103 protein-coding genes, 8 tRNA genes, 1 rRNA gene, 1 pseudogene and 3 riboswitches are annotated in these 106228 nt (G+C 44.4%); of the genes and pseudogenes, 80 read left to right on the forward strand and 33 right to left on the reverse strand.

Going from position 1 to position 106228, the window contains the following annotated elements:
• The first annotated feature begins 287 nt into the window (after window positions 1–287).
• The 9 genes from rrf (at window position 288) to VP97_RS16545 (ending at window position 1177) form a co-directional block, all read left to right on the forward strand.
• Window positions 288–403, forward strand: a 5S ribosomal RNA gene (gene rrf / locus VP97_RS16505).
• 19 nt (window positions 404–422) lie between these two features.
• Window positions 423–497: transfer RNA gene (locus tag VP97_RS16510), tRNA-Asn, on the forward strand.
• 7 nt (window positions 498–504) lie between these two features.
• Window positions 505–577, forward strand: a tRNA-Thr gene (locus tag VP97_RS16515).
• 36 nt (window positions 578–613) lie between these two features.
• Window positions 614–688 (forward strand) — tRNA-Glu (locus tag VP97_RS16520).
• A 3-nt stretch (window positions 689–691) separates the two neighbouring features.
• A tRNA-Val gene (locus VP97_RS16525) sits at window positions 692–767 on the forward strand.
• Window positions 768–772: 5 nt separating this feature from the next.
• A tRNA-Thr gene (locus VP97_RS16530) sits at window positions 773–848 on the forward strand.
• A 19-nt stretch (window positions 849–867) separates the two neighbouring features.
• Window positions 868–951, forward strand: a tRNA-Tyr gene (locus VP97_RS16535).
• 73 nt (window positions 952–1024) lie between these two features.
• Window positions 1025–1099 (forward strand) — tRNA-Gln (locus VP97_RS16540).
• A 5-nt stretch (window positions 1100–1104) separates the two neighbouring features.
• Window positions 1105–1177 (forward strand) — tRNA-Lys (locus VP97_RS16545).
• A 128-nt stretch (window positions 1178–1305) separates the two neighbouring features.
• Here VP97_RS16545 and VP97_RS23395 read toward each other — a convergent pair.
• Window positions 1306–1455: an aspartyl-phosphate phosphatase Spo0E family protein gene (locus VP97_RS23395; protein WP_245629915.1), complete on the reverse strand. Its 150-nt coding sequence runs from the start codon at window positions 1453–1455 to the stop codon at window positions 1306–1308.
• Window positions 1456–1609: 154 nt separating this feature from the next.
• On the opposite strand from VP97_RS23395, the gene sigW reads away from it, so the two are divergent.
• The 9 genes from sigW (at window position 1610) to VP97_RS16600 (ending at window position 12607) form a co-directional block, all read left to right on the forward strand.
• Window positions 1610–2173 (forward strand): RNA polymerase sigma factor SigW, encoded by a 564-nt coding sequence (gene sigW, locus VP97_RS16550; protein WP_050183154.1) that lies wholly within the window; start codon window positions 1610–1612, stop codon window positions 2171–2173.
• Between the two features lie 18 nt (window positions 2174–2191).
• Entirely contained in the window at window positions 2192–2788 is a 597-nt protein-coding gene (locus VP97_RS16555) for a zf-HC2 domain-containing protein (RefSeq protein WP_050183157.1), read from the forward strand.
• Between the two features lie 110 nt (window positions 2789–2898).
• Complete coding sequence (gene cdaA / locus VP97_RS16560; RefSeq protein WP_050183160.1) at window positions 2899–3738, forward strand: diadenylate cyclase CdaA; 840 nt, start codon at window positions 2899–2901, stop codon at window positions 3736–3738.
• On the forward strand, window positions 3731–4696 hold the full coding sequence (locus VP97_RS16565; RefSeq protein ID WP_050183163.1) for a CdaR family protein: 966 nt from the start codon (window positions 3731–3733) through the stop codon (window positions 4694–4696). The genes cdaA and VP97_RS16565 overlap by 8 nt, the downstream gene beginning before the upstream one ends.
• Window positions 4697–4728: 32 nt before the next feature.
• Window positions 4729–6078 carry a phosphoglucosamine mutase gene (gene glmM / locus VP97_RS16570; protein ID WP_050183165.1) on the forward strand — a complete coding sequence of 450 codons (1350 nt, stop codon included), beginning with the start codon at window positions 4729–4731 and terminating at the stop codon, window positions 6076–6078.
• A gap of 180 nt (window positions 6079–6258) precedes the next feature.
• On the forward strand, window positions 6259–7461 hold the full coding sequence (locus tag VP97_RS16575; RefSeq protein WP_245629916.1) for an MFS transporter: 1203 nt from the start codon (window positions 6259–6261) through the stop codon (window positions 7459–7461).
• 339 nt (window positions 7462–7800) lie between these two features.
• The gene (gene glmS, locus VP97_RS16585; protein ID WP_050183171.1) at window positions 7801–9603 is read left to right on the forward strand and encodes a glutamine--fructose-6-phosphate transaminase (isomerizing); all 1803 of its coding nucleotides are present in this window, start codon (window positions 7801–7803) and stop codon (window positions 9601–9603) included.
• Window positions 9604–9841: 238 nt separating this feature from the next.
• Window positions 9842–11443, forward strand: a complete 1602-nt coding sequence (locus tag VP97_RS16590; protein WP_050183174.1) for an amidohydrolase — start codon at window positions 9842–9844, stop codon at window positions 11441–11443.
• 300 nt (window positions 11444–11743) lie between these two features.
• Entirely contained in the window at window positions 11744–12607 is an 864-nt protein-coding gene (locus tag VP97_RS16600) for a PPK2 family polyphosphate kinase (RefSeq protein WP_050183180.1), read from the forward strand.
• Window positions 12608–12976: 369 nt separating this feature from the next.
• On the opposite strand, the gene VP97_RS16605 is transcribed toward VP97_RS16600, so the two are convergent.
• Window positions 12977–13738 carry a MerR family transcriptional regulator gene (locus VP97_RS16605; RefSeq protein WP_050183184.1) on the reverse strand — a complete coding sequence of 254 codons (762 nt, stop codon included), beginning with the start codon at window positions 13736–13738 and terminating at the stop codon, window positions 12977–12979.
• A gap of 191 nt (window positions 13739–13929) precedes the next feature.
• On the opposite strand from VP97_RS16605, the gene VP97_RS16610 reads away from it, so the two are divergent.
• The 4 genes from VP97_RS16610 to VP97_RS16625 all read left to right on the forward strand — a co-directional run bounded on the left by VP97_RS16610 (window position 13930) and on the right by VP97_RS16625 (window position 16430).
• A complete protein-coding gene (locus VP97_RS16610) occupies window positions 13930–14271 on the forward strand; it encodes a zinc ribbon domain-containing protein YjdM (RefSeq protein WP_050183187.1) in 342 nt (113 codons plus the stop codon).
• Window positions 14272–14451: 180 nt separating this feature from the next.
• Window positions 14452–15156 (forward strand): YjjG family noncanonical pyrimidine nucleotidase, encoded by a 705-nt coding sequence (locus VP97_RS16615; protein WP_050183190.1) that lies wholly within the window; start codon window positions 14452–14454, stop codon window positions 15154–15156.
• 29 nt (window positions 15157–15185) lie between these two features.
• Window positions 15186–15827, forward strand: a complete 642-nt coding sequence (locus VP97_RS16620; RefSeq protein ID WP_050183192.1) for a pentapeptide repeat-containing protein — start codon at window positions 15186–15188, stop codon at window positions 15825–15827.
• A gap of 138 nt (window positions 15828–15965) precedes the next feature.
• Window positions 15966–16430, forward strand: coding sequence for a hypothetical protein (locus VP97_RS16625; RefSeq protein ID WP_082220407.1), 465 nt, complete (start codon window positions 15966–15968; stop codon window positions 16428–16430).
• 102 nt (window positions 16431–16532) lie between these two features.
• Here the strand turns inward: VP97_RS16625 and VP97_RS16630 are convergent, their stop codons facing one another.
• Both VP97_RS16630 and VP97_RS16635 read right to left on the reverse strand, forming a co-directional pair.
• Window positions 16533–16982, reverse strand: coding sequence for a KGG domain-containing protein (locus VP97_RS16630; RefSeq protein ID WP_050183196.1), 450 nt, complete (start codon window positions 16980–16982; stop codon window positions 16533–16535).
• A 164-nt stretch (window positions 16983–17146) separates the two neighbouring features.
• Window positions 17147–18895, reverse strand: coding sequence for an ABC transporter ATP-binding protein (locus VP97_RS16635; RefSeq protein ID WP_050183199.1), 1749 nt, complete (start codon window positions 18893–18895; stop codon window positions 17147–17149).
• Window positions 18896–19070: 175 nt separating this feature from the next.
• Between VP97_RS16635 and cypC the strand changes: the two genes are divergently transcribed.
• The 4 genes from cypC to VP97_RS16655 all read left to right on the forward strand — a co-directional run bounded on the left by cypC (window position 19071) and on the right by VP97_RS16655 (window position 24151).
• Window positions 19071–20330 carry a CYP152 family fatty-acid peroxygenase CypC gene (gene cypC / locus VP97_RS16640; protein ID WP_050183201.1) on the forward strand — a complete coding sequence of 420 codons (1260 nt, stop codon included), beginning with the start codon at window positions 19071–19073 and terminating at the stop codon, window positions 20328–20330.
• Between the two features lie 5 nt (window positions 20331–20335).
• Complete coding sequence (locus tag VP97_RS16645; RefSeq protein ID WP_050183204.1) at window positions 20336–20899, forward strand: O-acetyl-ADP-ribose deacetylase; 564 nt, start codon at window positions 20336–20338, stop codon at window positions 20897–20899.
• Window positions 20900–21047: 148 nt separating this feature from the next.
• Window positions 21048–21962, forward strand: coding sequence for a LysR family transcriptional regulator (locus tag VP97_RS16650; protein WP_050183206.1), 915 nt, complete (start codon window positions 21048–21050; stop codon window positions 21960–21962).
• A 398-nt stretch (window positions 21963–22360) separates the two neighbouring features.
• The gene (locus VP97_RS16655; RefSeq protein ID WP_050183207.1) at window positions 22361–24151 is read left to right on the forward strand and encodes an ATP-binding protein; all 1791 of its coding nucleotides are present in this window, start codon (window positions 22361–22363) and stop codon (window positions 24149–24151) included.
• A gap of 89 nt (window positions 24152–24240) precedes the next feature.
• Here the strand turns inward: VP97_RS16655 and VP97_RS16660 are convergent, their stop codons facing one another.
• The gene (locus VP97_RS16660; RefSeq protein ID WP_050183208.1) at window positions 24241–24825 is read right to left on the reverse strand and encodes an LOG family protein; all 585 of its coding nucleotides are present in this window, start codon (window positions 24823–24825) and stop codon (window positions 24241–24243) included.
• Between the two features lie 333 nt (window positions 24826–25158).
• Here VP97_RS16660 and ypfJ point away from each other — a divergent pair, with 333 nt between their 5' ends.
• From ypfJ to VP97_RS16690, 6 genes are all read left to right on the forward strand, one after another.
• Window positions 25159–25998 carry a KPN_02809 family neutral zinc metallopeptidase gene (gene ypfJ, locus VP97_RS16665; RefSeq protein WP_050183209.1) on the forward strand — a complete coding sequence of 280 codons (840 nt, stop codon included), beginning with the start codon at window positions 25159–25161 and terminating at the stop codon, window positions 25996–25998.
• 224 nt (window positions 25999–26222) lie between these two features.
• Window positions 26223–26540: a thioredoxin family protein gene (locus tag VP97_RS16670; RefSeq protein WP_050183210.1), complete on the forward strand. Its 318-nt coding sequence runs from the start codon at window positions 26223–26225 to the stop codon at window positions 26538–26540.
• Window positions 26541–26706: 166 nt separating this feature from the next.
• On the forward strand, window positions 26707–27141 hold the full coding sequence (locus tag VP97_RS16675; protein ID WP_050183211.1) for a MarR family winged helix-turn-helix transcriptional regulator: 435 nt from the start codon (window positions 26707–26709) through the stop codon (window positions 27139–27141).
• A 134-nt stretch (window positions 27142–27275) separates the two neighbouring features.
• Window positions 27276–28307 carry an NADH:flavin oxidoreductase/NADH oxidase gene (locus tag VP97_RS16680; RefSeq protein WP_050183212.1) on the forward strand — a complete coding sequence of 344 codons (1032 nt, stop codon included), beginning with the start codon at window positions 27276–27278 and terminating at the stop codon, window positions 28305–28307.
• Between the two features lie 124 nt (window positions 28308–28431).
• On the forward strand, window positions 28432–29217 hold the full coding sequence (locus VP97_RS16685; protein WP_050183213.1) for an enoyl-CoA hydratase-related protein: 786 nt from the start codon (window positions 28432–28434) through the stop codon (window positions 29215–29217).
• 73 nt (window positions 29218–29290) lie between these two features.
• Window positions 29291–30007, forward strand: coding sequence for a YebC/PmpR family DNA-binding transcriptional regulator (locus VP97_RS16690; protein ID WP_050183214.1), 717 nt, complete (start codon window positions 29291–29293; stop codon window positions 30005–30007).
• A 122-nt stretch (window positions 30008–30129) separates the two neighbouring features.
• On the opposite strand, the gene VP97_RS16695 is transcribed toward VP97_RS16690, so the two are convergent.
• The gene (locus tag VP97_RS16695) at window positions 30130–30480 is read right to left on the reverse strand and encodes a hypothetical protein (RefSeq protein WP_050183215.1); all 351 of its coding nucleotides are present in this window, start codon (window positions 30478–30480) and stop codon (window positions 30130–30132) included.
• 224 nt (window positions 30481–30704) lie between these two features.
• Here VP97_RS16695 and VP97_RS16700 point away from each other — a divergent pair, with 224 nt between their 5' ends.
• On the forward strand, window positions 30705–31331 hold the full coding sequence (locus VP97_RS16700; RefSeq protein WP_050183216.1) for a LysE family translocator: 627 nt from the start codon (window positions 30705–30707) through the stop codon (window positions 31329–31331).
• A gap of 42 nt (window positions 31332–31373) precedes the next feature.
• On the opposite strand, the gene VP97_RS16705 is transcribed toward VP97_RS16700, so the two are convergent.
• Window positions 31374–31670, reverse strand: coding sequence for a hypothetical protein (locus VP97_RS16705; RefSeq protein ID WP_050183217.1), 297 nt, complete (start codon window positions 31668–31670; stop codon window positions 31374–31376).
• Window positions 31671–31831: 161 nt separating this feature from the next.
• Between VP97_RS16705 and VP97_RS16710 the strand changes: the two genes are divergently transcribed.
• Window positions 31832–32266: a DnaD domain protein gene (locus VP97_RS16710; protein ID WP_050183218.1), complete on the forward strand. Its 435-nt coding sequence runs from the start codon at window positions 31832–31834 to the stop codon at window positions 32264–32266.
• 33 nt (window positions 32267–32299) lie between these two features.
• On the opposite strand, the gene atzF is transcribed toward VP97_RS16710, so the two are convergent.
• From atzF to VP97_RS16735, 5 genes are all read right to left on the reverse strand, one after another.
• A complete protein-coding gene (atzF, locus tag VP97_RS16715) occupies window positions 32300–34045 on the reverse strand; it encodes an allophanate hydrolase (RefSeq protein ID WP_050183219.1) in 1746 nt (581 codons plus the stop codon).
• Window positions 34005–37661: an urea carboxylase gene (gene uca / locus VP97_RS16720; protein WP_050183220.1), complete on the reverse strand. Its 3657-nt coding sequence runs from the start codon at window positions 37659–37661 to the stop codon at window positions 34005–34007. The genes atzF and uca overlap by 41 nt, the downstream gene beginning before the upstream one ends.
• 13 nt (window positions 37662–37674) lie before the next feature.
• A complete protein-coding gene (locus VP97_RS16725) occupies window positions 37675–38328 on the reverse strand; it encodes an urea amidolyase associated protein UAAP2 (protein WP_050183221.1) in 654 nt (217 codons plus the stop codon).
• The gene (locus VP97_RS16730) at window positions 38328–39056 is read right to left on the reverse strand and encodes an urea amidolyase associated protein UAAP1 (protein WP_050183222.1); all 729 of its coding nucleotides are present in this window, start codon (window positions 39054–39056) and stop codon (window positions 38328–38330) included. The genes VP97_RS16725 and VP97_RS16730 overlap by 1 nt, the downstream gene beginning before the upstream one ends.
• A gap of 84 nt (window positions 39057–39140) precedes the next feature.
• Window positions 39141–39247: riboswitch (guanidine-I (ykkC/yxkD leader) on the reverse strand.
• Between the two features lie 89 nt (window positions 39248–39336).
• Entirely contained in the window at window positions 39337–40698 is a 1362-nt protein-coding gene (locus tag VP97_RS16735) for an APC family permease (protein WP_050183223.1), read from the reverse strand.
• 68 nt (window positions 40699–40766) lie between these two features.
• Window positions 40767–40862, reverse strand: a riboswitch (guanidine-I (ykkC/yxkD leader).
• Between the two features lie 181 nt (window positions 40863–41043).
• On the opposite strand from VP97_RS16735, the gene VP97_RS16740 reads away from it, so the two are divergent.
• The 3 genes and pseudogenes from VP97_RS16740 to VP97_RS16750 all read left to right on the forward strand — a co-directional run bounded on the left by VP97_RS16740 (window position 41044) and on the right by VP97_RS16750 (window position 44142).
• On the forward strand, window positions 41044–42219 hold the full coding sequence (locus tag VP97_RS16740) for an MFS transporter (RefSeq protein WP_050183224.1): 1176 nt from the start codon (window positions 41044–41046) through the stop codon (window positions 42217–42219).
• Window positions 42212–42684: pseudogene (locus VP97_RS16745) on the forward strand (ASCH domain-containing protein). Before VP97_RS16740 ends, VP97_RS16745 begins: the two are co-directional and overlap by 8 nt.
• Window positions 42685–43077: 393 nt before the next feature.
• The gene (locus tag VP97_RS16750) at window positions 43078–44142 is read left to right on the forward strand and encodes an ATP-binding protein (protein WP_245629917.1); all 1065 of its coding nucleotides are present in this window, start codon (window positions 43078–43080) and stop codon (window positions 44140–44142) included.
• A 64-nt stretch (window positions 44143–44206) separates the two neighbouring features.
• Here VP97_RS16750 and VP97_RS16755 read toward each other — a convergent pair whose 3' ends face one another.
• Window positions 44207–44848, reverse strand: a complete 642-nt coding sequence (locus tag VP97_RS16755; RefSeq protein WP_245629920.1) for a DsbA family oxidoreductase — start codon at window positions 44846–44848, stop codon at window positions 44207–44209.
• A gap of 138 nt (window positions 44849–44986) precedes the next feature.
• A complete protein-coding gene (locus VP97_RS16760; RefSeq protein WP_050183225.1) occupies window positions 44987–45253 on the reverse strand; it encodes a YiaA/YiaB family inner membrane protein in 267 nt (88 codons plus the stop codon).
• 163 nt (window positions 45254–45416) lie between these two features.
• Between VP97_RS16760 and VP97_RS16765 the strand changes: the two genes are divergently transcribed.
• From VP97_RS16765 to VP97_RS16790, 6 genes are all read left to right on the forward strand, one after another.
• Window positions 45417–46157, forward strand: coding sequence for a sulfite exporter TauE/SafE family protein (locus VP97_RS16765; protein ID WP_050183226.1), 741 nt, complete (start codon window positions 45417–45419; stop codon window positions 46155–46157).
• 58 nt (window positions 46158–46215) lie between these two features.
• Window positions 46216–46303, forward strand: a riboswitch (cyclic di-GMP riboswitch).
• Between the two features lie 46 nt (window positions 46304–46349).
• A complete protein-coding gene (locus VP97_RS16770; RefSeq protein ID WP_050183281.1) occupies window positions 46350–47222 on the forward strand; it encodes a hypothetical protein in 873 nt (290 codons plus the stop codon).
• Between the two features lie 659 nt (window positions 47223–47881).
• Window positions 47882–49063 carry a galactokinase gene (locus VP97_RS16775; protein WP_050183227.1) on the forward strand — a complete coding sequence of 394 codons (1182 nt, stop codon included), beginning with the start codon at window positions 47882–47884 and terminating at the stop codon, window positions 49061–49063.
• Window positions 49060–50061 (forward strand): UDP-glucose 4-epimerase GalE, encoded by a 1002-nt coding sequence (galE, locus tag VP97_RS16780; protein WP_050183228.1) that lies wholly within the window; start codon window positions 49060–49062, stop codon window positions 50059–50061. The genes VP97_RS16775 and galE overlap by 4 nt, the downstream gene beginning before the upstream one ends.
• Window positions 50058–51536 carry a UDP-glucose--hexose-1-phosphate uridylyltransferase gene (galT, locus tag VP97_RS16785; RefSeq protein ID WP_050183229.1) on the forward strand — a complete coding sequence of 493 codons (1479 nt, stop codon included), beginning with the start codon at window positions 50058–50060 and terminating at the stop codon, window positions 51534–51536. The genes galE and galT overlap by 4 nt, the downstream gene beginning before the upstream one ends.
• A gap of 18 nt (window positions 51537–51554) precedes the next feature.
• Complete coding sequence (locus VP97_RS16790) at window positions 51555–52547, forward strand: LacI family DNA-binding transcriptional regulator (RefSeq protein ID WP_050183282.1); 993 nt, start codon at window positions 51555–51557, stop codon at window positions 52545–52547.
• A 36-nt stretch (window positions 52548–52583) separates the two neighbouring features.
• Here VP97_RS16790 and VP97_RS16795 read toward each other — a convergent pair whose 3' ends face one another.
• Window positions 52584–53105 (reverse strand): type 1 glutamine amidotransferase domain-containing protein, encoded by a 522-nt coding sequence (locus VP97_RS16795; RefSeq protein ID WP_050183230.1) that lies wholly within the window; start codon window positions 53103–53105, stop codon window positions 52584–52586.
• Between the two features lie 206 nt (window positions 53106–53311).
• Here VP97_RS16795 and VP97_RS16800 point away from each other — a divergent pair, with 206 nt between their 5' ends.
• From VP97_RS16800 to VP97_RS16830, 7 genes are all read left to right on the forward strand, one after another.
• Complete coding sequence (locus VP97_RS16800) at window positions 53312–54325, forward strand: LacI family DNA-binding transcriptional regulator (protein WP_050183231.1); 1014 nt, start codon at window positions 53312–53314, stop codon at window positions 54323–54325.
• Window positions 54326–54481: 156 nt separating this feature from the next.
• Window positions 54482–55759, forward strand: a complete 1278-nt coding sequence (gene hisD / locus VP97_RS16805; protein ID WP_050183232.1) for a histidinol dehydrogenase — start codon at window positions 54482–54484, stop codon at window positions 55757–55759.
• A gap of 85 nt (window positions 55760–55844) precedes the next feature.
• Window positions 55845–57158 (forward strand): GntP family permease, encoded by a 1314-nt coding sequence (locus tag VP97_RS16810; protein WP_050183233.1) that lies wholly within the window; start codon window positions 55845–55847, stop codon window positions 57156–57158.
• A gap of 53 nt (window positions 57159–57211) precedes the next feature.
• A complete protein-coding gene (locus VP97_RS16815; protein WP_050183234.1) occupies window positions 57212–57973 on the forward strand; it encodes an SDR family NAD(P)-dependent oxidoreductase in 762 nt (253 codons plus the stop codon).
• Window positions 57970–58920 carry a 3-hydroxyacyl-CoA dehydrogenase family protein gene (locus VP97_RS16820; RefSeq protein WP_050183235.1) on the forward strand — a complete coding sequence of 317 codons (951 nt, stop codon included), beginning with the start codon at window positions 57970–57972 and terminating at the stop codon, window positions 58918–58920. The genes VP97_RS16815 and VP97_RS16820 overlap by 4 nt, the downstream gene beginning before the upstream one ends.
• A 684-nt stretch (window positions 58921–59604) precedes the next feature.
• A complete protein-coding gene (locus VP97_RS16825; RefSeq protein WP_050183236.1) occupies window positions 59605–59925 on the forward strand; it encodes a hypothetical protein in 321 nt (106 codons plus the stop codon).
• Between the two features lie 132 nt (window positions 59926–60057).
• Window positions 60058–62328 carry a helix-turn-helix domain-containing protein gene (locus VP97_RS16830; RefSeq protein ID WP_050183237.1) on the forward strand — a complete coding sequence of 757 codons (2271 nt, stop codon included), beginning with the start codon at window positions 60058–60060 and terminating at the stop codon, window positions 62326–62328.
• Window positions 62329–62410: 82 nt separating this feature from the next.
• Here the strand turns inward: VP97_RS16830 and VP97_RS16835 are convergent, their stop codons facing one another.
• On the reverse strand, window positions 62411–63280 hold the full coding sequence (locus VP97_RS16835; protein ID WP_050183238.1) for a carbohydrate ABC transporter permease: 870 nt from the start codon (window positions 63278–63280) through the stop codon (window positions 62411–62413).
• A 360-nt stretch (window positions 63281–63640) separates the two neighbouring features.
• On the opposite strand from VP97_RS16835, the gene VP97_RS16840 reads away from it, so the two are divergent.
• The 8 genes from VP97_RS16840 (at window position 63641) to VP97_RS16875 (ending at window position 72912) form a co-directional block, all read left to right on the forward strand.
• Entirely contained in the window at window positions 63641–64552 is a 912-nt protein-coding gene (locus VP97_RS16840; protein ID WP_245629921.1) for an ABC transporter permease, read from the forward strand.
• 45 nt (window positions 64553–64597) lie between these two features.
• The gene (locus VP97_RS16845; RefSeq protein ID WP_050183239.1) at window positions 64598–65227 is read left to right on the forward strand and encodes a YesL family protein; all 630 of its coding nucleotides are present in this window, start codon (window positions 64598–64600) and stop codon (window positions 65225–65227) included.
• 12 nt (window positions 65228–65239) lie between these two features.
• Window positions 65240–66748, forward strand: a complete 1509-nt coding sequence (locus VP97_RS16850; RefSeq protein ID WP_050183240.1) for an extracellular solute-binding protein — start codon at window positions 65240–65242, stop codon at window positions 66746–66748.
• 210 nt (window positions 66749–66958) lie between these two features.
• The gene (locus VP97_RS16855; protein WP_245629918.1) at window positions 66959–68539 is read left to right on the forward strand and encodes a glycoside hydrolase family 43 protein; all 1581 of its coding nucleotides are present in this window, start codon (window positions 66959–66961) and stop codon (window positions 68537–68539) included.
• Window positions 68539–69654, forward strand: coding sequence for a glycoside hydrolase family 88/105 protein (locus VP97_RS16860; protein ID WP_050183241.1), 1116 nt, complete (start codon window positions 68539–68541; stop codon window positions 69652–69654). The genes VP97_RS16855 and VP97_RS16860 overlap by 1 nt, the downstream gene beginning before the upstream one ends.
• A 17-nt stretch (window positions 69655–69671) precedes the next feature.
• Complete coding sequence (locus VP97_RS16865) at window positions 69672–71018, forward strand: glycoside hydrolase family 28 protein (RefSeq protein ID WP_050183242.1); 1347 nt, start codon at window positions 69672–69674, stop codon at window positions 71016–71018.
• Window positions 71011–71913: a dienelactone hydrolase family protein gene (locus tag VP97_RS16870; RefSeq protein ID WP_050183243.1), complete on the forward strand. Its 903-nt coding sequence runs from the start codon at window positions 71011–71013 to the stop codon at window positions 71911–71913. Before VP97_RS16865 ends, VP97_RS16870 begins: the two co-directional genes overlap by 8 nt.
• Window positions 71914–71922: 9 nt before the next feature.
• Entirely contained in the window at window positions 71923–72912 is a 990-nt protein-coding gene (locus VP97_RS16875) for a pectinesterase family protein (protein ID WP_082220409.1), read from the forward strand.
• 14 nt (window positions 72913–72926) lie between these two features.
• Here VP97_RS16875 and VP97_RS16880 read toward each other — a convergent pair whose 3' ends face one another.
• Complete coding sequence (locus VP97_RS16880) at window positions 72927–73256, reverse strand: winged helix-turn-helix transcriptional regulator (RefSeq protein WP_172656800.1); 330 nt, start codon at window positions 73254–73256, stop codon at window positions 72927–72929.
• 246 nt (window positions 73257–73502) lie between these two features.
• Here VP97_RS16880 and VP97_RS16885 point away from each other — a divergent pair, with 246 nt between their 5' ends.
• Together VP97_RS16885 and VP97_RS16890 are read left to right on the forward strand one after the other, a co-directional pair.
• The gene (locus VP97_RS16885; RefSeq protein WP_050183245.1) at window positions 73503–74708 is read left to right on the forward strand and encodes an MFS transporter; all 1206 of its coding nucleotides are present in this window, start codon (window positions 73503–73505) and stop codon (window positions 74706–74708) included.
• Between the two features lie 67 nt (window positions 74709–74775).
• On the forward strand, window positions 74776–75615 hold the full coding sequence (locus VP97_RS16890) for an aldo/keto reductase (protein ID WP_050183246.1): 840 nt from the start codon (window positions 74776–74778) through the stop codon (window positions 75613–75615).
• A gap of 49 nt (window positions 75616–75664) precedes the next feature.
• Here VP97_RS16890 and VP97_RS16895 read toward each other — a convergent pair whose 3' ends face one another.
• The gene (locus VP97_RS16895) at window positions 75665–75967 is read right to left on the reverse strand and encodes a DUF3817 domain-containing protein (protein ID WP_050183247.1); all 303 of its coding nucleotides are present in this window, start codon (window positions 75965–75967) and stop codon (window positions 75665–75667) included.
• Window positions 75968–76153: 186 nt separating this feature from the next.
• Here VP97_RS16895 and VP97_RS16900 point away from each other — a divergent pair, with 186 nt between their 5' ends.
• The 4 genes from VP97_RS16900 (at window position 76154) to VP97_RS16915 (ending at window position 80399) form a co-directional block, all read left to right on the forward strand.
• A complete protein-coding gene (locus tag VP97_RS16900; RefSeq protein ID WP_050183248.1) occupies window positions 76154–77209 on the forward strand; it encodes an NAD(P)/FAD-dependent oxidoreductase in 1056 nt (351 codons plus the stop codon).
• 39 nt (window positions 77210–77248) lie between these two features.
• Window positions 77249–78241: an iron-hydroxamate ABC transporter substrate-binding protein gene (locus VP97_RS16905; protein ID WP_050183249.1), complete on the forward strand. Its 993-nt coding sequence runs from the start codon at window positions 77249–77251 to the stop codon at window positions 78239–78241.
• A gap of 86 nt (window positions 78242–78327) precedes the next feature.
• On the forward strand, window positions 78328–79386 hold the full coding sequence (locus VP97_RS16910; RefSeq protein ID WP_050183250.1) for a FecCD family ABC transporter permease: 1059 nt from the start codon (window positions 78328–78330) through the stop codon (window positions 79384–79386).
• Window positions 79383–80399, forward strand: a complete 1017-nt coding sequence (locus tag VP97_RS16915) for a FecCD family ABC transporter permease (protein ID WP_050183251.1) — start codon at window positions 79383–79385, stop codon at window positions 80397–80399. Before VP97_RS16910 ends, VP97_RS16915 begins: the two co-directional genes overlap by 4 nt.
• Before the next feature lie 101 nt (window positions 80400–80500).
• Here the strand turns inward: VP97_RS16915 and VP97_RS16920 are convergent, their stop codons facing one another.
• The 3 genes from VP97_RS16920 to VP97_RS16930 all read right to left on the reverse strand — a co-directional run bounded on the left by VP97_RS16920 (window position 80501) and on the right by VP97_RS16930 (window position 83973).
• Complete coding sequence (locus VP97_RS16920) at window positions 80501–81406, reverse strand: superoxide dismutase (protein WP_245629919.1); 906 nt, start codon at window positions 81404–81406, stop codon at window positions 80501–80503.
• A 75-nt stretch (window positions 81407–81481) separates the two neighbouring features.
• Complete coding sequence (locus VP97_RS16925) at window positions 81482–83605, reverse strand: heavy metal translocating P-type ATPase (RefSeq protein ID WP_050183253.1); 2124 nt, start codon at window positions 83603–83605, stop codon at window positions 81482–81484.
• Complete coding sequence (locus tag VP97_RS16930; protein WP_050183254.1) at window positions 83602–83973, reverse strand: ArsR/SmtB family transcription factor; 372 nt, start codon at window positions 83971–83973, stop codon at window positions 83602–83604. Before VP97_RS16930 ends, VP97_RS16925 begins: the two co-directional genes overlap by 4 nt.
• Before the next feature lie 145 nt (window positions 83974–84118).
• On the opposite strand from VP97_RS16930, the gene VP97_RS16935 reads away from it, so the two are divergent.
• A complete protein-coding gene (locus tag VP97_RS16935; protein ID WP_050183255.1) occupies window positions 84119–84451 on the forward strand; it encodes a YnfA family protein in 333 nt (110 codons plus the stop codon).
• Here VP97_RS16935 and VP97_RS16940 read toward each other — a convergent pair.
• Entirely contained in the window at window positions 84443–85234 is a 792-nt protein-coding gene (locus tag VP97_RS16940; RefSeq protein WP_050183256.1) for a cytochrome c oxidase assembly protein, read from the reverse strand. The two genes, VP97_RS16935 and VP97_RS16940, sit on opposite strands and share 9 nt — an antisense overlap.
• A complete protein-coding gene (locus VP97_RS16945; RefSeq protein WP_050183257.1) occupies window positions 85227–85703 on the reverse strand; it encodes a DUF2243 domain-containing protein in 477 nt (158 codons plus the stop codon). The genes VP97_RS16940 and VP97_RS16945 overlap by 8 nt, the downstream gene beginning before the upstream one ends.
• 176 nt (window positions 85704–85879) lie before the next feature.
• Between VP97_RS16945 and VP97_RS16950 the strand changes: the two genes are divergently transcribed.
• The 3 genes from VP97_RS16950 (at window position 85880) to VP97_RS16960 (ending at window position 88147) form a co-directional block, all read left to right on the forward strand.
• Window positions 85880–86650, forward strand: a complete 771-nt coding sequence (locus VP97_RS16950; protein WP_050183258.1) for an alpha/beta hydrolase — start codon at window positions 85880–85882, stop codon at window positions 86648–86650.
• Window positions 86651–86670: 20 nt separating this feature from the next.
• Window positions 86671–87045, forward strand: coding sequence for a hypothetical protein (locus VP97_RS16955; protein ID WP_050183259.1), 375 nt, complete (start codon window positions 86671–86673; stop codon window positions 87043–87045).
• Between the two features lie 109 nt (window positions 87046–87154).
• Window positions 87155–88147 carry a LacI family DNA-binding transcriptional regulator gene (locus VP97_RS16960; protein ID WP_050183260.1) on the forward strand — a complete coding sequence of 331 codons (993 nt, stop codon included), beginning with the start codon at window positions 87155–87157 and terminating at the stop codon, window positions 88145–88147.
• A gap of 621 nt (window positions 88148–88768) precedes the next feature.
• On the opposite strand, the gene VP97_RS16965 is transcribed toward VP97_RS16960, so the two are convergent.
• Window positions 88769–89299 (reverse strand): chromate transporter, encoded by a 531-nt coding sequence (locus tag VP97_RS16965; protein WP_050183261.1) that lies wholly within the window; start codon window positions 89297–89299, stop codon window positions 88769–88771.
• A complete protein-coding gene (locus VP97_RS16970; RefSeq protein ID WP_050183262.1) occupies window positions 89296–89865 on the reverse strand; it encodes a chromate transporter in 570 nt (189 codons plus the stop codon). Before VP97_RS16970 ends, VP97_RS16965 begins: the two co-directional genes overlap by 4 nt.
• 396 nt (window positions 89866–90261) lie before the next feature.
• Here VP97_RS16970 and VP97_RS24765 point away from each other — a divergent pair, with 396 nt between their 5' ends.
• A complete protein-coding gene (locus tag VP97_RS24765; protein ID WP_281175113.1) occupies window positions 90262–90393 on the forward strand; it encodes a hypothetical protein in 132 nt (43 codons plus the stop codon).
• 147 nt (window positions 90394–90540) lie between these two features.
• Here VP97_RS24765 and chrS read toward each other — a convergent pair whose 3' ends face one another.
• Window positions 90541–91017 (reverse strand): chromate efflux transcriptional regulator ChrS, encoded by a 477-nt coding sequence (gene chrS / locus VP97_RS16975; RefSeq protein ID WP_050183263.1) that lies wholly within the window; start codon window positions 91015–91017, stop codon window positions 90541–90543.
• A gap of 187 nt (window positions 91018–91204) precedes the next feature.
• Window positions 91205–91597, reverse strand: a complete 393-nt coding sequence (locus VP97_RS16980; protein ID WP_050183264.1) for a thiol-disulfide oxidoreductase DCC family protein — start codon at window positions 91595–91597, stop codon at window positions 91205–91207.
• Between the two features lie 217 nt (window positions 91598–91814).
• Here VP97_RS16980 and VP97_RS16985 point away from each other — a divergent pair, with 217 nt between their 5' ends.
• Window positions 91815–92777 carry an EAL domain-containing protein gene (locus tag VP97_RS16985; protein ID WP_342667329.1) on the forward strand — a complete coding sequence of 321 codons (963 nt, stop codon included), beginning with the start codon at window positions 91815–91817 and terminating at the stop codon, window positions 92775–92777.
• A gap of 161 nt (window positions 92778–92938) precedes the next feature.
• Here VP97_RS16985 and VP97_RS16990 read toward each other — a convergent pair whose 3' ends face one another.
• Window positions 92939–94084, reverse strand: a complete 1146-nt coding sequence (locus VP97_RS16990; protein ID WP_342667330.1) for an MFS transporter — start codon at window positions 94082–94084, stop codon at window positions 92939–92941.
• Between the two features lie 489 nt (window positions 94085–94573).
• Between VP97_RS16990 and VP97_RS23960 the strand changes: the two genes are divergently transcribed.
• A complete protein-coding gene (locus VP97_RS23960) occupies window positions 94574–94729 on the forward strand; it encodes a hypothetical protein (protein WP_156153534.1) in 156 nt (51 codons plus the stop codon).
• 35 nt (window positions 94730–94764) lie between these two features.
• Here the strand turns inward: VP97_RS23960 and VP97_RS16995 are convergent, their stop codons facing one another.
• Genes VP97_RS16995 through VP97_RS17005 form a run of 3 tightly spaced genes read right to left on the reverse strand, consistent with a single transcriptional unit; the run spans window position 94765 to window position 96195 of the window.
• The gene (locus VP97_RS16995; RefSeq protein WP_050183266.1) at window positions 94765–95112 is read right to left on the reverse strand and encodes a spore coat protein; all 348 of its coding nucleotides are present in this window, start codon (window positions 95110–95112) and stop codon (window positions 94765–94767) included.
• Window positions 95113–95118: 6 nt separating this feature from the next.
• The gene (locus tag VP97_RS17000) at window positions 95119–95337 is read right to left on the reverse strand and encodes a spore coat protein (protein ID WP_050183267.1); all 219 of its coding nucleotides are present in this window, start codon (window positions 95335–95337) and stop codon (window positions 95119–95121) included.
• A gap of 18 nt (window positions 95338–95355) precedes the next feature.
• Complete coding sequence (locus VP97_RS17005) at window positions 95356–96195, reverse strand: manganese catalase (protein WP_050183268.1); 840 nt, start codon at window positions 96193–96195, stop codon at window positions 95356–95358.
• 202 nt (window positions 96196–96397) lie between these two features.
• Between VP97_RS17005 and VP97_RS17010 the strand changes: the two genes are divergently transcribed.
• From VP97_RS17010 to VP97_RS17045, 8 genes are all read left to right on the forward strand, one after another.
• On the forward strand, window positions 96398–96787 hold the full coding sequence (locus VP97_RS17010; protein WP_050183269.1) for a tautomerase family protein: 390 nt from the start codon (window positions 96398–96400) through the stop codon (window positions 96785–96787).
• Window positions 96788–97073: 286 nt separating this feature from the next.
• Window positions 97074–98798, forward strand: a complete 1725-nt coding sequence (gene ade / locus VP97_RS17015) for an adenine deaminase (RefSeq protein ID WP_050183270.1) — start codon at window positions 97074–97076, stop codon at window positions 98796–98798.
• Window positions 98795–99118 carry an MGMT family protein gene (locus tag VP97_RS17020; RefSeq protein WP_050183271.1) on the forward strand — a complete coding sequence of 108 codons (324 nt, stop codon included), beginning with the start codon at window positions 98795–98797 and terminating at the stop codon, window positions 99116–99118. The genes ade and VP97_RS17020 overlap by 4 nt, the downstream gene beginning before the upstream one ends.
• A 104-nt stretch (window positions 99119–99222) precedes the next feature.
• Window positions 99223–100653 (forward strand): FAD-binding oxidoreductase, encoded by a 1431-nt coding sequence (locus VP97_RS17025; RefSeq protein WP_050183272.1) that lies wholly within the window; start codon window positions 99223–99225, stop codon window positions 100651–100653.
• Window positions 100650–101201 (forward strand): MFS transporter, encoded by a 552-nt coding sequence (locus VP97_RS17030; RefSeq protein ID WP_050183273.1) that lies wholly within the window; start codon window positions 100650–100652, stop codon window positions 101199–101201. Before VP97_RS17025 ends, VP97_RS17030 begins: the two co-directional genes overlap by 4 nt.
• Before the next feature lie 649 nt (window positions 101202–101850).
• A complete protein-coding gene (locus VP97_RS17035) occupies window positions 101851–102336 on the forward strand; it encodes a MarR family winged helix-turn-helix transcriptional regulator (RefSeq protein WP_245629922.1) in 486 nt (161 codons plus the stop codon).
• 97 nt (window positions 102337–102433) lie between these two features.
• Window positions 102434–103060, forward strand: a complete 627-nt coding sequence (locus tag VP97_RS17040; RefSeq protein WP_050183274.1) for an FMN-dependent NADH-azoreductase — start codon at window positions 102434–102436, stop codon at window positions 103058–103060.
• A 237-nt stretch (window positions 103061–103297) separates the two neighbouring features.
• Window positions 103298–103498: a cold-shock protein gene (locus VP97_RS17045; RefSeq protein ID WP_050183275.1), complete on the forward strand. Its 201-nt coding sequence runs from the start codon at window positions 103298–103300 to the stop codon at window positions 103496–103498.
• A 160-nt stretch (window positions 103499–103658) separates the two neighbouring features.
• Here the strand turns inward: VP97_RS17045 and VP97_RS17050 are convergent, their stop codons facing one another.
• Window positions 103659–104765 (reverse strand): CAP domain-containing protein, encoded by a 1107-nt coding sequence (locus tag VP97_RS17050; RefSeq protein ID WP_050183276.1) that lies wholly within the window; start codon window positions 104763–104765, stop codon window positions 103659–103661.
• Between the two features lie 49 nt (window positions 104766–104814).
• The gene (locus tag VP97_RS17055; RefSeq protein ID WP_050183277.1) at window positions 104815–105810 is read right to left on the reverse strand and encodes a DoxX family membrane protein; all 996 of its coding nucleotides are present in this window, start codon (window positions 105808–105810) and stop codon (window positions 104815–104817) included.
• A gap of 182 nt (window positions 105811–105992) precedes the next feature.
• Here VP97_RS17055 and VP97_RS17060 point away from each other — a divergent pair.
• Window positions 105993–106228: ACT domain-containing protein (locus VP97_RS17060; RefSeq protein WP_483782895.1), on the forward strand; the 236-nt coding region annotated here is incomplete at its 3' end.

Here is a 106228-nt window from a genome sequence, read left to right on the forward strand (position 1 = left end):
GACGAGGTAGATAGGTTCGAGGTGGAAGTGCGGCGACGCATGGAGCTGACGAATACTAATCGATCGAGGACTTAATCAACTGAAATGCCGAGGGTGCGTGTCCATCAGCGACACGCGCTGGAGGAATGGCTGCATGAGGCGCTTTTGGCCTCATGAGCCAGGCCGAAGCGACGCGAGCTGATCGCACCCGAGGCTGGACAACACATGGCGTGTAACCGAAAGGTTTTTGCCCATACAATGCAAGCTTCTATCCAGTTTTGAAAGAACACTTCTTTCAAACTTCATAGTCAGGTGGCTACAGCGAAGAGGTCACACCCGTTCCCATCCCGAACACGGCCGTTAAGCTCTTCAGCGCCGATGGTAGTTGGGGGTTTCCCCCTGTGAGAGCAGGACGCCGCCTGGCAAAATTTCATATCATTCATTCCGCAGTAGCTCAGTGGTAGAGCAATCGGCTGTTAACCGATCGGTCGCAAGTTCGAGTCTTGCCTGCGGAGCCATTGCTTTGCTTCCATAGCTCAGCAGGTAGAGTGCTTCCATGGTAAGGAAGAGGTCACCGGTTCGAGCCCGGTTGGAAGCTTACTTTTGTAAGCCAGTTAAATATTATATATAGATAGGCCCCTTGGTCAAGCGGTTAAGACACCGCCCTTTCACGGCGGTAACACGGGTTCGAATCCCGTAGGGGTCACCATTTGGAGGATTAGCTCAGCTGGGAGAGCATCTGCCTTACAAGCAGAGGGTCGGCGGTTCGATCCCGTCATCCTCCACCATTTATGCCGGTGTAGCTCAACTGGTAGAGCAACTGACTTGTAATCAGTAGGTTGGGGGTTCAAGTCCTCTTGCCGGCACCACTTCTTAATTAAATAGTATGGAGGGGTAGCGAAGTGGCTAAACGCGGCGGACTGTAAATCCGCTCCTTCGGGTTCGGCAGTTCGAATCTGCCCCCCTCCACCATTTTCCTAAAGGAACATATCTAAACATGTTCTTTTTCTTCTTTTTTGAGTATACTACATAACAGAAACATCAATGGGCTATAGCCAAGCGGTAAGGCAACGGACTTTGACTCCGTCACGCGAAGGTTCGAATCCTTCTAGCCCAGCCATTTTTGAGCCATTAGCTCAGTCGGTAGAGCATCTGACTTTTAATCAGAGGGTCGAAGGTTCGAGTCCTTCATGGCTCATTCATATTAAAAAGGCATTTTATGCTTTATGCATAAAATGCCTTTTTTGTTTATTCTTCGTTATTCGACAAAAAATCTGCTATAATTAGAAATAAAAGGGAGCAACATCCAGAAGGAGTTGCTTTTTTTTAGTTACGGATGGACCACTCGTTTAAAAGTTGATCCAGTTTTTGGCTTATTTCGATGACTTTTTGATCGCTAAAGGATGTCAGCAGGGCCTGGGAGATCATTTCGGAACGATACTGCTCAATCGTTGCTTCGAGTTGAATGGGCTGCAACAGATGATACCCCCTGTTCATAAATAAATATACATACAGAAGAAAATACCCACAAAAACATAATATAAACCTCAAGATTTATTTTTTATCTTTTTGAAACCTTTATGTACGTGCATCCGTATAAACACATACCGCGAGGGCGGAGGGAGACAAAATGGATTTAATTGTACAAAGACGAATTAAACAAGTAATAAAAGGAGACCAAAATGCGTTTGGAGAAATTGTCGAGCTTTACAAGGACAAAGTATACCAAATCTGTTTTCGCATGCTCTGGGACCGCCATGAGGCAGAAGATGCCGCACAGGAAACCTTCCTGAAAGCTTTTTTGAATATCCACACATATAATCAAAACAAAAAGTTTTCAACATGGCTATACAGAATTGCGACCAATCTATGTATTGATAAAATCCGTAAAAAGAAACCGGATTATCATCTGGACGCAGAGATTGCTGGAACAGAAGGATTAAACATGTACTCACACTTAGCCTCAGGCGATCAACTTCCGGAAGATGAAGTAGAGAGTCTTGAGCTACAGGCATCCATTCATAAAGCAATTTTATTGTTGCCGGAAAAGTATCGTTCCGTTGTTGTGTTGAAATATATTGAAGAACTGCCGCTGCAGGAGATAGCAGATATATTAGAACTGCCCCTTGGAACGGTAAAAACACGTGTGCACAGGGGACGTGAAGCACTGCGTAAGCATTTGCGGCATTTGTGAGAAAGGGTGCGATGAACGATGACATCTTGTCCGAAACGGATTGTTCATTATATGCATGAGTATCTGGATGGGGATATTCAAGAAAAAGAAAAAAAAGAATTAAAATATCACATTGAAACATGTCAGGACTGTAAACAGCATTTTGCTGAATTAAAGAAAACGATCGCACTTGTACAAAGTGCTTCTCATATAGAAGCGCCAGCAGGTTTTACGGCCCGGGTAATGGCGCTACTTCCACGAGAAGGGAAAAAGGTTGGGATTGAGCGTTGGTTCCGAAATCATCCGTTTTTAACAGCAGCAGCTCTTTTTCTTTTGTTAATGAGCGGAGGCTTTGCTTCGTTATTTACACAGGAAGACAATCAGTTTGCTTTCACTAAAAACAATGCACTGAAAGTAGAAAATGAAACGGTGATCGTGCCATCAGGAACGGTTATTGAGGAGGATATTGTTGTGAAAAATGGAGATATTCGAATCGAGGGCTCCGTTGAAGGGAATGTTACCGTTATTAATGGCGATCGCTTTATGGCATCAGCTGGAAATGTAACTGGTGAAATTCAGGAAATTGATGAGCTGTTTGGCCGGATTTGGTATGAGATAAAAGCATTGTTTCAATAGGGAGTGGACGGTAATCGTCTACTTCTTTTTCGCTTGTATGGTATAATGGAAAGGTTAAGGAAGAGAGTGATTTCTTCACGGCTCCGTAATTCCAACCTGGAGGATCTAGTATGCCGTTTATGACTTATTTTCAAGATTATACGTTTATTGACTATTTATCCAATACGATTGATATATTGCTTGTCTGGTACGTTATTTATAAGCTGCTAATGGTAATCAGAGGGACGAAGGCTGTTCAGCTTTTAAAAGGTATTTTTGTTATTGTGATTATACGCGCGATAGCTGGTTTTGCGGGTTTGGATACACTTAGCTGGATTATGCAGCAGGCGCTTACCTGGGGTTTCCTTGCTGTCATTATCATTTTCCAGCCAGAAGTAAGACGTGCATTGGAACAGCTGGGACGCGGACGGATTTTCTCCCGCAGTGCAATACAGGAAGATGAAGAACAACGCAAGATTATAGATGCGCTCGTTAAATCAATCCGCTATATGGGAAAACGCCGGATTGGTGCACTGATTTCCATTGAAAAAGAAACCGGGCTGAATGACTATATTGAAACGGGGATTCCAATGCAATCTGTTATTACATCGGAGCTGCTCATTAATATATTTATTCCGAATACACCACTTCACGATGGAGCGGTCATTATTCAAAAAGACCAAATTGCAGCAGCAGCTTGTTACCTGCCTTTATCGGAGAACCCATTTATTTCAAAAGAACTGGGTACACGGCACAGGGCGGCCCTGGGTATTAGTGAGGTAACGGACAGCTTGACGATCATCGTCTCCGAAGAAACAGGAGCCATTTCTGTTACTCGAAATGGTGACTTGTACCGTGACTTAACAGAAGAAGAGTTTCGGGATATTTTAGAGCATCAGCTGTTGACCGGCATCAATAAAAATGAGTCTTCCAACCGCTGGACGTGGAAGGGGCGCAGAAACAATGGATAACTTTGTGGAAAGCAAATGGTTTGTGCGGATTGTCGCATTTTTACTGGCTTTTTTGCTTTACATGACAGTGAATTTTGGTGATTTTCAAGCGGTGAAACAAGCAGGGAATGGTGCGCTTGAGACAACCGAGGTATTGACGAACGTACCACTGAAGACATATTATGATACAGAAAATTTATATGTATCCGGTGTACCGGAGCAGGTCCGGGTAGAAATTTCCGGTCCAAAGAGTATTATTGAATCAACAAAACGGCTTCGTGATTTTGAATTGAACCTTGATTTAACAGATTATGAGCTTGGCAAGCATCGGGTAGCCATTACACATAAAAACTTTTCGGATAAGCTGGATGTGTCCATTGAGCCTGCTGCAATTGATGTCAATATTGAAGAAAAAGTGACGACGACCAAAGCTGTCACACCTGAATTCAATGATTCTGCTCTGGCAGAAGGCTATCAAGTAGACAATGTGACGGTTGCGCCAAGAGAAGTAAAAGTAACCGGATCCCAGTCGGATATCGATAAAATTGCTTTTGTACGCACAGCGCTCACAGGGGAAGATGAAATCAACGAGGAAACAACCGCAACCGCAGCGGTACAGGTGCTTGATGGGAATTTAAATAAGCTGGATGTAAAGGTAGAGCCTGAAACGGTACAGGTTTCGATTTCAGTGAAAAACCCGAGTAAAAAAGTGCCGCTCAACCCCGTGTCAAAAGGCACACCAGGTGATGGTGTGAAAATTTCATCGCTCCAGCCGGACGTAGAAGAAATTACGATTTATGGGAAAGAATCAGCGCTAGAGGAATTAAAGGAATTTGCACTTCCGGTTGATGTAAGCGGCATAACAAAGGACACGACGCTCACGGTGCCTGTGAATTTGGGTGAGCAATTTAATTTTTCATCGCCGCAGGAAGTAAAAGTGAAAGTCACAGTAGAAAAATCAACGGAAAAGTCTTCATAAAGCCGTTTTGATAAAAGGAGAGAAAACAATAGATGGGTAAGTATTTTGGTACAGATGGCGTCAGAGGTGTGGCAAATACAGAGCTGACACCGGAACTTGCATTTAAGCTGGGCCGGTTTGGCGGATATGTGTTGACAAAAGATGCGGAGCGTCCAAAAGTTTTAATCGGTCGCGATACCCGTATTTCAGGTCCGATGCTTGAAGGAGCACTTGTAGCAGGACTTCTTTCTATTGGAGCGGAAGTTATGCGCCTCGGCGTTATCTCCACACCAGGTGTTGCGTATTTAACAAAAGCAATGGATGCGCAGGCCGGTGTAATGATCTCAGCTTCTCACAATCCCGTACAGGATAATGGGATCAAGTTCTTTGGTTCTGACGGTTTTAAGCTTTCTGATGAACAGGAAGCGGAGATCGAAGCGCTGCTGGATCAAGCGGAGGATACATTGCCTCGTCCATCAGGCGCCGATCTCGGCTCAGTGAATGATTATTTTGAAGGCGGCCAAAAGTACATTCAGTATTTAAAGCAGTCAGTTGATGAAGACTTTGAAGGCATTCACGTGGCGCTTGATTGTGCCCATGGGGCAACATCTTCGCTTGCAGCTCATTTGTTCGCTGACCTTGAAGCAGACATTTCAACAATGGGCGCCGCGCCAAATGGCTTAAATATCAATGAAGGTGTCGGATCAACTCATCCGGAGAAGCTTGCAAAATTTGTAAAAGAAAAAGAAGCTGATCTCGGTCTTGCATTTGATGGAGATGGTGACCGCTTAATCGCAGTCGACGAAAAAGGCACCATTGTAGATGGCGACCAAATTATGTTCATTTGCGCACGTTATATGAAAGAACAGGGACGCTTAAATAACGATACGATTGTTTCGACCGTTATGAGTAACCTTGGCTTTTATAAAGGTATTGCCGAGCATGGCATTCAAAGCGAGCAAACAGCAGTCGGCGACCGCTACGTAGTAGAAGCAATGAAAAAGTATAATTATAATCTTGGCGGTGAGCAGTCCGGCCATATTATTTTCCTTGATTACAATACAACAGGTGACGGCTTACTTAGCGGCCTGCAGTTGGTTAATATTATGAAAGCAACAAAAAAATCGCTTTCTGAACTTGCGGCAGAAATGAAAAAATTCCCGCAGACGCTTGTTAATGTGCGCGTAACAGATAAGCATCATGTAACGGATAACGCAAAAGTAAAAGCAGAAATTGAACGCGTGGAAGCAGAGATGGCTGGGAATGGGCGGGTTCTTGTTCGTCCATCTGGTACGGAGCCACTTGTGCGCGTTATGGTAGAAGCTGCTACAGAAGAGCAGTGCCACTCATATACAAACCGTATTGCAAAAATCGTCGAAGAAGAAATGGGTCTTCATGTATAAAAATAAAAAGGAAGTTCGGGTGTCGGTATCTCACTGGCACTCCGAACTTCTTTTTTTATTGTAAGCGAAACAACTTTTCATAAACCGAACCCTTTATTACAAATCATAACGGTTGAAAAAAAGCGATATCTGCACAATAATAGTCGGAAAGCGTTCACATGAATGGAGGAAGTATATAAAATGGAGGAATACATAAAAAAGAAACAGCTGGCTGTTCATCGCGCCGACCATGCGTATTTTTTGGCGGCTGTATTTTGTTTTTGGCTGGCAACGTACATTTATGCACCAGTCTTTGGCGTATATCTTCAGGAAATCGGCTTTCGCTTTTGGGCTATTGGTATTATTTTAGGTGCTTACGGTATTACACAGATTTTGCTTCGTTTTCCACTCGGCATTTTATCAGATTTCCTGCAAAGAATTCGCAAGCAATTATTTGTAGGTAGCTTTATTGTAGCGCTGATCAGCAGTTTGATACTCGTTTTCTTCGATTCGTTCGCGATGATTTTGATAGCACGTCTGTTAGCAGGAGTAACGGCATCGATGTGGGTGATGGCGACAGTGCTTTACTCCCACTATTTTGATGCTTACCGTGCTTCCAGGGCGATGGGTATTATGCAGTTTGTTACGGTGGCGACCCAGTTTTTCAGCATGGCGGTCAGCGGCTGGCTTGTTCACCAGTTTGGCTGGACTCTTCCGTTTTGGGCCGGAGCCGTCGCGTCTGTTTTAGGTGCTTTTTTTGCCTGGAGGATTAAAGAGGTGCAGCCACTAGAGGAGCCGGCAGATCGAAAAAGCATGGCTTTTCATATAAAGGAAACAATTCGGCTGCCGCAGCTAAAAGGGCTGACATTTTTATCGATGATTGCGCATGCCGTCCTGTTTATTACCATCTTTGGCTTCAGCCCTCTTTATGCAGCTGCGCTTGGAGTCGAGGAGCAGTCTTTTATTTGGCTGACATGTGCTTTTTTCGTTCCGCATGCAGCTGCCTCACTTAGCCTTGTGTTTTACCGCATTGATCCGCGCAGAAACAAAGCGGTTCTGGTCATTTGTTTTATTTTAACGTCTGTTTTCCTGTTTGCCGTTCCACTTACACATACACTTGCATCTCTTAGTAGTATGCACATATTCATTGGGCTGGCACTTGGCTTTGTTTTTCCACTTTTACTCAGTGAAGTTGTCCTAGTCAGTCCGCCAGCGTTTAAAATGTCAGCGATGGGCTTTTTCCAGTCTTTTTATGCACTTGGTATTTTTCTCGGACCTCTTGCGGCCGGTGTTATAGCAGAGCAGGTCAGCCTTGATGCTGTATTCATTATTACCGGTACACTGTGCGCGGTGGCAGCTGTTTTTGTCCTGCTGTTTATGGGACGTAGAAAAATCAGTTTTTGATTGACGAAAGGGATAAAAACACGGTATGATTATCGTGTTTTTATTTTTAAAAAAGAAGGGAGCAAAGAAGAAGTATACAAGTTTTACCTTAAAGCGCCTGAACTGAGCGGGACGACCATACGCTCAGTTGACGAGGAGGAGGTTTATCGATGTTTCGGCGGATACCTCCCGGCTGCTGGTACACAGCTGTTACGTTCATTCTTAAAACAGGAGGGTAACCTCTTGCACAAAGGGAATGGACATGTGCCACATATCTATAAAATTGAACGAAGCGCGACGGGCAAAGCGCCTTAGCCGGCGCTTGTTCGTCGACGCCTCTAATCAGGAGGAAATCTATTTATGTGCGGAATTGTTGGATATATTGGCAGTGAAGATACAAAGGAAATTTTGTTGAAGGGGCTTGAGAAGCTTGAATACCGCGGCTATGACTCGGCCGGTATTGCTGTGCGCAACGCAGAGGGTGTGCACATTTTCAAGGAAAAAGGACGTATCGCTGATTTGCGCGCGGTTGTGAACGAAGAAGTACAATCGCATGTAGGAATCGGTCACACACGCTGGGCGACTCACGGTATTCCAAGCCGTTACAACGCGCATCCACACCAAAACGAAGACAGCCGTTACACACTTGTGCACAACGGTGTTATTGAAAACGACGAACAACTAAAAAGCGAATATCTTTCAGATGTTGCTCTTCAAAGTGATACAGATACAGAAGTTATTGTACAAATGATTGGCTTGTTTGCAAAGGATGGTCTTTCAACAGAAGAAGCTTTTCGTAAAACGCTTGGTTTGTTAAAAGGCTCTTATGCGCTTGCTCTTTTAGACAAACAAGATGAAGATACAATCTATGTAGCAAAAAATAAAAGCCCGCTTTTAGTCGGCCTTGGAGAAGACTTTAATGTTGTCGCATCTGATGCGATGGCGATGCTTCAGGTAACAGATCAGTTTGTTGAATTGATGGACAAAGAAATGGTGATCGTGACAAAGAACGCAGTAACGATTAAAAACGAACAAGGCGAAGCTGTTGAACGCGCACCGTATACAGCGGAAATCGACGCGGGTGATATCGAAAAAGGCACATACCCGCATTACATGCTAAAAGAAACTGATGAGCAGCCGTTCGTTATCCGTAAAATCACACAGGCGTATCAAAACGAGCAGGGCGAGCTTCATGTAGATGAGGATATTGTAAACGCAGTGAATGAAGCAGACCGCCTATACATTGTTGCATGCGGCACAAGCTACCATGCGGGTCTTGTTGGCAAGCAGTACCTGGAGCAAATGGCGAATATTCCGGTAGAAGTGCACGTAGCGAGCGAATTCGTCTACAACATGCCGCTTCTTTCGAAAAAGCCGCTCTTTATCTTTATTTCCCAAAGCGGGGAAACGGCGGACAGTCGTGCCGTATTGGTAAAAGTAAAAGAACTTGGTTTTAAAGCTTTGACAATCACGAATGTACCGGGCTCTACGCTGTCACGTGAAGCGGATTACACGTTGCTGCTTCATGCAGGTCCAGAAATTGCTGTGGCGTCTACAAAAGCTTATACAGCGCAAATCGCGGTACTGTCTATTCTGGCAGACGCAGCGGCGAAAAAAGCGGGCATTGATATTGGCTTTGACCTTGTGCATGAGCTTGGCATCGTCGCAAACGCGATGGAAGTGCTTTGTGATGCAAAAGAAGAATTCGAACAAATCGCCAAAGATTACCTATCAACAACACGCAACTGCTTCTTTATCGGCCGTTCTGTTGACTACTATGTCGGCTTAGAGGGTGCCTTGAAGCTAAAAGAAATTTCTTACATTCAGGCAGAAGGATTTGCCGGTGGTGAATTGAAGCACGGTACGATTGCTTTGATCGAAGAAGGCACACCGGTGATCGCACTTGCGACACAGTCAGGTGTAAACTTGAATATCCGAAGCAATGTGAAGGAAGTTGCCGCACGTGGTGCCAACACATGCATTATTTCCTTGAAAGGTCTTGAGCAGGAAGGCGATCGTTTCGTTCTGCCAGCCGTTCATGAAATGCTTGCACCGCTTGCAGCTGTTGTACCATTCCAGCTGATTGCTTACTATGCAGCCCTTCACCGCGGCTGTGATGTAGATAAGCCACGTAACCTTGCAAAGTCAGTAACAGTTGAATAAGTTGGAAAGCCGCCCAGGATTGGGCGGTTTTTTTGTTATACTATAAACAAATTGGATAAATTAACATTTAAGTTTTTAACGAGAAAATTCTTCTTTAGGAAGCAGCTATGAAGGACACCATCCTGAATAATAAAGCTTTTTGTGAAAGGCGAATGAAAACGAAGATGCCTGCATTCTTACGGTTTATAAATAAATATCAATAGAATCTTATAAAAATGGGAAAGAAAGGATCTTTTTTATGAAGCAACTCTGGCACGGCGGAACAATCTATACGATGGAACGAGAGAGTGAGACAGTTGAAGCAGTTTTAGTGGAGGATGGATATATTCTCGCCACAGGCCCGGTGGATGAGCTGAGTGAGAAAGCGGAAGAAGGAGTTAATTTGCAGGGAGCGGTCATGTACCCGGGCTTTGTGGATAGTCATCTTCACATGATCTTTCAAGGAGAAACGTTCGTGCGGCTTGATTTGTCGGCGGCTTCTTCGGCAGAGGAGATGCTGGAAATGGTTGAGGAAGCGGCGAAGTCAACACCTGCTGAAAAGTGGCTGTTTGGGGAAGGCTGGGATGAAAACACGTTTTCCGACCCGCGAATTCCAACGATGGAGGAACTGGATGCAATCCGCACAGAACCGATTTTGCTTACGAGAGTATGCCACCATGTGGCTCTCGGCAACAGGAACGCTCTTTTAGCCGGCAGCATAAAAGAGGAAAGTGAATCCCCGGCTGGCGGCGAAATTGGGAGAGACAAGGAGGGCCGATTAACAGGACTTCTCTATGACAAAGCCATCGATCCAGTTGCCGCGGCGATTCCGAGAAAAGGAGACGCCTACCTCGATTATTTAACAGATGTGCTGAACCAGGCGGTCGATCAAATGCTGTCGTACGGGTTAACAGGCGGCCATACAGAAGACATGCACTATTTCGGAGAATTTACCAATCCACTGACGGCATTTCAGCGTGTCATTGGGGAAAAGCATCATTTCAGAGTGAACCTGCTTCGTCACCATGCCGTATTCAAAGAAATGATGGAAGCGAAAACAGCATTTGACGAGCCATTTATCGAGCCGGGTGCCATGAAAATTTTTGCGGATGGGGCACTGGGTGGTTCGACCGCGGCTCTGTCAGTACCTTATGCAGACCAGCCGGACAGTAAAGGACTCTTGATTCATACAGATGAACAATTGGAGCAACTGATTCAGCTCGCACGCCAATATAATGAAGCGGTTGCGGTACACATTATCGGTGATGAGGCGGCAGAGCAGGTTCTTCATTTTCTTGAAAAATATCCTGCACCAATGGAAAAAAGAGATCGGCTTATTCATGGATGTGTGCTGCGTGAAGATTTAATAGAAAGAATGGCGGCCCTGCCCGTCGTGGTGGATGTGCAGCCGGCTTTTGTTCCATCAGATTTTCCGTGGGTGATGGACCGCCTTGGCAAGGAGCGGCTCGATTACGCCTACCCGTGGAAAACCTTACTAGACCGTGGAATTATGTGTGCGGCTGGAACAGATGCGCCGGTGGAAAATATCAGTCCTCTCGCTTCCATTTATGCAGCGGTTGAACGAAAAAAGCCAGGTGAGACACATGAGGGTTATCGTCCTGAACAAAAGCTGTCTCGTTTTGAAGCTATTCGGATGTATACACTTGGCAGCGCGCAGGCGATTGGTAAGGAGCATGAACGAGGACTTATAAAGGTCGGTTATGTGGCGGACTTTTCCATATTTGACCGTGATTTATTCGCTGGGACGTCAGAAGAGATGCTGGCAGCAAAAGCGATCAAAACGGTAGTGGCAGGAAAAGTCGCTTATGATAGAAGGTCTGAGAAGAAAAAGACTTTGTGATCTTTGGGGCCAAAACGCAAGGGTCCATCGATGTATACAGGCTGCCCCGCTTTATCTGTTGCGGACGCTGCCCATTCTATAAGTGATGTAAATCCTTCGAGTATAATAAAGCCTCCTTTTTTCATTTTTTCATTTTTTAATACAAAGATATTAGCAGGCCCGGAATAACGGAGCCTGCTTTTCAATATGCTGTTTCCCGTTTTTATATAGGGACAGGCGGGTAAGGAAGAAGGTAAAAGTAATCAACGAATGTATAAGAAAAGACGTAGAGTTTTGGAAGAGTAAAAATAGGAGGCTGGCATGAATACGAAAAAATATTTGGTGCAGGCAAATCAAGAATTGGATCTGCAAAGCTATGCTACATCAGAAAAAGATGGTATTGAGGAACGGGAGCTGCTGGATAATAAAATTCCTGAGCGTGTCAGCCGGCTCAAGGAGCTTCACTGGAAACTGCATGCAGAGGAGAAAAAAGGAATTCTGGTTGTGCTGCAGGCGATGGATGCAGCCGGAAAAGATGAAGCCATCAGCTATATTTTTTCAAATTTAAATGCCCAAGGCTTAAAAACGACAACACTTGGCAAGCCTTCTGAAACAGAAAAAAGTCATGATTACCTCTGGCGGATTCATGAAGGACTTCCAGCAAGGGGCCAGATCGGTATTTTAAACCGCTCTCACTATGAAGAGGTTATCGCTACAAGAGTTCATGACCTGCTGGGAGAGGAAACAATGCCGGACCATTTGGAGAGGGAAGAGGATATTTGGGGGGTACGATTCCGGCAAATCAATGATTTTGAGCGCTATATGGTAGAAAACGGATTTTATGTGGTGAAGTTTTTCTTCCATGTATCAAAAGAAGAACAGAGAAAGCGGCTTTTAGAGCGGATGAAAGACCCGAAGAAAAACTGGGAATTTTCATTTAATGACGTGAAAGAGCGTGAGCATTGGGACAGCTATCAGGAGATTTTTACGGATATGCTTCGTCACACATCTACTAAACATGCGCCGTGGTATGTTTTACCGGCAGACGATGAATGGTACTCACGCTACATTATTACAGAAGTCATGATTGAGCTGCTTGAGAAAATCAACCCGCAGTTTCCAGTTATTTCAGATGAGAATCGGAAAAAACTCGATGAATACATTGCAAAGCTGGAAAGCGAATGAAGCCATACAAAAGCCACACAAATGTGTGGCTTTAGTATGTAGACAAAGTCTTTCTCTTTCAAAAAAAGAGCCGATAAGCGAAGCCTGCCGGACTTCGCGTTCCGCGGGCAGTGCGGCAGCTTCCTCGGCTTACGCCTGCGTAATCTGCCGACTCACTGTACTTCCTGCAGGAGTCTTCGTCCGGCCGGCTTCATTAAGTGGTGTTGAAGATCAATCAACCCGGGATTGGATATACATTTCCTCTTTTTAAAAAAAAATACGACCTTATTCGTTCTATACAACCTTGTCGCCGCCGCTCTATCTCATTCATGTGACGGTTATCAATTATTTGTTTTACAGTCTGAAGCCACACACTATGTGGCTTTTCTCTTATTTCATTCCCGTATAAATCAAAATCGCATCCCGTAAAAATTGGGTGCCGCCTGTTATGCGCTGGTCATAATAAGCTGTAAATCGCTCGTCGGCTACATACATCTCAGCGAGTCCCGCATGGGCTTCTTTCGAATAGGTCGGCCATGAATAAGTGAGCCACTCCTTGTGCTTAGCAGCCAGCTCCTGTGCCTCTTTTCCGGAAGGATCACCGGTAGCATGCGCTTTTTCAAGCAATAAGAAAATCTCTTCCCCAAGCTGATTCATCGCATCAAAATCGCTTTTGGTCATTCCCATGAGCTTTGCATTGCTTGCATCGACCGTTTGATCACCATATTTAACGCGAATTTCATCTCCGTACTTCTGTTCGTTTTCCTCAATCAACTTTTCTTTTAATCCCTTAAACTTTTCGTTGTCCTGCATCCTAATTTCTCCTTTTTTGCTGGCGATTGTTTTTTCAACCGTCGCCATCATTTTTTCAAGACGGGCTCTCTTTTGTATCAGTTTTTGATAATGACTTTTCAGCGCAGCTATTTCATCAAAATCAGGCTCCTGCAAAATAGCATTAATCTCGTCCAGGCTGATGTCGAGTTCGCGGTAAAATAAGATGTGCTGAAGCAGATCGACCTCTTGCTGGCCATAAATACGATAGCCGGATGAGCTAAGGCGAGCTGGCTTTAAAAGCCCAATCTGGTCGTAGTAGCGAAGTGTACGAGTCGTTACACCGGATAGTTGTGCCAGTTTGTTGATCGTATATTCCATAGGCGGTTCCTCCTGATAGTTTCATCTTAAACGTTGACGCTACGTAAAGGTCAAGCGGAAAATAAATTTCATTTCCTCTTTTTAATTGATAATTTTTAACAAAAAGACTTTTTTTTGCTTTTGAGTCACCTGCCTTTTCTTCTGCATTCATTGTATACTTGGAAGAAACAGCAGGAGCAGGAGGAAAAAACATGACAGAATTGCCAAATTGCCCGGAATGTGGATCGGCGTATACATATGAAGACGGAAATGTACTGATCTGCCCGGAATGCGCGCACGAATGGGCACCGGGTACAGCAGCTGAGAGCAGCGAGGATGAAAAGATAGCGAAGGATGCAAATGGAAACCTCTTAAAAGATGGTGATTCCGTTTCGGTCATTAAAGATTTAAAAGTAAAAGGCACTTCATCGGTCATTAAGATTGGTACAAAAGTAAAAGGTATTCGTCTTATTGATGGCGATCACGACATTGACTGTAAAATTGATGGGTTTGGCGCAATGAAGCTGAAATCGGAATTTGTAAAAAAGATTTAGCAAGAAGAATTCATTTTGACGTGTTTTTTAAAATGAATTCTTTTCTTTTGGCTAGTTCGGGCTGGACAAAGTGCCGTTTACGTTTCAGCAGCTGCTCGGGGTGCTGGTGATTGTCGGAGGCACTACGATATTCAAGCTGGGTGGAGAACGAAATGCACAAAAAGAAAAGGAGCGAGTTTAATGAAATCATATCAGACCCTGCTATTTGACATTGATGATACTCTTTTAGATTTCCGCGCAGCGGAGCAGAGAGCACTGGCATTGCTTTTTGCGGAACAAAATATAGCATTGACTGATGAAATAAAAGCAGGATATCAACGAATCAACCAAGAACTCTGGCGTAAATTCGAACAAGGTCATATCACACGTGAAGAAGTGGTAAACAGTCGTTTTGCTCTTCTTTTTCAAGAATATGGCCGGGCGGTGGATGGAGTTCAGCTGGAGGCAGCATACCGCGGCTTTCTAGAGGAAGGCCATCAGCTAGTAGAAGGCGCTTTTGATTTGATCAAAAGTCTGCAGTCACACTATGACCTGTATGTTGTAACAAATGGCGTTTCAAAAACCCAGTTTAAACGGCTGCGAGATTCGGGACTGCAGCCGTTTTTTAAAGGTATTTTTGTATCAGAAGACACCGGCTTTCAAAAGCCAATGAAGGCATTTTTTGATTATGTATTTGCACGTATTCCTGACTTTAACGCAGAGGAAGCATTGATTATCGGAGATTCGCTGAGTGCGGATGTGAAGGGTGGACAGCAGGCTGGAATTGATACATGCTGGTTTAATCCCCATATGAAACCGAATCAAACAGATAGTAAGCCAACCTATCAAATCCAAACACTTACAGAGTTAATTCCTATTATAGCAAAAGAAATAATACTGATTTGATGACTGATGACAGAGAGAAGGAACAAAGGATGAAAAAAGTGAAAATTGAACAGCCAAAGTTTTCCCGGGAAATGACTGAAGGGTCTTTTGAGGAGATTTACGGGGAAGAACCTGAGCTGACCGGGTGTATGGTAGCCAATGCACAGGCAGAGGAGGCGGCAATAGAGCGAGCTGTTTTTTCAAAAGTCATTTTTCAAAACGGTCAGTTTATGAATTCCCTTTTTGAAAGGATCGATATGGTTGATGTCCTGTTTGAAAACTGCGACTTATCTAATGTGCGTTTTCCAAATGGCGTGATTCATCGGGCTGTTTTTAAAGAATGTAAACTGGTCGGCACCGATTTTTCAGAAACACATATGAGCCATGTTACATTCCAAGAATGCGCGGTGCGTTTAAGTGACTTCACAGACGCCCGTTTAAAACATGTTTCTTTTAAAGATGCTTCGCTAAAAGGAGCGAATTTTTATGGAACGGATTTTAAGCATGTGCTTTTTGAGCAATGTGATCTGGACGATGTTCAATTCAAGCATATGTCTTTGAAAGGAACCGATATTAGCACATGTCGGTTTGATCAGCTGCACGTGAATTTAGAGAGCCTGTCGGGCTGCATAGTTTCCGAGGAACAGGCGATTGGGTTTGCAAAGCTGCTCGGCCTTACAATCAAAAGCTAGTCGCAGATAAAAGGGTAGCATTTGTTCTGTGCGAAGAGAAAGAGAATATCGTATAATAATAAAACAGCTCAATTTGTTCAGTTTTTAACATGTTTCCTCCGCCTATAGAGAAAATGAAAGGATTAGGAGTAGAGAAAAATGAGAGAAATGGACCCTTATACAAGAGAGAAAGCTAAGCTTCCCCCCTTAATCCAAAGCCTCCTTGACCGGTCTGGCAGTACGGTTTCTGTTGAAATTCACGATTCTGCGGGTCGCCATACGATCGCTGGCGGAAAATACAGTCTGGCCCAGCATAAAATTATCCTGTATTGGGATGGTATTAAAGAGCAGTGCCGAATTTTGTATGGTTCACTAAAACCATTTGAACAGCACCTGGCAGCTGTTTTCGCTCATGAGCTTGGCCATGCAGAAGATGATCAGCTGAAAGATCTGGCTGATCAGCTCGACCGTACAGAAGATTCATTGCAGAAAAAGAGAATCGCTCTTCGCATTGAAACGAATGCATGGAGCTACGCCAGCCGTCTTTTAGAGGAAGACGACCGCGAATTTTTACAGTTTTTAATGCATATGTCACTAGAGCCCTATCACGAGGGTGCCGCTTAAATAAATTATGTACAAAAAAGCCCACAGACAATTTCTTCATAAAGAAGCAATTGCCCATGGGCTTTTATTATGGTTGTAAAAGATGCATGCTAAAGATTCGCTTTAACGGCGGCTTTTTTGTCCGCCTTTGCGTCCTGCTTCTTCACGGCTCATTTTGCCATCATTGTCATCGTTGTCAGAATTGCGTCCTCTGGCTTCTCCGCCTTTTTGTCCGATCTCCTGGTAGAATTCCTTGTCATGGCTGTCAGCAGTGGCTTCTCCGCCCTTTTGCCCGATTTCCTGATAGAATTCTTCACCATGGCTGTCAGCAGTGGCTTCCCCGCCTTTTTGTCCAATTTCCTGGTAGAATTCCTTGTCATGGCTGTCAGCAGTAGCTTCTCCGCCTTTTTGTCCAATCTCCTGGTAGAATTCCTTGTCATGGCTGTCAGCAGTAGCTTCTCCGCCCTTTTGTCCAATCTCCTGGTAGAATTCCTTATCGTGATTGTTCGCTGTAGCTTCTCCGCCTTTACGTCCTGCTTCTTCACGGCTCATTTTATTGTTATTGTTAGCCATTGAAAATTCCTCCTCGGTAAATTTGGATTTCACTTACGGTTGTATGTTACCCGCCTCCCAATCAATCAAACAGAATTTTATAAAAAGGATCAAAAGAACCAATTTGGAAAACAATTTCCTTTTGAGTGGGTTTTTTAAGGCGGGCTTTTTCTCACGAGGTTCTTTTAAAACCCTTGCTGAGCCAGCTGCTGTTCAGCAAATTCCCGATATAATTTGTGAGAGCTGGTGAGCTCTTTGTGTGTTCCCATTCCCGTAATCTCACCTTTTTCGATGAAAATGATTTTATCTGCATCCACGATAGTAGAAAGCCGGTGGGCAATCACAAAAGTAGTTCGTCCTTTCATTAATCGGGCCAAAGCGTTTTGAACAATTCCTTCTGACTGGCTGTCAAGGCTTGCTGTCGCTTCGTCCATCATTAAAATTTTTGGATCTCGCAAAAATGCGCGGGCAATGGCGATACGTTGACGCTGGCCCCCGGACAGCTTAACACCACGCTCGCCTACTTCTGTGTCCAACCCATTCGGAAAGCTTTGTATAAACTGATCTGCATAAGCCATTTTTGCGACTTCCCATAATCGTTCATCCTGAATTTTTTGGCCGTCTGGCAGCCCATAAACCAGGTTTTCACGAATCGTTCCGGCCATCATGGCACTTTCTTGGGGAACATAGCCGATTTGACTGCGCCAGGAAGCCATAGATAAGTCGGTGATCGGCGTGGTGCCGATGCGTATTTGACCCGAGGTCGGTTCGTAAAACCGCTCGAGCAATCCAAACATTGTTGTTTTCCCACCGCCGCTTGGTCCGGCAAACGCAATCATTTCACCCGGCTGCGCGGTAAAAGAAATGTCTTTTAAAACCGGTTCCTGGTTATGATAGGCAAAGGATACGTGCTCTACATAAATCGGCTCATGCTTAATGTCTAGGGAGATGCCGCCCTGTCCAGGCTCAGGCAGCAAATCAAGAATGGCAATAATCCGTTCTGTCGCGCCTTTTGCTTTTTGAAGCTGGGTGAAAAACATGGCAAATGATGTAATAGGCATAATAATTTGAAACAAATAAAGCAAAAAGGCCACCAGGGAACCCGTCGACATGGTTCCGTTAGATACACGTATGCCGCCGTAGCCAATAATCATGACGACGACAATCATGACGACGAGGTACATAATGGGCGCAATAAGCGCAAAAATACGCGCTTCCTTTAATCCGAATTGAAACAGCCGTTCAATGCCGGCTATCCCTTTTTTTTCTTCGCTTTTTTCGGCAGTTGATGCTTTCATTAAGCGGATTTCACCGAGTGTCTGCTGGACATGCCCTGTAAAAGCTGCTGTTTCATCTTGCAGTCCACGAGAGATTTTGGCCATCTGACGACCAAGCGGAAACATAATGATGATTGTCAATGGCACGGAAACGAGCATGAGCATGGTCATCTTCCAATCCATTAATAGCAAAATAACGAGGGCGCCAATAATAGAAATAACGCCTGAGATAAACTGAGGAAATCGGTTTGAAATCAAGTCCTGTACTACACTTGTGTCATTTACAACCCGGCTGACAGTTTCACCGCTTGACTCCTGATCAAAATAAGAAACAGGCAGACGGATTAATTTCATCCACATTCGATCGCGCAGGCTGGAAACTACTTTATAGCCCACAACACTGAGCCAGTAAATTGATAGTCCATTGATTACGGCCTGGGCAATAAATGCAATCGCAATGGCGGCAATAAGGGATGGGCTCAGGGAAGAAACCGAAAAGCCATCGACTAAATGTTTTGTCAGTAGAGGAACAACCAGTCCAGCTATGGTTGTCAGCACACTTGCCAGCAGTCCGGCAAAAAGCAGGCGCCGTGGAAACCGAGATGATAACAGAAGGGAAACAAAGGGCTTTAAGCTGTGTGGCTGGTTTTCTATCATAAAAGAACTCCTATCTATGCTTGTTTTTTATATGTTTTTCTTTAGTATACGCCTTCTAGCTTAAAACAGCATAAAACAGGCTTCTGAAAGAACACAGAAACCTTTTGTGAGAAAAAGCTATATTTCCAGCAAAAGGGGGAAAACAAATAGAAGCATAAAGAAAAGGAGAGATGGTATGTCGGAGCAAAGAGAAATGCCGCATGAAGAAGGGCTGGATCAAAGTCTGAACTTGCTCAGAGAAGGATACACGTACATATCAAGCCGCCGCAGGTCTTTTCAATCCGAGTTATTCGAAACGCGTTTAATGGGGAAGCCGGCTATTTGTATGGGAGGCAAGGAAGCGGCGGCCCTGTTTTATGATCCAGAAAAGTTTCAGCGGGAAGGAGCGGCGCCTAAAAGAGTCATTAAAACGCTTTTTGGAGAAGGTGGCGTTCAAACGCTTGATGGAGAAGCACACCGGCATCGTAAAGCTGCCTTTATGTCTTTAATGGCGCCAAAACAAATGAAGCGACTGACCGAGATAGCGGAGGTGCAATGGTCGAAAGCAGCGGAGAAATGGGTAGAACGAAATGAAGTGGCTTTATACGAAGAAGCAAAGAAGCTTCTTTGCCGTATTGCCTGCGAATGGGCCGGTGTGCCGCTAAAGGAAGACGAGGTTCGGCAACGGGCGGAGGAATTGAGCGCTCTGTTTGAATCAGCCGTGTCAGTTGGTCCGGAATATTGGAAAACGCGCCGGTCCAGACGAAAAGCAGAGAAGTGGGCAGCCGGCCTGATTGAAGATGTGCGGGCCGGACAGCTTCATCCGTCAGAAGAATCCACGCTGTATGTGTTTTCTCATCACCGGGAGCTGGATGGTGAATTATTAGATAAAAAAACGGCGGCTGTAGAGGTAGTCAACATTTTAAGGCCGATTACAGCGGTATCTATTTACCTGGCTTTTACAGCCCTTGCACTGCATCAATACCCAGAACAAAAATCAAAATTAACATCTGTCAATGACCCTTATACAAAATATTTTGTTCAGGAAGTCCGCCGGTTTTATCCATTTTTTCCTTTCACCGGTGCGAAAGTAAAGCAGGATTTTGAATGGCGCGGAATGGACTTTAAAGAAGGAACATTAGCGCTTCTTGATTTATATGGTACCAATCATGACCCTATGCTATGGGAAAACCCGGATTTGTTCGCTCCGGAACGGTTTGAAAGCTGGGAAAAGAGCCCATTTGATTTTATTCCACAGGGTGGCGGTGACTATCATAACGGACACCGGTGTGCGGGGGAATGGATTACAATTGAATTGATGAAAGTGAGCATTGATTTTCTTGTTAACCGCTTGTCATATTCAGTGCCGGAACAGGATATCAGCTACAGTATGACCAGCATGCCGAGCATGCCAAAAAGCGGTGTTATCATACGTGATATTCAATTAAAGGAGTGAATGAAATGAAAACACAAATCAACGGCAATGTTCTCGAACTCATTGTTGGAGATATTACCGAGCAGACAACAGATGCAATTGTAAATGCGGCCAATGGATCTTTGCTTGGTGGCGGTGGAGTAGATGGTGCTATCCATCAGGCCGCGGGCCATTCACTTATGGACGAATGTAAAAAAGTGCGTACGGAAAAGCTGAATGGTGAAGAGCTGGAAACAGGTGAAGCGATTCTGACAAAAGGATATGAGCTCCCGGCCCAGTTTGTGATCCATACAGTAGGCCCTGTTTGGAATGGGGGGGCAGAAGGAGAAGAAGAAAAGCTTGCCTCATGTTATAAAAATGCTTTACAGGTAGCCATAGAAAACGGGATAAAAAGTATATCATTCCCGTCGATTTCTACCGGTGTGTATCGTTTTCCAATCGAGCAGGCCGCTGTTATCGCCCTTCGAACGGTGACTAATTTTTTAGAAAACCAGTCATTTGGCTATGTTTCGTTTACTCTGTTTTCAGAGCATGACTATCGTATTTACGAAGCCGCAATGAATCGTGTGATGCAGGAGGAAGGCCGCTGAGCATATTCAGCGGTTTTTTAGTGCCCGTTTTTTTATTGATGCTGTAATGTGGGAGACGCTGTTCCAAAGTAGAGTGTTATTTGCCATAATAGACATTTAGAAAGAGCCGATAAAAATGGCTCAATATGTAAAATGAAGAGGTAAAAAGATGACACTGCAGCAGTTAAAATATGTAATTGAAATTGTACACTGTGGCTCCATCAATGAAGCGGCGCGCCGGCTGTTCCTGTCGCAGCCGAGCTTATCCAAAGCCGTAAAAGAGCTGGAAGCAGAGCTTGGTATTACAATTTTTATCCGCACATCAAAAGGAATTACCCTGTCTACAGACGGAGCTGAATTTTTAGGCTATGCGCGCCAGGTTGTCGAGCAGGCCGAACTGCTTGAAAGACGATATGTAAATTCGCCGCAGGCACGCCAGCTGTTTTCTGTTTCCACCCAGCATTATGCGTTCGCGGTAAATGCATTTGTCGATATGATCAAAAAGCATGGCGCAGAAGAGTATCAGTTTACGCTGCGTGAAACGAGAACTTATGAAATTATTGAGGATGTGAAAAATCTGCGCAGCGAGATTGGGATTCTTTATATCAGCTCATTTAATGAAAAAGTAATGGGGCAGCTGTTGAAGGAAGAAGGGATTTTGTTTCATCCGCTGTTTGAAGCAAAGCCGCACATTTTTGTCAGCGCCCAAAATCCGCTTGCTCGTCAATCATCGGTGACGCTCGATGACCTGGAAGAATATCCACGTCTTTCCTTTGAGCAGGGTGAATTTAACTCCTTTTATTATGCAGAGGAGCTGTTTAGCACTCTTCCCCGCTCTAAAAGCATTCAGGTAAGTGACCGGGCTACCCTGTTTAATTTGTTGATTGGACTGAACGGCTATACCATTTCCACGGGTATTTTAAGCGAAGATTTAAATGGCTCACATATTGTGCCGGTGCCGCTTGAGGCAGATGAAACCATTACTGTTGGCTGGATTGCACATGAGAAAACCCAGCTTGGCCGAATGGCCCATCTGTATCTTCAGGAGCTTCAGCATATTATTGATGCGCATGCAGCCCTTTAATATAACTTTTAGCTATAACGAGGGGCAGCTTTAACCATTATGCTATATCCTCGCTTCCACGACACATAGCACTTAGCAGACGAAAGAAAGCACGCATTATGACTGTACAAACGAAAACAATGCTGGCTCCATTTAATATCGTTGGCAGCTTTTGCGTCGGGCACTCCTAAAAGAAGCAGGCGTAACACCCGTGATAGAATAAGAAAATATCTAGTTGGAAAACAGCAATGGGCAAGAATCCGCTTCATTAAAAACACTGCCAATAAAGTATAAAGATAAAAAAAACAGGGGCTGCTCCTGTTTTTTTATTTTCTTATAAAGACTAAACGAAATAATATTCGAAACATGTGGCGGTTTCCTGTACGATAAAGAGAAACATATATTTTACAGGTGATCATATGGCTTTTTTATTGATGGTCTTTTTTTCGCTTATCCCGTTGACCACGTTTGTGATTTTGTTTCGGTTTAAGTACCAGCGCGTCACTTATCCGCTTGCTGTTTTTTATTTTGCGGTTTCAATGTGGCAGATGAGCATCGCAGTTTTATATGGAGAGGACTGGTTAGAACAGGACCTCATTGAAGGGTTGTTTCGTTTTTTCAGGATAGGCACCGTCACTTTTGCTCCACTTTTGTTTTACATGATCTATCAGCTGCTTTTTTTTGAAGAGCTAAAGCTGTCGGTTCGAAAAAAACAGGCTTTTCAAAAAATCTTTAATCGGTTTTCTTATATAGGCATGCTCATTTGGAGTATTGGCATCTATGTGATCGGCTGGACATCACTTGGTGTTGTAAATTTTGACCGACATTCCATTGCTCCCTTTAATGAAGAATTTTACTACCCACTGTCTGGTTCGCTCGGCTGGACTTTTTCGATTCATATTTTACTCATTATTGTTTTGGATCTGCTGGCCATTTATTTAACTTTTAAAATAGTAGATAAGCATCGGCGTACTTTCCTTCATGTTTTTTTCGTTTCTCTTTTACTTGCCTATTCATTCGGTGTAATCAACCTATCGTCGGATAGTCCGCTGTTTCAGTCAATTTTGGCCCTGATTATTTTAGTAATGGGCATTTTTGCAGCGTATGTAAAAATGATTTATAACAAGATGGAGGAAGTCAATGGAGAGCTGTTGATTCAACAGTTGTTTTTGCGGAGAGTGATTGATGCTAACCCAAACTTTATTTATGCAAAAGACGAGTTTGGACGCTTTACGATGGCCAATGCTGCTCTTGCGGCTTTGTATGGGGTTTCCTCTGAGCAAATACTGGGCAAGCAGGAAAGTGATTTTTATAATGATTCAGAACAAGCAGCAGAGCTAACGAGGGAAGATATACAGCTGCTGGAAAAAAACAGAGCGAAGGTACAGGAGAAACAGTATTTACACACACCGGATAATCGTATTTATACGGTGCAGATAACAAAAAAACCAGTCTTTTTTTCAGCTGGGCATAAAGAGCTGCTTTGTGTGGCAACCGACATTACGGAGATGGAACAAAAAGAAGAATACATTCGCAAAACAGAAAAAATGAATATTGTCGGCCAGCTTGCTGCCGGCGTTGCCCATGAAATTCGCAATCCGCTCACCTCTTTAAAAGGATTTGTTCAACTGATTGACCAGGAATATTCTATTGATCCGAAATATACAAAAATTATGCTGGGCGAGCTTGAGCGGATTGAATTTGTTTCTAGTGAAATGCTGGCTCTTGCAAAGCCTGAAGTAACATTGAAGAAAAGAATTTCTTTATATCATTTGATGAAGGATGTGGTTGAGCTGTTAAATATGCAGGCAATCACCGAGAATATTACTATTGATATGAAGCCTTTCGAGGAAAAGATACAGCTTGAGGGAAATGCAAACCAGCTGAAGCAGGTATTTATTAACATTCTAAAGAATGCTGTAGAAGCATCACCCAAAAATAGCATAATCACGATCCGCCATAAGCAGCTGGATGGCAGGCTGGCTGTTTCGGTCACAGATCAGGGAGCTGGCATGCCGGAGGAGCGATTAAAAAAGCTTGGAGAGCCTTTTTACACCAACAAAGAAAAAGGAACCGGGCTTGGTCTTATGGTCAGCATGAGAATTATAAAGGAACATAACGGTGATATAGCATTTCAAAGCAAGGAAGGAGAGGGAACAAAGGTAACAGTCTCGCTGCCGCTTGGAGCAGAAGAGGAAAGCTGCTTATAAAGTTTGTGAAAAGCAAACATTGAAGGCAGGTTCAGGTTGCGACCAAATGGAAAAAAGCATGCTCCCGGCAAAAAGGGAAGCGTGCTTTTTTAATAAATGGTTTTTTCTTTTGTGTATGTTTTTACTGCAGGCGGCTCATATGTCCCAAACGAGCGGATGAGCTGCGCTGCTGAATTCTCAACCAAAAGCATAGACCGGTATTGGTTCTGTAAAAATTGTTGGTCTGTCATGTGATCAAAGAAAGTGACAAGCGGATCGAAATAACGTGCTGCGTTCAACAGACCGATCGGCTTTTGATGCAGGCCTATTTGTGCCCATGTAAAAACTTCAAAAAATTCTTCCATCGTACCGGCACCGCCGGGCAAAACAATAAAAGCATCGGCAAGTTCGGCCATTTTTGCTTTTCTTTCATGCATAGACCCCACAATATGCAGCTTTGTAAGCCGGGTATGAGCGATTTCTCGTTCTTGAAGAAGGGTGGGAATCACACCGATTACTTCGCCACCTTCCTGTAAAACCGTGTTTGCTACCGTTCCCATCAGGCCTCCATTAGATCCGCCATAAACAAGGCCAATGCCCTGTTTAGCCAGCTCTCTTCCGAGTGAGATGGCGCTCTCTGTGTAACTCATTGAGGCCCCACTTGCTGAACCGCAAAAAACTGCTATTCGCTTCATCCGCTTGTCTCCGTTTCTGTTCTTTTTTTCAAGTATACAGCCTCGGGTTTTAAAACAGAACAGCGGGACGCTAATATTTACAGTATATTTACATCATAAGGGCGTGTAAAACCGTTCATTCGTGCCATGTAGTCAATAGAAAAAATTAAATCATAATAGAACTCCTAACAAGGGGTGCTTCGTTTTTGGAGATAAAAAGACGGACCTCCCTTCTTTTTTGTTTCCATATTTTTCTGGGCAGCTGCAGGCGAAAATGTCTTTTTTACAGTCTAGGGTTTCTCTCCACTGGGTATAACACTAGTACGATTAGCTTTGTCTAGAGGAGGGAATACAATGAAATGGCAGGGAAGAAGAGGCAGCTCAAACGTGGAAGACCGACGAGGCATGGGCGGAAAAGCAGTGCTTGGCGGCGGGATTGGCGGAGTGGGCTTAATTATTGTTCTTATTTTTACGCTGCTTGGCGGCGATCCGTCTCAACTACTTGGTGGCATGTCCGGAACGAATACGGTTCCTTATGAAGAAACTGAACAGGATCGTGAGCTTGCTGAATTTGTATCTGTTGTGCTGGCGGATACAGAGGATGTATGGACAGAAGTATTTCAGGAAGAAGGCCGGGTATACGAGGAGCCGGTTTTAGTCCTTTATTCCGGCAGTGTGGATTCAGCCTGTGGTACTGCGACATCAGCAGTCGGACCGTTTTACTGTCCCGGAGACCAGAAGCTGTACATTGATTTAAGTTTTTACGAAGAATTGCAAAATAAATTTCAGGCACCAGGAGATTTTGCGATGGCGTATGTAATCGCCCATGAAGTCGGGCATCACGTTCAAACGCTGCTAGGTACATCACAAAAGGTACACGCGCTGCGGGACCAGCTGAGTGAGGAAGAATACAATAAATATTCGGTCAGGCTGGAACTGCAGGCTGACTACTATGCAGGCGTATGGGCGAAGCATGCACAGGGAATGAATGTTCTGGAAGAAGGCGACGTAGAAGAAGCGCTGATAGCGGCAAGCGCTGTCGGAGATGATACGATTCAAAAGCGCTCTCAAGGATACGCTGTACCGGACAGCTTTACGCACGGTACGTCCGAGCAGCGGAAAAAATGGTTTTACCGTGGTTTTCAATCCGGCACTTTAGAAAATGGCGATACTTTTAACGCAAAGGATTTATAAAGAGCCTGGGCCGGTTTATGAGTAACAGGGCCGGATTATTCCGCTGTATAGCCGAAAAAAGTTTTTACCGGCCCGGCAGCAGAAGAATTCGGCCCCTTATAAAAAGTTCTGGCCGAGGCATGATAAAAGAAGAGGTTTCAACGACCGTTGAAACCTCTTCTTTTTTCTTTCGCTTAAAAAGTCGTATAATGGGTTGTATATGAAAAAAGCTGGAGGGGATTATGATGGAAAAACTGCAATCACTGGATCAATTTGAGCAATTGAAAAAAGAAGAGCGCGTTGTTTTTATGTTTTCAGCGGACTGGTGCCCGGACTGTCGGGTAATCGAGCCGATTCTGCCGGGCATTGAAGCGGATTATCCGGAATATCAATTTATTTATGTAGACCGGGATGAATTTATTGACTTGTGCGGTGAGCTGAATGTGTTCGGCATTCCGAGCTTTGTCGCTTACCACAGTGGAGAAGAAGCGGGCCGGTTTGTCAGCAAAGATCGTAAAACACAGGAGGAAATTGAAACGTTCCTTAACAGCTTGTCTGCTTAACATCTTGAGCCACTGCCTTCCTGGGGCAGTGGTTTTTTAGCGGGCTGAGTTGTTCATTGAAAACGAAACGGCCTGCTTGCTGTTGAAGGAAGAAAAGGTCATAGTATAATGAACTATACGGCTTGGGCATAAAATGATTATTTTGCAGAAATAGGTGAACGTTAAAATGGGAAATGACCAGAAAGCGCCGTTGTTTGAAGGATGGCTGGCTCTGACTACAATGCAGTCGGCCGTTGCACAGGATTTGGAGCGGGCACTGCAGCAGGAGCATGGTCTTTCGTTGAATGAATGCTACGTGCTGCTGTTTTTATCGGAAGCCCCTGAGAAAAAACTTAAATTGTATCAGCTTCAGGAAATGGTCGGCTTGAGTCAAAGTGCGCTGTCCCGCCTGGTAAATCGTATGGAAGAAAAAAATTGTCGGGTTCTCAGGCGTCACAGCTGCGAGGATGACCGCCGAGCCATTTACGCTTCGCTCACAAAAGAAGGAGAAGAAAAGCTGGAAAAAGTATTAAATACTTTTTGCATAACACTTGAGTCCGCTTTTTCAAGCTCGGCTGTTCAAGAAAATCTTCTGTCTGCCTTTCGCCAGCTGAAAAGATAAGTGTGTTTAAGAAGCTTTCCATTTAGGGAAAGCTTTTTTATATGCAGATCGCATTGTTTGACAGTGCTTCCTGTAAGTGATAATTTATATGCACGCGCATACATATAAAATGTGAATAGAAGGAGACGAATAGCATGAATCATTTGTTTACACCGTACACAATAAAAGGCCTTGAATTAAAAAACCGTGTTGTGATGCCGCCGATGTGCCAATACTCGGTGAAGGCGAAGGATGGGGTTGCAAACGACTGGCACTTTGTTCACTATGTGAGCCGGGCGGTTGGCGGAACAGGCTTTATCATTATTGAAATGACTGACGTGGAGCCAGATGGCCGTATTACAGACTTTGACTTGGGCTTATGGTCAGATGAACAAATCCCGGCATTAAAACGGATCATTGATGCCGTTCATCAGCACGGTGCAAAAGTGGCGATTCAAATCGCTCATGCCGGACGCAAAGCAGAAGATGCGGAGCAGCCGGTGGCACCATCTGCCATCGCTTTTGACGAAAAGTCTAAAACACCAAGAGCATTATCGACGGAAGAAGTAAAAGAGATGGTCGAAAAATTCCGGTCTGCTGTCCGCCGGGCAGTGGAAGCAGGAGTAGACGCAATTGAGCTTCATGGAGCGCATGGCTACTTGATTCACCAATTCCAGTCTCCGCTGACCAATAAGCGGACAGATGAATACGGACAGGAGTTAACAAAGTTCGGAAAAGAAGTGATTGCTGCAGCCAAGAGTGAAATGCCGGCGGAGATGCCGCTGATTATGCGTATTTCTGCAAAAGAATACGTAGAAGGCGGCTACGGCATCGAGGATAGCATCGCCTTTTCAAAAGAGTACAAAGCAGCGGGTGTCGACATGTTCCATATTAGTGCAGGCGGTGAAGGTCCGATTGCTGCAGCTGGACGGCCGGGCACACATGCCGGGTATCAAGTACCGCTGGCGCGGGCGATTAAGGAAGCAGTTGGTGTACCCGTTATCGCAGTCGGCCGACTGGACGAACCTGTTTTGGCCAATGCGGTGATCGGCAACGAAGAAGCAGATCTTGTTGCGGTTGGTCGAGGTATGCTGAGAAATCCAAACTGGACGCTTGAAGCAGGTGTTCAATTAGGGAAAGAAGCAGGTATCCCCAAGCAATACCAAATGGGCTTCCCGAAAAAATAAGCAATAAAAAGGCGTTTGAACCATTTTGTTCAAACGCCTTTTTATCGAAATAAATGAATGAATACTCATTCCTTTTCTTATACAATAGAATAAAGCAGTACCTATGAAAAGGAGAGTGGATGGAATGAAGTCTTTTTCTTTGATTCAAATAAAAGTGGAAAACAACATTGCATACGTTACGCTCAAAAACCCACCGGTAAATGCGCTGAACGCAAGGATGCTGGAAGAGCTTAATCAATGTATCGATGGGCTGGCTGAACATCCCTCTATCCGAGCTACGGTTTTAACAGGTGACGGCGCTTTTTTTGTCGCTGGCGCGGATATTAAAGAACTGATGTCCTTGTTTGAGCAGGAAGAAGAAGCAAAAAAAGCCGCACAGAGGGGTCAGTCGCTGTTTACAAAAATTGAAAAGTCCGAAAAGCCGATTATTGCCGCTATTAACGGTGCCTGTCTTGGCGGTGGACTGGAGCTTGCGATGAGCTGCCATATTCGACTCACTGCTCATAAAGCAAAAATCGGCCTTCCTGAAACAAACCTTGGCTTGATTCCCGGATATGGAGGAACGCAGCGCCTTGCCAGGTTAACGAATACAGCAAAAGCCCTTGAGCTTATTTTGACAGGACAGCTTATCGATGGGCGGGAAGCGGAACGAATTGGACTGGTAAACCATTCTGTTGAAGAAAGCCAGCTGCTGGCGAAAGCGGCCGAGACAGCGGAGTTGATTGCACAAAAAAGTCGTTTGTCGGTAAAAGCAGCTATGCAGTCTGTGTTAACAGGCGCTGCATTGCCGCTTCAAGAAGGCCAGATCCTAGAAGCAGAACAATTTGCCGGGCTGTTTGCTTCAAAAGATGTCCAGGAGGGCGTAACGGCCTTTATTGAAAAGCGAACGCCTGCCTTTAAGGACCGATAAGCCCTTTTTGTACGAGACAATACGTTTATTGTATAATAGACATAGATTGTAAAATGGAAAGCGAGTGTTCATTGTGGGACGTAAATGGAATAACATTAAAGAAAAAAAAGCCTCAAAAGATGCCAATACAAGCCGCATCTATGCTAAATTTGGCCGCGAAATCTACGTAGCAGCCAAGCAGGGCGAGCCAAACCCTGAAAGCAATCAAGCACTCCGGATGGTTCTTGAACGTGCGAAAACGTACAGCGTGCCTAAAACCATTATTGACCGTGCGATTGAAAAAGCAAAAGGCGGAGCAGAAGAAAATTATGACGAACTCCGCTATGAAGGCTTTGGTCCAAGCGGCTCGATGGTTATTGTTGACGCATTAACAAACAATGTAAACCGGACAGCATCTGATGTGCGGGCCGCATTTGGGAAAAATGGCGGTAATATGGGCGTCAGCGGTTCGGTTGCTTATATGTTTGATGCGACAGCTGTATTCGGTCTGGAAGGCAAAACAGCAGACGAAGTGCTGGAGCTTTTGATGGAGGCGGACATTGATGTGCGGGATGTGCTTGAAGAAGAAGATTCTGTGATTGTGTACGCAGAGCCGGATCAATTCCATGCCGTACAGGAAGCACTGAAAGCTGCTGGCGTAACAGAATTCACGGTTGCGGAGCTGACCATGCTGGCGCAAAACGATGTCACCTTGTCAGAGGAAGACCAGGCACAATTCGAGAAAATGATTGATGCTATCGAAGATTTAGAGGATGTACAGCAGGTATATCACAACGTTGACTTGGTATAAGAGGAAAAAGCAGCGCTTCGACGAAGCGGCTGCTTTTTCTTTACTCAAACAGCATAATTAAATGTTTTGCGCGGGGCTGTATTTGTTCATGCTATTAAAACCTTTCTAGCTTTGCCGGGGATTCAAGACAGCTTCCAGGCTGGTATTAGAGAATGAAATTTAAAAAAGTAGCTCATAAGTATATGTATGATTGTATAAATGATTAGCGTGATTAAATATGTAAGAAACCATTGGGAAACACCTGCATTCAGAAACAAGTAAAGTAACAGCATTCCTACTGGAAAGGGGACCAGTACGATCAACCACATAGGACTTCCCAAAGCTTCGGTAAGAGCTCCGAGTGGCACAACAGAAAAACCAATTAATAGGGCTTGCCAAAAAGGAATGCCACTACTAACGATTAAGCTGGCGGTGTAATAAGAAAAACCATTTAAAGATATTGCTAAAGCAAAATCAAAAAAATACTTCACCATACATATCATCCTCCTTCACTAAGTTTCGCTTCCCTGGCTCGCTCTTTAACGAACAGGGTTCTATCATAATCCTAACATGAAAAGTATTTTTTTCCTTTTATATTCAAAGAAAATGACATTTATGAAGGCGGTTGTTTCAAATGCTTTAGTAAGATAAACTGGATTATTTTAGGGTGCGCCTGCTATCATAAAAGAAGAATAAGAAGCAGAAGTGGGGGTGCATCATGTTTGATTTTTCGACATTGCTAACGTTTACGGCGGTTGTGATCGGCTTGTTTTTGGTTCCCGGTCCGGCTGTTTTACTAACGGCTGCACGAACGGTTCAAAACGGACGAAAAGCCGGCGTTATTACCGGCCTGGGTCTTGCAACAGGTGATTTAATTCATACGATTTTTGCAGCCGTCGGCCTGTCAGCTATTTTGATGACATCGGCCTCCGCGTTTAATATGGTGAAATGGGCGGGTGCTCTTTATCTATTTTATATGGGCATCCGGGCGATTTTTGCAAAAGCTTCCCAAACAGAAATGGCAAAAGCATCGGCAGCTTCCGCCGGCCGTATTTACAGTCAGGCGATTCTGGCAGAGGTATTAAACCCAAAAACGGCCCTGTTTTTCCTGGCTTTTTTGCCGCAGTTTGTGGATCCCACGCGCGGAGCGTCCATAGTACAATTTATGACACTTGGCTTTATTTTTGTACTGCTTGGTGTGGTGTACACTACACTAATTGCGATTACTGTAGGGCCTATCAGTCGGTGGATCAAACGTTTTTCCTGGCTGAACCAGGGGGGCAATAAAATGATTGGAGCCATTTATATCAGTCTTGGTCTTAAAGTAGCACTTCAAGGCCGCTAATAAAAAGAAAAACAGCTTCTGTTTTCAGAGGCTGTTTTTTCATTAAGCATGCTTCCATGCTGTAGATTGTCCCGATTTAGGGCAGGATGGGAAGGTATCGCCTGGCGAAAGCTCAAGTTCGTTGTTGTCTTCATCCACGTACATGCCGGCTTCGGTAACCTGATCGCCAGTATGGTGAACATGATCCTCGTGCCGCCATGTTGTTGGTTTGTTTGTGTTAGGGCAGACGGGAAATTGCTCGCCTTCACTTAATTCCTCCCGTTTTCCAGCGGCACAAATATAAGTCCCGGTTTCTTGAACAGGTTCGTCCGTGTGGTGAACATCTTTTGGTATACTCATAGGGAAAAATCCTTTCTTTATTGAAGTTAAAAGGGCTGTTGTGTAGTAGAATAGCCGGTAATCTCTCCTTTTAAACATTTTCTAGAAAAAAGAAGGCTTTAGAAAGGGGCCGGCGGGGAAAGAAAAGGAATAAGCATTTTTTACAAAGGAGGACTCTCTTAATGACAAGCCATAATGCTGCCGCCTACTTTAAAAGTATCAGTCCACGGCAGATGATCATGCATACTACTGGAAAAAACTCAGTTTCGAATATGGATATGACGGTTATCGCTGATTTAAATAAACGTTATCAATTGTCGGATGAAGTCATTAATGTTCTCGTTCAATACATATTACTGGCTTCTTTGTCTCTTAGTCACCCTTCTCTTTTTAAAATTGCGATGCACTGGAGCAGAATGAAGGTGGCAACCGCCGAGGAAGCAATGAATCTTGTTAAAAAGGAACATGCCAAGTATAAAACACTTTGGATGACAGACATTCTTCACTCAAAGAAAAAAACAGCTCTTACAGTAGATATGATTCGCGGGGCAGCTGCCAGTAATTTAACAGATGAACAGCTTGGCGCTTATATTCGGGAGCTGTTTACGCGCTCATAAAAAAGCTTCAGCGGCTCGATGCCGCTGAAGCTTTTAGTTTTGGCGATATCGCCATCCGCCGAGGGAAGAGATATCTCTTCCGGACGCTGCTGCGCTTGCTTCACACAGGAAACCCTGCACATGTGTGCCATCCTCGAGTTCAATCGTGCCAAAACCGAGCGGCGATGGGATAAGGGAAACAAACGATCCTAATTGAGAAATAGGCATTTCCCACAATTCCAGTTCAATAGAGAAGCCATTCTCTGTTGTTCGAATGAGTCCCGGTTTTTTCGGCATAGTATCGAGCTCTACAAGCTTATAGTCGGAAGCTGTTTTTGCTTCCCGGATAAAAACGGCTTCGTGCTCGAGCATCTGCTTTTCAAGCGGAAATCCTTTCATATGAAGGCCACAGACGGCAACCAGTGTTGTTGATGATTTTTCGGATACGCGGCGCCCGTGCAAAAACAAGTCGGCGAAGCCTGTAATCAAATGCTCATCTCTTGGACCGGAAAACAGTGTAATGCCAAACGGTATATTTTGGGCTGCATCTTCAGCCGGAATATTTACTGCGGACAAATCAAGCAAATTGCAGTGATTTGTGTAAAGCCCCATTTGACTGTTTGTTTGAACAGGGTTATCACGGACTTGTTCGCGTGTCCATGTACCGCCGGCTGTCGGCATAATTAAAACGGCATCTTGAAGCTGCTGCTGCGCTTTTTGTTTAAACGCCTGAAGTGTATGCATCGCATTGAAAACGGAGGCAGCATCATACTCTGGCTTGGCTCCAGATCGTAATACGGCTTCTGTGACCGGGAATACGGCGCTTTGATGCTCGTTAATAAATGAGCCCAGATCAGCCCAGCGCTCTGCTACCCAGGGTCCGTCGTATAAAACAGCAGCCGTTTCAGAAAGGTAAGTGACATCGATTGGTTCAACAGGCAAGCCCAGCGTATTTAATTTTTCTAGTGTACGCTGCCAGGCTTGTTTGTATTGATCTGCGAATGGCCCGTAAAAAACCGGCAATTCGCCTGGTACCAATATTTTTTTCGGAAGGGCCGATGCTTTGCGTGTAATCTGTTTCGACCATGGGTCCCGGGCATCAAAGCCGCGGGCAGACTGATCAACAAGATCCGCATCATCCAGGCTATTGGCAAAAACCGTTACGCAATCAAGGCTCGCACACGCTGGAACAACGCCTTTGACCGGCCATGCACCCAGGCTCGGCTTATAGCCGATCAGCCGGTTGAGCCCGGCTGGTACACGTCCAGATCCTGCTGTATCTGTGCCGAGTGAAAAAGCCGCCTGACCGCGGGCCACGGATACGGCGGAGCCCGAGCTTGAACCGCCGCTGATTAAATCGGAGTTCAGCGCATTGTGCGTTTCGCCATATGGACTTCTTGTTCCAACGAGGCCGGTCGCAAATTGGTCCAGGTTTGTTTTTCCGACGGGGATGGCACCGGCATCAATCAAGCGCTCGACGACGGTTGCATGTTCATCGGGTGTGTAAGCAAATTCTGTACAACCCGCTGTTGTCGGCACACCGGCAAGGTCGATGTTATCTTTAATGGCAAATGGAATGCCCCAAAGCGGTGCCTGAGATGGATCGAGCGTTTTTAACCGTTCCACGTAAGGGCGGATAAAGCTCCAGGACGGCGGCGTAATCCAAATATTCATGTCTCGATCAGCTTCCGCCCGCTCGATAACTTGTTCAATGACCATCTCAGGCGTCAAAACACCTGATTGATAGCCCTTCTTTAATTCACGAATGGACAACGTTTTCGGCAGGTTTATCGTCTTCATCAAAAGCACCTCGCTTTTCTTTTGTAATAGAAACAATCAACTGTCCTGCATGAACTTCATCTCCTGGGACTACGTAAACAGCCTCGACAAAGCCATCGCATGGAGCCGGCTGGGGAAACTCCATTTTCATGCTTTCTTCAATAATGAGTGTATCGCCTTTCTTCACTTCGTCTCCTGGAGAAACAAGAACCTTCCATACACTTCCAGGCATCGAGCAGCGGACAGCTTCCGCTCCTTCTGGAAGGGTTTCTTCGGCAGGCTCTGCCGTTTCCTGCTCGGATACATATTCTGCAAGGCCAAGCTCGCGCCAGCTTTCCCGCTCGGCACGGAAAGCAGCCTGCTGTGTTTGGCGGAATTCCTGGGTGCTTTCTTCAATGGATTCGAGAAAAGCTAAATAGTCGCCGAGTTTAAAGGTGGTTTCTGTAATGTCTATTTCAAAACGTCCGCGCAGGAAATCTTCGCGCATTTCAATCAGTTCATCCGCACTAACCGGATAAAATTGAATCTGGTCAAAGAAACGGAGCAGCCATGGCTTACCAGCCTGGAAGCTTTCGGTTTCACGAAGCCGGTTCCAAACCTGTACAGTACGGCCAACAAACTGGTAGCCGCCTGGTCCTTCCATGCCGTACACACACATGTAGGCGCCGCCGATCCCAACTGCGTTTTCCGGCGTCCATGTACGAGCCGGGTTGTACTTGGTTGTTACAAGCCGGTGGCGCGGGTCAACCGGTGTTGCGACAGGGGCACCGAGATACACATCACCCAGGCCGAGAACAAGATAATTGGCGTCAAATACGATTCGTTTTACGTCTTCGATATCATTCAACCCATTGACCCGGCGGATAAATTCGAGGTTGCTCGGGCACCACGGAGCGTCAGGGCGGACGTTTTTCTGATAGCGCTCAATGGCCAGCTGCGTCGCCGGATCATCCCAGGAAAGGGGAAGACGGACGATACGCGATGGTACTTCAATTTCTTCAAGCGGTGGAAGCTTTTCATCAATCGCTGCGAGAACTTTGCAAAGCTCCGTGATCGACATTTGAGAAGCATCGATATGAACCTGCAAAGAACGAATACCCGGCGTTAAATCAAGAACTGGAATGTCGGGGCGTGCTTGAACGGCTTCCATCAAAGCGTGAACTTGAAAACGAAGCAGAAGGTCAAGCTCCATCTCCCCGTATTCAACCAGGACGTGTTCGTCGCCTGCTGCCCGGATCGTCATCGGGAAGCTGCCCGTTGACTGCTCAATGAGAATCGGATATTCCGGTGTCAGCTGGGCCGATCCTTCCGGCAGCATTGGAAGCGAGGAAACCGCTTCTTGTAACCCAATGGCATTCAAATGCTCCTCTTGTGCCTGGCGAAGAGCTTCGGCTTCCTGGAGCGTTAACAGCTGAAAACGGATGCGGTCACCGGCATGAAGCTGGCCGATTTTCCAAAATTCTGCGGAAGCCGTTGTGACCGGGCAGACAAATCCGCCCAGACTCGGCCCGTCCGGACCAAGCAAAATCGGCATGTCACCTGTTAAATCAAGTGTTCCAATGGCATAGGCATTATCATGAATATTGGACGGATGAAGGCCGGCTTCACCGCCGTCTTCACGTGTCCAGAGCGGAGCAGGTCCGATTAAGCGGACACCCGTGCGCGAGCTATTAAAGTGAACTTCCCAGCTTGTTTCAGTAAGCTGCTCCAGATATTCAGGCAATAAAAATTCCGTTGTACAATGAGGGCCCGGGATCACACCAATCGTCCATTCTTTTGCGAAAACCGGTTGTTTGTCTGCTGCAAGCGCCGCAGGAGAAGGAAGGGAAGCAGGATGAACCTGCAAAACATCTCCCGTCCGCAGCGCCCGTCCGCCATGTCCGCCAAATCCGCCAAGGGTAAACGTTGCAGCGCTGCCCAGGTGAAGCGGCATATCCAATCCGCCCGCCAAGAGGAAATAAGTGCGCATGCCTGCTTCAGCTTCACCGAATGTCAGCACCTGTCCGCGTTTTGCCTGCACAACCGTGTACATAGGCACCGCTTCTTCATCCAGTACTGCCTTCATATCCGCTCCTGTCAGGCAAAAAGTAGTATCACCGCGGAAACGGTAGGACCCGCCGCGAAGAGTCAGTTCAAGGCCGGCAGCCCGGTCTTCATTCCCTAAAAGCTTATTGCCGATCCGGAACGAAAAAGGATCCATCGGTCCGCACGGAGGAACGCCTACATCCCAGTGGCCGACACGACCCGGCCAGTCCTGCACCGTCGTTTGAATGCCGCCGTCAAGCACTTCAATCGCCTGTTCCGCCGGTGTAAAACCGTCGAGCATACGGGTATGAACGAGACCATTGCGGCAGTCATTTTCCTGCAGGAGCGCTTGAATGTATTGAAGGTTCGTTGTCACACCGTAAAGACGTGTTTCACGAAGTGCGGCGTGCAGCTTGTCGATGGCTTCTTCGCGCGTATCAGCATGAACAATCACTTTTGCCAGCATAGGATCGTAAAGAGAAGTCACGTTCAGCCCATCCCGCACCCATGTTTCAATACGGGCTTGTTCAGAGAAGCGGACCTGGTCAAGCTGGCCGCCGCTTGGCCGAAAGTCGTTCAAGCAGTCCTCTGCATAAATGCGCGCTTGAATGCTATGGCCTTTTGGCGCTTCATACAAGTGGCTGAGCTCGCGTAATTCGCCCGCTGCCTCGCGCACCATCCATTCCACTAAATCGATGCCGAGCACTTCTTCGGTTACGCCATGCTCGACTTGGAGCCGGGTATTTACTTCAAGAAAATAAAACTCTTCTGCTTCTGGATCGTATAAAAATTCGACGGTTCCCGCACTCCGGTAGCCGACTTCTTCTGCCAAACGCTTGGCAGAGTCAAGCATTTGTTTACGGACCGCAGAAGGGAGGCAGGGAGCCGGACTTTCCTCGACGACTTTTTGATTGCGCCGCTGAATCGAGCAGTCCCGCTCGCCAAGCGCGGCTACTTCACCGAATTCATTGCCGAAAATTTGCACTTCCACGTGGCGCGCTTTTTGGATGTACTTTTCTAAAAACACACCGCCGTTGTTAAAGTTGGTCTCGGCCAGACGGCAGACTGAATCGAAGGCGTCGCGAAGTGCGGTTTCATCCCCGCAGACACGCATGCCGATGCCGCCGCCGCCCGCTGTGCTTTTCAACATAATCGGATAGCCGATTCGCGCTGCTTCCGACAAAGCCGTTTCAAGGTCCGTAATCAGTGCTGTGCCAGAAAGAAGCGGAACGTCCGCTTTTTCCGCCATTTCACGGGCAGAGTGCTTTAAGCCGAACAGCTCCATTTGTTCTGGTGTCGGACCAATAAACGCAATGCCATTTTCACGGCAGGCACGGGCAAAGTCAGCATTTTCACTTAGAAATCCGTATCCCGGGTGAATGGCCTGAGCGCCTGTTTGGATGGCGGTGTTTAAAATAAGCTCGGCATTTAAATAGCTGTCTTTCGCTGCGCCTTCCCCGATTAAAATCGCTTCATCTGCTAAATCAACATGCAGGCTGTCCTGGTCTGCTTTTGTGTAGACCGCAACAGATGCAATGCCCATTTGGCGAAGAGTTCGTTCAATGCGGACGGCAATGGCTCCGCGGTTGGCAATTAATACTTTTGTAAACATGGTCATCGCTCCTTTAGTTTTGATTCCAGATCAGCAGCTGAATCGGTGTCGGATTGTAAGCGTTACAAGGGTTATTTAACTGCGGGCAGTTGCTGATCAGGACAAGTGTCCGGCTCACTGCCTGCATTTCCACGTAGTAGCCGGGAGCTGAAACGCCGTCAGCAAAGGTTAATCCGCCGTCCGGTGTGACTGGTACATTCATGAAAAAGTTCACGTTAGGAGCCAGATCCCGCTTTGTGAAGCGTGGATCGTTTTGGGAAAGCTGCAGCATAAACGTGTCACGGCAGTTATGCATCGGCAGCGTATCGTGTGAATAGCGCACTGTGTTGCTTTGTGCCGAGCAGGCGCCGCCAAGCGTATCGTGACTGCCGCATGTATCGGCCACAATTTGGACAAGTTCTTTGCCTGATTCGGATAAAAGAACAGAGCCGGTTGTTAAATACACATTACCCTGGCGTGTAATCGTGTTGACCGCACTGTAATGATCTGCCGGATTGTCTGCATCATAAAATAGTGTGTCTGCCGCTTGATTTCCTTCCAAATCGACAATACGAAGCACCTGTCCCGGCTCCAGCGTATACGTCCAGCCTTCGCCGGCTGGAATGGTTTGGTTATAAAAAGCATCCTCTGCTTTTCGATCGCTCACAACGTGATGTAATACTGCCATTATCGAACGCCTCCTTGAGTAAGCATTGTGTGGTCCCATGTATTTTCAAAAGCGCTCCGGTTTTCCGGGCGATGATTTAAACAAAGATCATCTTCCTGCACCGGAGCTGCATCCGTAATCTCCATTTTTACCGGTACAGAAGGGTAGGCAGGGCTTGGGTCAAGCGGATTTGGCGTATTGGATAAAACGAGCAGAACATCTAATTCCGTCCGCAGTGTGACAGAGTCGCCTTTTTGGGCATGACTGGAAACAAAATGCATGCGGCCGTCCTCTGTGCAGTACACTTTGGAAAACAAATTCACAACCGGCACAAGGTCGCGTGTTGTCAGGCCGTTGCGGAACAGTTCAACGGCAAAGTTTTCTTCACCGCTTCGGTACCAGTCATTTCGTTTTTCCTGATAGGTTGTTCGTCCGTAACGCTCGTCGACAGTGCGGCGTGAGATGTAACCAGAAATCGTATCATGCCAGCCGAGTGAGTCAGCTGTGAGGCTGGCCAGCACGCGTCCGTTATCGCTCATCAGCACGTTTCCTGCCGTTAAGTGGGCAGTGTGCTGAGCTTTTAATGTATCCGGCATATTGTAACGCTCTGCCGTATCAATGGCGGAATAAAGAAGAAGAGATATATTGGCGCCATCCTCAGTCGCCGTAAATGTAATGGACTTGCCGCGGCTGATCCGGCCGGACCATTTGCCGCCAGCAGGAATATACTTCGTTAACATATCAGTCATGTAAAACAGCCTCCTTTTGGATGAACAAAGCGCAGGGCGCTCGAATGGAATCATGAAAAAAGGATAAAAGCCTGGGAGATGGTCGTCTCCCAGGCTTTTATCCTTCCGTGTATACAGCAGCAGCTGTACGCTCTCTCTCGGACCAGTCTTTAAAGAGAAACTCTTTAAACGGAACCCTAGACAGCTTTTTGTTTCCAACGCAATGTGGAAACCTTTATTGGTTTATGCAACAAGTATAACAATCTGAAAAAACTGAAAACAATATTTGTGTTAGATTATCTTACATGGTTTTTTGCTGGACAACCGTTTTTGTTTGAATATTCTGCTGTTTGTTACGAGCCGAAAGCCAGGCTTTTCTAGCAGACCAGTAAACGAAGCCAATGACTACCCAGAGTATGCCATACGTCAGTGTGTGCTTATCTAAAAGAGTCAGAAGCCAGCCGATAAACCCGGCGCCAATCAGTGGGAAAACAAGGTATAAAAATGTTTCTTTCGCTGAGCGTTTCTTCAGCTTTACATAGTAATGAGCAATAACGGATACATTCACGAATGTAAAAGCGGTCAAAGCGCCGAAGCTGACAAACGTAACGGCTGTGTCCAGATTAATAAAAACAGCCGATAAAGAAATGGCGGCGACAAACAAGATGTTTGCAACCGGTGTTTGATATTTCGGATGAAGAGAGGCAAACAGTTTTTCCGGCAGGATCGATTCACGTCCCAACGCATACATGAACCGGCTGACACTTGTAACAGAAGAAACCCCTTGCGTAAACGTAGCAATGATCAAAACCATGATAAACAAAGAGCTTAAGAGGTTTCCGCCAACAAGCTGTACAAGGCTGTAAGCGGCGTTGTCTGGATTCGTAAATGTAAAGTCAGGATAAGCAACCTGCGTTAAATACGAAATGGCAATGTACATTGTCGCTGCAATAAACACAATAAGAAAAATCGCTTTTGGGATCGTTTTATCTGCTTCAATTGTTTCTTCTGACATCGTGGTGATAGCGTCAAACCCGAGAAAGCAGAAGCAGATCAGTGCTGCACCGGAAAAAACAGCGCCTAGTGAAGCATGCTCACCGAAGAACGGCGCGAGTGAAAACAGAGAGCTCGACCCGGTGTCGCCAGTTATAATATCTTTTACGATGAGCAGGCAGAACAACAGGATAAATCCAATTTGTACAAAAACTGAAATACCGCTGACGCGCGCGGCTGACTTGATGCCAACAATATTCACGACTGCAAGCACCACATTCATGACAATAATCCAGACAAAAACCGGAACGGTTGGAAACTCGGTGTTCATAAAAATACCGAATGTTAAAACAGCAATGATCGGCGAGAAAATATAATCCATTAAAAGGGCCCAGCCAACTAAAAATCCGGCTTTAGGATGAATCGCTTTTTTCGTATAAGTGTAAGCAGAACCTGAAATTGGATACGCTTTGACCATACGGCTATAACTGTAAGCCGTAAAGAAAATAGCCAGAAAAGCAGCGATATAAGCAGCAGCCATCATCCCGCCTGCCGCTTCAAAAGCAACGCCATAAACAGTGAAAAATATCATTGGAGTCATCCAGGCAAGCCCCATAAACACAACTTGATGCAGCTTCAGTGATTTCGCAAGTGTCGTTTTTTCAGTCATATCTTTATTCACCCTCTTTTTTAAATGTAGCAGAAAAATAAAAAAGCCCGGGAGAATTTTATGTAAAATTCTCCCGGGCTTTTATCCCTCCGTGTATACAGTCCATACTGTACGCTCCCTCTTGGACCAGACGTTTTTCAACCGGAACCCTAGGCAGCATCTTTGTTCTTGATTGCGATAATAAGAACCTCTATTTGTTTGATAATTCGGAGTATAGAGAGAAAAAAGAGGATGTGCAACGAACATGTTAGATTTTATGACAAAATATTTCGACTTCTCTTTTCCATCCCTTTTACGCTCTTTTCTTTGTACAATGTTCTGGACAGAGAAAGAGGAGGAAGAGAAATGAAGCAGTCAAAATGGGGAGCATTAGGATGGGGCTCTGTTGCTGTTTTTTTTGCGCTTAGTCTTTGGTTCAGTGCTTCTGCTGTAATCGGTGATCTGACAAAACACTGGGGGCTGGCGGAAGCGGCTAAACCGTGGGTGTCAGCTGCTGTACCAGCCGGGTTTGCAGCTGGCGCTTTGATCAGCGCCGTCTTAGGAATTTCTGATCGGTTTGCAGCGAGAAAATTATTTATGATATCGGCGCTGGCAGGAGCGCTCCTAAACAGTCTGCTTTTGTTTGCGGCCCATCCTTCTACAGGTATTTTGCTGCGTTTTCTGACCGGAGCAGCACTCGCAAGTGTGTATCCAGTTGCTGTAAAAGTGTTAACGCTATGGTTTCCAAAGCATCGTGGCCTGGCCATTGGTATTGTTATTGGTGCCTTGACGCTTGGTTCGGCGCTGCCGCATTTGCTATCCGTCATGGCCTCAAATATAAATTGGAAAGAAGTCATCATTTTAAGCTCTGCTTTATCCGCTTCGTCTGCTTTCATCATGATTCGGCTTGTGCAGGACGCTCCTCAGCAGGGCAAACCATCTGTTTTTTCTGTGCATATGATTGGTAAAGTAATGCGTAACAAGCCGGTGATGCTGGCGAACTACGGTTATTTTGGACACATGTGGGAACTGTATGCAATGTGGACATGGCTTCCCCTTTTTCTGGCGGCAGGCGGTTTAAATCAATCTCCTATGCTGTCATTTTTAACGATTGGCCTGGCCGGTGCAGCGGGCTGTGTTGCAGGAGGATTGCTGTCGGATAAAATGGGTCGTGCGAGAATGACTATTTGGGCAATGAGCGTAAGTGCCGCCTGTGCTTTTGTAATTGGCTTTACATTTGGTGAATCAAAGCTGCTTATGGTCATCGTTTCTTTTATATGGGGCTTTTCTGTGATTGCGGATTCGGCTCAGTTTTCAGCGGCTGTTTCTGAATTTGCAGAACCGGATTATTTAGGTACTGCACTGACATTTCAAATGTGTATAGGCTTTTTGCTAACAATTATATCCATAAATTTGATATCATGGATACAGGTATATATAGGATGGGAATGGGCCTTTTCTATTCTTGGACTTGGACCTTTACTCGGCATAGTGGCTATGCACCGGTTGAGAAATTATGAAAGGGCGACCCGAGATGAATGAAGCAGCAAAAGTGTATTGGAGGTCGTTTTGGAAAGAAGAAAGCGACCCGCCGTTTGTATCCGCCTGGTCATTTGATGCCAGTGTGGATGAACTCGCTCAGCCTGTTGTGGACGGACTCAAAACGGCAATCTGCTCGGGATTGATTTTCTACCAAATCGAGCAGGAGCAGCTTCCCGAAAAAGGAAATTACGGTATCGTGTTGAACAGACTTGAAGAGCCGGTAGCTTTTATTTCAAACAACAGATGTGCAGGTTATTCCTATGAATGAGGTGCCCGCTGCATTTGCAGAAGCGGAGGGCGAGGGAGATCATTCATACACATACTGGTATAAAGCACATAAAGATTTTTTCACGAAAGAACTTCAAAAGCTGGGCAGGAGTTTTCAGGAAGATATGCCGGCTTGTTTGTGAACGCTTTTCTCTACTTGATGTAAAGGTAGAATCGGTCAAAAAGAAAGCGCTTTAAAAATCGTGGCAGTGAACTGTTCATTCGCTCCCATATAATGATTGATTGGGGAACTGGACCAGGAAAGACATCCTTCTGTTTACGTACAAAGGCTTTGAGGTGGCAAGGGCGCAAGTGGTTATTATTCTTGAAAAGCCTGTTCAAACAGTGCTGTTGATGAGCAGAAAAAGGTATGATGGAGCTGGTACTGCGAGTGAATGAACCGAAACAAGTAAAAGTATTCCTTCAAAGCGGTGACCGTTTTTACTCTTTTCTTTTTTATTCAGTCATGACTGAAGTAGCATTTGCATAAAAATAAGCAGTGTTTTTTCGAGCATGAAAAGGAAAAAGCACTACAGATATCGAATTGAAGTAAAGAAACAGGGGGAATATGGGAAAGAGGAGTGGGGGCAATTGACAGGTATAATGCCCGATCAAATCAATCAATCCATTGTTGAGCGAGAGGAAACCTATCGGAGTATTATCGAATATTCGCTTGAAGCGATTGTGATTCATGATGATTATAAAATTCTTTATATCAATGAATCTGGGGCGAATTTTTTGCGTGCCTCCAAAAAAGCGCTTATCGGTGATAATATTCTATCTGTGTTTCAGCCGTCATCACATGAGAGGCTCAAGAAACGAATTCAAAAGGGAATGGCAGACGATGTACTGTCACCGCTTATTGAAGAAAAAATTATCCGGGCAGATGGAAGCGTTGTAGAAACAGAACTCTACTGCCGGCCGGTCATGTATGGAAATCGAAAAGTTATGCAATCCGTTTTTCGGGATATATCTGTCCGCAAAGAGTCGGAAAAAATGCTTAAAAACCGAGAGAAGCTTGCTTCAGTCGGGCAGATTGCAGCCGGTATTGTCCATGAGGTAAAAAACCCGCTTACAGCCGTGAAAGGTTTTTTACAGCTACTCAAAGAATCCCATTCACATCCTTATTTGCAGACGATGGAAAATGAACTCGACAAAGCCCTGATGACGCTCCAGAACTTATTACAGGTCTCAAAGCCGGACCTGCAGGATGAGCCTCTTATACCCATTGATTTGTGTAAAGAGCTTGAATCGCTAATGCTGCTATTCCAGGACAAATTATATAATGTAGAGGTTGAAATGGATTTACGCAATCCGGGCAGCCGGATTCTCGGGAAAAAGAATTTATACTTAAAAGCTTTTTTTAATTTAATCAAAAATGCCTTAGAAGCCATTCATGAAAAAGGAAAAATAAAAATTAGCCACTATTGTGACAGCCAGTGGGTGTATATTAAAGTAGCAGATACGGGTGTTGGCGTGCCTGAAGAAAAACTGTCCATGCTCGGTACCCCCTTTTTCTCAAGCAAATCAGACGGCACAGGTCTTGGCCTTACACAGGTGTATACAACCATTCAGGAACACGGCGGGCATATTTCTGTTGAAAGCCGTCTTGGAGAAGGGACTACCTTTTGTATTCGACTGCCGATAACTCAATAAACATAAAAGTCTTTGCAGAGTACGCAAAGAAATAAAAAAGCCGTCCAAACAATGGACGGCTTTTTTATTGACACCCATTTGGACCGCAGGACTGACCACTCATCAGCAGCGATATTTTTTTCTTTTTTGGTTTTCTTTCTTGCTCAATAAGGCATTCAATTTCTTCTTTTGATTGAATACCAGCTACTTTCGTACAGCCGATGACCAAAAGGGGTGTGCGTGTTACTCCGGTTTCGTTATAAGCATCATGTAATGCCTTGTTGTGTATGTTTTTGTACAAACGCTGCTCAAGCGCTTCACGGTAGGCCTGTTTATCTAAACCAATATCGGCAGCTAGCCGGGTAAGAACGTTTATCTGGCCGATATTTTGCTGCTCCCCAAAAAAAGCATGCATGAGCCGGTCATTGTATTCGTCCGCCTTTCCGTTTTCTCTCGCAAAATAATAGCCTTCAGACGCAAGGCGGGAACTCGGGTATGGCTGCACATTCGGAAGAATAATCGAAACACCCATTTTTTGGGCCAGTGGATAAACAATCTCTCTCCAAAGCTGAAGGCGGTCTTCTGGATAAAGCGGTGACTGCATAGGCTGTTCGAGCGGAATCCATTCAATATTTATATCATCTTTTTCTTTAAGGACTTCATAAAGCGGCTGTTTTGCTAAAAAGCAAAATGGGCAAACATAATCGGAGTATACGCTGATTTTCACTGTCAAAACGACATTCTCCTTTCTTTTCCCTTTGGGCTGATTATATAGTGCCAATGCCCGTTCGTCTAACCATCTGCTTTTGAGCTGCGTTTCACGTGAAACAAAAAAAGGCGCCGCCAAGGCACCTTTTCTTACATTTTATTCAGAAGGAGATTTTATGCTGCTGCGTCTGCGCTCTTCTTCCTCCGCGATAATCTCATTGTCTTCCGCATTATCACGTGTTACTTTTTGCGTTAAGATCGCACCGACGGCAACAAGAATCATAACGGCGATATAATATCCTTTTTCATTCAGCTCCATGTCTGCATTAAAAAGGCCGATCGAAAACAAAGCAACACCTGCGACGAAAGTGAAATAAGCCAGGAATGTAAAAGCAGGGGTATTTCTTCTTCGGTATCGCTGCATGGGATCTCCTCCTTTATTTTGTTAGTACTAGATACTAATACTATACCATAAATTCTGAAAAAAGACTATATATGGCAGGTATCCCCCTAGAAAAAGAACTTATGGTAAAATGAAAGGGTTGTAAAAAGAAGCTGTTTAACGCGTAAAAGCTGGAGATGAAGAAATGTTAATTGTATTGACTATGTTTTTGCTTGGCACGCTGTTTGGTTTTATCGGAGCAGGCGGAGCGGGATTTGTGATTGCTGTGCTGACTCTTTTTTTTCATGTGCCCATTCATACAGCACTCGGTACTTCCCTGGCAGCGATGGCGTTTACAAGTGTATCTGGTGCATACAGTCACTATCGCGAAGGAAACACACATTTGAAGGTCGGCCTTATTGTCGGCGGCTTTGCGGCGGCTGGTTCATTTGCGGGTGCCAAGATTGCAGCTGTTATACCTGAAGAATCACTGCACTGGCTAACAGCGGGCATGCTGTTTTTATCCGCTTTTTTGCTTTTTATCAAGCTGTTTTTTTTAAAAGACACATCAAAGACGGTAGATGATAAAAGCCACATTGTTTGGTTAAAGGGAATTTTGCTCGGTCTGCTTGTAGGTGCATTGTCCGGGACATTTGGGATTGGCTCAGCACCATTTATTCAAATTGGCTTAATGGTTCTGCTTCATTTAACGATCCGTCAGTCAGTCGGCACAACGATGCTGGTGATTTTGCCACTTGCAATCGGCGGCGGAGCTGGTTACTTTTCAGAAGGATTTATTGATTTCTTTTTGCTGTTAAAGGTGCTTATTGGTACAGCTTGCGGTGCTTATATTGGCGCGAAATTCACCAATATTTTACCTCAGCCCATGTTAAAATCTGTGGTTATTTTAACACCAACTATGGCTGCAGTCCTATTGTTAATTTAGCCTTTCGAAAGTACTAGTCAAAAAAGCATAAAGGTTTTATAATATATTTATAAAATACATCTGAAAAAGGCAAACTACTCCGAAAGGGTAGGACGCAAAGCCATGAGCCTAACTGCTGAAAAGCATATGGTCGTCAGGTTGCCAGGCTCTCATTCTGTGAGTCTAGGCTTACAGAATGGAGGGCTTTTTGTATTGAAAAAAATAGTCGTCTTACTGTCCTTTTTTGTTCTTATGGCCGCTGGAACCCAGCAAACAAAAGCGGAGGCAGCTGCTGCGGGCGACCGGGCAACATGGCTGTGGAATCCGTGGATGATCATTGATGATGAAGCAGGAACGCTTGCTTTTTTGGAAAGCAAGCAATTGAATAAAGTATACGTGCAAATTGATCGAGATATCCCTGCAGGTGTGTATCGCAGCTTTATCCAAAAAGCAGCTGCAAAGGGTATGCGTATTTATGCACTGGATGGAGCGCCGGCCTGGGTAGCACCGAAAGGATATACGAGCCAAAATCAGCTGATGAACTGGCTTGGAGATTATCAAAGCGGATCAACCGATGATCAAAAATTTGCGGGTGTTCATCTAGATGTAGAACCATATCTTTACAGCGGCTGGACATCCAATCAGGCTGGAACGATTAAAGCATACCAGGCACTAGTGCAGCGTGCGAAAACGAGCACGGCATCCTTGAAGCTTCCACTTGAAGTGGACATGCCGTTTTGGTTTGATGAAGTTCGCTACAAAAACACATATGGAGCCGGCATGCTGGCAGAGTGGGTTATTGCAAATACAAACAGTGTAACGATTATGGCTTACCGCGATGATGCCGCATTTATTATTGACGTTGTAAAAAATGAGATTGCGATGGCTGGAAAATATGGAAAAGCAATTGTTGTCGGCGTAGAAACAGGAGAAACAGACGAAGGTGACAATATCTCCTTTTTTGAAGAAGGAGAAGCTTTCATGCAGCAAGAGCTGGCAGAAGTGCAGTCTTACTATACAGGCACACCAGGATTCAACGGAACGGCTGTCCACCATGTAGGAAGCTGGATGTCCATGAATCCGTAAACAGAAAAGATCTGTCTTTAAAAAGGCGGATCTTTTTTGTTTGTTGAAATAGAATGTTATCCAGTTGTATCATCCTCAGTGTCTACCTGTTTATGGACATTTTCGGTCTATCTTGATCCCCTATGTGTAACCGTTCTTAGTCGAAGCATAGAAAAAGCGGCACTCGCGAGGCTCCGCTTTCCAAGGGGCAGGCGTTGAGCCCGAACGCGCCTGTCGGCTTCCACGGCCTCAGCTGCCCTCCCACCTCCAAGTGGCTTGCAACAAGAGTATATAGAGCTAAAAAGGTTGTATTTTTTCTTTTTAAAAAAGAGAAAAATGTCTATCCAGTCCTTGGCTGATTGATCTTCAACACTACTTAGTGAAGCCGGCCGGACGTAGACTCCTGCGGGAAGTACACAGTGACAGTGAGTCGGGAGGTCCCGCAGGCGTAAGCCGAGGAAGCTCTCACACTGTCTTAGGATGCGCGAAGTCCGGCAGGCTTCACTTATCGGCTCTTTTTTTGAAAGAGAAAGAATTTGTCTACACACTGAGATCCGTCTTTAAAAAGGCGGATCTTCTTGTATGCAAAATTTCTTGCTTTCACATAATGATTTTTACTAAAAATATATTTGACTTTTACTAAAATAAAAGTAAAATAAAAGAAAAAAGGGGGCGCTTTCATGAAAATGGAGGGAATGGGACGGTTATTTGCAGACACTTTTAATCGGCCGGCTGAGCGAGTTTTTTTTGCACCCGGGCGCATTAATTTAATTGGAGAACATACGGATTACAACGGCGGCCACGTATTTCCGCTTGCGATTACCTTTGGAACGTATGCATTAGCAGCAAAAAGAGAAGATAACAAACTTCGCTTTTATTCTGCTAATTTTAGTGAACGGGGAGTAGTGGAAGGATCGCTTGACGCATTGGGCTACAGAGAAGAAGATGGATGGACCAATTATCCGAAAGGCATGACGAAGCTGATGCAGGAAGCGGGTTATTCAATCAATACCGGATATGATGTTCTTTTTTACGGCAATATTCCAAACGGAGCCGGCCTTTCTTCTTCAGCCTCCATTGAAATGGCAACGGGTGTGATGTTAGAAGGGCTGTTTGACCTGGATATAGATCGGATTGAGATGGTGAAAATCGGCCAAAGAGTTGAAAACTACTACATCGGTGTCAACAGCGGCATTATGGATCAATTTGCGATTGGCATGGGTAAAGCCGGCGCAGCGATCTGGCTTGATTGTGAAACGCTCGACTTTGAATACGCGCCAATCGAGCTTCCAGATGCAAGCATTGTTATAATGAATACGAACAAGCGCCGTGAGCTTGCTTCATCTAAATACAATGAGCGGCGCAGCGAGTGTGAGGAAGCACTAAGCCGGCTTCAAAAACAAATTGATGTGAAGTCGCTTGGCGAGCTGACGACGGATCAGTTTGAAGAGTATCGGGCAGCAATCGGTGATGCTGTTTTGGAAAAGCGCGCACGTCATGCCGTTTATGAAAATGCACGGACAATCGAGGCGCTGAACAAGCTGAAGCGAGGAGACGTGGAAGCAGTCGGCTTGCTTATGAATGAATCGCATCGCTCGCTGGAACAGGATTATGAAGTAACAGGAAAAGAGCTTGATACACTCGTGCACACAGCCTGGAATCAGCCGGGAGTAATCGGTGCACGAATGACTGGAGCAGGCTTTGGCGGCTGTGCTATTGCCATTGTCCTTAACGAGCATATCGACTCATTTATAAGTGAAGTTGGGAATCGGTACAAAGAGGAATGTGGCATCGAAGCAGCGTTCTACATGGCTGCTATTGGCGGCGGTGCACGTGAACTAGTGAGGGAGGAAATAAAATGAGTATTGCTGTAATAGGCGGAGCAGGATATGTTGGTTCGCACGCGGTGCGGGCTCTTTTAGCGAAAAACCGCGATGTGGTAGTAATTGATAGTCTCGAAACAGGCCACCCAGAATCTGTGCCGGACGGTGTATCCTTTTATACAGGAGATATCCGGGATCGTCACTTTTTGGATGAAATATTTGCCAATGAACAGATTGAGCAGGTGGTTCATTTTGCGGCAAATTCACTTGTGGGTGAGTCGATGGAAAATCCGCTGAAGTACTACGACAATAATGTGTTTGGTACGCAGGTATTGCTTGAGGCGATGATAAAGCACGGAGTAGAGCACATTGTTTTTTCTTCCTCAGCTGCTACATATGGAGAACAAAAAGAAATGCCTATCACAGAAGAGGCACCTGCCGATCCAACAAGTGCATACGGTGAAACAAAACTAGCGATGGAGCGAATGATGAAATGGTGTGATGCCGCGCACGGTACAAAATTTGTTTCACTGCGCTATTTTAACGTTGCCGGAGCAAGCGAATTGGGTGTGATTGGGGAAGATCATAATCCGGAAACACACTTAATTCCAGTTGTATTGCAGGTAGCTAACGGGCAACGGGAACACATTACCATTTTTGGAGAGGATTATCCGACAGAAGACGGTACGTGTATTCGTGATTATATTCATGTAGAAGACTTGGTTGATGCACATATTCTAGCACTGGATTATTTGAAAGACGGCGGCGAAAGCAACATTTTTAATTTGGGCTCTAATCAAGGGTTTTCTGTAAAAGAAATTGTCGAAGCTGCAAGGGAAGTAACCGGGCATCCGATTCCAGTTGTAATTGGCCAAAAGCGTGCGGGTGATCCAGCCGTGTTAATCGCTTCTTCTCAAAAAGCGCGGTCAGTACTTGGATGGTCACCTGCCCGGACAGATATTTCAACGATTATTCGTGACGCATGGAATTGGCATGAGCAGCATCCGCATGGTTATAAAGGGGCGGGCCGTTCATGATTTTCGCTTATGTCGAAGAGCTCATCCGCAAAGCCCAGCAGGCCGGGCTGATCGAAAAGCGTGATCATATTTATGCAAGAAACCGCCTGCTCGCTTTGCTGAAAAAAAATGATTTTACCGAACCGGCTGAAAGTGTCTCTGGACTTTCTATTCCGGAGCTGGTGGAAAAATTGACAGACGAAGCGTCAGCGCAAGGAATCGTGCAGCCGTTTTTAGAGGATAAAGAAATGTTTGCAGCGGATATAATGAATATTTTTATTTCTAAGCCGTCTCAAATCGCCGATTCTTTTTGGAAAAGCTATTCGTCTTCGCCGCAGCAGGCAACGGATTTCTTTTACAGCTTGAGCCAGGCATCGAATTACATTCAAACGAAGCGGATTGCCAAAAATATTTCGTACAAAGCCGAGACAGATTACGGTGAGCTGGATATTACGATTAATTTGTCAAAGCCAGAGAAGGACCCGGCTGAAATTGCCCGAGCAAAATTGCGTCCTGAGCCGGAAACAAATTATCCAAAATGTCTTTTGTGTGTGGAAAATGAGGGATACGAAGGACATGCGAATCACCCGGCGCGTGCCAACCATCGAATTGTGCCGATGACGCTGGGCGAAGAAGAATGGTTTCTTCAATACTCTCCCTATGTGTATTACAATGAGCATTGCATTTTGCTTTCTGGTGAGCATCGTGACATGAAAATTGACCGGGCCGGGTTTGAACGCTTGCTTGATTTCGTCCATCAATTTCCACACTATTTTGCCGGCTCCAATGCTGACCTTCCCATCGTTGGCGGCTCGATTTTAACACATGATCATTATCAGGGCGGCCGTTATGAATTTGCTATGGCTAAAGCAAAAGAAGAAACCCTTTTTTCAATGCAGAACTTCCCGGCAGTGAAGGGGGCCACTTTGTACTGGCCAATGTCTGTTATACGGCTTAAAAGTGAAGACCGCTTCCAGCTTTCGGCGGCAGCTGAGCACGTATTATCAAGCTGGAAAACATACGATGATGAAGCATGCAGTATTTGGTCACGTACAGGAGAAACGCCTCACAATACCGTTACACCTATTGCTAGAAAACGCGGCACCTATTTTGAACTTGACCTCGTGCTGCGCAACAACCGGACAACGGAGGAGCATCCAATGGGCTTGTTTCACCCGCATGCAGATATTCATCATATTAAACGCGAAAATATTGGGCTGATTGAAGTGATGGGTCTTGCTGTTCTGCCGGCGCGTTTAAAAGAGGATTTAGCCGAAGTCACCGCGTTCGTTGCCGACGAGTCTGAGCAGGTAAAGGAGGAGCACCGTGACTGGGCAGAGGGACTTCGCTTAACGTATGACGGCCAGACAAACCTGGAAGAATTTATACGCCAGGCCGTTGCGGCCAAGTTTTTAAGGGGCCTCGAGGACTGCGGAGTATTTAAGCAAACAAAAGAAGGGAAAAACGGATTCAGCCGCTTTTTGAACCAACTTTAATTGATCGGAATGAAAACAATGGCTACCATTAAAGATATTGCTATGCAGGCAGGTGTATCAATTGCAACTGTTTCACGTGTGCTGAACTATGATCCGCACTTGTCTGTGAGTGCAGAAACAAAGCAGAAAATTTTCGAAGCTGCCGAACAGCTTGATTATAAAAAACGACGTGTATCGAAAAAAACAGCCCAAACAACAGTAGCGCTCGTTCATTGGTATACCCAGGAAGAAGAACTTAATGATTTGTATTATATGTCGATTCGCCTTGGTGCTGAAAACAGCGCCGCTGAATGGGGCCTTCATGTGCAAAAAGTGCTGTACAATGAGCTTGAGCAGGTGAACCGGGAGGAAATCAAAGGGATTATTGCAGTAGGTAAATACAGTAACGCCCAGGTAGAACGGCTGAATGAATGGTCAAACCAGATTGTCTTTGTGGATTTTTCACCCGAAAATGAAGCATTTGACAGCGTGGTAACGGATTTTTCGCGTGTTACACAAAAAGCACTCGACTATTTTTGGGAACGGGGCATGCGTCGCATTGGCTACATTGGTGGCCGAGAGTACTTTGAAGACAAATCCGGCATGATTGTGGACAAGCGTGAGCAAACTTTTCGGGCTTTTTTACAGGAAAGGGATGCTCTGGAGGAAGAAAATATGTTAATCGGGACATACAGTGCTGATGATGGCTACGCGCTGATGAAACATTGCATTGAACAGCGCGGTGATCACCTGCCGGAAGCGTTTTTTGCAGCAAGCGATACGCTGGCCATTGGAGCATTGCGGGCACTGAATGAAGCACAAATTCAGGTTCCAGCGCGTGTCAGCTTGATCGGTGTGAACGATATTAGCGTATCTAAATATATGTATCCGCCGCTTACAACGGTAAAGGTGCATACAGAATGGATGGGCAAAGTGGCGGTAGAACTGCTGCTGGAGCAAATAAAAACGAAACGCATTTCTAAAAAAGTAGTGCTGCCATCAGAATTGATTGTGCGGGGTACAACAAAGTGAAAAATCACCATCATCCGGCCGGATGATGGTGATTTTTTATTCAGCAAGCTTATCCGCAAAAGCTTTTACATAAGGTGGAAGATCCGGTGGACGCCGGCTTGAGACAATATGGCCGTCTACTGTAACTGGTTCGTCATGCCAAACGGCACCTGCATTGGTCATGTCGTCTTTAATGCCCGGTGTACTGGTCACATTTTTCCCCTGCAAAATGTTAGCTGAAATCAGCACCCAGCCAGCGTGGCAAATTTGTCCGATCGGTTTTTGGGCTGCATCCATTGAACGAACGAATTCGAGCACTTCCGGATAACGGCGCAGCTTATCAGGTGCCCAGCCGCCCGGTACAAGAATAGCATCATACTCATCAACATTAATTTCCTCAAACGAGTAATCGGCTTCCGCCGGCACTCCATACTTTCCGATATACTTTTTGCCGGCTTCCTTGCCGACAAGATGAACTACAGCTCCTTCTTCCTGCAGCCTCAAAATTGGGTACCAAAGCTCTAAATCTTCAAATTCCTCTTCAACAAGAGCAATAACTTTTTTTTCAGCTAAACGCATTTTATTTCCTCCTTCGTTGTTTATTTTAGTGTAACAGAGGTGATTTAAATTTAAAAATAATCAAATAAGAGCCTGATAGAACGGCAAAAAAGAAAGAACGTATATGTACTTGTTTTAAAGTAGATATAAAGCTTTTTAATGGTAAAATAAAAAAGAAAGAACGGTAAAAAACGTATATAGTTTTTAAACAGTTGGAGGAATAGTTCATGAAAAAAAAGTCGGTAAATGCGATGGAGGTTGCAAAATTAGCGAACGTTTCTCAATCCACCGTCTCACGTGTATTTACCCCAGGATCGAATGTTTCAGAAAAAACAAAAGAAAAAGTGATGGAAGCTGCTTCTTTCTTAGGCTACCGTCCTAATGCGCTTGCCAGAGGGTTAATCATGAATAAAACAAACATGGTAGGATTGGCGATGAGGGAAATTCAAAACCCTTTCTACCACGAAGTGCTGGGTAAATTCACAAAAGGACTGCGTGAAAAAGGCTATCACGTTTTATTTGTTTATACGGAAAATGATGAAATTCAGCAGGAAGAAATCACTCAATTTCTTGAATATAATGTAGAAGGCGTGATTGTGACCGATGCGCTTTTATCGTCTAATGTAGTAACACAGCTTCAGGAAAGCAATATCCCGGTTATTTTGTTTAATCGTTACAGCCATGAGCTATCCTGCCACTCTGTAAGCTGTGACAACTACTCGGCTGCCTGGCAGATTGCTGATTATTTGTATGAGCAGGGCTGCCGCCGACTGGCTTACATTACCGGACGAAAAAACACTTCCACCAGCCAGGACCGGCAGCGTGGATTTTGTGACTATTTACAAGCCAAAGGAGTTAAAGTAATAATTGAAGAAGGCAATTATACGTATGAAGGTGCCTACAAAGCTGCGTTAAATTTGCTGAAGCGAAACGAACGTCCGGAAGCGATTTTTGGGGCTAATGACATTACTGCACTGGGCGCATTGGATGCTGCGAAGTCTTTGCAGCTTTCTATCCCGGAAGATGTAACGGTTGTTGGTTTTGACAATATTGAGATGGCTGCCTGGCCGGCTAATTCGCTCACAACCTGGGAGCAGCCTGTCGATGAAATGGTTAAAATAACGATTGAAACACTAATAAATCAAATAAATAAAAAACAAGTAGATGCTAAACCAAAACTTGTTTCAGGAAAGTTAATTAAAAGGGATTCGACAAAAAAATCAAAGGTAGTTGACAAATGAAAACGTTTTATTTATTATCTTGAGTAGATAGTATTTTAAATTTCATGTCTCATTACTTTGCATACGTATGCAAAGTGATGAGACAGTTAAAAATGCATACGTATGCAATAGCGCTTTCAAAGTTGCATACGTATGCAAAACAATAGGAGGATTCATATGGCTATTTATTTGAAGCAAGGAAAAGCACAAGAAGAAATTGCCCAGAACGATGCACAAATCTCTGAGACGGTCAGTCAGACAATTAAAAAAATTGAGCAGGAAGGAGACGCTGCAGTAAGAGAGCTTTCCAACAAATTTGATAAATGGAATCCAGAGCAATTCCGTTTAACAGATGAACAGATTGAAGAAATCGTCAGCAGTGTACCTGAGCAGACGATTGAAGACATTAAATTTGCGCAAAGCAACGTAAAGCGGTTTGCAGAAGAGCAGCGCAAATCAATGGTGGATATTGAGGTAGAAACACTTCCTGGTGTTATTTTAGGTCATAAAAATATCCCGGTAAACAGCGTTGGCTGTTATATTCCTGGCGGGCGTTATCCAATGGTGGCATCAGCTCATATGAGCGTCCTTACCGCAAAAGTTGCTGGAGTTAAACGTGTTATCGCATGCACGCCTCCAATTGGCGGTGAAATCCCTGCGGCTACGGTTGCAGCGATGCACATGGCCGGTGCAGATGAAATTTACATCCTCGGCGGTATTCAAGCAATGGCTGCAATGGCTGTTGGAACAGAAACAATTGAGCCGGTCGATATGCTTGTTGGACCAGGAAATGCATTTGTAGCAGAAACAAAGCGTCAATTATACGGGCGCGTTGGCATTGATTTATTTGCAGGTCCAACCGAAACACTTGTTGTAGCGGATGAAACAGCAGACGCGGAAATGATTGCCACAGACCTTCTCGGCCAGGGTGAGCACGGTCCAACGTCTCCTGGTGCATTGATCACGACATCTCGTAAACTGGCTGAGGAAACGGTAGAAGAAATTGAGCGTCAGCTTCAAGTACTCCCTACTGCTGATGTAGCGCGTGTTTCCTGGGAAGACTATGGAGTTATCATTTTAGTGGAAGATGAACAGGAAGCATTGGTTGAAGCGGATAAGCTGGCGTTCGAGCACGTTGAGATTTTAACGAAGGATCCAGATTATTTCTTGAATAATATGACAAACTACGGATGCCTGTTCCTTGGTCCAGAAACAAACGTTGCTTATGGCGATAAAGTAATTGGCACCAATCACACGCTTCCGACAAAAGGAGCAGCACGCTATACTGGCGGCTTATGGGTCGGAAAATTCTTGAAAACATGTACGTATCAGCGTGTAACAGAGGAAGCAAGTGTTTATGTCGGTGAATATGCAGCTCGTTTGTGCCAGCTAGAGAATTTTGCGGGACACGCTGAGCAAGCACTTCTTCGTGTTCGCCGCTACGGAAAAAAATAAGCAGTAAACTTTGGGAAGAGTGGAGCCAATATAAATATTTAGTTGGCTCCTTTTCTCAATGAGAGGGAAAAGGAGAGTGTATGGAATGATCAGCATGATTGGACTACTTGGCGGGCTGGCACTATTAATCATATTAACAATGAAAGGAATGAACCTTTTAATTGCAGCACCTCTTTCGGCTTTATTTGTGGCTGTGTTGAATGGTCTCCCTTTGTTTCCGCAAATGGTAGCAGAAGGGGAAGTTAATTTCCTTTCAAATTATATGAATGGATTCACTGGTTTTATTGCGTCATGGTATATGATGTTTTTAATCGGTGCAATATTTGGAAAGCTAATGGAAGACAGCGGTGCTGCTGATAGTGTATCGAAGTGGATTGTCGATAAAATTGGCATGAAAAATGCGGTTCTGGCTATTGTTATTGCTTGTGCCATTTTAACGTATGGCGGCGTCAGTTTGTTTGTTGTAGCTTTTTCTGTTTATCCGATGGCAATCAGCTTGTTTAAAGAAGCAGATTTACCGAGAAGATTTATTCCAGCGGCGCTGGCTTTTGGTTCTACTACATTTACGATGACATCTGCCGGTTCACCGGAAATTCAAAACTGGATTCCAATTGAGTATTTACATACTTCACCGTATGCGGGATGGGAAGTCAGCTTAATCGTTGCTATTTTTATGATGGTGTTTGGCTATTGGTGGTTAAAGCGCATGATTATGAAAGCGGTTAAAAATGGGGAGCGGTTTGTGACAAGAGAAACAGACAACACGCAGATTCGTGAAAATTTGCCGAATCCGATAGTGAGTATGGTTCCGCTTTTAGTGGTTTTGGTCATCTCATTTGCTTTTCATAATTCCTTGGCACAATCAGCCCTTATTATTGCTCTTTTGGGTGGGGTTATTGCCACGTACTTGCTTCACCGTAAATATTTTGTGAACTTTTGGAATGCTGTATCAGAAGGTACGCTGGGCGCGTTGATTGCGATTGCTAATACATCGGCTGTTGTAGGATTTGGCGGTGTGGCAAAAGCAACCCCTGCTTTTGAAAGTGCGGTAAACACGATGACTAATATTCCAGGAAGTCCGCTTATCGGCGGTGCAGTGGCAGTTTGCGTGATCGCCGGCTTAACAGGCTCGGCTTCCGGAGGACAGTCGATTGCGCTTCCTCTTTTAGCACCGCATTATTTGGATATGGGAGTAAATCCTGAAGCGCTTCACCGGGTAGTGGCCATTTCTTCCGGCTCTCTTGATTCATTACCTCATGGCGGATACGTTGTTACAACCATCCGAGCCATCGCCGGCGAAACACATAAAGATGCATACCCGGCATTTGGAGCAATGACTGTGATTGTTCCGATAATTGGCGTTGTGATTGCGGTGGCTTTATTCTCGCTCGGTTTATAATTTGAAAAATGGAACGGCTGCACCTTTTTCCATGAAGAAAAGGAGAGAGCGTTTTGACATATTTCGATGAATTAAAAGGAAAAAAAGTTCTGGTTACCGGGGGCAGCAAAGGACTTGGAAGAGATGCAGCTATCGCCTTTGCCAATCTCGGTGCAGATATCATGATTACAGGAAGAAATACTTCAGATCTGGAAAAAACAGCAAAAGAATTAAAAGAAATTCATTCACGTTCTTTCTGGACTGCAGCGGATATGCAAAACGTTGACAGTGTACACAAGATGGTAGATGAGGCCTTTTCAGTGCTTGGCGGCCTTGATATTGTGATAAACAATGCAGGAGTCAATATCGCAAAGCCGGCTTTTGAAGTGACGGAAGCAGATTGGGATCAAGTCTTGGACACCAATTTAAAAGGAACCTTTTTTTGCGCGCAGCGTGCCGGCCAATATATGAAAAAGCAGGGCGGCGGCCGCGTTATCAACATCGTTTCCCAAATGGCTTTTGTCGGTTATATAAAACGAGCGGCATATTGTTCCAGCAAAGGAGGAGCTGTTCAGCTCACAAAAGCGCTGGCTGTTGAATGGGCACCGCACAATATTCTAGTAAATGCTGTGGCGCCGACGTTTGTTGAAACCGAGTTCACGAGGGCAATGTTTGAAGACAAGGAATTTTACAATGATGTATTAAGCCGTATCCCTTTAGGAAAATTAGCAGAAGTTTCGGATGTTACCGGTGCTATTTTATTTCTCGCATCCGATATGGCACGGTTTATAACAGGAGAAACAATCAAAGTAGACGGAGGCTGGACAGCAATATGAATACTTTTGATGAACGAATCGCCATCATTGGCGCCGGCACAATGGGGCACTCTATTGCTTTATCCGCCGCTATGGCTGGTTTTGAAGTAATGGTTTGGGGTGTAGACGAAAAAAATGTTGAAAATGGTAAAAAAGGTGTTTTAGAAAAAACGGCTGTTTTAATAGAAAATGATCTGATTCAAGAAGTCGACAAGGAGGCCATAACGGGACGGATCGAATTTACCGTATCGCTGCAGGAATGTGTGCGCTATGCTTCTTTCATTATTGAATGTATTCCGGAAAACCTCGGTATGAAGCAAAAGATGTTTCAGGATCTAGAGAGACTGTGCGGAGAAAATACAATTATTGCAAGCAACACATCTGGCCTCAGCCCAACAGATATTGCAGCTTACACCAATTATCCCGAAAAAACCCTGGTAACGCATTTTTGGAACCCGGGCCACTTGATCCCACTTGTAGAAGTAATTAAAGGCACACAGACAAGCGATGAAACAGCCGAACGGGCACTCCTTCTGCTTCATGCAATGAATAAAGAGCCTATTATTGTAAAAAAAGATATTCTTGGCTCGATCGGCAATCGCCTACAATATGCTCTTTTTAGAGAAGCGCAATTTATACTGGAGCAAGGAGCCGCCGACATGGAGGATATTGATAAGGCCGCTCAATATAGCATCGGCCGGCGTCTTGGGGTTACAGGTCCTTTTATGTCAGCAGACATGGGGGGATTGGATGTGTTCGACTCCATTTCTACTTATTTGTTCCCCGATTTAAGCAAAAGCGATAAATCTTTTCCAGCTATGCGGAATTTGGTGGATACCGGGCGCTATGGCCAGAAAAATGGAAGTGGCTTTTATGAATGGCCCGAAGAAATGTCCCAAGAAATGAACAAAAAAAGAGAGCAGGAGCTTATTGACTGGCTTAAAAAAGACAAGCTGTCAAAACAGTAAAAGGAAAAATGATTTTTCCTTTGAGCTCCCTTTTAAACTGTAGACAAAGTGGTCTGAGGCCACTTTGTCATTTTTGTATATTTAAGCAGGCTGTACAGAATCCCAACACGAGCTAGCCGGCTTTGTGGAAGTGAAATAAAGATCGCCTGTCATGCTTCTTTTAACAATTGTAAAAGCGTGCTCAATCGGTTCTTTGAATCTAGCGGAGCCTTGCTTTATTCTGCTAGCTTATCTGTAAAAGTTTTTTTATAAAGGAAAAGTCCGGCGGCTTGATAAGACGTGGCTGTAAACTATAACCAGCCCGTGACCTCACTACAGCGGCAGAATCGAATACTAAAGCTTAAATCTTCAAATTTTTCCTCGGGCCATTTTTCATCCCCGCCTTAAAACACTTCCTTTACTTTCTTTCATTTAATGGAAACCAGAAAAAGGTCAGTATTTTGTTATACAAGATAGCTAATGGAGAAATTGTCAAAAGTCCCCCGCCCATGTTTTTTGGGGAGTGCTAGCTTACTTTATTATGGGGCAGGCGATTCGGGAAGAATTTTCGATTAACATCTTTCAGTTAATAGGCTTTCCTGTTGTTTTAGCTGTCCGACTTGCGGCATATATTATTTTTTTAAAAAAGCGGGCAAAAAACAATATTCAGACCGGAAATGGTTTTTATTTGCGATTGTTACCCAGATGTCATTGACTGTACTGTTTGTGCTTGTTTTACTTGGAGGGAGTCTGCTGGAAGAACCGATACACAGAGAAGGCTTACCAGCTAATAATGTGATCTTGTTATTATGTACGCTAGCTTTTATCCTTATAGCGCTTTGGAGCAAAACATGGTTTAGTGTAGTAATTCCACTCGTTCTGTTCGGGCCGACATTTTTCTTCGAGCGAAGCAATGTAAGCGGGGAAGCCGTTTTGTACGACAGCGCGGCAATCACCATTATAGCTTGTTTGCTTATAGCGATCTGGCCGCTGTTCATAAAACAGAAAGACCAGCCGAAAAAATAAAATTGGCCGGTCTTTCTGTTTGAACCGGAGGGCGGATGCTGTTCATTCTTGTCAAATCATATTGACTTATCGGCCTAATTTATTAGATAATAATGTAAGCGCTTTAAAAAGAAGGGAGGCTGGCAGGGGGAAATGAAGCGGAAGCCGAAGTATTTTTACCGCATTTTTTTGCCATTTGTTGTTGTAGGAGTACTGGCTGTTATTCTGTTTAATGGGTTTGCTTATTTTTTTACAAAAGATTCGCTTGAAGAAAAAATAACGCTCGAAAAACAGGAAAATATCGTCCAGACAATGAATACGCTTGAGCAAAAATTACAAGCGGTTGATTATACGTTTAATTCCTACGTGTATGATCCTTCGTTTGACCGTATTATTCAACAGCCGCTGGCAGCCAGCCATTTTGATATTTATCAGCGAGTTGATAAACGTTTAAATTACATCTCAACCTTTGGTCCTAATCAAACAACCGCCGAGCTCATCAGCTTTGACGGCAATTGGACCATTAATCAGGCCGGTTTAAAACAATTGACTGATGCTCAGCAAAACCAGCTTTACCAGGATTATATGAAGCTGCCGAATGCCTCTACCTGGCTGAAAAAGGCGAATGAGCCGCATGAAATTCAACTTGTTAAAAAAGTGCCTCTCCATAAAGCAGAAAAATCCGGAGCGCTCGTTATTCATATTCCACTAGGTTCACTGACTGATTTGATTTATAAAGAGGATGAATCAAGTCCTATTTTCATTTATAACCAGGATGGACAGCTTGTATATGGAAGTGTCAATGAAAAAGAAGCGGGGATACGCACGCAGGATATCTCACCATTGATTAAAGCCGATCATTCCCAAATTGGCATTGTAAATGCTGAAGCTGACGAAAAAGCGTACAAGCTTGCTTATTCTAAATCCATGTACAACGGCTGGGTGTATGTAACGAAAATCGATGAAGCCGAGTTTATGGCAGCAATGAAGCCGACTGTAATCGGAACTGTTATGATGAGTGCATTGATGCTGGGATTAACCATTATGATTGCATACTTGAGCTCTGACTATTTTTCACGCCCCATTCGGGAGCTGCAAACCTTAATGCCGAAAACAAAAGGCGGAAGGTACCGGGATGAGTTTGAATTGATCGGCACGTCCATTCGGAATGTACTTCATCAAAATCAGTCACTGGAAAATATGGTCACAAGTCAATTAGAGCAATTAAAAACACTTTTTACGATTAACCTGCTTCATGGAAGAAAAACAGAGACTGAAATTCAAGAAGAGTTGGAGAAGTTTGGATATCCGCTGCAGTGGGCACACTTGTATGTGCTTGTCCTTCAAATTGACCACCTCGATTCAAAAAAATATACCAGCAAGGAAAAGGATGTATTAATGTTCGGAGTCAGCCAGGTTGTATCAGAAGAAATCAAGGAAACGGAACGGCTGGCTACGGCGATGATTGATTCTAAAACCCAGGCAGCCATTTTTATTAGCTACGAGGAAGATGAAAGCAAAAGTGCAGCTGTTGTCCAAGCTCATGTGGAAACGATTCAGCGCACTGTTAAAGAGCTGTTTAACGTATCGATCAGTATTGGCATCAGCAGGCCATTTCACCAGTTAAGCGAAAGTGAACAGGCACTCGATCAAGGAATAAATTCATTGAAATATCGCCTCAAAGTCGGCAAAGAAGCCATTGTTTTCCATGGGAAAATGTTCGAGCCGCCGGAAATTAAAACAAGTTATTTTCCAAAATTGTTGGAAAACCGGCTTTTTGACTCGATTAAAGTGGGCGAGAGTGAAAAAGCCAAAGAAGAGCTGGATCTTTTGCTTGCAGATTTGTTTAAGCGCAATCGTGGTGCATACGAATTGGAAATACACATGATGAGGTTTATTAATGATGTGATTGAACTGATGCAGCTTCTCGGTATGGATTCATTAATGGTCAAAGATCAAAAAACCTTATATAAAGCTGTATTTGAAATGGAAACGGCAGAAGAAATAGAATTGTTTATCAAAGAAAAAGTGATTTATCCCATGATTCAGCTTATGGAAGAAAGAGAAAGCTCCCAGTACAAGTCGATATCAGAAAGAATTATTCATGTTATTCAGCAGGAATACGATACAAAGTTAACACTTGAGGCGGTTGCCACAAAGCTTCATTATAATCCAAACTATTTAAGCGAGATTTTTAAAAAAGAGTTTGGACAGTCCTTTAGTGATTACTTGTCAAATTACCGATATACAATGGCGAAAGCATGGCTGAAAGAAACGGATATGCCGGTAAAAGAGATTGCAGAACGCCTTCAATACAATAATTCGCAAAACTTCATCCGGTTTTTTCGTAAGATGGAAGGGATCACGCCAGGGAAATATCGTGAACAAAACCGTTTTGGCCAGTTGTCTAGTAATAATGAATAAGTGTTGATAAAAGTAAGCCGGATTCGGGTCAGAATCCGGCTTACTTTTATGACTTCATAGGGTTGCCCAGCTGGACAAGCTGCTATGCTTTTACAGATCCGACAAAAGCTCCTTTGACAAAGTATTTTTGAAGGAATGGATAAACAATCAGCATCGGTACAGTGGCTACCGCTATAACCGCCATCTTCACTGTTTGTGCAGGAGGAACAATATCGACAGCGGTTGTATCTGCCTGCATGCCGCTGGAAACGATTACAATTTGGCGGAGTAAAATCTGGATCGGCCACTTGGCGGAATCATTTAAGTACAAAATTGCATTCATATATTCATTCCAGTAAGCAACAGCGTAAAACAGCGAGATCGTTGCAATTGATGGCATGGAAAGCGGTAAAATAATTTTCAAGAAAATCATAATATCGTTGTAGCCGTCAATTTTAGCCGATTCTTCCAGACTTTCAGGAATAGCTTGAAAAAAGTTTCTCATAATAATTAGATTAAAAGCGCTGATGGCTACAGGAAGAATGAGCGCCCAGTAAGAGTTAATTAAGCCAAGATTTTTTACGACTAAATAAGTCGGGATCATGCCGCCGCTGAAAAGCATTGTAAATACAACCATAAAGTTGAGTGTCCGTCGGCCGTATAAATATTTTCGGGATAACCCATAAGCCATCGTCGCGGTCAGAACCATACTGACAAGCGTACCCACCCCTGTTACGCCAATGGAAACAGCCAGGCTTTTAAAAATGGTTGGGGTTGAAAAAATAAATGTGTAAGCGTCCAATGAAAAAGTGGTAGGAAATAAAATAAAAGACTTTTCCATTACTTCATCTGTAGTGGCAAATGAACTGGCAATGACATTTAAAAACGGCAGCAGGCAGGCAAGTGAGATAATGGTAAGCAGTGTGTAGTTTACGACATTAAATAAACGGTTGCCTAATGAATGATCTTTCATAAAAAGAATCCCTCCTTGATAAAGTATGGCTATGCTGGTCTCCATTTACTGTAACAAGGAGCTGTTCAGTGCGTCTATAATCATTTTCCCCTGCCTGTAAAAAGTGAAAGAAAAAGTGAAGGTAACGGTGGATAATCATTTTTAACAGGAATAATCATCTTATCCGCATAAATTTGGAAAACGCTTTCAAATGGCGGTTTTAAAGGAGACAGGCCAGATGATTATAGACGTTATGGGGCTCTGGCCATTACGCTGATTGTGTAAACGAAAAACCTAAGAGGAGGGATTCGCATTGTGAGAGAAACAAATGCAGCAATGGATCCGATTGAGACAGCGGCATCCAAAAAAGAAATAAAGCAAATGGTAAGAAGAAAAAACATCGCCAGCTTAACAAGGAACAAATATCTCTATCTGATGATTTTACCAGGTCTCTTGTACTTTCTTATCTTTAAATATGTGCCAATGGCCGGGATCGTTATCGCCTTTCAAGACTATCAGCCTTTTCTTGGAATAATGGGAAGTGAATGGGCAGGGTTCAAACACTTTGAACGCCTTTTTACCGAGCCAACATTCTTTATGCTATTAAAAAATACACTTTTATTCTTCGCGTTAAACCTGTTTATCTTTTTTCCAATTCCGATTATTGTAGCATTAATGTTAAATGAGGTCCGAATCAAGGCATTTAAGGGAACCGTTCAAACTATTATTTATATCCCCCATTTTATGTCATGGGTTATTATCGTCTCAATCTTTTATGTATTCCTGACAGTGGATGGAGGAATTGTCAATGAATTAATCGCACGTATGGGCGGTGAAAAAATTGACTTCCTTACAAGTCCGGACTGGACAAGAACATTGTATATCTCACAAATTATTTGGAAAGAAATGGGCTGGTCCACGATTATTTATTTAGCAGCTGTTACAGCGGTGGATCCTCAATTATATGAAGCGGCTAAAATGGATGGGGCAAGCAGATTTCGCCAAATCTGGCACGTTACACTGCCGGCTATCCGCCCGGTTATTATCATTTTGTTGATTCTGAAAATTGGCCAGACGCTGGATTTAGGTTTTGAACATGTTTACTTGCTGTTAAATTCCTTAAACCGGGAAGTTGCAGAAATTTTCGATACGTATGTGTATACAGCGGGCTTGAAAAACGGCCAGCTAAGTTACAGTACAGCAGTTGGAGTATTTAAAGGACTTGTCGGATTAGTCCTGGTTATTGGAGCAAACAAGCTGGCTAAAAAGTTTGGGGAAGATGGACTTTATTAATTCCCTTGCCAACAAATGATAGCGCATTCAAAAGAGGTGGTTTACGTGGGTAAGACAGCAGAAAGAATGAATGGCTTTTGCTCTCTATTGCTTAAGCTAGTTTATGTGCATCTTTTATGGATCGTTTTTACATCAATGGGGCTGGTTCTTTTCGGGGCAGGCCCCGCGACAATGGCTATGTTCAGCGTGATGCGCCAGTGGATTCGAGGGAATGAGGACATCTCTACCTTTAAGGCATTTAAAAAAGCCTACCAACTTCATTTTAAAGAAGGCAATCAGATATTCTTTTTATATGGAATTACCGGTTGGATTTTGTACATTGATTTGCTTTATGTGCAGTCACCTTTTGTCAGAGCAGCAGTGATTGCAGCCGGGATTCTTTATCTTGCATCGATCCTTTATGCACCTTGCATTATGGTGCATTACGAAATGAAGTCGCTTTTTAAGAAAATAAAATATGCCGTTTTTCTTGGTGTAGCTTATTTTCAATACACACTTGTTTTATTAGTCATATTAGGGGTTATGGCCGGCCTGCTTATGTCAAATTCAGGATTCCTTTTCATCTTTGGTATGAGCCCAGCTGTTTACATCACCATGTGGATGGTGCACCAAGTATTCCAAAAAGCAGAGAAAGCACAATCAAGCCACGAAAGCCGTCTGGCAATCGATAAATAGGGGGATAAAAAAATGAGAAAAAACAATGTAACGAAAGTTCTGTCGTTAAAAGCTTTGCTTGCTTCTATGATGCTCATGACTGCCTGTTCAAACGACGGAGAGGATGCGGCCAATTCAGCAGAGTACGATCCAAATTCAAAGCTTGAGGTCAACTGGACAGCCATTCTTCACGCGCCTTCTCCGCCAAGCGGTGACGTGTTAACAAAACTTGAAGAGCACACAAACGCGGATATTAACTTTAACTGGGTGCCGGATGCCTCGAAAGAAGAAAGAATGACAGCTGCTCTTGCTTCAGGAGAGCTTTCCGATATCGTTTCCCTGACGATGATGACCAACTCTTCTGTTCGCCAGTCATTAAAGACTGGTATGTTCTGGGATGTAAGTAAGTACCTAGATGACTATGAAAACTTGAAGCAAATCCCTAAAGAAGTACGAGACGCAGCTTCTATCGAAGAGGTTTTGTACGGTGTGCCGTTTCAAAAGCCACTTGCCCGTTCAGGCCTTGTGATCCGGAAAGACTGGCTGGATAATCTCGGGATGAAAGAGCCGACAAACTTACAAGAGCTTTATGAAGTGGCCAAGGCTTTTACTGAAGAAGATCCAGATGGAAATGGAAAAAAAGATACCGTTGGATTTGGTGACCGGAGTGATTTGCGTTACAGCAGCTTTAAATTGCTTGCTTCTTATCACGGTGCGCCAAATGGATGGAAAGTGGAGAAAGATGGAACTTTCACACCGGAATTTGAAACAAAAGAATATATGGACGCACTGAAATACTCCAGAGATCTTTATAAGAATGGATACTTATCTCAAGACTTTGCTGTAACAGCGAAAACGGACCAGCAACAAAAATTTGCGCAGGGAAAAACAGGTATTTATACAGGTATGATTGACATTTTGAACTTAAAAAATCTGTCTCAAGGCCTGCAGGACGGCTTAAAGCTTGTTCCAATAAACAAGATTGCCGGTCCGGACGGGGAATATCATGTATGGTCTGAAAACACAGGGGTAGGCGGGCTGCTTGCGTTTCCAAAATCCGAGGTAGAGTCCGAAGCGGAACTGAAACGGCTGCTCCAATTTGTAGATGACTTAATTGACAAAGAGGCTTATATGCTCATGACAGGCGGTATTGAAGGAAAGCATTATGAACTGGGTGAAAATGATGCATTGAAAATCATAGATACGGACTTATGGCAAAAAGAAGTTCAGCCACTTTCCAGTTCGCGTCCAAGCGAAGTGACACATGAAATCGTAGACGCCGACCCGGATAAACAATTAGCGAATGAACTAGTCGTTGAAAACGACAAATTTGCGGTCATTGATCCGACAGTGCCGCTTGATTCAGCTACAGCGAATGAGCGTGGAACGGAGCTAGAGAAAATCATTACTGATGCTGCCGTTAAATACATTATGGGTGATCTTGATGACGCTGGCTTTAAAGAGGCTGTTAAAAAATGGCGTGAGTCAGGCGGAGATCAAATAGCGAAAGAATACGCAGAAGCCCATAAAGCAGCCGAGTAATGGAATAAGAATTCAGGCTGCCCGCAAACGCTCGCTTTCAGCGCCCTTGCCGGCTGTAAATGCAAAAGGTCACTCCGCTTCCTAGCCGGCCGTATTCCTTGAAAGGCGAGCGTTTTCAATAAGCCTGCTTTCTAACTTTGCTCACAAGCTCAAGGAAGGTCAGTTCCTTCCTTTTCAAATAACGGAGAGCAGCCGGAAAGGAAAAGAAACGTGAAAACAAATACATTGTTAACGATTCAAAATCCTATTTTAAAAGGATTTAACCCTGATCCATGTATTGTTCGTGCGGAAGAAGATTTTTATATCATTACCTCCACATTTGAGTGGTATCCGGGTATTCCGGTTTACCATTCACGTGATTTAGTGAATTGGCGGCATTTGACCAATGTGTTAACGCATCATATCCACTTTGAAGGAAATCCGGATTCAGCCAGTGTATGGGCACCTGCATTAAGCTATAGGGATGGGCTGTTTTACCTCGTGTATACAGATGTAAAGCGCAGCAAATACCCGTTTAAAGATGCACACAATTACGTTGTGACAGCCGAAGACATAACGGGTCCCTGGTCAGAGCCTGTTTTTCTAAACAGCGGAAATTTTGACCCTTCCTTATTTCACGATGAAGATGGACGGAAATGGTTTTTAAATGTGCATTGGGATTATCGGATTGAAGGACGAAATAAGTCAGCGGGCATCGTGATGCAGGAATATTCAGTGGATGCAAAAAAATTGATAGGGCCAATTCATCATATTTTTGATGGAACAGACTTAAGAAAAACGGAAGCGCCGCATATTTACAAGCACAACGGCTGGTACTATTTAGTGACAGCCGAAGGTGGAACGGGAAGCACACATGCTGTCACGGTAGCAAGAGCAAAAGATATCACCGGTCCATATGAAGTAGATCCGCTTAATCCGATGATGACATCTGCTCATGATGAGTCGCTTCCTTTGCAAAAGGCGGGACACGCAAGTCTTGTAGAAACGCAAACAGGAGAATGGTTTATCGCGCATTTGTGCAGCCGGCCGGTACACGGGAAGTACTCGATTCTTGGCCGGGAAACGGCTCTGCAGCGAGTGCATTGGACAGATGATGGCTGGCTCCGTCTTGCATCCGGCGGGAGGGAAGCACAAGTGGAGGTTCAAGCGCCAAATTTACCAGCCCATCCATTTGAACCGGACGAAAATCAACATGATGATTTTGATGAAGAGGCCCTGCACCCGGTATGGAATACACTGCGCATTGCCCCTGACGACTCGTGGTGCTCGCTGCTGGAGAAGCCGGGATACTTATCAATTAAAGGCGGAGAATCTCTTCATTCGCTTCACCATCAGCATTTGATTGCAAGACGCCAGCAGCATGTTTGTTGTGAGGTTGAAACGGCGGTTGAGTTTGAGCCGGACTCGTTTTTGCAGATGGCGGGACTCGTCCTTTACTACAACACAGATAATTATGTATATACGTTTATTTCTCACGATGAAGAAAAAGGAAAATGTTTAAGTGTAATGAAATGCGTATGGGGCGAATTTGAAAAGCTTGATATATGTTTGCCGCTGGCTGGCGAACAAACCAAAATAAAGGCGAGTATACAGAGCGATCAAGTTTTTCTTTTCTATGCGGATGATACAGGTGAATGGAAAGAGGTATCCGACTCTATTAGTATTGCCCACCTGTCAGATGAAGGAAACGGATTTACCGGCAACTTTGTGGGTATGTGTGTGCAGGATATGAGAGGGACGGCTATAGCAGCCGATTTTGACTATTTTTTATACAAGGAGCTGAACGGGTAATGGCAACAGCAATTCAAACAGCAGACTGGGCAAAAAAAATGACGGAATCGACTATGGCACGGCGTCCGCTTCTGTCAGACGGTGTACAAAACGATAAGTGGTCATACGATTATGGAGTCGTATTAAAAGGAATTGAGCTCGTTTGGCGAAAAACGGGTGATGCGAAATATCTGGAGTACATGAAAAAAAATATGGATGCGTTCGTTGGTGAAGACGGCAGCATTCGCCATTATGAAATGGAAGCGTTTAATATCGATCATATCAACAACGGCAAAGTCCTGCTGACATTATATAAAGAAACAAACGAACCAAAATATAAAAGGGCAGCCGATCTGCTGCGCCAGCAGCTTGAAGGGCATCCGCGTACATCCGAGAATGTGTTTTGGCACAAAAAAGTGTACCCGTACCAAATCTGGCTGGATGGTTTATATATGGGGGCACCTTTTTATGCGGAATACGTCAGGGAGTTTGGTGAATTGGACGAGTTTGATGACATTACCAGACAGTTTATACTTTGTGTGAAAAACACAAAGCATCAGGAAACGGGCTTGCTGTATCACGCCTTCGATGAGAAAAAAGTACAGCCGTGGTGCGATAAGGAAACAGGTCTTTCTCCAAATTTTTGGGGGCGTTCCATGGGCTGGTTTGTAATGGGTCTTGTAGACACGCTCGCCATTTTGCCCGGAAACCATAAGGATCGCGACAAGCTTGTGCTTATTCTCCAGGAAACACTGCAGGCGCTGAAAAGCGTACAGAGTGAAAGTGGTGTCTGGTACCAGGTACTTGATCAGCCGGAGCGAAAAGGGAACTACCTGGAAGCTTCCTGCTCCTGCATGATTGTGTATGCAATTGCCAAAGGAGTACGGCTTGGCTATTTGGACCAGGTGTGGATGGAGACGGCTAACCGAGCTTATGAGAGCATCATTAATGAATTTATTACTGTTACAGCAGACGGACTGGTAAATTTAAATAAAAATTGCCAGGTAGCTGGGCTCGGCGGACCGGACCAGCGTGACGGCACCTTTGAATATTATATTAGTGAACCGATTATAACCAATGACTTAAAAGGTGTTGGCGCTTTTATTTTAGCTGCGGCGGAAATGGAAAATCAATAACGAAAGGGGAAGAATAGATGGAAACGACTGCGGCAGCTTATGCATTTAATATTGAGAATTTCGGTGCAAAAGGAGACGGGCAAACACTAAACACAAAAGCTATCAAGCAAGCAGTAGAAGCATGTGCAAAAGCGGGAGGCGGCACGGTTTACGTGCCGGCCGGTCGCTTTTTAACAGGAGCCATTCTGTTAAAAAGCAATATCACCCTCCATCTGGACGCAGGTGCAGTTCTCTTGTTCAGCACCAATCCAGACGAGTATCCGGTTGTGCATTCTCGATGGGAAGGTGTGAACCGTGATGTGTATGCTTCGTGTATTTATGGGGAAGACATTGAAAACGTGTCGGTGACAGGACAGGGAACACTGAATGGGAACGGTGCATTCTGGTGGGATCTTTTTTCGAAAAAAGAAAACAAGTATCCGCGTCCGAAGCTTGTCAGCTTTGACCGATGCCGGCGTGTACTCATCTCTGGCGTAAAAATGGTCGATTCACCTAGCTGGACCGTTAATCCTATTCGATGCGAGAACGTAACGATTCATAATGTTTCAATCATAAACCCGAGTGATTCCCCAAATACAGACGGCATTGATCCTGAATCATGCCGGAATGTGCGTATTTCAGATTGTCATATCGATGTGGGTGATGACTGTATTGCGATCAAATCGGGAACAGAAGATTCTCCAGAGAGGATTCCTTGTGAAAACATTACAATTACAAACTGTACGATGATTCACGGCCATGGAGGTGTGGTGCTCGGAAGTGAAATGAGTGGAGATATCCGCAATGTCACTGTAAGCAACTGTGTATTTGAAGGAACAGACCGGGGCATCCGCTTGAAATCACGGCGTGGACGCGGTGGTGTAGTCGAAGACATCCGTGTTAGTAACATCGTCATGAAAAACGTCATCTGTCCCTTTATTGTGAATGCTTATTACTTTTGCGGGCCGCGTGGTAAAGAAAAATATGTTTGGGATAAATCACCATACCCCGTAACGGAAGAAACCCCGGCATTTCGCCGCATTCATTTTTCAGACATTACAGCACGGGAAGTAAGCGCAGCAGCTGGCTTCCTGTACGGGCTGCCGGAAATGTACGTGGAGGATGTAACATTTAGCGACGTTTCAATTGCGATGGCCGAAGACGCAGAGCCAGGCATGCCGGCAATGATGTCCCAGCTTGAGCCGATGAAGCAGCGCGGCTTTTACTGCGGAAATGTGCATGATGTCTCGTTTCACCGGGTAACAATCAGCAATCATGATGGACCAGCTTTTTATGTAGAAAACGGCGTAGATGTTTCCGTAACCGATTGCCGCGTAAAGGGACCGAAATCTGAAGATCCGATGGTTGTCGAGAAAAATGAGTAAAGAAAAAAAACGGGACCAGCTTTTATCACTGCTCGGAGATTTACCCGAGCGTAAGGGTGTATTGGCAACAAAGCTGAAGGAAGAAGAACGGGAACACTATATTCTGGAATACTTGCTTCTGAACTTTGGAGAAACAGAAAAGGTGCCGGCTTATTTTGTCCGCCCGAAACGTGCACAAGGACAGCAGCCGGCTGTTTTGTTTAACCATTCACACGGCGGGCAATACGACCGGGGAAAAGCAGAGCTGCTTGAAAGCAGTCCATATCTTCAAAATCCGTCCTTTGCCGAAGAGCTGACCCAAATGGGCTACAGCGCGTTATGCATGGACATGTGGGGGTTTGGTGAGCGCCAGGGTAAAACGGAAAGCGAACTGTTCAAAGAAATGCTTTGGAACGGGCAGGTGATGTGGGGCATGATGCTGTATGACAGCTTATGCGGCATCGATTATTTAACGTCGAGAGAAGATGTGGACAACTCTCGGATCGCTACCCTCGGCATGTCGATGGGCGGCTTGATGGCATGGTGGCTGGCCGCGTTAGATGAGCGTGTTCGTGTTTGTATCGACATTGCTGCCCAGGTGGATGCGCAGTCGCTCATCCGCCAGCGCGGCCTTGATCATCATGGCTTTTATTCGTACGTACCGGGCCTGTTAAAAACTTTTGAAACAGCCGATATACAATCTCTGATTGTGCCGCGTCCTCACTTAAGTCTTGTGGGAGACCAAGACCGGCTGACACCTTATGACGGTCTTGGCGTAATTGATGAACGATTAAAAGTGCTTTACGAAAAAGAGGGAAAGTCAGCCCATTGGCGGATGAGCCGCTATCCCTGCGGCCATAAAGAAACAGCCGGTATGCGCCAGGAGCTGCGTATATTTTTACAAAACTACTTGTAGGAGGCCAATATGATCATTGTCGCAAAAGATGGTAGCGGCGCCTTTACAACCATACAGGAAGCGATCGACAGCATTCCAGAAACCAATATGGACCGGGTAGCCATTTACATTCAGGATGGCGTGTATAACGAAAAGCTTTTTATCAATAAACCGTTTGTCTCCTTGATCGGTACATCACCAGATCGAGTAGTCATTACGTATGGGGATCATGCGAAAAAGCGCATGCCGGATGGAAAGCCGATGGGTACATTTTCTTCCTACAGTATATTTGCGGGCGGAGATGACTTTACAGCCGAAAATATTACATTTGAAAACAGCGCCGGCTGTGGAAAAGAAGTTGGCCAGGCGGTGGCTGTATACGTAGAAGGCGACCGGATGATCTTTCGCCGCTGCCGATTTACCGGAAGTCAGGACACCTTGTTTACGGGGCCTCTTCCGCCTAAGCCAATTGAAGGAAACACCTTTGGCGGCCCGATGGAAGGAGAGAAAAGAAAAAAGGGGCGCAGCTTGTTCCAAAACTGCTACATTGAAGGAGATATTGATTTTATTTTCGGCTCGGCCACTGCTGTATTCCAGTCATGTGAAATATTCAGCCTGGACCGGCAGGAGGAAACAAACGGTTATATTACGGCAGCCTCCACTCCGGAAGGGCAGCCATTCGGCTATGTTTTTCTGGACTGCCGTTTAACGAGCGAGGCAAAACCGGAAACGGTTTATTTAGGCAGACCATGGCGTGATTTTGCCAGGACGGTTTTTATCAACTGCTGGATGGGAGCGCATATTAAACGGGAAGGATGGCACAACTGGGATAAAGCCCAGGCTGAAACGACTGTTTTTTATGCCGAGTACGGAAGCAGAGGGCCGGGCGGCAATAGGAACAACCGGGTTGAATGGGCAAAGGAATTATCCGCCCAGGAAGCCAGCTTGTATACACCAGAGCATATTTTACATTTAAAGGAATGGCCGTCATTTGTGCCACAAGAAAAAACAGCCAAATAGCATTGGCTGTTTTTTCACTGAACCACCTCACTGTCTGTTAATTCGATATGGCCCTCCCCCCAGGCACACATTGCATCTAAAATAGGGCGGAGTGACCAGCCGTAGTCTGTTAAAGAATAAACGACCTTTGGCGGCACCTGCTCAAATACGTTCCGGTTTACAACACCGTCTGATTCAAGCTCACGCAGCTGCTGCGTGAGCATTTTTTGTGTGATCCCCGGCATTAATTTTTTTAATTCACTCGTGCGTTTTTCTCCTTTGATCAAATGGCACATGATGACAACCTTCCATTTTCCACCGATTACGTCGAGGGTAGCTTCTACTGGAATATTGTAAGCCAACACGTTTCCTCCTCTACAGGCACTAAAAAGTACCTACATTACTTTAAAGTGCGTACTTTTCTTTTTCTTTAAGTGATCTCATAATAGCATACACAGGAACGAAACAAAAGATCATTAATGATGGTAGGTACTAAAAAGTGCCTACCATATAAAAAAGCATGTATATATTACTGTAGATGCTATGCGGCGTCGTGATCTTTAGAAAGAAACGGCAAGGGCCCGCCGCTCTTACACACAAGGAGGAGAAAAATGAGTCATATACTTCAAGCGGCATCCAAACAGGAGGCCGCTTCAAAAAATCATTCGCTTGCTTTATGGGCACTGGCTGTTAGTGCATTTGGAATTGGAACAACTGAATTTGTACCGGTAGGACTGCTTGCATCCATTGCAGATGATGTAAATATCGGCATTACGCTGGCTGGATTATTAATCTCCGGCTATGCGATCGGGGTAGCAATTGGCGCACCTGTGCTGACTGCCCTGACAAATCGAGTAAACCGGAAAACCCTGCTGATCTCTCTTATGGTTCTATTTATTATAGGAAATGTGGTCGCTGCCACATCTGTTTCTTTTGAGCTGCTGCTCGTTGGGCGCTTTATTACGGCTTTCTCGCACGGTGTCTTTTTTTCAATCGGCGCCACGATTGCCGTTCAGCTGGTGCCGCCTCATAAAAAAGCGAGTGCTATTGCACTCATGTTTACAGGCCTCACAGTAGCTACCGTAACGGGGGTCCCGCTCGGTACCTTTATTGGACAGACGTTCGGCTGGCGGGCCACATTTTGGGGCGTAGCATTGCTTGGTGTTCTGGCCATTGCAGCAAGTGCCTTTTTAATCCCCAAAAATTTAAAACAGTCTCCGCCGGCTAAGTTTTGGGATATGCTTCGTCTTTTGACAAATAAGCATATTGTAAGAGGGCTCGCGATCACTGCTTTAGGATACGGCGGCACATTTGTCGCTTTTACGTACTTAACACCTATTTTGCAGGAGGTTACAGGCTTAAAATCTGGTGTAATCAGTATTATTCTGCTTGTCTACGGTGCTGCAGTGGCGGCGGGCAACTGGGCTGGCGGCAGACTCGCAAATGATAACCCTGTTCGTGCCCTGTTTTGGATGTTTATCGCACAAGCAGCTATTTTAGTCAGCCTTTCTTTTATGCTGCCTTTTAAAACAGCAGGCTTGATTGGCGTCATGCTTATGGGACTGCTCGCCTTTATGAATGTGCCGGGTCTTCAGCTGTATGTTGTTCAGCTGGCGGAGAAATATGTACCTTCTGCTGTAGACGTTGCCTCGGCTTTGAACATTGCCGCTTTTAATATCGGCATTGCCATCGGCGCAACGATAGGAGGGATCGTCGTCAATTCCATTGGCCTGATTCATACACCCTGGGTTGGCGGTATTATGGTGATGCTGGCGGTTCTGTTAACAGCCGTTTCATTAAAGGTTGAAAAGCCGTAACATAGGCGGACGTAATGGAATAGGTAAAAGGGAAATCAAACAAAAAAATAATGGAGGAAATCTTATAATGAATATACAAAGCACCTTTACTTTAAATCATGGGGAAAAATCAATGCCCTGGGTTGGCCTTGGTGTGTTTCAGGTCGAAAACGGCGAGACAGTGGCAGCTTCTGTAGAAGAAGCCATTGTACAAGGGTACCGCCATATCGATACAGCAGCCGTTTATGAAAACGAAGAAGGCGTAGGAGAAGGAATTCGCCGCGGGATGGAGCGTGCCGGCATTACCCGGGAGCAGTTGTTCATCACTTCTAAGCTGTGGAATGCTGACCAGGGCTACCAGCGTACGCTTGAAGCTTATCAGAAAAGTGTAGCCCGACTGGGTCTTGACCAGCTTGATTTGTATTTGATCCACTGGCCAGTTGAAGGTCTGTTTCCAGAAAGCTGGCGTGCCCTTGAACAATTGTTTAAAGAAGGAAAGGTCGGTTCAATTGGTGTCAGCAATTTTCAAATTCACCATATAGAAACGCTGCTTCAAACGGCGGAGATTACGCCAGCTATTAACCAAGTCGAGCGTCATCCTCGATTAGTGCAGGAAGACCTTAAACAATATCTTGTACAAAAAAATATTCAGCCCGTAGCATGGGCACCATTAATGCAGGGTGGTATTTTCAGTGAGCCTGTTTTAATGGAGATAGCAGAAAGTCTTGGCAAAACGGTTGCACAAATCGTGCTGAAATGGCATCTGCAAACAGGCTGGGCAGTCATACCGAAGTCTATTAAAAAGCACCGTATTCATGAAAATGCAGATTTATATGATTTTGAATTGAATAATGAACAGGTAAAGGCCATTCATAAAATGGACCAGCATCATCGTGTAGGGCCTGACCCTGATCATTTTGATTTTTAAAGAAACGTTTTATAAAAAACCAGCCTGAAACGGATTCAGGCTGGTTTTTTTACCGATATACTTTTTCTAAGTCATGAAGTTTTTTGTCTAAAAAGAAGTTACCAAATGGAATAAATGCCACAATCACCGAAAGAATCGGCCAGGTCAGCTTCCAGCGGGTTTTCAGCGTAACATACGCAATGATCAAGCAATAGGTAACAAACAGGGCACCATGAATAGAGCCGACAATGCTGACCGCTTCTGGGATATCAAACCAGTATTTCATTGGCATAGCGATAAACAAAAGAACAAGCAGCGAAATCCCTTCAAAATATCCTGCGAAACGCAGCTTGCCAACGGTTGTTTTTAACATAAAAGCCTCCTATATAAAAGAAGATCGTTTCTTTAAAGATACCGGATACATAGATAGATTTCACCCCTTTTTTGCTTATGTTCACGAGATTGTCGTCTTTATCTGAAAAATAGATTGTTGAAAGAGAAAAAATAGTGTATTCTTTAATTAATAATGAGAATCATTATTAATTAAAGGGGGCTCATCATGCCAGAGCAGGATATATATGATGTTACAATCATTGGTGGAGGTCCGGCCGGTTTATATTCCGCTTTTTACAGCGGACTTAGAGGAATGAAAACGAAAATTATTGAATATCAGCCTCGACTGGGCGGAAAAATTCATGTTTACCCGGAAAAGCTGATCTGGGATATCGGCGGCTTAACGCCAATTACGGGAGACCAATTGATCAAGCAATTGGAGCAGCAGGCGCTGACATTTAACCCAGATGTCGTTTTAAATGAAAAAATAGAGCGTATACAAAAAAACAATGAAGGCATATTTGAGCTGTTCACCGCTTCCAAAACAGCTCACTTTTCAAAAACGGTCATTGCCGCTGTCGGAAGCGGAATATTGAATCCCCAAAAGCTGCCGATTGAAGGAGCAGAGCGATTTGAAGTCACCAATTTACATTATGTTGTGCAGTCAATCAAGAAATTTAAAGATAAAACGGTTGTCATTTCAGGCGGCGGCAACTCGGCGGTTGACTGGGCAAATGAGCTCACGGCTGTAGCGGAGAAAGTATACGTCGTTTATCGAGGTAATGCTTTAAAAGGCCACGAAGCGCAGGTTGAACAGTTGATGAATAGTTCGGCCATTTGTTTGATGAATGAATCAATTACAAAATTGATCGCTTCGTCCAATGGAGAAAAAATCAGCCAAATTGAGCTGACAAACAGTATCACAATGGACAAAACCATTTTATCGGCAGATGAAGTCGTTATTAATCACGGCTTTGACCGAGATTCTACACTTTTGCAAAACAGCAGCAGTTTAGATATAAAGCTTGAAGATGATTTTTACGTAGCCAGCCGGCCTTCAGGTGAATCTTCGGTCCCTGGCTTTTTTGCAGCGGGAGATGTGCTAAAGCACGATGGAAAGCTTCATTTAATTGCCGGGGCTTTTCAAGACGCGGCCAATGCCGTTAACAGAGCCAAACAATTTATTGACCCTGAGTCAAGAAGCAGCGCCATGGTCTCTTCTCATAACGATGTGTTCAAAGAAAAAAACAAGAAAATTATGCAAAAACTGATCCAGCAATAAAGAAAAATATAAGGTTAAACTGTTCAGGAGGATTCAACAATGTCTATCTTTACACGTAAAACGAAAGCAATGTCCGTTTGCCTGCTGGCATCTTCCATCGCGCTGGCTGCCTGTGGAAGCACACAGGAACAAGGAGCAGAAAACAATGGAGCGGCGGAAAGTACACAGGAAGCATCAGAAAAAACAGAACATACACTAACAGATGCAATGGGAAATGAAGTGACAATTCCAGCGAATCCGGAGCGGGTACTGGCTTCATATTTAGAAGACCCATTAACGGCTTTAGGCATTACCCCGGTGGCGCAATGGTCTGTATCCGATGGAACAAGCGTTCAGGATTATCTGCAGGATTCTCTCCAGGATGTGCCGACTATTCCGCATGACCTGCCATACGAGGCTGTTGCCAGTGTAAAGCCGGATTTAATAATTATGGACTCTCCTTCGATGGTGGAAGGCGGAAAATATGAGCAATACGCTAAAATTGCTCCTACATATGTGATCGGCGAGGAACTAAATAATGACTGGCGGGAAGAATTACTGACGGTTGGAGAAATTTTTAATGAAGAAGAAAAGGCGCAAAGCGTATTGGACGAATATGATCAAAAAGCAAAAGAAGCAAAAGAACAAATCGCAAACGCAATTCCTGGTGAATCTGCTGCTGCGGTATGGCTGATCAATAAGCAATTTTTTATGGTAAGTGAAAATTTGTCAAGCGGAGACGTTCTTTATAATGATTTAGGGATTGCTGTACCGAAAGTGGTTTCAGAAATATCTAAAACTGATGACGCCAACTGGCTGTCGATCTCAATGGAAAAGCTGGCTGAACTGGATGCAGATCACCTTTTCTTGATCAACAGCGATGGAGAGAGCGCGAACGAATTACTTCAAGATCCGCTTCTACAGAATATTCCTGCTGTAAAAAACGGAAATGTTTATGAATTTGGTGCAAAAGAAAGCTGGCTGTATACAGGAGCTGTAGCTAACAGCCAGATCATTGATCGTGTTTTAGAAAGTGTTGCAAAGCAAAAATAATAGCAGTGGACGGATCGTCTTTTGAACAAAGACGATCTTTCCTGTTTAAGTCAGTGTTTCTTCACTGTGTATGAGGGGGATTTTTTTTGGTTTTTCATCGATTTCGCCGAAGCGGCATCGATAATAGAGAGGGCGCTGTTCAAAAATCCAGACCCTTCGCCGCTTCAATTATTTTAGCAGCTGGTTTGTTTTTGCTTGTTGTGCTGACAGGAGTGTCTATCGCATACGGTGCGGCAGATATTCAAGTCAGTACCGTATGGAACAGTTTTGTTCATTTTGATCCAGCCATTGCGTCTCATCAAATTATTCATGAACTTCGAATGCCAAGAGCGGTGGCAGCAGCTGCAGCAGGCGCTTTTTTAGCTGTTTCCGGAGCCATTATGCAGGGAATGACCCGAAATCCGCTAGCTTCTCCATCTATTATGGGTATTACAGCTGGTTCTTCGTTTGTGCTGGCTCTTGCCTTTATCTTTGATGCACACGCTTCTCCAAACAAGCTGGTATTCTGGTCATTCGTTGGTTCAGGGCTTGGAGCATTTCTTGTGTTTGGTATTGGGGCTTTGTCAAAAAGAGGGCTTACACCTGTTAAACTTGCACTGGCTGGCTCTGCCGTTACAGCCCTTCTCACATCGGTATCATCTGCCTTGGCTATGCATTTTGATGTGGCGCGGGATCTTAGCTTCTGGTATGCGGGCGGGGTAGCCGGAATCAGGTGGGAAAGCGTGCGTGTCGTGCTTCCTATTGCCGTCGTCGGCCTGGCTGCTGCCATGCTTATTTCAAGATCGATTACGGTACTCAGTCTGGGAGAAGAAGTAGCGAAGGGTCTGGGGCAAAAAGTAAAGCTGGCAAAAGTGTCTGGTCTGCTCGTCGTTTTATTGTTGACGGGAGCCGCTGTTTCATTAGCAGGAGTGGTCGGCTTTGTAGGACTGGTTATTCCGCATATTACCCGTTTCTTAGTAGGAGTGGACTATCGATGGATCATCCCCTGTTCCGCTGTTTTAGGAGGTCTCCTTTTAATAATGGCAGACATTATGGCCAGAATGATCAATCCGCCATTTGAAACACCATTAGGAGCTGTAACGGCACTTGTTGGTGTGCCGTTTTTCCTTTATCTTTCACGTCGCGAAGGAGGAGGCACCCGATGAAGTATTCACAGAAACGATCTCAGCGGACAAGCAAAATCGCGGCTGTTCTTCTTCTATGCCTGGCTCTGACCTTTCTTATTAGTTTAAATACGGGTTTAATTCAAATAGCTCCAATAGATGTTTTTCGTTTATTAATTGGAAGCGGAAGCGAGCAAAATGCAGTCATTTTATTTGATTTTCGTCTGCCTAGAATGGTCATTGCGCTATTGATTGGTGCAGGCATCGGCATTTCTGGAGCTATTTTACAAGGGATATCCCGAAACGAGTTAGCAGACCCGGGCATATTAGGGATCAATGCCGGCGCTGGTTTTGCGGTGATTCTCTTTATTTTTTATTTCCAGGGAAATGCAGCATCAGCAGGTGCAGCGATCTGGGTTCTTCCCCTTTTCGCTATGCTGGGTGCTCTTTTAGCCGGGGCATGTACTTATCTTTTTGCCTGGAAGGGAGGCGTTTCGCCAACGAGGCTCGTCCTATCCGGCATCGGTGTAAATGCCGCTTTTGCCGCGCTCATTATCGTATTTCAATTGAAAATGGACCCGAAAAACTTTTCACAGGCTATTGTATGGCTTTCTGGAAGCATTTGGGGAACGAATTGGGCGTATGTTTTAGCTGTATTCCCATGGATTTTAATTCTTATTCCCTATACAATTTACAAATCCAGATATTTGAACGTGCTTTACTTGGGCGATGAACTGGCTAAAGCACTTGGAGTTCGGATAGAGAAAGAAAGAAGGAAGCTATTGATCACGTCTGTATTACTTGCAGGCACCTGCGTCGCTGTTGGCGGCGGAATTGCCTTTTTAGGATTGGTAGCGCCCCATTTAGCCCGGAGGCTGGCAGGCCCGCGGCATGAACATTTTCTACCGGTAACCGCTTTGATTGGTGCTCTGCTGCTTTTAGCAGCAGATGTTATCGGCAGAGTCATTTTAATGCCGACAGAAGTGCCGGTTGGATTAGTTGTATCGGCACTCGGGGCTCCTTACTTTATTTATTTGCTTATTAAGATGGACTAAACCAATAATGCTAAAAACTGTGTCACATTAACGATTAACTTCATAGAAACAGAAAGCTAAAAACCAGCTCAGAAGCTATCTGAGCTGGTTTTATTTATTGTTTAAGCTGGCTGCCAGACGACAAGCTTCGCTTTATGAAACCGCTGTTCAGCTTCCTTCCAGTTTACGACGTTCCACCACGCGTCCACGTATTTAGCACGCTCATTTTGATATTGAAGATAATAGGCGTGTTCCCAAACGTCTAAAACAAGCAGCGGAATCACATCCCATTGACTGAGGTTTTGATGCTTTTCGGCCGTTAAAATCTCCAGGCGGCGCGCACGCGGAGCCCAGACCAAAATCGCCCAGCCGACCCCTTCCACGTTTTTAGCCGCTTCTGAAAAGTGCCGTTTAAACGCATCAAAACTGCCAAAAGCGTTTGTGATCGCCTGGTTAAGCTCTCCGGTCGGTCGTCCGCCGCCCTTTGGGCTCATTACCGACCAAAAAATGGTGTGCAGGTAATGGCCGGCACCGTGAAAAGCGGCTTCACGCTCCCAGTGTTTAATGAGGCTGAAATCACCGCTCCGGCGTGCTTTTTGCATTTCTTTTTCGGCTTTGTTCAGTCCGTCTACGTAACTTTGATGATGCTTATCATGGTGCAGCTTCATAATTTCGGCTGAGATCGCCGGCTCTAAAGCATCATAAGGGTAAGGGAGCGGAGGCAGGCGGTGCCCGCCGATCGGAACGGCCCGTTCATCGGCCTTGTTTTCCTGTTTAGCGGATGACGGCGGCCGTAATAAGCCGGGAAGCTGATTGTATAAAGCAGCTGCCTGGCTGCTTAAAGAGAGTGTATCAACTGATTGTTCATTTTCTGCATCTTTTTTTAAAGAAAGGAATGCAGCTTCCCACTGATCCAACGCTTTTTTATCGGCTGCCACTGCTTTTTCACGAATCAATTTCCATTGCTGCTCTACGTTCTTACACCAATTCAACAGGGTTGCCCGGTAGGCTTTTTCATGTGAAAACACTGCCCATACCTCCTTCATTTGCCTTTTAACAGCCTATGAGCAGGAGGAGAGCAGTGTTCACATAAAAACGGGTATTTATTTGTATCTCGCTTTCATAAGGCGCATAGAATTCAGCACAACAATCAAAGTAGAGCCAACATCGGCAAATACAGCCATCCAAAGAGTCAGCCATCCCGGCACGATCAGTAACAGGGCAAGAAGTTTTAAGCCGAAGGCAAAGGCAATATTCTGTTTGATGACCTGAAGCGTTTTGCGGCTGAGCGCGATCGTGTACGGCAGCTTTTCTAAATCATCTGCCATCAGCGCTACATCCGCTGTTTCTAGGGCTGTATCTGTTCCCGCACCACCCATCGCAATACCAACTGAAGCGCTGGCGAGTGCTGGGGCATCATTGATACCGTCACCAATCATTGCAACATGTCCGTGCCGGGCGCGGAGGGACTTGATAGCGCCGAGCTTATCCTCCGGCATTAATTCTGCCTGTACATCTGTTACGCCGAGCTGTCTGCCGATAGAAGCGGCAGCTGCCCGATTATCCCCTGTCAGCATCACTGTTTTTTGAATGCCAAGACTGGCAAGCTTTTGCACAACAGACAAGCTGCTTTCACGAACCTGATCGGCTGCGGCAACATAGCCTTTTATTTCCTGGTCTGTTCCAACAAGCATCACCGTTTTTCCTTCTGCCTGAAGCGATGCAACGGCTTGATGCACCTCCTCGGTCATAACCGCTCCCTCTTTAAAAAGAGCCGGGCTGCCGATATAATAAGTTATTCCGTCCAGGATGGCTTTTGCGCCTTTTCCGGTCAGCGACTGAAAATCATCGGCTGAAAGCAGCGGTACTCTCTCTAAAGAAGCTTTCCGCAAAATAGCCGAAGCAAGAGGGTGCTGCGAAAAGGTTTCAAGAGAAGCAGCTACAGATAAAAGTTCCTGTTCGCTCAGGTCAGAAAAGGAGACAATGTCCGTCACATCCGGCTTTCCTTCTGTTAAGGTGCCGGTTTTATCAAATGCCACTACTTTTAAGCGTCCTGTTTCTTCTAGATGAATACCACCTTTGATTAAAACGCCGTTTTTTGCCGCGTTTCCAATCGCGGTTACAATGGCAACGGGAGTAGAAATGACAAGTGCGCAAGGGCAGCCAACGACAAGAACGGCAAGGCCGCGATAAATCCATTCCTGCCAGCCGCCGCCCATAAACAGCGGCGGAAGTACGGCGACCAGTAAGGCGATTGCCATAATGGCCGGTGTGTAATATCTGGCAAAGCGGTCGACAAACGCTTGAGATGGCGCGCGTTCAGCCTGTGCTTCTTCGACTAAATGAATAATTTTAGCGATCGTTGTGTCTTCGGAAAGCTTTGTGACGCGCACTTCTAAAAACCCTTCTTCATTGAGGGAGCCGGCAAATACTTCAGCGCCTTCTTCCTTGGACACCGGAATGGATTCACCCGTGATCGCCGCCTGGTTAATGGATGAACGGCCGCGAATAACCTCGCCATCCATGGCAACCTTTTGTCCGGGCTTCACGATCATAATATCTCCGATTTGAATATCTTCAACAGCCACTTCAAATTCACTGCTGCCTCGTTTAATCAGCGCTGTATCCGGTGCAATATCCATAAGAGAGCGAATAGACTGGCGGGCTTTATCCATGGAATAGCCTTCTAGTGCTTCGCTTAGAGCAAAGAGAAAGACAACAACAGCGCCTTCACCCCATTCACCGATGATAGCTGCGCCAATGATTGCCACAGTCATCAGCGTTTTCATATCAAATTCAAAGCGAACAAGATTTTTCAGCCCGACTTTAAATAAATCAAAGCCGCCGATTAAAATCGAAAGCGCAAAAATCGCAATTGTTACCGGACTGTTTTCGCCAGCGGAAAAAGTGGAAATATAACCGAGAATTAAAAAAAACAGCGATACCATCGTATTTTTATTTGCACGCTTTTGCCAGAAAGGAACCCGCTCTTCCTTTCTTTTCTCGCGCTCGGGATATACTTTAATTCCGTCAAACGCACCGGCAGCTTCTAGCTGTTCAACCGAAGCATCGCCAATGATTGCGACCTTTGAGGCACCAAAGTTCAGCTGAACATCTTCTACTGATTGGATATCACGAATGTTTTTTTCAAATTTGGCCGCACAGTTGGCGCAGGACAATCCTTGAAGACGATATACATGCTTCTTTTCTTCACTCATGTTCTTCATTCCTCTCTCGAATGTTCCATGGCAATGCTGACAAGCTGGTGAACGTGGTCATCTTTAACAGAGTAATACACCATTTTTCCTTCTTTCCGATACTTGGCAAGCCCCATATTGCGGAGCAGGCGTAAATGATGAGAGGCGGTGGCAGTGGTAGAACCAATGATTTGAGCAACATCACAAACGCACAGCTCTTCTTCGATTGTCAGTGCGTATACAATTTTTAAGCGGGTTGCGTCGGACAGGGCTTTAAAAAGCAGCTCTACACCGTTAACGTCATTTATCTTCGGCTGGACTCGAGTGACGACTTCTCCGTTAAAACAATCGGTTTCACACGCATCGTTTGGTAATTTTACGCTTGTTTTTTCGGTCATTTCAGCACCTCATTCAAATAGTTGTTTGATTGTATATTTTTAGTGTATGCGCGGGTTGGAAAAAAGTCAATCAGACATTCAAATGATTATTTGAATATAAAAGAAAAAGTAACACGTTATGTTATATACTTAGATGATATTTTTATTGGCAAGGCTAGCAGAAATCGGTGTCGGCTGCCTGAGCGGGATCTGGCTGAGAGAAGGAAAGCCATTTGTCTGGAGAGCAGCTTGCGGTGCGGCTCTTGTCCTTTATAGCACCATTGTCACATTTCAAACCTTTTCATTATTCGGATGCGTATATGCTGTTTGTTTTGTGGGAATGGAAGAGAATCAGAAACACCACATTTATTATGACTGGGCTGGGGCAGCGATCTGTCTCGAGGGCATTGCCATTAGGCTGGGGCGCCTTGTCAATAGGACGAGCACGTTAAGGCCGCCTTTGTTCAGAAAAGGCGGCTTTGACGTTCATTTAAGATAAAGTGGTTGTTGGGCGGGCAGCTTTCCTGGGACGGGCAGCGTGAAACCATTGCGAGCAAAGAAAAATAACGAGCACAAGGTCAACTGCGTCACCCCCGTAGTACATAAGCATGCTGCCGGCTTCTGCCTGTATCGAAGAAACACCCGCGGGGGGATGAGCATAAAGAAATTTCGATAAAATGCTGTGACCGGCGAGTGCCAGCAAAAGCACAGCAGCGCGAAAGCGAAAGCGCCTACGAAAGGGTGCCGGATCAATGCACAGGATCGAGGCAGTAAAAACATAGCCAGCCAGAAACACATGTAAATGAACAAACACATGAGCAAGCACATTTTCCTGCATGAGGGTATATAAGCTTGTTGTATAAAGAAGCCAGAGTCCACCAATATTTAACACCAGCGCTGCAGCCGGATTTGTTATAAAAAGAAGCGGCCGGCTTTGGAGCAAACGGGACAGCAATCGAGCCTGCTGCACAGGGAGCGTTCGCAAAAAAAGAGTCATGGGTGCGGCCAGTGCCAGAAAAAGAGGCGCCAGCATACCGAGAAGCAGATGGACCGTCATGTGAGCCACAAAGTCCGTATGTGCTTTTTGGGCTACAGGTCCCATAACAGCTGCAAGAGAACACAAAACACCGGCTATCCATAAAGCCGTACGGGAAGCCGGCCACGCTTTTCGTCGTCTCGAACGAAAAGCAGCCCAGACGTACAAGCTCAGTACTATGATAAAGGGTACAGCCAGCCAGGGAGAAGCGGATAAGGTCATTTGCATGTGATGCTCATTATGCATCTCTATCACCCTTTTTTGCACGGGTAGCAAGCACTGCTCCTACAATAATCATTAAAACAGCGCTTATGTTCCAAACGAGATCATACAGCCAGACATTCTCCACATAGCGGATTTGATGAAGACGCATCACCTTGTGCTGAATAACGCCATCATAAAGCTGGAACACACCGGCTCCAAGCAGAATTCCTCCAAGCCACTTTTTACGAACAAGTTCCTGACGGCGCCGGAGATCCGCGAACAGAAACAGCCCTCCTACAGTGGCAAACCAGCTGAATGCATGAAAAAATCCATCGGAAACGAGTCCGGCACTTGTTGTAGATTGATCATAAAAATGATGCCAATGAAGCAGCTGGTGAAATACAGCTTCATCGAAAAAAGCAACGAAACCTACGCCGAATAAAAAACCAGACCATAGATTGCGTGCGGAAAAATTCGAAGAGCCGCGTATATTTCTGGACTGATCGTTCATAATAAACCCCTTTCTACCATTTATGTGTGAATCTAATCTGTTTTGTTGTACCCATAAGCTGGAATGTTCATTCTTTTATAACAAAATTATTTCTCCTAAAAGAAACCATATCTCTTCGGAAGAAAGAAAGAGAATGATATAATGGAAATATTCAGAAATCAAAAAGGGTGAAATTAATGGCGCTTCTTCACTGTCAGTTTTACTCCGACGTTTTACAGTTAAGTACATCAATGACCGTAATTCTTCCACAGCAAACCCACTCACAAATCGGCATGCAAAGTAAAAAAACGAGCAGCAAGCATCAAACACTTTATTTGCTTCATGGACTAAGTGACGATGACACAACATGGACACGCCGGACATCGATCGAACGGTATGTGGCACCCCATGGGCTGGCTGTTGTAATGCCGCAGGTGCATCACAGTTTTTATACCGATATGGCGTATGGGAGCCGGTATTGGACGTTTTTAACGGAAGAACTACCTGTGGTGGCCCGCTCTTTTTTTCCATTATCAGACGCACGCGAAGACAATTTTGTGGCAGGGCTTTCAATGGGCGGCTATGGCGCACTTAAATGGGCACTGTCACAACCGGAACAGTTCATCGCCGCTGCCAGTTTATCCGGAGCAGTTGACATTGTAAGCCGGGTAGAGGAAAGCGGCCGTGATCGTTTGTTTGAACTTGTTTTTGGAGACGGGCAGGTGGCCGGAACAAAGCATGATCTGTTTGCACTGCTGGAGGCAGCACAGCACTCCTCCTTAAAGCCGGCTTTGTACCAATGCTGCGGCAGGGAGGATTTCTTGTATGAAGATAACGTTCGCTTTAAGGAAGCATGCGAAAAAACATCCTTTGATTTAACGGTACAATTTGATTCAGGATCACATGAATGGGGGTACTGGGACCGAACCATCCAGGATGTGATCAACTGGCTTCCACTGAAAAAATAACTGTCTGGGGGAGGAACGCTATGTCAACAGCACGCGTTATCACGGGAATTTGGAGAAAGCATGAAGAGACAAAGGAAAATCCGAAAGAATCCTCGCTTAAAACCCGCTATTACCGGAAAAGCCGGGAAACACTTATTAACGATATAAAAAAAATTGTGCAAAATGGTAAATTCGCTGGGTGGGCGCTTTTGAATGAGGATGTAGTCAGAGGAGAAATTATGCTTGAAAAGGGTGCCTACGGTATGGTGATCACCATCTACAAAATTACGCCTATGCAGTCTGCGATTGATGTCTATTGTTCAAAAGAAGGCATGCTTGGCGACTTTGGAAATAGCTACCGGTACATTCTTGAATTTTTCAATGCACTCCGAACAGAAGCAGAGCCGGAATCCTGAAGGGGAAAACAGCTGGATGAATCCAGCTGTTTTTTTATGTGATCTTGCATTGAAATTTAAATAAGCGCTACAATGTACGAAATTAGATCCCAAGAAAGAAGGTAGCAGGATGGCAACTATTTTAGATGTCGCAAAGCGAGCTGGTTTATCGAAAACGACGGTATCGCGTGTCATCAACAATCAAGATTATGTATCCGAAGAAAATCGTGCACTCGTGCTGCAGGCAATGAAAGAGCTGGACTATCATCCGAACCCCGCCGCCAGAAGACTAAGAGGACAGCTGACGATGACAATCGGAGTATTGGTTCCATCTTTCACTGATCCCTTTTTCGCCTCCCTAACCGCAGCCATTGAGCAAACGGCTTATGAGAATGGATACAAAACAATGATATGCCAGAGCAGCGGAAGCAAGGAAAAAGAGATCTCTTTTTTAAATTTGCTGAAAACGAAGCAAGCAGACGGCATGATCATCACAGCTATGGAAAACGATTGGAACGACATTCAGCCATTTACGAAGCATGGACCAATTGTACTGTGTGATGAATATATTCAGGAGCCATCTGTGCCTGTTATCAAATTCGATCAATCAAACGGAACCTATTTGGGTATTCAGCACTTAATTCAAACAGGCCACCATAAAATTGGATATTGTACAGGCGCTCTATTTGCCGAACGGGGAAAAGATAAAGAGCGCAACCAGGGGTATCAAAAAGCGATGGCTGAAGCGGGGCTTTCCATTAATCCAGCTTGGATCTTTGTTGATCGATATACCGCTGAAGACGGAAAACAGCTGCTTACGCATATGATGGATATGGAAGATCGTCCAACAGGCATTTTTACTGGAAGTGATGAAGTTGCGGCCGGTATACTTGAACAAGCAAATGAACTGGGAATTCGAATTCCTGAGGAAATGGCTGTGATCGGATTTGGTGACCGGCCTTTTGCTGAATGGTCCCACCCGAAACTGACTACCATCCGACAGCCCATGGAGAGCATGGGTCAGAAAGCGGCCCAGTTCATAATCGATAGTCTTCATAGCGGAGATGTCATCATGGACCCATACGAGCTGCCGAGTGAAATCATTATCCGAAAATCTACTTAATTGCGGGGTTTTTTCTCGCATTTTTTTAAAAAACGCTATGGGAACGATACCAACGCTGATTTTATAGGGGTTATTTTATTAATAATAGTTTATTCCAATTTATTGAAAAAAGGACAAAAGGGGGTGTTTTATTAACGTTGGGAACGATACCATAAGCGTTAAATAAAGAATTAAGCTATTTTTAGTGGTAGAAAAGCAGAAAAAAGCTCAGTTTTTTTAAACTGAGCTTTTTTCGCTCAAAATTAAAATCGTGGACATTCTTTCAAGGAATACATACATAATGAAGAAGAAAGAGAGATCATACTGGGGTCATATAACGGTGTATAAAGCGATCGTTTTGGACTTAGATGGAACGACACTAACTGAGTTTTTATATAAAGAGGATGGTTTGTACTGCTTTTTAAAGGAAAAGCTAAACTGAAAGCAAACCGCAAAAAGCCTGAAGGATCTTTTCCTTTAGGCTTCTCATGTTGATTAAGGCTGTTTGTGGCACTCTTTCGGCATTTTCAACGAAGAAGTTATTCGGAAAATGATCTGAAATCCCGCTGCGAGCCTGCTCATATGCTTCGCGGATCAAGCTGTAATGTGTTTCATAATCGCTTGCTCCATAGAAATCAAACGCTAGGAAAGAAAAACTGCACCATAAATGAGTGAAGACAAAACGACGAGGCCAGGATGGATTTTTTTCTTTTCCATCAGCCAATAGCTTCCGGCAGCCAAAATGAAAATATGAATAATGCTGAATTGAACATATGAATCAAAAAAAGCTTGAAACGCCATTACACCTAACAAAACAGCGATAGTGGGCTTTACGTAAGCGGTCATTCGTTTTACACGTGGAGATGTCCGGTTTTTATACAAGATGCCCATTAAGGTGATCATTAAAATAAGCGATGGCAAAACAGTCGCAAGCACTGCGAGTACAGCACCAAGCCAGCCGCCTTCCTGGAATCCGATATAACCGCCCATTTTTGTAGCGATGGGGCCTGGAAGTGCATTTCCCATTGCAAACGCCTCGTTAAATTCCTGGACAGTCATCCATTCATACCGGTCGACCACTTCTTTTTGAATAAGTGGAATGGTAGCGGGGCCACCACCGTAGCCGAGCAGATTTGTCATAAAAAACACCCAGAAAATATGTAAATAAATCATACGAGCCGTCCTTTCTTCTTATCCGCTTTTTTTTCTTTAACCGGCTTAAAAAAAGCAAAAAGCAGCAAAGCAGCAATTAAAATGGCGGGGTGAATATGAAGAAGCTCAATGAGGAAAAGGCCGATGATCACATGAATTGCAACAGTTCCCCATTTCAGCCCTTTGACCGAGCTTTGTAGAAAATCCTTTGTTAACACTGCCAGCATAACACCGACAACGGGCAGTACGCCTCGGGTCATTCCTTGTACCCAGGCTAAATCTTTGAATGCGGTCAGTGTAGTTAATAGAAGAATCATTAATAAAATCGTCGGCAGAATTGTCGCTAAAATAGCGTTAATGGTTCCGGGAATTCCACCGATCCGGTATCCGATATAGCCGGCCATTTTTGTATTAATTGGTCCGGGAAGTGTATTGCCAATCGCCAGGATATCACCGAATTCTTCATTATCCATCCACTTAAACCGTTCAACCACTTCTTTTTGGACAAGTGGAATCGTGGTCGGCCCTCCGCCGTAGCCAAGCATGCTGCTACGGAAAAATGCAATAAAGATGTCAAGCTGTTTCATTTATATCATCCTTCCCTGTTAAGCTGGTGAGCAATGGATTCACTATTTAAATCTGAGTTAATTACAACTATTTGTATATTATATTAAATAGTAACATTCGAATCGTAATAAAAAAAGATAAAAAAGTTACGTTTAGAATAAAAGATGTAAAATTTCCATTGCTGTTACACAAATCATTCCTTTTTTCATTATGATGAGTCTATTAATGAAGAGAAAAGGATTTGTACATAGAAAAAACACATCCTGCATTTGTTGCTTTTCTTAGTTTGCTCTTTATAAAATGCTTGGAAAGCTGGCGTTTAATCCTGTGCTGAGTTCGTACATGGCTGATATTACACCACCTTCTATGTATTCAAGCGTGTACGGTTTTTTTACTTCAGCGGCAGGCTGTCTTCGATGTTTGCTCCGTACATTACGAGCGTTTTTACTGATGCTGCAGGAAAACGGGAGACCGGATTTTATTTATCAGAAACGATGCTTATTATTAAAGCGATTATGTTCCTATTTACCGATAATAAAAGCAGATAGGAAAACGATGATCAAGCATACATAAAGAGGGAGAAGGTGGTTTAAACAAAACAGAAGGAGTTCTCCTGTAAAAAAAGAGGCTGCGTGCAGCCTCTTTTTTACAGGGGAAAAGCCGATATTGAATCAAAGAGCATAGCGACGCTGCCCCTACAATTTCATGCCCATCCGGCTTTTGTAGCGTTTAATTAAAATTTGACAGTCGACACTGACAACACCCTGCAGCGGATAAAGCTTTTCTGCTAAAAAGCGCTCCATCTCCTGGTTATCGGTAAAAATTCCGTGCATGTGAAGTTTACTTGGACCGGTCATATGGTACAGGCTTGTTACAGCCGCTTCCGTTTCAAGATGGGCGGCGACCTTTTCTAAAAATTGAGGCTCCACTTCTACATTAAAAAAAGCGGATACGTGAATACCGATTTTCGCCGGATTAATGACCGTGGTGAATTTTTCAATAACGCCCTGCTCCATTAAATTATTAATTCTGGCTTGAACGGCGACACGGGATAGATCCACCTGCTTCGCAATATCGGTATAGGAAATGCGGCTGTTTTCATGCAGGATAGATAAGATATGTTTGTCAATTTCGTCAATGCCAATATTGGGAATACTGTATTTTGATGACATACTGTGTCAGCTCCATTATAAAAAGTAATGCGTATTTAGTGTATCATGATCTGTTTAGGTATATAAGCTTTTAAACAGGAAAAGGTCACTAAACTAGCTTCTATCATAGTGGAATTAAAGAACAGAATATCCCTGTTTGGCAGGTTTTCTGTTCAAAAAAAGAACCTGCTTGAGCAGGTTCTCATTTTTATAAAAAGCGCTGGCGTACTTCTGGTGATGGAAGCATGCAATGATCATCTTTTTTGCCGAACCACTTGTACCGGTTAGCGGCAACATAGTCATATACGAGATTGCGGAGCGGAGCTGGTACAACAACCAGCGCATAAAGCAGTTTCCATGCTCCATCTAAATGACGCGCTACTCTCAAAGCAGCCGCGGATTTGCTGTAAGCCTCCCCATCCTCAACCAGCACGAAGCTGTCAAGGTCTTCCGGCATGTTGTGTTCTTTCAGCAGCTTTTGTCCGACGTCACTTTGAAGCGATGCATAGTTAAAATATCCTTTTGAATCACGCTGTATAATGAATTGAACGCTGGCATCACAGAAATTGCAATCCCCATCAAATAAAACGACTGCTGTCATAGTAAAACTCCTCCTCGTGTAAACGTTCTGTTCTTAATAGTCTAACCGCTTTTTCCTCGTTTCAAACAACTTGCTTGAATAAGCACTTTGCAGGGTGGTAAGGTAGTGAAAAGTGCTTATTATTTTTTGGGTATAGTTTAAGATTTGCTCAAAAAGGGGACTTAAGTAATATTTGCTGTTTAAGAGGTTTAATTTTGATCAAAAGGAGTATATGCATATGCCGGAAAGCTGTATTGAATGCCGGGTTCCGATTCGATTTTATGAACCGGGCCGTCTGTTTATTTCGAATGAGAAAAATTGGTCATTTGTCGATTTTCAAACGGTACAAGAAGCGGAGAAGAAGCTTCAATTTGTTCAGGAGAAACAGAAAGGAACACTATTCGGCGGGATCGGGCGTCCGGGCGATGAGGCACCGCTTCGCACTGCACCGATTGGAGAAGTAGCGGACTGGTTTTCACATCAGGAGGTTATTCGCGTCATTGAAAGAGGCCAATTTGTCAGCTTTCTTCAGCCGATTGTTGAAGCGGAGACCGGGCATATTTACGGATATGAATCCCTTCTTCGGACAAGTGAAGAAGCCTCCATTCCGCCGGGCCGCTTATTTGATACGGCCCAGAGGCTTGGCATGCATTCTTATTTGGATAAACAGGCAAGAGAAAGTGCCATTGTTGCCCGTAAAAAATACATTCAGGAGGGGCAGAAAAGCTTTATCAACTTTTTGCCTTCCACTATTTACAACCCAGAATTCTGCCTGCAGCATACCTTCCGTATGATTGAGAAATACAACGTGGATCCAACTGATCTTGTATTTGAAGTAGTTGAAACGGAAAGAATAGAAGATGTCGAACATTTAAAGAAAGTTTTAAATGTATACAAGCGAGAAGGCATTAAAGTGGCGCTTGATGACGTGGGAGCTGGTTTTTCCACGATCGAAATGCTTGAAAAGCTCAATCCGGACTACATCAAAATTGACCGCTCTTACATTTCATTTTGTGACCAGGACAAGGAAAAGCAGGCGTTTATTGAAAGAGCACTGAAAACAGCTCTGAATCTAGGTATTAAAACACTCGCAGAAGGCATTGAAAGACAAGAAGAATATGAGTACTGCAAGTCAGCGGGTATTACCCTTGCACAAGGATATTATTTTGGCAAACCATCTGCTAAACCAGTAGCAGTTTAAACGGAAAATCGAGGATGTAGAAAAAGTTAAAAAGCAGGCTGATTGAAAATGTCTGGCCTTCAAGGAAGGCGGTTGGGAGTGACTTTTTTGGGAGCATAAGCATTCACAGCCGGCCAGTGACGCTGAAAGTGGGCGTTTGCGGGCAGCTTGAACCGTCCAGCTTATAGGCTGGACGGTTTTTTTGTTGACTGGCCGAGCACAAGCAATCCCGCCACTATAAGAAGAAGACCAGTTCCCATAAAGCCTTGCAAGGGAGAAAGAGAAAGCGCACCGGTGACTGCAGAGCCTGCCACTACACCGAGTGAAAAAAAAGCGTAAAAGAAGCCATAAGCGGTTCCCCGGCTCTCTGGTGTGACCGAATTCATAAGCAGAGAATTAATCGAAGGAAATAAAAAAGCAAAGCCAATCCCGTATATGCTCATTGTGGCATACAGAAATACAGCAGCTGTTAGTTGACTGATAAGCAGAAGACTCGTCCCCATCATGGCTGCTCCAATAAAAAAAATTTTTTCTTGCTGCAGCCGGTCAAAAAGCCTGTTAGCCGGGGAAAGAAATATAATGATCGCCGCTACACCAAAAGTACTCAAAAGCAGGCCGCTCGTCTGGGAGTCGTACCCAAGACTTTCAATTTTCAGTGGCAGCATGTAAGCGAGGACGCCCTGGGAGAACATCAGCAAAAAAGCACCCGTAAATGCTTTGCGCGCACGAGCATTGCCAAGCAGGCCAGAAAATGAAACACTGTCCTGCTTCGGTAAAGGGGATGAAGCCGGCTGCTTTCTCAACATAAGTAAAGCAGCCATCCCCAGGATAGTCATCGCTGCACCCACGATGGTTAAAACATGGACTTCGCTTGTCCGGCTTGCTAAAATGCCGCTGAAAGCGGGACCGGTAATCGCTGCTATACCAACAAAAGCACCGGACACAGCCGCTCCTTGACCTCTTTTCTCACTGGCCGTATGATTTGCTAAATATGTGAAAGCCGCCGGTGTGATTAATCCGGCAGCCAGGCCATGAGCAAACCGAACCAAAAGAAGGAGCCACGTACTCTGGGCCGCTCCATAAAAAAACAAGGTAGCTCCGGTCGCCAATAGACCTGTAATTAACACGTAGAAAGGACCTCTTTTGTCTGTCCAAAAGCCAGATAGCATATTGCCGATTGTATTAGAGAAGGAATACATGCCAACAGCCAGTCCGATTAAAAAGGGAGCCGCGCCGAGTGACTGGGCAAGCGGGCTCATGATCGGCAGCTGAACAAAAAGATCAAAAAAAGAAAAAAAGACAATAAGATAAACAAACGCCCGCATCATCGGCCGCCTCCGTTCGATACATTACTAGCTTTACTATATCATTTGCTTGAAACAAAAAGAAAATGAAACAGATTCTTCCATTGGGTCGTATAAAAAAAGAAAATGGAGGCGGACATAATGAAAAGAAAAAAGAAGAAAAAAGATAAAGATTCAGTATTTGATCTGCTTGACTTGATTACATCTGCCGGAGAACTCATTTTTTATGGGGTTCGCGCACTGATACGCTGGTGGAATTAAAAGGGTCCATTGAAGAGTGCCAGCAGGGGTATGCACTTATTTGGATGGATTAAAACGATCAAGAACATAGAGAATTCGCGGTTATCCCTTCGTGGTCGCTGTTCTCCTGACAAACAGCTCGCAGCCATCACGCTGCTTTTTATTTACTTTTTTTGAAAATACAGAGTTTAAAAACTTCAGGGATAAAGGAGTATATTTCTGTTTTATTGGGTAATTATTACTAAACGGCAATAGAAAAGTCAGGCAAAGGAAGTGGCGACCATAAGACTAGCAGCAGACCGGTGTATTTTTAAGCAGGAGCTCGCATTGTTGTACATGGATTACGCACGCTGTCACGACGGTGCAATAAAAAAAGAAATTGCAAAAGATATTGAACTACTTCAAAAAGCAATCTCCCTTATTCTATAAAAAAAGTATCCGGCTTTCAGGCCGGATGCTTTTATTTATTTCTTGGACTTTTTAGTAGAAGACTTTTTAGTTGAACTGCTCTTGCTTGACGATTTAGCAGGAGCAATTGACAGTGCTTTGTCCGCTTTTTCAAGGTCATGCGTCACTTGTTCTTCCAGGTCATATGCGTGATACATTTCGTTATCAATCATATACTGGGCTATTTTATCGTGCATATCAATAGCGTTATCCAACTCTCTTCTAAGCAGCTGTTTTACTTCCGGTGTGGCTGTCTCTGTAATGGCTACCGCTAAATTTCGCACACCGGCTTTGGCCGTAATGAGAAAATCAGTGGCAATCGCCAAGTCGTCGAGTACTGTATCATTTTTGCTTTTCTTTGCCATCTATACTCACCGTCCTTTCGCCGTTTGCTTTTGGTCGTCTTTAAGAACCGCCTGTAAATCTTTAATCGCTTTTGTTGAAAGCTTAATATCTTCCTTCAGCAGCTTTTTCAGCTCCGAGTCCTCAACAAGCTCAAGCATCGCGGTGCTTTTTGTGAGACAAGCTGTTTTAAATAAGAGAACTTCATGAACTTCTAGCTTTTCATGCATCGCTAACTGTTTGGCCATGTTCCTCACTCCTTTTTATTATTTATCGGTTGCTTTTCCGTCTAAGTCGTGGTGAATGGCTGTTGGAGGAACGGCTGGCATTGGCTTTTGACCCTGTGGTGCTGGATTCTGTAAGTAAACATAATCGCCAGTTCCATCCGGGGAACTGCCTTTTGCCCAGCGTCCTTCGGCAGATTCCGATCCTTCTGAAAGATCCCAGAACTCAAACGCGTGCGGCTGTGCTTCCTGCTCTGCTTCTGGAGGGAAGGAGGCCGGCACGGCTACGCCGTTTTTCTCCTCGAGCTCTGCAATGGCTTCCATCCATTGATATTGGTGATAGCGGTCACGAGCGAGCATTTTACGGAATACAGCACGGACGCCTTCGTCTTTTGTCATATGGTAAAGGCGTGCAACCTGCAAGCGCCCTTGAGATTCAGCGTGCAGATTGGAGCGCATATCAGCAAGCAAATTGCCGCTCGCTACAATATAAGCACCATTCCACGGTACACCGTTTGAATTGGTTGGCATTCCGCCAAGCCCACTTACAAGCAGGTGCTGCGGGTTAATACCGCCCATAATAGCAGCAATAGCAGGATCTTCAGCAGCTTCCGCCTGTGCTTCTGGTGATGCGCCATCCAGCAGCTGGCTGATCAAGGCGCAAAGCATTTCCACGTGCCCGATTTCCTCTGTACCGATATCCATCAGCATATCCTTATACTTTTCTTCTCCCCGGCAGTTAAAGCCCTGGAACAAATATTGCATCATGACAGTCATTTCACCAAACTGGCCGCCGAGTACCTCTTGAATCTGGCGGGCAAGCAGCGGGTCGGGACGTTCTACTTTTACTTCAAATTGTAATTCTTTCTGGTGACGGAACATAAAAAAATCCTCCTTCAGCATAATAGAATGTTGTGTCTTTATTTGTCGTACCCTCCTTTTCTGCTCCAAAATCCTTAAGGCGCAAAAATAGGAAAAAAATCACTTGCAGAGACAAGTAGATGAATGAAGTTGTATGAATATTGTGAAAAGAGGGTAAGCGTGATAGAGTGAAAGTGTACATAAGAATTGGAGGGAATCTGTTATGCCATTGCTTCGTTTTGATGTAATTGAAGGACGAACAGAAGAAGAACTCAAGCAGCTGCTCGATGCAGCGCATAGAGGGATGCTGAAAGCTTTTGAAGTACCGGAGCGTGACCGCTATCAAATTGTGCATCAACACCCATCCCATGAAATGATCATTGAAGACACGGGGCTTGGATTTGAACGATCAAAAAATATCGTGGTAATTAGTATCGTCAGTAAGCAAAGAACAGAAGAGCAAAAACAAAAGCTATACCAGTACATTGTGGAAGAATTGCAGGAAAGCTGTGGGATTGATCCAAAAGATGTGATGATCTCTCTTTCCATTAATGGGGACGCTGACTGGAGTTTTGGCTTCGGAAAAGCGCAGTTTTTAACTGGCGATCTGTAACGTTTCATCCCTTTCAATTATTCGCTTTTTCTATCGGTTTTTTTTGAAAGTGATCCCTGAAGCGTTCCTCGCGCAGATGGATAGGTGATCTACCAGTAACGAAAATGGTGTATTCATATGTAAAGCATGTATAAACAGGCTCTTTTTTGTTATCACGGACAAAAAAGAGCCTGTTTATTTTGGGCATAAATAGTTTGCAACTGAAATTTTTTCGAGTAAAATATGAAAAACTAGTGAGAGAATTCACAAAGGCCGACAGGGTAAAAAAGACAAAGGGGGAAGCGGCATGACAGATGCGCTAAAAAGATTGATTAAGGCAGCACAGCGCCCAGAGGAAGCGGATATCATTATTCAAAATGGTACAGTGGTGGACGTTTTTTCACTTGAAACGTTTAAAGCGGACGTCGCGATCAAGGACGGTTACATTGTCGGCATCGGCACCTACCCAAAAGGAAAGCATATCGTAAATGCCTCAGGTAAATATGTGATGCCGGGCTTTATCGACGGCCATATCCATATTGAGTCAACGATGGTGACACCGTCGGAATTTTCGCGGGCGCTTATCAAGCATGGCGTAACCACAGTCATAACTGATCCCCATGAAATTGCCAATGTCGCCGGACGAATCGGCGTTGACTTTATGCTTGAGGATGCAGCTGGAACGGATATTGACATTTTAATGAAGCTGCCTTCTTGTGTACCGGCAACTCCATTTGAACAAAACGGAGCAACTTTAACAGCGGATGATCTGCGCCCGTACTTGTCTCATAAAAATGTGATCGGTCTTGCAGAAGTCATGGATTATCCTTCGGTTTTAAATGCTGATGCGGGTATGCTTGCCAAAATTCAAATGACAACTGAAGCAAATTTGACAGTAGACGGTCATGCGGCGGGGCTGCCGGATTCAGCGTTGAATGTTTACAGCACAGCAGGCATCCGTAATGACCACGAAGCCGTAACAGCAGAAGAAGCAATCGCAAGGGTGCGTCGGGGTATTCACGTCCTTGTACGGGAAGGCTCAGCTGCAAAGGATTTGCTGGCTCTTCTTCCAGCCATTCATGAACGGAACAGCAGCCGGTTTTCTTTTTGTACAGATGACAAGCACTTAGATGAACTGGCTGAAGAAGGAACGGTCAATTATGCGGCACGCCTGGCCATCAAGCATGGACTCAATCCGCTGATTGCCATTCAAATGGCGACGATTAATAATGCTGTATGCCACGGCTTAGAAAACAAAGGAGCGGTTGCGCCCGGTTACACAGCAGATGTGTTAATTACAAACAGTCTGGAAACGCTCCAGCCAGAGACGATTATAAAAGATGGAAGGATTCTGGATTTGTCTGCTTTGAAAAATAGTCGTGCCACCGTACCAGCATCGGTTCAATCCTCGCTGAATATAAAAAAAGTCACAAAGGAATCCCTGCAGATTCCCCTTGAAGCTGGACAAAAAGCAATGATGATCGGCGTGGTGCCTGGCCGGATTATTACCAACAAAATTGCAGCAGATGTAAAAATAGAAAAGGGCTTTTTTGTACCGGATGCTGTGCGCGACCAGTTGAAAATTGTTGTGTGTGAACGGCATCATGCAACAGGCAGCATTGGAGTGGGTATCGTCAGCGGGCTCGGTCTGAAGCGGGGAGCCATTGCATCAACCGTAGCACATGATTCACACAACCTGGTTGTGGCCGGGACAAATGATGAAGACATTTTAGCAGCCATTGAGGCGTCAGAACGTATGCAGGGCGGGCTTGTGATCGTTGAAGATGGAAAGGTTCTTGCGTCCGTTCCGCTCCGGGTCGGCGGTATTATGTCCGAAAAGCCGTATGAAGAAGTGATTGAGGAATTACATCACCTTCATGAGCAGCTGGCGCTTGTAGCGGAGGAGTCACAAAATATTTTTATGATCCTATCGTTCCTCTGTCTGCCGGTGATTCCGAGCCTGAAGCTGACAGACAAAGGGCTGTTTGATGTAGACTCTTTTCAGCATATTGAAGTGGGGATTCCGGAGTGACACCTTTTACAAGGGAAGTAATTCGTGTATTAAAAGAGATCCCCGCAGGGGTGGTTGTCACATACGGACAGGTGGCGAGAATGGCGGGAAGCCCCCGTGCTGCTCGCCAGGTGGTTCGTATTTTACATTCTATGAGTGAAAAGCACCAGCTGCCATGGCACCGTGTTGTCAATGCCAGAGGCGAAATCAATGTACCGGATGAAGAAGCACGAGCAGAACAGCGGCACCGTTTAAGAGAAGAGGGCATTCCTTTTACCACAGATGGCCGTGTTGACTGGGATAAAGCAAACAAGGAAGTGGATCAGCAGAACAAGCGCTGATCCTTTTTTGTTGTTTACATGTTTGTCTGACTGTCGTATTCTTTTTTTGATATAGCAGAAGTTAAAAAGTGGAAAAATAAGCAGGGCAAAAAGGAGCATAGAAAATGAAAAAAGGGTTATTTGTTTGTTTTTACGTTGCTTTGTTTACCGCTTCTGTTTATCTTTACAGTTATATTTATTCGGATCCCACAGTTGAAGATGCAGGACACCTTTTGCCGGTCCGGGTAAAAGAGATCAAGCAAGCGGACGGTGAAAAAGTGCTCAAAAAAATTGTACAGGATGCAAACCGTACCGGCAGCCAGCTTTCGATTGCAGGCATGCAGCATAGCCAGGGCGGACAAACCTATTATCCGGGATCAGTAATGATTAACATGAAGCCATTTAATAAAATCATCCATTTTCAGCCGGAGAAACGATTGATTACCGTGCAAAGCGGCGCTACATGGGACGATATTCAGCGGCATATAAATCCATACGGCCTTGCTGTTAAGGTGATGCAGTCGCAAAATATTTTTACCATTGGCGGGTCATTAAGTGTAAATGTGCATGGCCGGGATATCAGGCATGAATCTCTTATTGACACGGTAGAATCATTCCGGCTGTTAAAACCGGATGGCACGATTGTTCTTGTCAGCAGGAATGAGAATGAGGAGCTATTTCCTTACGTGATTGGCGGGTATGGCTTATTCGGCATCATTTTGGATGTTACACTTTCATTAACAGAGGATAAGCTATATCAAAAAGAAACAAAAGAACTTGATTATCGCGCCTATACTCGCTATTTTCAGCAGCAGGTAAAGGAAAACACAGCGGTCAAAATGCATTTGGCACGCATTTCGGTTGCGCCGGATTCTTTTTTGCGCGAGATGTATGTAACAGATTATGTGGAGGCAGAAAATCAAAAGCTGCTGAAAAATGAAAATACATTAAAAGAAGACAGAATTGTAGCGCTGCCGAAGCTTTTCCTCGGTTTGTCCCGTTACAGCGGGTGGGGAAAAGACCTGTTTTGGGATGTTCAAAAACAATATGCACTTGAAGAAAACGGGTCGTTCGAATCCAGAAACAATGTCATGCGTTCTGAAACGGATTTTATGAACTATGAAAGCAGCACAAGAACAGAAATACTGCAGGAATATTTTGTCCCTGTGGCTGAATTTTCTGCTTACATAGATGACATGCGGAATCTTCTTGAAAAGGAGAAAGAATTCAACCTTTTAAACATTACCATCCGCTATGTTGAAAAAAGTGATCAAGCTGTTCTTTCTTATGCAAAGGAGGATATGTTTGCACTGGTGCTTTTAATCAATCAAGGTAAATCGGCGCAGGAAGTAGAGAAATCAAAAGATGTAATACAGGATATGATTGATGTCACCCTGGACCATGGGGGCAGTTATTATCTTCCATACTATTCATTTCCGTCAGAAGAACAGCTGGAAAAAGCTTATCCGCGTATTGAGGCATTTTTCAAGAAGAAGCAGGAGGTTGACCCGCAAAAGCGGTTTACAAACTATTTTTATGAGGAGTATCAACAATGAGCTATCGTCAGTTTGTAATGTCTCAAAGCCTTATTTTGATGGCAGGGAGTATGATTTTTCCTTTTTATGTTTTGCTGCTTCGAAATGTAGGTGATAGTTACGCACAGTTTGGATGGGCGTATGGACTTTTTACGTTAACCTCCGCACTTATGTATCCCGTTGTTGGAAAAGCTGCGGACCGGCTGGGAGACAGGCAGCTGCTGCTTTTTTATTCGATGGGCATGGCTGTGCTGCTGCTTTTCTTTCCGCTTGTTACAAGTGTATGGCAGGTATATGGTCTGCAGGTTTGTATGGGGGTGCTTGGAGCGATTCAAAAAAACACTGAAAAAGCGGCTCTGGCCCGCACGGCAAATCACAAGCAGGCCGGTGCTGACATGGGCCGGTATCATTTTTGGACGTCTATTGCGGCAGCAACAGCTGTGATCGTGACCGGTTATCTTGTCGACTTTTTAACGATCGCGACTATCTTTTACCTTGCATCTCTCATGTATGTGATGAGCGGCCTTATCGTATGGAAAAAGCAAGAAAACAGTTCAATCTCTTTTTAAGCATGAAATCGATAAAACTGCTTTTCGGGAAGGCTGACAGGGAGTTTTTTATACAAAAACTGCCGCAAGAACAAGCAAATGAAAATGGATTAATAAATACAAAATGTGTAAATAAAGATAGGTAAAATGATTCGTTTTTGCAAATATAAATATGATATATTTAAAATAACATACTATAGTTTTGGGTAATAAGATCTTTTTGTGAAGTAGATTTTTGAAAAAGGTGAAATGGTTCGGCAGAAATTTTCTAACAGAAGCGATGCTGCTCATGCTGTAAATACTTCTGGAAAACGGGCTTGGATATACTTGCCCGTGTAAGACCTTGTAAAAACGCAAAAGTTAGTTTGAACGTCGATCAAGAAACCAGGGACTATACGCGAAGCTTATCCAAATACAACATGAAATAGTATTAAAAATAAAATGGTTTGCAGGAATGACCACTGTGGTAAATGCAAACGGGCCGCCCGGGCATACTGTGAATATGGCTGCTCGTATTCAACGGCAAAGTGAGGGTGGAGTATGACGGCCGGTGTACAGAAATGGGAACATAAATTATTTGACAAGACAGCAGAGCAATTTGCATTCAGTATAAAAAAGATACTTGAGAAATTATTTAGTAGTAGACGTGAGTTACAAAATTGTGCATCTCATGCCTGCTTCAACAGCGGATATTGGGCAGGCTGAGTGGCCGGATTATGGAGAGCTGATTATGAACATTAAAGTACAGGATTACATCAGTGTTTTTATTCATCAAACCGATTTGAAAGTAACGAACTGTGTAAAAGAGCGTCTTGCGCCATTTCAGCTCGCCCCGGAGCAAAATTTAATTATGATGCTGCTTTGGGAACGGGATGGACGAACGCAGCAGGAATTGTCTGAACGGCTTGAAAAAGACAAAACGAACATTACCCGGATGGTATCAAGTCTCGAGCAAAAAGGGTTTATTAAGCGGGTAACGGAAACATGCGACCGGCGTTCTGTGCGGATTTTTTTGACAGAAGCCGGAACTGCTCTTCAAGACAAAGTAATACCGGTTATAGAAACATTTCACCAAACCATTACAGCAGGGATCACAAAAAAAGAGCTGGATGAAGTGCATAGAATTTTAACGAAGATGCGGGCAAATATCGAATAAAAAAGCCTGCACAACAAAATAGTTGCTATAGCAACTATTTATATGATACAATTCTTTCAGTGATTAAAAGTAACCAAATAACTGGAGGAAACAGAAAATGACAAATGTTTTGTTTATAAAAGCCAATTCACGCCCGGCCGATCAGGCGGTCAGCGTGCAGTTATATAATGCATTTCTAGAGGCGTACCGTGCCGAGCACCCGGCGGACACGATCACGGAGCTGGATCTTTTTGCAGAAAACCTTCCGTACTACGACAATGATAAAATTAACGGCATGTTTAAACTGGCGCGCGGCATGGAATTAACAGAAGGAGAAAAATCGGCAACAGAGCTTGTTACAAAATACTTGAATCAATTTTTGGAAGCAGATAAAGTTGTTTTTGCGTTCCCGCTTTGGAACTTTACGATTCCAGCTGTTCTTCACACGTATCTTGATTACCTCGGTCAGGCAGGCCAAACGTTTAAATATACAACAGAAGGGCCGGTCGGTCTTTTAAAGGATAAAAAAGTAGCTCTTTTAAATGCAAGAGGCGGTATTTATTCAGAAGGACCAGCGGCTGACCTTGAAATGTCAGCAAAATATGTTCAAACCATTATGGCTTTCTGGGGCGTAGAAGATGTTCAGACGATTGTAATTGAAGGACATAATCAATTCCCGGATCGTTCAGCAGATATTATTGCAGATGGTATTGAAGTGGCAAAAGAAGCAGCACGTACATTTTAATGAACAAGCTGTCCCTTCCAAAAAGGGGCGGCTTTTTTTATATTTCAGAATCCACAAAAAGGAAATGAAAACATTTTCTTTTTTGAATCACTTGCTTATTCTTCAGAAAGCTGTTATGATAAGTAAGAATTATTTTTGTTCGAGAGGTACAAGTGCTGTAAAAGCTTATTGTCTTGATATTGCTTTGAGCAGGAATAGTATTATTTTGTGCAAATGCACAACGGGAGGCAACATAACATGGAACAAGGTAAAGTAAAATGGTTTAACGCAGAAAAAGGTTTCGGCTTCATCGAGCGCGAAGCTGGAGACGACGTATTCGTTCATTTCTCAGCAATTCAAGGCGAAGGCTACAAAACTCTTGACGAAGGTCAAGAAGTAACATTCGAAGTTGAACAAGGCCAACGTGGTCCTCAAGCAACTAACGTACAAAAAGCATAATCTTATATAACATCATAAAAAGGCAGCCTTTATAAGGCTGCCTTTTTTGCTTGCTTGCTTTTTCGCTAAAGTCTTCTTTTCATGATTAAACTTTCTCACTAGCGGGCAGGGTGCAAACGATCTTTCAATAAAAAAAGCCTTCCGCATAAACGGAGCAGGCTTAATTGTTAAAAAAGTTTTCCGTAAAATAAGGCTGATCCTCTTCATTCAGTGCCACGCCTACACCCAGGTAACGGAAGTCATTATTTAAAATATTTTTCCGGTGGCCGGCAGAGTTCATCAGACCCTCGTGAGCAAAAATACTGCTGAATTGCCCGTAAGCAAGGTTTTCACCAGCCGCTGTAAAACGGATACCATCTTCCTCCATTCGATCAAATGGTGACTGTCCGTCAAGGTTTGTATGATCGAAATATACATGCTGTGCCATATCCTGACTATGTTTACGGGCGGTCACGCTAATTGGGTCATCCCATGTCAGCACCGGCAGTTCATGCATAACTCGCGCAGCGTTTGTTACGTCAAACAGCTGGTACTCAAATCCTTTGCGAAGCGCCGTGCTGTTTTCGCCATACATATTCTTTTTGGCTGCTTCAAGATCTTCGTCTACAATAAGGATCGCTGTGACCGTATTCTCCTCGTGTACATCATAAAAAATGGTTACATAGCTGTCGTCTACATGATAGTAATCATGTTCATTTGTTTCATTTAAAATATAATATGTGAGTCCTTTGCGCATTTTGTCCATCGGTTCACCCATTTTGGCACGTACCGTTTCCTTTGGCGTATTTAAAGCAATGCCATTTTGGGCAGAAATTAAATTATGACTTGTGTAAAGACCGTTCACACGATTTTCCTCATCATACGAAACCATCAAAAAGTTCTGGTACTTCTCGTGATAAGCATACCATTCGGTTCCATACTCATTTTCAGAATGCCGTTTTGGAGCGCCGACTTCCTGTTCTACCTTCGAACGGCTGTCTCCCAATTGAATGTTGTATACAGAAAAGGTTTGAGATTCCGGTGCAGCCAATGCAGGCTGTTCAGCTTGTTCAGCAGGCTTCGGCGAGATGCCGACAAGGCTTTTTACTTCACCCGTGACTTTCTCGACAGTGCCAGTTACAGCAGAACTTTCTCTGATATTTTCCAGCTGATCACTGATCACATCCATAAAAGCTAAATTTACATAAGGCTCGGCATACTCTTCCCAAAGCGGCCGTGTATTAAAAGCTATAACAAGCAGCAGAACAACAGATAGTATTTTTTTCAATCATTCACACTCCGTTCTCCCTCCATTTTACCGGAAAACGGTCTGCTTTTCACGCAAATCGATAGTAGATCAGCAGGAAAGTGGATAGAACAAATAAAAAATTAAGAAATACAAATACAAATTGATCCAGTTTCGTTTTGTGAAGCTTAATAGGCGGATTATAAAATGACACGCCTTCGATAATAAAGATAAGTAAAACAATGTGAATCATAAAATGACCGATTATTTCGGTGAAGCCAAACAGCAGCGTAGTTGAGATAAAAATGATCGTCACGACGAAGGCAACAACCCGGTTTAAAATACCGACCACAAGCAAATAGCCGACGACAAATTCAATAAAAGCGGCCATGACAATAAAAACGGCTGGATCAAATCCAAATGTCGGCACATGGTGGTTCTCTACAATATCAAGCGCCATTGATGGATATACCCATTTTTCAACGGCTACCCAGCACAAAGACAAACCAGTTCCTAGGTACAAGAAAGGAAAGCCTTTTGATTCAAATGGTGTTTTTCCCACAAGCAGGACAGCGATAATAGCAATGTAAAAACCATAATCGAGCATATGGAAAAGACCATTGTGTATGGTCACATAAATGAATAACCCGAGAAGAATCAATGCGCCTGCTTTTGTGGCCAGATGGTGTGGGATCATTAACAAAAGAATAGCAGCCCATACAAACACCCAAACGGCTGGCTGCTCAATCAAGAACTCCGGTGCAAACAGTGTTCCGCTCATCACCTGTACAAGCAAAGCAGCGGCAGTTCCGTACTTTAATAAATAACGTGAATAGGGGCGCAACCGGGACAAGCGTTGGTCCCATCTTTGAATAGGCGGCCAACTGGTTGTTTTCGGTATTAAAAGAGCTAAAAAGCCAAGTAAAACGGCAATCGTAAGGGACAAACCAAGAAAGAAAGGTGATAGAATATGCTCGATTGCTTCTTTTTGTGGCGTAGTTTCTGTGAACCACTTTACATGCGCTTTTGTAAACAAAGGGGACATCATTACGACAAAAGCTATTAAAAAAAACAATATCTTTTTCATAGGGATAGTTTTTCCTTAAGCAGATCCCTTATACATCATACAGTGAGGAAGCAAATAAAAAATAAATATACCACTTGTGATTAAATTCACATAATTTTTTAAGTTTTTTATGCAGAAAAATCTGATTGAAAGCGCTATGATAGAGAAAGGAAGTTTTTTATTTTAATGGAGGTACAACAAGCATGGCATACAATAAGTTAATTCGTACGTTAATGATTGAAATTCCATCGATTCCGGGCAGCCTCGGGAAAGCAGCAACAGCTATTGGGCTGCGCGGCGGTGACATTGGTGAGGTAGAAACAATTAAAGTGGGTCCGGCTTACACGCAGCGAGATATCACGATACAAATTGAGCGGGAAGAGCAGCTAAAGGAAATTATCGAAAGCATCAATGCACTGGAAGGTTTCCACGTGCAGGC

Origin of the sequence: Domibacillus robiginosus (genome assembly GCF_000966195.1) — a bacterium.
In the GTDB taxonomy this organism is placed as follows: Bacteria; Bacillota; Bacilli; order Bacillales; family Domibacillaceae; genus Domibacillus; species Domibacillus robiginosus.

What these genes read in the sequence shown, in the direction of transcription:
- sigW (WP_050183154.1), top strand. Translation starts at nt 1,610, where the DNA reads ATGGATTTAATTGTACAAAGACGAATTAAACAAGTAATAAAAGGAGAC.
- VP97_RS16555 (WP_050183157.1), top strand. Translation starts at nt 2,192, where the DNA reads ATGACATCTTGTCCGAAACGGATTGTTCATTATATGCATGAGTATCTG.
- cdaA (WP_050183160.1), top strand. Translation starts at nt 2,899, where the DNA reads ATGCCGTTTATGACTTATTTTCAAGATTATACGTTTATTGACTATTTA.
- VP97_RS16565 (WP_050183163.1), top strand. Translation starts at nt 3,731, where the DNA reads ATGGATAACTTTGTGGAAAGCAAATGGTTTGTGCGGATTGTCGCATTT.
- glmM (WP_050183165.1), top strand. Translation starts at nt 4,729, where the DNA reads ATGGGTAAGTATTTTGGTACAGATGGCGTCAGAGGTGTGGCAAATACA.
- VP97_RS16575 (WP_245629916.1), top strand. Translation starts at nt 6,259, where the DNA reads ATGGAGGAATACATAAAAAAGAAACAGCTGGCTGTTCATCGCGCCGAC.
- glmS (WP_050183171.1), top strand. Translation starts at nt 7,801, where the DNA reads ATGTGCGGAATTGTTGGATATATTGGCAGTGAAGATACAAAGGAAATT.
- VP97_RS16590 (WP_050183174.1), top strand. Translation starts at nt 9,842, where the DNA reads ATGAAGCAACTCTGGCACGGCGGAACAATCTATACGATGGAACGAGAG.
- VP97_RS16600 (WP_050183180.1), top strand. Translation starts at nt 11,744, where the DNA reads ATGAATACGAAAAAATATTTGGTGCAGGCAAATCAAGAATTGGATCTG.
- VP97_RS16605 (WP_050183184.1), bottom strand. Translation starts at nt 13,738, where the DNA reads ATGGAATATACGATCAACAAACTGGCACAACTATCCGGTGTAACGACT.
- VP97_RS16610 (WP_050183187.1), top strand. Translation starts at nt 13,930, where the DNA reads ATGACAGAATTGCCAAATTGCCCGGAATGTGGATCGGCGTATACATAT.
- VP97_RS16615 (WP_050183190.1), top strand. Translation starts at nt 14,452, where the DNA reads ATGAAATCATATCAGACCCTGCTATTTGACATTGATGATACTCTTTTA.
- VP97_RS16620 (WP_050183192.1), top strand. Translation starts at nt 15,186, where the DNA reads ATGAAAAAAGTGAAAATTGAACAGCCAAAGTTTTCCCGGGAAATGACT.
- VP97_RS16625 (WP_082220407.1), top strand. Translation starts at nt 15,966, where the DNA reads ATGAGAGAAATGGACCCTTATACAAGAGAGAAAGCTAAGCTTCCCCCC.
- VP97_RS16630 (WP_050183196.1), bottom strand. Translation starts at nt 16,982, where the DNA reads ATGGCTAACAATAACAATAAAATGAGCCGTGAAGAAGCAGGACGTAAA.
- VP97_RS16635 (WP_050183199.1), bottom strand. Translation starts at nt 18,895, where the DNA reads ATGATAGAAAACCAGCCACACAGCTTAAAGCCCTTTGTTTCCCTTCTG.
- cypC (WP_050183201.1), top strand. Translation starts at nt 19,071, where the DNA reads ATGTCGGAGCAAAGAGAAATGCCGCATGAAGAAGGGCTGGATCAAAGT.
- VP97_RS16645 (WP_050183204.1), top strand. Translation starts at nt 20,336, where the DNA reads ATGAAAACACAAATCAACGGCAATGTTCTCGAACTCATTGTTGGAGAT.
- VP97_RS16650 (WP_050183206.1), top strand. Translation starts at nt 21,048, where the DNA reads ATGACACTGCAGCAGTTAAAATATGTAATTGAAATTGTACACTGTGGC.
- VP97_RS16655 (WP_050183207.1), top strand. Translation starts at nt 22,361, where the DNA reads ATGGCTTTTTTATTGATGGTCTTTTTTTCGCTTATCCCGTTGACCACG.
- VP97_RS16660 (WP_050183208.1), bottom strand. Translation starts at nt 24,825, where the DNA reads ATGAAGCGAATAGCAGTTTTTTGCGGTTCAGCAAGTGGGGCCTCAATG.
- ypfJ (WP_050183209.1), top strand. Translation starts at nt 25,159, where the DNA reads ATGAAATGGCAGGGAAGAAGAGGCAGCTCAAACGTGGAAGACCGACGA.
- VP97_RS16670 (WP_050183210.1), top strand. Translation starts at nt 26,223, where the DNA reads ATGGAAAAACTGCAATCACTGGATCAATTTGAGCAATTGAAAAAAGAA.
- VP97_RS16675 (WP_050183211.1), top strand. Translation starts at nt 26,707, where the DNA reads ATGGGAAATGACCAGAAAGCGCCGTTGTTTGAAGGATGGCTGGCTCTG.
- VP97_RS16680 (WP_050183212.1), top strand. Translation starts at nt 27,276, where the DNA reads ATGAATCATTTGTTTACACCGTACACAATAAAAGGCCTTGAATTAAAA.
- VP97_RS16685 (WP_050183213.1), top strand. Translation starts at nt 28,432, where the DNA reads ATGAAGTCTTTTTCTTTGATTCAAATAAAAGTGGAAAACAACATTGCA.
- VP97_RS16695 (WP_050183215.1), bottom strand. Translation starts at nt 30,480, where the DNA reads ATGGTGAAGTATTTTTTTGATTTTGCTTTAGCAATATCTTTAAATGGT.
- VP97_RS16700 (WP_050183216.1), top strand. Translation starts at nt 30,705, where the DNA reads ATGTTTGATTTTTCGACATTGCTAACGTTTACGGCGGTTGTGATCGGC.
- VP97_RS16705 (WP_050183217.1), bottom strand. Translation starts at nt 31,670, where the DNA reads ATGAGTATACCAAAAGATGTTCACCACACGGACGAACCTGTTCAAGAA.
- VP97_RS16710 (WP_050183218.1), top strand. Translation starts at nt 31,832, where the DNA reads ATGACAAGCCATAATGCTGCCGCCTACTTTAAAAGTATCAGTCCACGG.
- atzF (WP_050183219.1), bottom strand. Translation starts at nt 34,045, where the DNA reads ATGAAGACGATAAACCTGCCGAAAACGTTGTCCATTCGTGAATTAAAG.
- uca (WP_050183220.1), bottom strand. Translation starts at nt 37,661, where the DNA reads ATGTTTACAAAAGTATTAATTGCCAACCGCGGAGCCATTGCCGTCCGC.
- VP97_RS16725 (WP_050183221.1), bottom strand. Translation starts at nt 38,328, where the DNA reads ATGGCAGTATTACATCACGTTGTGAGCGATCGAAAAGCAGAGGATGCT.
- VP97_RS16730 (WP_050183222.1), bottom strand. Translation starts at nt 39,056, where the DNA reads ATGACTGATATGTTAACGAAGTATATTCCTGCTGGCGGCAAATGGTCC.
- VP97_RS16735 (WP_050183223.1), bottom strand. Translation starts at nt 40,698, where the DNA reads ATGACTGAAAAAACGACACTTGCGAAATCACTGAAGCTGCATCAAGTT.
- VP97_RS16740 (WP_050183224.1), top strand. Translation starts at nt 41,044, where the DNA reads ATGAAGCAGTCAAAATGGGGAGCATTAGGATGGGGCTCTGTTGCTGTT.
- VP97_RS16760 (WP_050183225.1), bottom strand. Translation starts at nt 45,253, where the DNA reads ATGCAGCGATACCGAAGAAGAAATACCCCTGCTTTTACATTCCTGGCT.
- VP97_RS16765 (WP_050183226.1), top strand. Translation starts at nt 45,417, where the DNA reads ATGTTAATTGTATTGACTATGTTTTTGCTTGGCACGCTGTTTGGTTTT.
- VP97_RS16775 (WP_050183227.1), top strand. Translation starts at nt 47,882, where the DNA reads ATGAAAATGGAGGGAATGGGACGGTTATTTGCAGACACTTTTAATCGG.
- galE (WP_050183228.1), top strand. Translation starts at nt 49,060, where the DNA reads ATGAGTATTGCTGTAATAGGCGGAGCAGGATATGTTGGTTCGCACGCG.
- galT (WP_050183229.1), top strand. Translation starts at nt 50,058, where the DNA reads ATGATTTTCGCTTATGTCGAAGAGCTCATCCGCAAAGCCCAGCAGGCC.
- VP97_RS16790 (WP_050183282.1), top strand. Translation starts at nt 51,555, where the DNA reads ATGGCTACCATTAAAGATATTGCTATGCAGGCAGGTGTATCAATTGCA.
- VP97_RS16795 (WP_050183230.1), bottom strand. Translation starts at nt 53,105, where the DNA reads ATGCGTTTAGCTGAAAAAAAAGTTATTGCTCTTGTTGAAGAGGAATTT.
- VP97_RS16800 (WP_050183231.1), top strand. Translation starts at nt 53,312, where the DNA reads ATGAAAAAAAAGTCGGTAAATGCGATGGAGGTTGCAAAATTAGCGAAC.
- hisD (WP_050183232.1), top strand. Translation starts at nt 54,482, where the DNA reads ATGGCTATTTATTTGAAGCAAGGAAAAGCACAAGAAGAAATTGCCCAG.
- VP97_RS16810 (WP_050183233.1), top strand. Translation starts at nt 55,845, where the DNA reads ATGATCAGCATGATTGGACTACTTGGCGGGCTGGCACTATTAATCATA.
- VP97_RS16820 (WP_050183235.1), top strand. Translation starts at nt 57,970, where the DNA reads ATGAATACTTTTGATGAACGAATCGCCATCATTGGCGCCGGCACAATG.
- VP97_RS16825 (WP_050183236.1), top strand. Translation starts at nt 59,605, where the DNA reads ATGTCATTGACTGTACTGTTTGTGCTTGTTTTACTTGGAGGGAGTCTG.
- VP97_RS16830 (WP_050183237.1), top strand. Translation starts at nt 60,058, where the DNA reads ATGAAGCGGAAGCCGAAGTATTTTTACCGCATTTTTTTGCCATTTGTT.
- VP97_RS16835 (WP_050183238.1), bottom strand. Translation starts at nt 63,280, where the DNA reads ATGAAAGATCATTCATTAGGCAACCGTTTATTTAATGTCGTAAACTAC.
- VP97_RS16840 (WP_245629921.1), top strand. Translation starts at nt 63,641, where the DNA reads ATGGTAAGAAGAAAAAACATCGCCAGCTTAACAAGGAACAAATATCTC.
- VP97_RS16850 (WP_050183240.1), top strand. Translation starts at nt 65,240, where the DNA reads ATGAGAAAAAACAATGTAACGAAAGTTCTGTCGTTAAAAGCTTTGCTT.
- VP97_RS16860 (WP_050183241.1), top strand. Translation starts at nt 68,539, where the DNA reads ATGGCAACAGCAATTCAAACAGCAGACTGGGCAAAAAAAATGACGGAA.
- VP97_RS16865 (WP_050183242.1), top strand. Translation starts at nt 69,672, where the DNA reads ATGGAAACGACTGCGGCAGCTTATGCATTTAATATTGAGAATTTCGGT.
- VP97_RS16870 (WP_050183243.1), top strand. Translation starts at nt 71,011, where the DNA reads ATGAGTAAAGAAAAAAAACGGGACCAGCTTTTATCACTGCTCGGAGAT.
- VP97_RS16875 (WP_082220409.1), top strand. Translation starts at nt 71,923, where the DNA reads ATGATCATTGTCGCAAAAGATGGTAGCGGCGCCTTTACAACCATACAG.
- VP97_RS16885 (WP_050183245.1), top strand. Translation starts at nt 73,503, where the DNA reads ATGAGTCATATACTTCAAGCGGCATCCAAACAGGAGGCCGCTTCAAAA.
- VP97_RS16890 (WP_050183246.1), top strand. Translation starts at nt 74,776, where the DNA reads ATGAATATACAAAGCACCTTTACTTTAAATCATGGGGAAAAATCAATG.
- VP97_RS16895 (WP_050183247.1), bottom strand. Translation starts at nt 75,967, where the DNA reads ATGTTAAAAACAACCGTTGGCAAGCTGCGTTTCGCAGGATATTTTGAA.
- VP97_RS16900 (WP_050183248.1), top strand. Translation starts at nt 76,154, where the DNA reads ATGCCAGAGCAGGATATATATGATGTTACAATCATTGGTGGAGGTCCG.
- VP97_RS16905 (WP_050183249.1), top strand. Translation starts at nt 77,249, where the DNA reads ATGTCTATCTTTACACGTAAAACGAAAGCAATGTCCGTTTGCCTGCTG.
- VP97_RS16915 (WP_050183251.1), top strand. Translation starts at nt 79,383, where the DNA reads ATGAAGTATTCACAGAAACGATCTCAGCGGACAAGCAAAATCGCGGCT.
- VP97_RS16925 (WP_050183253.1), bottom strand. Translation starts at nt 83,605, where the DNA reads ATGAAGAACATGAGTGAAGAAAAGAAGCATGTATATCGTCTTCAAGGA.
- VP97_RS16930 (WP_050183254.1), bottom strand. Translation starts at nt 83,973, where the DNA reads ATGACCGAAAAAACAAGCGTAAAATTACCAAACGATGCGTGTGAAACC.
- VP97_RS16940 (WP_050183256.1), bottom strand. Translation starts at nt 85,234, where the DNA reads ATGCATAATGAGCATCACATGCAAATGACCTTATCCGCTTCTCCCTGG.
- VP97_RS16945 (WP_050183257.1), bottom strand. Translation starts at nt 85,703, where the DNA reads ATGAACGATCAGTCCAGAAATATACGCGGCTCTTCGAATTTTTCCGCA.
- VP97_RS16950 (WP_050183258.1), top strand. Translation starts at nt 85,880, where the DNA reads ATGGCGCTTCTTCACTGTCAGTTTTACTCCGACGTTTTACAGTTAAGT.
- VP97_RS16955 (WP_050183259.1), top strand. Translation starts at nt 86,671, where the DNA reads ATGTCAACAGCACGCGTTATCACGGGAATTTGGAGAAAGCATGAAGAG.
- VP97_RS16960 (WP_050183260.1), top strand. Translation starts at nt 87,155, where the DNA reads ATGGCAACTATTTTAGATGTCGCAAAGCGAGCTGGTTTATCGAAAACG.
- VP97_RS16965 (WP_050183261.1), bottom strand. Translation starts at nt 89,299, where the DNA reads ATGATTTATTTACATATTTTCTGGGTGTTTTTTATGACAAATCTGCTC.
- VP97_RS16970 (WP_050183262.1), bottom strand. Translation starts at nt 89,865, where the DNA reads ATGAAACAGCTTGACATCTTTATTGCATTTTTCCGTAGCAGCATGCTT.
- VP97_RS24765 (WP_281175113.1), top strand. Translation starts at nt 90,262, where the DNA reads ATGTTTGCTCCGTACATTACGAGCGTTTTTACTGATGCTGCAGGAAAA.
- chrS (WP_050183263.1), bottom strand. Translation starts at nt 91,017, where the DNA reads ATGTCATCAAAATACAGTATTCCCAATATTGGCATTGACGAAATTGAC.
- VP97_RS16980 (WP_050183264.1), bottom strand. Translation starts at nt 91,597, where the DNA reads ATGACAGCAGTCGTTTTATTTGATGGGGATTGCAATTTCTGTGATGCC.
- VP97_RS16985 (WP_342667329.1), top strand. Translation starts at nt 91,815, where the DNA reads ATGCCGGAAAGCTGTATTGAATGCCGGGTTCCGATTCGATTTTATGAA.
- VP97_RS16990 (WP_342667330.1), bottom strand. Translation starts at nt 94,084, where the DNA reads ATGATGCGGGCGTTTGTTTATCTTATTGTCTTTTTTTCTTTTTTTGAT.
- VP97_RS16995 (WP_050183266.1), bottom strand. Translation starts at nt 95,112, where the DNA reads ATGGCAAAGAAAAGCAAAAATGATACAGTACTCGACGACTTGGCGATT.
- VP97_RS17000 (WP_050183267.1), bottom strand. Translation starts at nt 95,337, where the DNA reads ATGGCCAAACAGTTAGCGATGCATGAAAAGCTAGAAGTTCATGAAGTT.
- VP97_RS17005 (WP_050183268.1), bottom strand. Translation starts at nt 96,195, where the DNA reads ATGTTCCGTCACCAGAAAGAATTACAATTTGAAGTAAAAGTAGAACGT.
- VP97_RS17010 (WP_050183269.1), top strand. Translation starts at nt 96,398, where the DNA reads ATGCCATTGCTTCGTTTTGATGTAATTGAAGGACGAACAGAAGAAGAA.
- ade (WP_050183270.1), top strand. Translation starts at nt 97,074, where the DNA reads ATGACAGATGCGCTAAAAAGATTGATTAAGGCAGCACAGCGCCCAGAG.
- VP97_RS17025 (WP_050183272.1), top strand. Translation starts at nt 99,223, where the DNA reads ATGAAAAAAGGGTTATTTGTTTGTTTTTACGTTGCTTTGTTTACCGCT.
- VP97_RS17030 (WP_050183273.1), top strand. Translation starts at nt 100,650, where the DNA reads ATGAGCTATCGTCAGTTTGTAATGTCTCAAAGCCTTATTTTGATGGCA.
- VP97_RS17035 (WP_245629922.1), top strand. Translation starts at nt 101,851, where the DNA reads ATGCCTGCTTCAACAGCGGATATTGGGCAGGCTGAGTGGCCGGATTAT.
- VP97_RS17040 (WP_050183274.1), top strand. Translation starts at nt 102,434, where the DNA reads ATGACAAATGTTTTGTTTATAAAAGCCAATTCACGCCCGGCCGATCAG.
- VP97_RS17045 (WP_050183275.1), top strand. Translation starts at nt 103,298, where the DNA reads ATGGAACAAGGTAAAGTAAAATGGTTTAACGCAGAAAAAGGTTTCGGC.
- VP97_RS17055 (WP_050183277.1), bottom strand. Translation starts at nt 105,810, where the DNA reads ATGAAAAAGATATTGTTTTTTTTAATAGCTTTTGTCGTAATGATGTCC.